Origin of the sequence: Rhodococcus sp. IEGM 1318 (assembly GCF_033142465.1) — a bacterium.
Taxonomy (GTDB): Bacteria; Actinomycetota; Actinomycetes; order Mycobacteriales; family Mycobacteriaceae; genus Rhodococcus_F; species Rhodococcus_F qingshengii_B.
In genome coordinates this window covers 1-112,764 of the sequence record NZ_JAWLSC010000010.1, presented here as the reverse complement: position 1 = coordinate 112,764, position 112,764 = coordinate 1, and the positions used below count along the sequence as shown (strand labels likewise).

115 protein-coding genes, 1 pseudogene and 3 riboswitches (1 of these 119 only partly in view) are annotated in these 112,764 nt (G+C 62.7%); of the genes and pseudogenes, 65 read left to right on the top strand and 51 right to left on the bottom strand.

What is annotated here, in order from left to right; all coding sequences use genetic code 11:
* Positions 1–734, bottom strand: a pseudogene (locus R4P65_RS22465) (cytochrome P450); it reaches 71 nt to the left of the window's first position.
* A gap of 91 nt (positions 735–825) precedes the next feature.
* Between R4P65_RS22465 and R4P65_RS22460 the strand changes: the two are divergent.
* Entirely contained in the window at positions 826–1,446 is a 621-nt protein-coding gene (locus R4P65_RS22460; RefSeq protein WP_317828167.1) for a TetR/AcrR family transcriptional regulator, read from the top strand.
* Positions 1,447–1,478: 32 nt separating this feature from the next.
* Here R4P65_RS22460 and R4P65_RS22455 read toward each other — a convergent pair whose 3' ends face one another.
* Positions 1,479–2,021, bottom strand: coding sequence for a uridine kinase (locus R4P65_RS22455; RefSeq protein WP_317828166.1), 543 nt, complete (start codon positions 2,019–2,021; stop codon positions 1,479–1,481).
* On the bottom strand, positions 2,018–2,452 hold the full coding sequence (locus R4P65_RS22450) for a nucleotidyltransferase domain-containing protein (protein WP_317828165.1): 435 nt from the start codon (positions 2,450–2,452) through the stop codon (positions 2,018–2,020). Before R4P65_RS22450 ends, R4P65_RS22455 begins: the two co-directional genes overlap by 4 nt.
* A 92-nt stretch (positions 2,453–2,544) precedes the next feature.
* On the opposite strand from R4P65_RS22450, the gene R4P65_RS22445 reads away from it, so the two are divergent.
* Together R4P65_RS22445 and R4P65_RS22440 are read left to right on the top strand one after the other, a co-directional pair.
* Positions 2,545–2,745 (top strand): hypothetical protein, encoded by a 201-nt coding sequence (locus tag R4P65_RS22445; protein ID WP_317828164.1) that lies wholly within the window; start codon positions 2,545–2,547, stop codon positions 2,743–2,745.
* Positions 2,742–3,227 carry a flavodoxin family protein gene (locus R4P65_RS22440; protein ID WP_317828163.1) on the top strand — a complete coding sequence of 162 codons (486 nt, stop codon included), beginning with the start codon at positions 2,742–2,744 and terminating at the stop codon, positions 3,225–3,227. The genes R4P65_RS22445 and R4P65_RS22440 overlap by 4 nt, the downstream gene beginning before the upstream one ends.
* Here R4P65_RS22440 and R4P65_RS22435 read toward each other — a convergent pair.
* The 3 genes from R4P65_RS22435 to R4P65_RS22425 all read right to left on the bottom strand — a co-directional run bounded on the left by R4P65_RS22435 (position 3,200) and on the right by R4P65_RS22425 (position 4,446).
* Complete coding sequence (locus tag R4P65_RS22435; protein ID WP_230816341.1) at positions 3,200–3,445, bottom strand: hypothetical protein; 246 nt, start codon at positions 3,443–3,445, stop codon at positions 3,200–3,202. The two genes, R4P65_RS22440 and R4P65_RS22435, sit on opposite strands and share 28 nt — an antisense overlap.
* Complete coding sequence (locus R4P65_RS22430) at positions 3,445–3,831, bottom strand: nuclear transport factor 2 family protein (RefSeq protein WP_317828162.1); 387 nt, start codon at positions 3,829–3,831, stop codon at positions 3,445–3,447. The genes R4P65_RS22435 and R4P65_RS22430 overlap by 1 nt, the downstream gene beginning before the upstream one ends.
* A gap of 114 nt (positions 3,832–3,945) precedes the next feature.
* Complete coding sequence (locus R4P65_RS22425; RefSeq protein ID WP_317828161.1) at positions 3,946–4,446, bottom strand: flavin reductase family protein; 501 nt, start codon at positions 4,444–4,446, stop codon at positions 3,946–3,948.
* 225 nt (positions 4,447–4,671) lie between these two features.
* On the opposite strand from R4P65_RS22425, the gene R4P65_RS22420 reads away from it, so the two are divergent.
* Positions 4,672–5,373, top strand: coding sequence for a PadR family transcriptional regulator (locus R4P65_RS22420; protein WP_317828160.1), 702 nt, complete (start codon positions 4,672–4,674; stop codon positions 5,371–5,373).
* Between the two features lies 1 nt (position 5,374).
* Here R4P65_RS22420 and R4P65_RS22415 read toward each other — a convergent pair whose 3' ends face one another.
* The 5 genes from R4P65_RS22415 to R4P65_RS22395 form a co-directional block, all read right to left on the bottom strand.
* Positions 5,375–6,157 carry an IclR family transcriptional regulator gene (locus R4P65_RS22415; RefSeq protein WP_020968790.1) on the bottom strand — a complete coding sequence of 261 codons (783 nt, stop codon included), beginning with the start codon at positions 6,155–6,157 and terminating at the stop codon, positions 5,375–5,377.
* 210 nt (positions 6,158–6,367) lie between these two features.
* A complete protein-coding gene (gene bphC / locus R4P65_RS22410) occupies positions 6,368–7,279 on the bottom strand; it encodes a biphenyl-2,3-diol 1,2-dioxygenase (RefSeq protein WP_317828159.1) in 912 nt (303 codons plus the stop codon).
* Between the two features lie 39 nt (positions 7,280–7,318).
* Positions 7,319–8,500, bottom strand: coding sequence for an acyl-CoA dehydrogenase family protein (locus R4P65_RS22405; protein WP_317828158.1), 1,182 nt, complete (start codon positions 8,498–8,500; stop codon positions 7,319–7,321).
* A 51-nt stretch (positions 8,501–8,551) separates the two neighbouring features.
* Positions 8,552–9,748, bottom strand: coding sequence for a Rieske 2Fe-2S domain-containing protein (locus tag R4P65_RS22400; protein ID WP_020906621.1), 1,197 nt, complete (start codon positions 9,746–9,748; stop codon positions 8,552–8,554).
* A gap of 126 nt (positions 9,749–9,874) precedes the next feature.
* Entirely contained in the window at positions 9,875–10,456 is a 582-nt protein-coding gene (locus tag R4P65_RS22395; RefSeq protein ID WP_317828157.1) for a hypothetical protein, read from the bottom strand.
* Between the two features lie 222 nt (positions 10,457–10,678).
* Here R4P65_RS22395 and R4P65_RS22390 point away from each other — a divergent pair, with 222 nt between their 5' ends.
* Complete coding sequence (locus R4P65_RS22390; RefSeq protein WP_317828308.1) at positions 10,679–12,253, top strand: AMP-binding protein; 1,575 nt, start codon at positions 10,679–10,681, stop codon at positions 12,251–12,253.
* A 24-nt stretch (positions 12,254–12,277) separates the two neighbouring features.
* Here the strand turns inward: R4P65_RS22390 and R4P65_RS22385 are convergent, their stop codons facing one another.
* Together R4P65_RS22385 and R4P65_RS22380 are read right to left on the bottom strand one after the other, a co-directional pair.
* Positions 12,278–12,961 (bottom strand): response regulator, encoded by a 684-nt coding sequence (locus R4P65_RS22385; protein ID WP_317828155.1) that lies wholly within the window; start codon positions 12,959–12,961, stop codon positions 12,278–12,280.
* On the bottom strand, positions 12,958–14,610 hold the full coding sequence (locus tag R4P65_RS22380) for a sensor histidine kinase (RefSeq protein ID WP_317828154.1): 1,653 nt from the start codon (positions 14,608–14,610) through the stop codon (positions 12,958–12,960). Before R4P65_RS22380 ends, R4P65_RS22385 begins: the two co-directional genes overlap by 4 nt.
* 168 nt (positions 14,611–14,778) lie before the next feature.
* Between R4P65_RS22380 and R4P65_RS22375 the strand changes: the two genes are divergently transcribed.
* Positions 14,779–15,786: a Bug family tripartite tricarboxylate transporter substrate binding protein gene (locus tag R4P65_RS22375; RefSeq protein WP_317828153.1), complete on the top strand. Its 1,008-nt coding sequence runs from the start codon at positions 14,779–14,781 to the stop codon at positions 15,784–15,786.
* A 92-nt stretch (positions 15,787–15,878) separates the two neighbouring features.
* Entirely contained in the window at positions 15,879–17,273 is a 1,395-nt protein-coding gene (locus R4P65_RS22370) for a citrate:proton symporter (RefSeq protein ID WP_317828152.1), read from the top strand.
* Between the two features lie 6 nt (positions 17,274–17,279).
* On the opposite strand, the gene R4P65_RS22365 is transcribed toward R4P65_RS22370, so the two are convergent.
* Positions 17,280–18,467: a nitric oxide synthase oxygenase gene (locus tag R4P65_RS22365; protein ID WP_317828151.1), complete on the bottom strand. Its 1,188-nt coding sequence runs from the start codon at positions 18,465–18,467 to the stop codon at positions 17,280–17,282.
* Between the two features lie 235 nt (positions 18,468–18,702).
* On the opposite strand from R4P65_RS22365, the gene R4P65_RS22360 reads away from it, so the two are divergent.
* Entirely contained in the window at positions 18,703–19,863 is a 1,161-nt protein-coding gene (locus R4P65_RS22360; protein ID WP_317828150.1) for a globin domain-containing protein, read from the top strand.
* Between the two features lie 3 nt (positions 19,864–19,866).
* Here the strand turns inward: R4P65_RS22360 and R4P65_RS22355 are convergent, their stop codons facing one another.
* Together R4P65_RS22355 and R4P65_RS22350 are read right to left on the bottom strand one after the other, a co-directional pair.
* Positions 19,867–20,613 (bottom strand): FAD-binding oxidoreductase, encoded by a 747-nt coding sequence (locus R4P65_RS22355; protein ID WP_317828149.1) that lies wholly within the window; start codon positions 20,611–20,613, stop codon positions 19,867–19,869.
* 16 nt (positions 20,614–20,629) lie between these two features.
* Positions 20,630–21,808 (bottom strand): FAD-binding oxidoreductase, encoded by a 1,179-nt coding sequence (locus R4P65_RS22350; protein ID WP_317828148.1) that lies wholly within the window; start codon positions 21,806–21,808, stop codon positions 20,630–20,632.
* A gap of 201 nt (positions 21,809–22,009) precedes the next feature.
* Between R4P65_RS22350 and clpB the strand changes: the two genes are divergently transcribed.
* The 5 genes from clpB (at position 22,010) to pyrE (ending at position 28,029) form a co-directional block, all read left to right on the top strand.
* A complete protein-coding gene (gene clpB, locus R4P65_RS22345; protein WP_230816327.1) occupies positions 22,010–24,562 on the top strand; it encodes an ATP-dependent chaperone ClpB in 2,553 nt (850 codons plus the stop codon).
* A 157-nt stretch (positions 24,563–24,719) separates the two neighbouring features.
* Complete coding sequence (locus tag R4P65_RS22340) at positions 24,720–25,640, top strand: hypothetical protein (protein ID WP_230816326.1); 921 nt, start codon at positions 24,720–24,722, stop codon at positions 25,638–25,640.
* Between the two features lie 86 nt (positions 25,641–25,726).
* Positions 25,727–26,599, top strand: a complete 873-nt coding sequence (locus R4P65_RS22335; protein WP_317828307.1) for a hypothetical protein — start codon at positions 25,727–25,729, stop codon at positions 26,597–26,599.
* Positions 26,600–26,644: 45 nt separating this feature from the next.
* A complete protein-coding gene (locus R4P65_RS22330) occupies positions 26,645–27,445 on the top strand; it encodes an SDR family NAD(P)-dependent oxidoreductase (protein ID WP_230816325.1) in 801 nt (266 codons plus the stop codon).
* A gap of 50 nt (positions 27,446–27,495) precedes the next feature.
* Positions 27,496–28,029 (top strand): orotate phosphoribosyltransferase, encoded by a 534-nt coding sequence (gene pyrE / locus R4P65_RS22325; RefSeq protein WP_317828147.1) that lies wholly within the window; start codon positions 27,496–27,498, stop codon positions 28,027–28,029.
* 51 nt (positions 28,030–28,080) lie between these two features.
* Here the strand turns inward: pyrE and R4P65_RS22320 are convergent, their stop codons facing one another.
* Genes R4P65_RS22320 through R4P65_RS22310 form a run of 3 tightly spaced genes read right to left on the bottom strand, consistent with a single transcriptional unit; the run spans position 28,081 to position 30,401 of the window.
* Positions 28,081–29,337 (bottom strand): MFS transporter, encoded by a 1,257-nt coding sequence (locus R4P65_RS22320; RefSeq protein WP_003944384.1) that lies wholly within the window; start codon positions 29,335–29,337, stop codon positions 28,081–28,083.
* 23 nt (positions 29,338–29,360) lie between these two features.
* A complete protein-coding gene (locus R4P65_RS22315) occupies positions 29,361–29,804 on the bottom strand; it encodes a MarR family winged helix-turn-helix transcriptional regulator (protein WP_020906635.1) in 444 nt (147 codons plus the stop codon).
* Between the two features lie 33 nt (positions 29,805–29,837).
* Positions 29,838–30,401 (bottom strand): TetR/AcrR family transcriptional regulator, encoded by a 564-nt coding sequence (locus R4P65_RS22310; protein ID WP_317828145.1) that lies wholly within the window; start codon positions 30,399–30,401, stop codon positions 29,838–29,840.
* 63 nt (positions 30,402–30,464) lie between these two features.
* Between R4P65_RS22310 and R4P65_RS22305 the strand changes: the two genes are divergently transcribed.
* Both R4P65_RS22305 and R4P65_RS22300 read left to right on the top strand, forming a co-directional pair.
* Positions 30,465–31,145, top strand: coding sequence for a lysophospholipid acyltransferase family protein (locus R4P65_RS22305; RefSeq protein WP_317828143.1), 681 nt, complete (start codon positions 30,465–30,467; stop codon positions 31,143–31,145).
* A 49-nt stretch (positions 31,146–31,194) separates the two neighbouring features.
* Positions 31,195–31,908, top strand: a complete 714-nt coding sequence (locus tag R4P65_RS22300) for a lysoplasmalogenase (protein ID WP_317828142.1) — start codon at positions 31,195–31,197, stop codon at positions 31,906–31,908.
* A 3-nt stretch (positions 31,909–31,911) separates the two neighbouring features.
* On the opposite strand, the gene R4P65_RS22295 is transcribed toward R4P65_RS22300, so the two are convergent.
* A complete protein-coding gene (locus tag R4P65_RS22295) occupies positions 31,912–32,355 on the bottom strand; it encodes a hypothetical protein (RefSeq protein WP_230816321.1) in 444 nt (147 codons plus the stop codon).
* Between the two features lie 34 nt (positions 32,356–32,389).
* Between R4P65_RS22295 and R4P65_RS22290 the strand changes: the two genes are divergently transcribed.
* The 5 genes from R4P65_RS22290 to R4P65_RS22270 all read left to right on the top strand — a co-directional run bounded on the left by R4P65_RS22290 (position 32,390) and on the right by R4P65_RS22270 (position 36,465).
* Positions 32,390–33,172, top strand: a complete 783-nt coding sequence (locus tag R4P65_RS22290; protein ID WP_317828141.1) for an SDR family oxidoreductase — start codon at positions 32,390–32,392, stop codon at positions 33,170–33,172.
* Between the two features lie 67 nt (positions 33,173–33,239).
* The gene (locus tag R4P65_RS22285; RefSeq protein WP_317828140.1) at positions 33,240–33,839 is read left to right on the top strand and encodes a DUF6636 domain-containing protein; all 600 of its coding nucleotides are present in this window, start codon (positions 33,240–33,242) and stop codon (positions 33,837–33,839) included.
* Positions 33,839–34,531, top strand: a complete 693-nt coding sequence (locus R4P65_RS22280; protein WP_317828139.1) for a TrmH family RNA methyltransferase — start codon at positions 33,839–33,841, stop codon at positions 34,529–34,531. The genes R4P65_RS22285 and R4P65_RS22280 overlap by 1 nt, the downstream gene beginning before the upstream one ends.
* A 57-nt stretch (positions 34,532–34,588) precedes the next feature.
* On the top strand, positions 34,589–35,710 hold the full coding sequence (locus R4P65_RS22275) for a glycoside hydrolase family 76 protein (protein ID WP_003944321.1): 1,122 nt from the start codon (positions 34,589–34,591) through the stop codon (positions 35,708–35,710).
* 11 nt (positions 35,711–35,721) lie between these two features.
* Positions 35,722–36,465, top strand: a complete 744-nt coding sequence (locus tag R4P65_RS22270; protein ID WP_317828138.1) for an alpha/beta hydrolase — start codon at positions 35,722–35,724, stop codon at positions 36,463–36,465.
* Here R4P65_RS22270 and R4P65_RS22265 read toward each other — a convergent pair.
* On the bottom strand, positions 36,392–37,303 hold the full coding sequence (locus tag R4P65_RS22265; protein ID WP_317828137.1) for a GNAT family N-acetyltransferase: 912 nt from the start codon (positions 37,301–37,303) through the stop codon (positions 36,392–36,394). The two genes, R4P65_RS22270 and R4P65_RS22265, sit on opposite strands and share 74 nt — an antisense overlap.
* Before the next feature lie 162 nt (positions 37,304–37,465).
* Between R4P65_RS22265 and R4P65_RS22260 the strand changes: the two genes are divergently transcribed.
* Together R4P65_RS22260 and R4P65_RS22255 are read left to right on the top strand one after the other, a co-directional pair.
* On the top strand, positions 37,466–38,818 hold the full coding sequence (locus R4P65_RS22260; protein WP_317828136.1) for an LLM class flavin-dependent oxidoreductase: 1,353 nt from the start codon (positions 37,466–37,468) through the stop codon (positions 38,816–38,818).
* A 44-nt stretch (positions 38,819–38,862) separates the two neighbouring features.
* The gene (locus R4P65_RS22255) at positions 38,863–39,990 is read left to right on the top strand and encodes a GTP-binding protein (RefSeq protein ID WP_317828135.1); all 1,128 of its coding nucleotides are present in this window, start codon (positions 38,863–38,865) and stop codon (positions 39,988–39,990) included.
* Positions 39,991–40,001: 11 nt separating this feature from the next.
* Here R4P65_RS22255 and R4P65_RS22250 read toward each other — a convergent pair whose 3' ends face one another.
* Both R4P65_RS22250 and R4P65_RS22245 read right to left on the bottom strand, forming a co-directional pair.
* A complete protein-coding gene (locus R4P65_RS22250; RefSeq protein ID WP_003944306.1) occupies positions 40,002–40,664 on the bottom strand; it encodes a DedA family protein in 663 nt (220 codons plus the stop codon).
* 29 nt (positions 40,665–40,693) lie between these two features.
* On the bottom strand, positions 40,694–41,482 hold the full coding sequence (locus R4P65_RS22245; protein WP_411742582.1) for a VTT domain-containing protein: 789 nt from the start codon (positions 41,480–41,482) through the stop codon (positions 40,694–40,696).
* Positions 41,483–41,634: 152 nt separating this feature from the next.
* Between R4P65_RS22245 and fbaA the strand changes: the two genes are divergently transcribed.
* Complete coding sequence (fbaA, locus tag R4P65_RS22240; RefSeq protein ID WP_021343256.1) at positions 41,635–42,672, top strand: class II fructose-bisphosphate aldolase; 1,038 nt, start codon at positions 41,635–41,637, stop codon at positions 42,670–42,672.
* 79 nt (positions 42,673–42,751) lie between these two features.
* Here the strand turns inward: fbaA and R4P65_RS22235 are convergent, their stop codons facing one another.
* Entirely contained in the window at positions 42,752–43,588 is an 837-nt protein-coding gene (locus R4P65_RS22235) for a nuclear transport factor 2 family protein (RefSeq protein WP_317828134.1), read from the bottom strand.
* 125 nt (positions 43,589–43,713) lie between these two features.
* Here R4P65_RS22235 and R4P65_RS22230 point away from each other — a divergent pair, with 125 nt between their 5' ends.
* The 3 genes from R4P65_RS22230 (at position 43,714) to R4P65_RS22220 (ending at position 46,283) form a co-directional block, all read left to right on the top strand.
* Positions 43,714–44,130: a DUF3151 domain-containing protein gene (locus R4P65_RS22230; protein WP_042452165.1), complete on the top strand. Its 417-nt coding sequence runs from the start codon at positions 43,714–43,716 to the stop codon at positions 44,128–44,130.
* Positions 44,117–45,262: an FUSC family protein gene (locus R4P65_RS22225; protein ID WP_317552631.1), complete on the top strand. Its 1,146-nt coding sequence runs from the start codon at positions 44,117–44,119 to the stop codon at positions 45,260–45,262. Before R4P65_RS22230 ends, R4P65_RS22225 begins: the two co-directional genes overlap by 14 nt.
* A 91-nt stretch (positions 45,263–45,353) precedes the next feature.
* Positions 45,354–46,283: a cation diffusion facilitator family transporter gene (locus tag R4P65_RS22220; RefSeq protein WP_003944295.1), complete on the top strand. Its 930-nt coding sequence runs from the start codon at positions 45,354–45,356 to the stop codon at positions 46,281–46,283.
* Here the strand turns inward: R4P65_RS22220 and R4P65_RS22215 are convergent.
* Positions 46,273–46,737, bottom strand: a complete 465-nt coding sequence (locus tag R4P65_RS22215) for a pyridoxamine 5'-phosphate oxidase family protein (protein WP_317828306.1) — start codon at positions 46,735–46,737, stop codon at positions 46,273–46,275. The genes R4P65_RS22220 and R4P65_RS22215 overlap by 11 nt on opposite strands.
* 64 nt (positions 46,738–46,801) lie before the next feature.
* On the opposite strand from R4P65_RS22215, the gene R4P65_RS22210 reads away from it, so the two are divergent.
* Positions 46,802–47,746, top strand: a complete 945-nt coding sequence (locus tag R4P65_RS22210; protein WP_317828133.1) for a YafY family protein — start codon at positions 46,802–46,804, stop codon at positions 47,744–47,746.
* 4 nt (positions 47,747–47,750) lie between these two features.
* Here the strand turns inward: R4P65_RS22210 and R4P65_RS22205 are convergent, their stop codons facing one another.
* Positions 47,751–48,692 (bottom strand): DUF808 domain-containing protein, encoded by a 942-nt coding sequence (locus R4P65_RS22205; RefSeq protein ID WP_029254756.1) that lies wholly within the window; start codon positions 48,690–48,692, stop codon positions 47,751–47,753.
* Between the two features lie 240 nt (positions 48,693–48,932).
* On the opposite strand from R4P65_RS22205, the gene R4P65_RS22200 reads away from it, so the two are divergent.
* Positions 48,933–49,589: a class I SAM-dependent methyltransferase gene (locus R4P65_RS22200; RefSeq protein WP_317828132.1), complete on the top strand. Its 657-nt coding sequence runs from the start codon at positions 48,933–48,935 to the stop codon at positions 49,587–49,589.
* 85 nt (positions 49,590–49,674) lie between these two features.
* Here the strand turns inward: R4P65_RS22200 and R4P65_RS22195 are convergent, their stop codons facing one another.
* A complete protein-coding gene (locus R4P65_RS22195) occupies positions 49,675–50,844 on the bottom strand; it encodes a thiolase family protein (protein ID WP_317828131.1) in 1,170 nt (389 codons plus the stop codon).
* The gene (locus R4P65_RS22190; protein ID WP_317828130.1) at positions 50,841–52,256 is read right to left on the bottom strand and encodes an MFS transporter; all 1,416 of its coding nucleotides are present in this window, start codon (positions 52,254–52,256) and stop codon (positions 50,841–50,843) included. Before R4P65_RS22190 ends, R4P65_RS22195 begins: the two co-directional genes overlap by 4 nt.
* A gap of 58 nt (positions 52,257–52,314) precedes the next feature.
* On the opposite strand from R4P65_RS22190, the gene R4P65_RS22185 reads away from it, so the two are divergent.
* Both R4P65_RS22185 and R4P65_RS22180 read left to right on the top strand, forming a co-directional pair.
* Entirely contained in the window at positions 52,315–52,812 is a 498-nt protein-coding gene (locus R4P65_RS22185) for a helix-turn-helix domain-containing protein (RefSeq protein WP_317828129.1), read from the top strand.
* Between the two features lie 94 nt (positions 52,813–52,906).
* On the top strand, positions 52,907–54,145 hold the full coding sequence (locus R4P65_RS22180) for an HNH endonuclease signature motif containing protein (RefSeq protein WP_317828128.1): 1,239 nt from the start codon (positions 52,907–52,909) through the stop codon (positions 54,143–54,145).
* A gap of 85 nt (positions 54,146–54,230) precedes the next feature.
* Here R4P65_RS22180 and R4P65_RS22175 read toward each other — a convergent pair whose 3' ends face one another.
* From R4P65_RS22175 to R4P65_RS22165, 3 genes are all read right to left on the bottom strand, one after another.
* On the bottom strand, positions 54,231–54,719 hold the full coding sequence (locus tag R4P65_RS22175) for a GNAT family N-acetyltransferase (protein WP_317828127.1): 489 nt from the start codon (positions 54,717–54,719) through the stop codon (positions 54,231–54,233).
* A 70-nt stretch (positions 54,720–54,789) separates the two neighbouring features.
* The gene (locus tag R4P65_RS22170) at positions 54,790–55,560 is read right to left on the bottom strand and encodes a site-2 protease family protein (protein WP_230816303.1); all 771 of its coding nucleotides are present in this window, start codon (positions 55,558–55,560) and stop codon (positions 54,790–54,792) included.
* Positions 55,557–56,231 carry a hypothetical protein gene (locus R4P65_RS22165; protein WP_317828126.1) on the bottom strand — a complete coding sequence of 225 codons (675 nt, stop codon included), beginning with the start codon at positions 56,229–56,231 and terminating at the stop codon, positions 55,557–55,559. The genes R4P65_RS22170 and R4P65_RS22165 overlap by 4 nt, the downstream gene beginning before the upstream one ends.
* Positions 56,232–56,513: 282 nt before the next feature.
* Between R4P65_RS22165 and R4P65_RS22160 the strand changes: the two genes are divergently transcribed.
* Positions 56,514–57,803, top strand: a complete 1,290-nt coding sequence (locus R4P65_RS22160) for an adenylosuccinate synthase (protein ID WP_095972424.1) — start codon at positions 56,514–56,516, stop codon at positions 57,801–57,803.
* A gap of 201 nt (positions 57,804–58,004) precedes the next feature.
* Here the strand turns inward: R4P65_RS22160 and R4P65_RS22155 are convergent, their stop codons facing one another.
* Complete coding sequence (locus R4P65_RS22155; RefSeq protein ID WP_230816301.1) at positions 58,005–58,235, bottom strand: hypothetical protein; 231 nt, start codon at positions 58,233–58,235, stop codon at positions 58,005–58,007.
* 61 nt (positions 58,236–58,296) lie between these two features.
* Here R4P65_RS22155 and R4P65_RS22150 point away from each other — a divergent pair, with 61 nt between their 5' ends.
* Together R4P65_RS22150 and R4P65_RS22145 are read left to right on the top strand one after the other, a co-directional pair.
* Positions 58,297–59,772: a PLP-dependent aminotransferase family protein gene (locus tag R4P65_RS22150; RefSeq protein ID WP_230816300.1), complete on the top strand. Its 1,476-nt coding sequence runs from the start codon at positions 58,297–58,299 to the stop codon at positions 59,770–59,772.
* 47 nt (positions 59,773–59,819) lie between these two features.
* On the top strand, positions 59,820–60,923 hold the full coding sequence (locus tag R4P65_RS22145; RefSeq protein WP_317828125.1) for a class I SAM-dependent methyltransferase: 1,104 nt from the start codon (positions 59,820–59,822) through the stop codon (positions 60,921–60,923).
* Positions 60,924–60,982: 59 nt separating this feature from the next.
* Here the strand turns inward: R4P65_RS22145 and R4P65_RS22140 are convergent, their stop codons facing one another.
* The 3 genes from R4P65_RS22140 to R4P65_RS22130 all read right to left on the bottom strand — a co-directional run bounded on the left by R4P65_RS22140 (position 60,983) and on the right by R4P65_RS22130 (position 65,987).
* Entirely contained in the window at positions 60,983–62,083 is a 1,101-nt protein-coding gene (locus R4P65_RS22140) for a CaiB/BaiF CoA-transferase family protein (protein WP_317828124.1), read from the bottom strand.
* Between the two features lie 107 nt (positions 62,084–62,190).
* Positions 62,191–64,257, bottom strand: a complete 2,067-nt coding sequence (locus R4P65_RS22135; protein ID WP_317828123.1) for an ABC transporter ATP-binding protein — start codon at positions 64,255–64,257, stop codon at positions 62,191–62,193.
* Positions 64,254–65,987 (bottom strand): ABC transporter ATP-binding protein, encoded by a 1,734-nt coding sequence (locus R4P65_RS22130; RefSeq protein ID WP_317828122.1) that lies wholly within the window; start codon positions 65,985–65,987, stop codon positions 64,254–64,256. The genes R4P65_RS22135 and R4P65_RS22130 overlap by 4 nt, the downstream gene beginning before the upstream one ends.
* Positions 65,988–66,819: 832 nt before the next feature.
* Between R4P65_RS22130 and R4P65_RS22125 the strand changes: the two genes are divergently transcribed.
* From R4P65_RS22125 to R4P65_RS22110, 4 genes are all read left to right on the top strand, one after another.
* The gene (locus tag R4P65_RS22125) at positions 66,820–66,966 is read left to right on the top strand and encodes a hypothetical protein (RefSeq protein WP_230816295.1); all 147 of its coding nucleotides are present in this window, start codon (positions 66,820–66,822) and stop codon (positions 66,964–66,966) included.
* A 256-nt stretch (positions 66,967–67,222) separates the two neighbouring features.
* Positions 67,223–68,728 (top strand): diguanylate cyclase, encoded by a 1,506-nt coding sequence (locus R4P65_RS22120; RefSeq protein ID WP_317828121.1) that lies wholly within the window; start codon positions 67,223–67,225, stop codon positions 68,726–68,728.
* A 40-nt stretch (positions 68,729–68,768) separates the two neighbouring features.
* On the top strand, positions 68,769–70,004 hold the full coding sequence (gene purT, locus R4P65_RS22115) for a formate-dependent phosphoribosylglycinamide formyltransferase (protein WP_317828120.1): 1,236 nt from the start codon (positions 68,769–68,771) through the stop codon (positions 70,002–70,004).
* Positions 70,001–70,483: a DUF456 domain-containing protein gene (locus tag R4P65_RS22110; protein WP_317828119.1), complete on the top strand. Its 483-nt coding sequence runs from the start codon at positions 70,001–70,003 to the stop codon at positions 70,481–70,483. The genes purT and R4P65_RS22110 overlap by 4 nt, the downstream gene beginning before the upstream one ends.
* Here the strand turns inward: R4P65_RS22110 and R4P65_RS22105 are convergent.
* Complete coding sequence (locus tag R4P65_RS22105; RefSeq protein ID WP_317828118.1) at positions 70,387–71,226, bottom strand: amidohydrolase family protein; 840 nt, start codon at positions 71,224–71,226, stop codon at positions 70,387–70,389. The two genes, R4P65_RS22110 and R4P65_RS22105, sit on opposite strands and share 97 nt — an antisense overlap.
* 109 nt (positions 71,227–71,335) lie before the next feature.
* Positions 71,336–72,733, bottom strand: coding sequence for an FAD-dependent oxidoreductase (locus tag R4P65_RS22100; RefSeq protein ID WP_230816290.1), 1,398 nt, complete (start codon positions 72,731–72,733; stop codon positions 71,336–71,338).
* Between the two features lie 230 nt (positions 72,734–72,963).
* Here R4P65_RS22100 and R4P65_RS22095 point away from each other — a divergent pair, with 230 nt between their 5' ends.
* The 3 genes from R4P65_RS22095 to R4P65_RS22085 are packed head-to-tail and all read left to right on the top strand — an operon-like array spanning position 72,964 to position 75,084.
* The gene (locus tag R4P65_RS22095; protein ID WP_317828117.1) at positions 72,964–73,389 is read left to right on the top strand and encodes a hypothetical protein; all 426 of its coding nucleotides are present in this window, start codon (positions 72,964–72,966) and stop codon (positions 73,387–73,389) included.
* A gap of 46 nt (positions 73,390–73,435) precedes the next feature.
* On the top strand, positions 73,436–73,864 hold the full coding sequence (locus R4P65_RS22090) for a rhodanese-like domain-containing protein (RefSeq protein ID WP_317828305.1): 429 nt from the start codon (positions 73,436–73,438) through the stop codon (positions 73,862–73,864).
* Positions 73,861–75,084, top strand: a complete 1,224-nt coding sequence (locus R4P65_RS22085) for an O-succinylhomoserine sulfhydrylase (RefSeq protein WP_317828116.1) — start codon at positions 73,861–73,863, stop codon at positions 75,082–75,084. The genes R4P65_RS22090 and R4P65_RS22085 overlap by 4 nt, the downstream gene beginning before the upstream one ends.
* 43 nt (positions 75,085–75,127) lie before the next feature.
* Here R4P65_RS22085 and R4P65_RS22080 read toward each other — a convergent pair whose 3' ends face one another.
* The 8 genes from R4P65_RS22080 to R4P65_RS22045 all read right to left on the bottom strand — a co-directional run bounded on the left by R4P65_RS22080 (position 75,128) and on the right by R4P65_RS22045 (position 81,577).
* Positions 75,128–75,727: an alternate-type signal peptide domain-containing protein gene (locus R4P65_RS22080; RefSeq protein WP_317828115.1), complete on the bottom strand. Its 600-nt coding sequence runs from the start codon at positions 75,725–75,727 to the stop codon at positions 75,128–75,130.
* Complete coding sequence (locus R4P65_RS22075; RefSeq protein WP_317828114.1) at positions 75,727–77,307, bottom strand: signal peptidase I; 1,581 nt, start codon at positions 77,305–77,307, stop codon at positions 75,727–75,729. The genes R4P65_RS22080 and R4P65_RS22075 overlap by 1 nt, the downstream gene beginning before the upstream one ends.
* A 5-nt stretch (positions 77,308–77,312) precedes the next feature.
* The gene (locus tag R4P65_RS22070) at positions 77,313–77,870 is read right to left on the bottom strand and encodes a SipW-dependent-type signal peptide-containing protein (RefSeq protein WP_230816285.1); all 558 of its coding nucleotides are present in this window, start codon (positions 77,868–77,870) and stop codon (positions 77,313–77,315) included.
* Between the two features lie 28 nt (positions 77,871–77,898).
* Complete coding sequence (locus tag R4P65_RS22065; protein ID WP_317828113.1) at positions 77,899–78,543, bottom strand: signal peptidase I; 645 nt, start codon at positions 78,541–78,543, stop codon at positions 77,899–77,901.
* Positions 78,540–79,106, bottom strand: a complete 567-nt coding sequence (locus tag R4P65_RS22060; protein WP_317828112.1) for a hypothetical protein — start codon at positions 79,104–79,106, stop codon at positions 78,540–78,542. The genes R4P65_RS22065 and R4P65_RS22060 overlap by 4 nt, the downstream gene beginning before the upstream one ends.
* 4 nt (positions 79,107–79,110) lie before the next feature.
* Positions 79,111–79,668, bottom strand: coding sequence for an alternate-type signal peptide domain-containing protein (locus R4P65_RS22055; RefSeq protein WP_317828111.1), 558 nt, complete (start codon positions 79,666–79,668; stop codon positions 79,111–79,113).
* 288 nt (positions 79,669–79,956) lie between these two features.
* Positions 79,957–80,772, bottom strand: coding sequence for an HAD-IIA family hydrolase (locus tag R4P65_RS22050; protein WP_230816281.1), 816 nt, complete (start codon positions 80,770–80,772; stop codon positions 79,957–79,959).
* A gap of 37 nt (positions 80,773–80,809) precedes the next feature.
* On the bottom strand, positions 80,810–81,577 hold the full coding sequence (locus R4P65_RS22045) for a sulfite exporter TauE/SafE family protein (protein ID WP_230816280.1): 768 nt from the start codon (positions 81,575–81,577) through the stop codon (positions 80,810–80,812).
* Between the two features lie 199 nt (positions 81,578–81,776).
* Positions 81,777–81,871: riboswitch (SAM riboswitch) on the top strand.
* A 7-nt stretch (positions 81,872–81,878) separates the two neighbouring features.
* On the opposite strand from R4P65_RS22045, the gene R4P65_RS33200 reads away from it, so the two are divergent.
* The 15 genes from R4P65_RS33200 to R4P65_RS21980 all read left to right on the top strand — a co-directional run bounded on the left by R4P65_RS33200 (position 81,879) and on the right by R4P65_RS21980 (position 96,509).
* Entirely contained in the window at positions 81,879–81,956 is a 78-nt protein-coding gene (locus tag R4P65_RS33200; protein WP_374228084.1) for a putative leader peptide, read from the top strand.
* A 109-nt stretch (positions 81,957–82,065) separates the two neighbouring features.
* Positions 82,066–83,040 carry an amino acid ABC transporter permease gene (locus R4P65_RS22040; protein WP_411742577.1) on the top strand — a complete coding sequence of 325 codons (975 nt, stop codon included), beginning with the start codon at positions 82,066–82,068 and terminating at the stop codon, positions 83,038–83,040.
* Positions 83,037–83,822, top strand: a complete 786-nt coding sequence (locus tag R4P65_RS22035; RefSeq protein WP_411742576.1) for an amino acid ABC transporter ATP-binding protein — start codon at positions 83,037–83,039, stop codon at positions 83,820–83,822. Before R4P65_RS22040 ends, R4P65_RS22035 begins: the two co-directional genes overlap by 4 nt.
* Positions 83,823–83,856: 34 nt before the next feature.
* Positions 83,857–84,828 carry an ABC transporter substrate-binding protein gene (locus tag R4P65_RS22030; RefSeq protein ID WP_317828110.1) on the top strand — a complete coding sequence of 324 codons (972 nt, stop codon included), beginning with the start codon at positions 83,857–83,859 and terminating at the stop codon, positions 84,826–84,828.
* Between the two features lie 10 nt (positions 84,829–84,838).
* Entirely contained in the window at positions 84,839–85,948 is a 1,110-nt protein-coding gene (locus R4P65_RS22025; protein ID WP_317828109.1) for an FAD-dependent oxidoreductase, read from the top strand.
* Between the two features lie 8 nt (positions 85,949–85,956).
* Positions 85,957–86,547, top strand: coding sequence for a GNAT family N-acetyltransferase (locus R4P65_RS22020; protein ID WP_230816476.1), 591 nt, complete (start codon positions 85,957–85,959; stop codon positions 86,545–86,547).
* A 17-nt stretch (positions 86,548–86,564) separates the two neighbouring features.
* A riboswitch (SAM riboswitch) is annotated at positions 86,565–86,659 on the top strand.
* Positions 86,653–86,757: a putative leader peptide gene (locus tag R4P65_RS33195; RefSeq protein ID WP_347871549.1), complete on the top strand. Its 105-nt coding sequence runs from the start codon at positions 86,653–86,655 to the stop codon at positions 86,755–86,757. It overlaps the preceding riboswitch by 7 nt.
* Positions 86,758–86,905: 148 nt before the next feature.
* Positions 86,906–88,546: an ABC transporter substrate-binding protein gene (locus R4P65_RS22015; protein WP_317828108.1), complete on the top strand. Its 1,641-nt coding sequence runs from the start codon at positions 86,906–86,908 to the stop codon at positions 88,544–88,546.
* Between the two features lie 2 nt (positions 88,547–88,548).
* On the top strand, positions 88,549–89,547 hold the full coding sequence (locus R4P65_RS22010; protein ID WP_317828107.1) for an ABC transporter permease: 999 nt from the start codon (positions 88,549–88,551) through the stop codon (positions 89,545–89,547).
* A complete protein-coding gene (locus R4P65_RS22005) occupies positions 89,540–90,430 on the top strand; it encodes an ABC transporter permease (protein ID WP_317828106.1) in 891 nt (296 codons plus the stop codon). The genes R4P65_RS22010 and R4P65_RS22005 overlap by 8 nt, the downstream gene beginning before the upstream one ends.
* Positions 90,427–92,049 (top strand): ABC transporter ATP-binding protein, encoded by a 1,623-nt coding sequence (locus R4P65_RS22000; protein ID WP_317828105.1) that lies wholly within the window; start codon positions 90,427–90,429, stop codon positions 92,047–92,049. The genes R4P65_RS22005 and R4P65_RS22000 overlap by 4 nt, the downstream gene beginning before the upstream one ends.
* Positions 92,036–93,154, top strand: coding sequence for an LLM class flavin-dependent oxidoreductase (locus R4P65_RS21995; RefSeq protein WP_317828104.1), 1,119 nt, complete (start codon positions 92,036–92,038; stop codon positions 93,152–93,154). Before R4P65_RS22000 ends, R4P65_RS21995 begins: the two co-directional genes overlap by 14 nt.
* A gap of 24 nt (positions 93,155–93,178) precedes the next feature.
* Positions 93,179–94,549, top strand: a complete 1,371-nt coding sequence (locus R4P65_RS21990; RefSeq protein ID WP_317828103.1) for an NtaA/DmoA family FMN-dependent monooxygenase — start codon at positions 93,179–93,181, stop codon at positions 94,547–94,549.
* The gene (locus R4P65_RS21985; RefSeq protein ID WP_230816270.1) at positions 94,546–95,370 is read left to right on the top strand and encodes a DUF1684 domain-containing protein; all 825 of its coding nucleotides are present in this window, start codon (positions 94,546–94,548) and stop codon (positions 95,368–95,370) included. Before R4P65_RS21990 ends, R4P65_RS21985 begins: the two co-directional genes overlap by 4 nt.
* Positions 95,367–96,509 carry an LLM class flavin-dependent oxidoreductase gene (locus tag R4P65_RS21980; protein WP_317828102.1) on the top strand — a complete coding sequence of 381 codons (1,143 nt, stop codon included), beginning with the start codon at positions 95,367–95,369 and terminating at the stop codon, positions 96,507–96,509. Before R4P65_RS21985 ends, R4P65_RS21980 begins: the two co-directional genes overlap by 4 nt.
* A 39-nt stretch (positions 96,510–96,548) precedes the next feature.
* Here R4P65_RS21980 and R4P65_RS21975 read toward each other — a convergent pair whose 3' ends face one another.
* The gene (locus R4P65_RS21975; protein ID WP_230816268.1) at positions 96,549–97,490 is read right to left on the bottom strand and encodes an alpha/beta hydrolase; all 942 of its coding nucleotides are present in this window, start codon (positions 97,488–97,490) and stop codon (positions 96,549–96,551) included.
* 115 nt (positions 97,491–97,605) lie between these two features.
* On the opposite strand from R4P65_RS21975, the gene R4P65_RS21970 reads away from it, so the two are divergent.
* The 6 genes from R4P65_RS21970 (at position 97,606) to R4P65_RS21945 (ending at position 103,710) form a co-directional block, all read left to right on the top strand.
* Complete coding sequence (locus R4P65_RS21970; RefSeq protein ID WP_317828101.1) at positions 97,606–98,355, top strand: hypothetical protein; 750 nt, start codon at positions 97,606–97,608, stop codon at positions 98,353–98,355.
* On the top strand, positions 98,355–98,828 hold the full coding sequence (locus tag R4P65_RS21965) for an RDD family protein (protein ID WP_230816266.1): 474 nt from the start codon (positions 98,355–98,357) through the stop codon (positions 98,826–98,828). The genes R4P65_RS21970 and R4P65_RS21965 overlap by 1 nt, the downstream gene beginning before the upstream one ends.
* The gene (locus R4P65_RS21960; protein ID WP_230816265.1) at positions 98,825–99,172 is read left to right on the top strand and encodes a YidH family protein; all 348 of its coding nucleotides are present in this window, start codon (positions 98,825–98,827) and stop codon (positions 99,170–99,172) included. The genes R4P65_RS21965 and R4P65_RS21960 overlap by 4 nt, the downstream gene beginning before the upstream one ends.
* Positions 99,173–99,267: 95 nt before the next feature.
* Positions 99,268–100,281, top strand: a complete 1,014-nt coding sequence (gene fgd / locus R4P65_RS21955; RefSeq protein WP_003944371.1) for a glucose-6-phosphate dehydrogenase (coenzyme-F420) — start codon at positions 99,268–99,270, stop codon at positions 100,279–100,281.
* A gap of 148 nt (positions 100,282–100,429) precedes the next feature.
* Positions 100,430–102,508 carry a phosphate acetyltransferase gene (gene pta / locus R4P65_RS21950; protein ID WP_230816264.1) on the top strand — a complete coding sequence of 693 codons (2,079 nt, stop codon included), beginning with the start codon at positions 100,430–100,432 and terminating at the stop codon, positions 102,506–102,508.
* A gap of 2 nt (positions 102,509–102,510) precedes the next feature.
* The gene (locus R4P65_RS21945; RefSeq protein ID WP_230816263.1) at positions 102,511–103,710 is read left to right on the top strand and encodes an acetate kinase; all 1,200 of its coding nucleotides are present in this window, start codon (positions 102,511–102,513) and stop codon (positions 103,708–103,710) included.
* A gap of 13 nt (positions 103,711–103,723) precedes the next feature.
* Here R4P65_RS21945 and R4P65_RS21940 read toward each other — a convergent pair whose 3' ends face one another.
* The 3 genes from R4P65_RS21940 to R4P65_RS21930 are packed head-to-tail and all read right to left on the bottom strand — an operon-like array spanning position 103,724 to position 108,421.
* Positions 103,724–106,051 carry a serine/threonine-protein kinase gene (locus tag R4P65_RS21940; protein WP_317828100.1) on the bottom strand — a complete coding sequence of 776 codons (2,328 nt, stop codon included), beginning with the start codon at positions 106,049–106,051 and terminating at the stop codon, positions 103,724–103,726.
* Positions 106,052–106,058: 7 nt separating this feature from the next.
* The gene (locus tag R4P65_RS21935; protein ID WP_230816261.1) at positions 106,059–107,063 is read right to left on the bottom strand and encodes a glutamate ABC transporter substrate-binding protein; all 1,005 of its coding nucleotides are present in this window, start codon (positions 107,061–107,063) and stop codon (positions 106,059–106,061) included.
* Positions 107,060–108,421 carry a hypothetical protein gene (locus R4P65_RS21930; protein ID WP_317828099.1) on the bottom strand — a complete coding sequence of 454 codons (1,362 nt, stop codon included), beginning with the start codon at positions 108,419–108,421 and terminating at the stop codon, positions 107,060–107,062. Before R4P65_RS21930 ends, R4P65_RS21935 begins: the two co-directional genes overlap by 4 nt.
* A gap of 161 nt (positions 108,422–108,582) precedes the next feature.
* Between R4P65_RS21930 and R4P65_RS21925 the strand changes: the two genes are divergently transcribed.
* Positions 108,583–109,179 (top strand): NUDIX hydrolase, encoded by a 597-nt coding sequence (locus tag R4P65_RS21925; protein ID WP_317828098.1) that lies wholly within the window; start codon positions 108,583–108,585, stop codon positions 109,177–109,179.
* A 95-nt stretch (positions 109,180–109,274) separates the two neighbouring features.
* On the opposite strand, the gene R4P65_RS21920 is transcribed toward R4P65_RS21925, so the two are convergent.
* Both R4P65_RS21920 and thiE read right to left on the bottom strand, forming a co-directional pair.
* Entirely contained in the window at positions 109,275–109,406 is a 132-nt protein-coding gene (locus tag R4P65_RS21920) for a hypothetical protein (RefSeq protein WP_003944354.1), read from the bottom strand.
* A gap of 248 nt (positions 109,407–109,654) precedes the next feature.
* Positions 109,655–110,350, bottom strand: a complete 696-nt coding sequence (gene thiE / locus R4P65_RS21915; protein ID WP_317828097.1) for a thiamine phosphate synthase — start codon at positions 110,348–110,350, stop codon at positions 109,655–109,657.
* Positions 110,351–110,376: 26 nt separating this feature from the next.
* Positions 110,377–110,523, top strand: a riboswitch (TPP riboswitch).
* On the opposite strand from thiE, the gene thiO reads away from it, so the two are divergent.
* The 3 genes from thiO (at position 110,523) to R4P65_RS21900 (ending at position 112,559) form a co-directional block, all read left to right on the top strand.
* A complete protein-coding gene (gene thiO, locus R4P65_RS21910) occupies positions 110,523–111,602 on the top strand; it encodes a glycine oxidase ThiO (protein WP_317828096.1) in 1,080 nt (359 codons plus the stop codon). It overlaps the preceding riboswitch by 1 nt.
* On the top strand, positions 111,599–111,814 hold the full coding sequence (thiS, locus tag R4P65_RS21905) for a sulfur carrier protein ThiS (RefSeq protein WP_003944402.1): 216 nt from the start codon (positions 111,599–111,601) through the stop codon (positions 111,812–111,814). The genes thiO and thiS overlap by 4 nt, the downstream gene beginning before the upstream one ends.
* On the top strand, positions 111,807–112,559 hold the full coding sequence (locus R4P65_RS21900; protein WP_317828095.1) for a thiazole synthase: 753 nt from the start codon (positions 111,807–111,809) through the stop codon (positions 112,557–112,559). Before thiS ends, R4P65_RS21900 begins: the two co-directional genes overlap by 8 nt.
* The last annotated feature ends 205 nt before the right edge of the window (positions 112,560–112,764 follow it).

The window sequence follows — 112,764 nt, the reverse complement described above, 5'->3', positions numbered from 1 at the left end:
TGTAGTTGAGAGGGGCGGTGTAGCCGGGCGCGACCTGCCAATCGAAGCGTGTGAGTAGGTGGTGCATGATCGCTCTGATTTCGACGCCGGCGAAGTGCATGCCGAGGCATTTGTGCACGCCTCCACCGAACGGTTCCCAGGCATACCGGTGTACCTTGTCTTCGCGTCGGTGGTCCGCGAAGCGTTCGGGATCGAAATGTTCGGGATCAGGCCAGTACTGCGGCATGTGGTGAGTGAAATGTGGCACCACTGACACATCGGTTCCAGCGAGTGCGAAGTGGTCCTGTATCTGGGTTTCGCACACCGCTCGGCTTGCACGCAATCGACGAAAGCTTCTTTCACTGAGTCAATTTCGTTCTCAGTAGTCCCTTCCGTGCCGCCCATGAAGATGTCGGTCGCGAGGTTGAGTGTGAGAGCTTTGAGGGCTGTGTATGCGCGCAACCCATCGGACGGACTCCAGGCGTCGAGCGCCGAGGCGATCGCAGGATTCAGCAGGTCCACGGTCTTTTCGAGACGCGATCTGGTGAAGGCATGTTGCATAACGCGTCGTTGTCGTAGGTGCTCTTCGCAGTCGAGAACCACGAGACTTCGCCGTAGCGATCCCAACGTTTTTGCATCAATTCGAGGGGGTCGCGGATGTATTTGAGAGTCTGCCCAATTCCGGGTAGTCCCGAATTGCCTGAGATGGGACGCAAACGCGACCGGATGGGGGGAACGGCCAGGGTCTTCGACATCACGTACCTGCCTCCGGTTTACATCTGACAGCGATGCCTGTCAGATGTGGGTAGTCTGCGTCAGAGTCGCGTCGTCTGTCAATATCGACTCATGGCTTCTCCCACACCCCGTCGATATGCCGGTCTGAGTGGTGAGCAGCGGGCAGCGCTTCGGCGTGAAAGCTTGCTCGCAGCAGGACTGGAAGTGTTTGCAGCCGCGGGCAGACAGGGTGCAACCATGACCGCCATATGTGCGCATGCCAAGCTGACAGAGCGATACTTCTACGAGAGTTTCACCAGTAGAGACGAACTTCTCCAGCAGGTTTTCGACGGAATCGTCGACGAGGTGCGCGTGGCCGGAATGGCTGCACTCCGAGCGACCGACGGGACGAGGGAGGAGCGCGTGCGGAGCGCCATTGCTTCGTTCGTCAACATCCTGACGAACGATCCCCGAAAAGGGCGCGTCGCGATGGTCGAGTCGGTGGCTTACGAGCCGCTGCGCACTCACCGACGCGGAGCGCTGCGTGGGTTCGCGCAGATGGTGGCCGACGAGGCTGCACTCTTGTACGGCGACCGAGCTTGGCCTCCCCATCAGGGTGAGATCAACGGATTACTCTTTGTGGGCGGCCTGGCCGAATTGGTGACGGCCTGGTTGAACGGCGAGATCGACATCACGCCTGCCGAGATCGTGGATGCGGCAACCTACCAATTCACATCCACAGCGCACCGATGAAGCGCGAGGTCGGCGATGAGGAGCGGTAACTTCTAGCGCGCGGCATGCGTCGTGATACGAGGCAATTTCGGGTCGGAATTGTCGATGACGCAGTCGGCTCGGGTCCAGGGCTTCGCAGCGGCGAAGTAAAGTCGTTGGCCGCCGACATATCTGTTCATCGACGGATGTCCCGGATCTGCGTTTGTTCCGTCGCGAAGGTTCATACGCTGCGCGGTGATCCCGAAGGGCACGTCGAGAAAGATCGAGTAGCCCCATCGGGAAGCGAGTTCGTCACGATGCAGGAACAGGCCTTCGATGAGGACGATAGCTCCATCGGCTGCAACGAGGTATGCGTCGCTGTCCCGTCGTTGTCGGTACTCTCGGCTCCCTCCCGGCGTCAGTGGGTCGAGAATATGGCGTTCGAGGGCGTCGTAGTCGTAGCTGTCGAGCCAGAACCCTTCCGGTGATTGTCGCCCTCTACGATGACGAATCTCCGACGGATTGAGGAAGTCGTCGACGTGAATCGCGATGAGAGGCGAGCCGCGCAGCGCGGAGATTTCGGTTGTCAGGATTTCGAAGGCCGTCGCAGTGCTCATCGATCAGTTCTTACGGCACTCGCAGCGACATGAAGAGCTCCCGTGTCGTACAAAATTCGGTGGCCGTCTTCGAGCACGCGCCTCGTGCCCCCGTCGAGCGGAACGTCCGCCCAGCTTTCAGTCGCGAAATTCAGTTCGACGAGAAGACCGGACCCGAGGCGGAAGCGTCGCTCTCGGACCGGACCCCAGTTCGCGGCTCTGATGAATCGGGCGTGGGGACGGATCTGCACGAACCAGCCTTCATCGGCGAGTGCCTCCGGGTTTTCGGCCAGGATCATCAGATCGAGATCACTCGCCATACGCTCCGCGCCGCGCGCGTACGACCCGACCAGCGCTACAGCTTTGACGCCGTCGTGCTCATCGGCCCATCGTTCAACGTCGACGAGCAACAAGTTGACTGCGCGCCTACGTCCTTTCAATCGTGCTGACATACCGGCATCATTCCCCACCGTCACGATTATCCGTAGCTTCGCCGGGACCTCTATCCTGGAACTGTCAGTGACAAGCCAGGGGAGGGGTGCGTATGTCCAAGAAAGTATCGGCGGGTCTGGCTGTTGGTGTGATGGTCCTCGTTGCCGGCTTGATCTGGACTGGGTTTCCCCTCGACGCGTATTCGATTGTCGCCGTGATCTTTGCAATCTGCGGTGGATTCATCACTTGGATCTACCTGCGCGAGAACGTAGTTGGCATTCCAAACACAGAGATGAAAGAAGGCAGCCGATGAAGGCAATCATCGTGTGTACCTCTGTCTCCCACGGCAATACGCGGCGGATCGCCGACGCCATCGGAGAAGTTCTCGATGCTCGCGTGGTCGAGCCTGGTGACATCGACGCCGCGCAGCTCGCCGACTACGACCTGGTGGGCTTCGGCTCCGGCATCTACCTGCGCTCGTACCACGAAGATTTACGCGCGTTCATCGAGGCACTCCCCGAAGAACGGCGATCCAAGGCTTTTGTCTTCGCCACCAGTGGTTTTCCCGACAAGGGGATTCACCGCTTCTCGCGTCCGCTGGTTCAGCTGCTCGAGCAGAAGGGCTTCGATGTGGTCGCAGCCTTTTCGTCCCGCGCGTGGGATACGTATTTTCCGTTCAAGCCGTTCGGCGGTATCCGGAAGGGGCGGCCGAACGCCGACGACTTGGATTCGGCGCGCACGTTCGCCGAAGTCCTACGCGGAAGCGTTCAGGACAGCTTGCCCGGCACCGGGTAGCTGCGCAGGCTCATCTCCAGCTCACCGGCGTCGGCAAGGTCGTTGATCGTCTGGCGCAGAGCGCCACACGTCCGCTGAGCGTTGGCGCGACCGTTCTCACGCCCCAGTTCCGGGCACACCACTTGCGACTCTTCGAGCCATTGGACGCTGGTGTGCGCTTCGCTGTATTTCTCGACCAGAACGCTGTTTCCGCAGTTCCGGCAGCTGACCTGCCGCATCAGCGTGCAATCAGATCGGCCGGTGACCAGAAGGCGCGCATGCTAGTGATCTTTGCGTCCGCATCGAAAGTCATGACGTCGATGGGTTCGACCTCGTAGACCTGATCGCCCACCGGCGTGACGACGCGGAAGTGGAAGGCCGCGCTGGATCCGCTAACCCGCAACGTGAGAAGCTCCGTCTCTTGCGTACCGCCCTCGAGAGCGCCGTAGAACTCTGTGATCGCAGCCTTGCCGATGCGGGGTTCGCTGCCGACCGGGTCTTCGAGCGTTGCGTTCTCGGTGTAGAGGGCGGCGATGTCCGCTGACGATCCGCGAGCCACGGCGTCGAGGTAGGTGGTTACCGTCGCCGTGATCGCGGCCGTGGTGTCTGGTTCGAGAGTGGTCATCGAGTTAGTCCGATCAGTCGAGAAGTTCAGGGTCTGACAACTACTTCGGACGCTATCGGTGCTGTCTCGATTCGGCGCCGCAATCTCCCACGCAGCGGGACGGACACAAGAAACTCAGGCGTCGAAGCGTCCGAATCCACCGCGGTAGAACAGAAGCGGACCGTCGTGGCGTAGCACGTTCAGATCGGTGATGCGTGCGACGACGATGGTGTGATCACCGGCGTCGTGTTCTTGCTCGACGGTTGCCTCGATGCGGGCGAGCGCGCCGCTGAGCGCCGGAGCACCGTTGCCGGCGGCATCCCACTCGATGCCGAGAAACTTGTCGGTCCCGCCGCGTGCGAAGGCGGAACACATGTCCTGCTGATCGTGGGCGAGAACGTTGATGCAGAGAGTCCCGGATTCTCGAAGCTTCGGCCAACTCGTCGACGTCTTCGCCGGGCAGAACGAGAGCAGCGGGGGATCGAGCGATACCGAGACCAGGGACTGGCAGGTGAAGCCCAGCGGTGAATCTCCGTCGTGAGCGGTGATGACGGTGACGCCGGTGCAGAAATTGCTCATCACGTTACGAAGTGTGCGCCCGTCCAGAACTGACGGCTCGGCGTTTTCCACGGACATATCGTCTCCTTGTTCAAGCTCTGCAAACAACTTCAGAAACAACGATGTGTGGCGGCGCGGCCGTAATCCAGCGGCAGTCCCACTCAATGGCAGTAATGCCGTCTCTGCCCGGATCCGGACCGCCGAGTGCCAGGTGAAGGGGTCTCACACAAATTTGATCCCGCTCAGCGGTCCGTTCGGATTCAACGAAACCAGCAAATCACCAGTGATTGTTAGACTTCGGGCATGTCCGAACCTGATGACGTGTCCCGAGGACTTCCCGCTACCAGCTGGGCAGTGCTCGGAATGCTCACGTTCGGGGAGGAACTGACCGGAAACGATCTGAAGAAGTGGGCTGACTGGAGCGTCGGCTTCTTCTACTGGAGCCCGTCCATCAGCCAGGTCTACGCAGAGCTGAAGAAGCTCGAAAGCATCGGGTTCGTGGAGTCCCGGGTCGTCTCCGAGCCGGGAGTACGCGGAAAGCGCCTCTACTCGATCACCCAATCGGGAACCGACGCCGTCCGGACGTGGTCACGCGAAGCTCCAGTGGAGGTGCCGGTGCTCAAGCACGGCGTGATGTTGCGTCTGTGGATGGGGCACCTCAACGAACCTGAGCGACTGAAGGCACTGGTGGAAGCCCACATCGCCAACGTCGAAGAACAGATTCGACGCGCGAAACTCCACGCAGATCATGCCGAGAACGAGCCGGCCTGGTCGTTCCCGGTCATGACGTTGCGCTGGTCGGAACGGTACTTCCGAGCCGAGATCGAACTTGCTCGCGAACTACTCGAAGACATCGATCGTGCATCCGCCGAGTATGCGAACGTCGCCGAGCATGACCGACTGGGATCACCGTTGCCCTCGACGCCTGGCAGATGGAAGAACGTCGAGGAGTACGTGTTGGCGCTCGAGCAAGCCGGGCTCACCGGCAACGGCTCGAAGATCTGAGTCACGCCCCGGCTGCGGTGGGCATGTTGCGCAGCAGGTGACGACGCTGCAATGTCGGAGTGACGCTCAGCGATCCGCCGTCGATGCCTCGCCAAATGGCAGCAGCCGCCATCCGAACCGGCGCTGCGCTGACGTGGTCGAGTCGGAGAGCCTTCGATGGCGCGCAGATGGATACTGCGGCAACAGCGCGGCCGATGGGGCCGATCGGTGCCGCGAGACAGCTGAATCCCGGTAGGCCGTTTCCGGTTTCGAATGCAACCCCTGATTCGCGAATCCTGGCGAGGTGGGGCAGTGCGTAGCCTGAGGACTTCGGCGAACCGAACGCGAGCAGTGCCTGACCGATCGCAGTGGTCTCGGCGCGGCGTCGACCACCGACACGCGTCGGTACCGCAGCTGCGAGGCGTCCGCCGATCTTCTCCATGTAGACCACATCGGGCCCGTCGAGGATGCCCAGGTGAACCACGAAGCCGGTGACGCGGTAGAGCTCGTGGAGAAGCGGCATGGCTGCAGCGTGGAGCCGGTCTTGATGAACCGCGAGCGATCCCAGCTCGACAAGACGCATGCCGAGTTCGTAGTCGCGGCCGTCGCGACGCAGCCAACGCATCGAGACGAGACGTTCGAGCATGCGGTGGGCAGACGAGCGGGGCAGGCCCGTGCTCCGAACGACCTGAGCGAGCGTCAACCTGCCGGGACCGTCGAAGGCGTCGAGAACCAGCGAGACGCGATCAAGAATTGCTGTCGGGGCCGAATCGGCGCCTAAAGCATCCACAGCCTGCAGTGTCATCGTGTACCTCACTTCTCTTAGAGCTCCACAACCAGTGAACTGGCTATTTCAATTAGAAATAGTTTCATAGAGTTATGGATTTGTGAAGTGGATCACCGGTCTGTTTTCGGGCGCGTCACGGTGGAAACGACGAGGGGGCTTGCGCGAATGCTCGCGCAAGCCCCCTCGTCGGTTTACTACCGGCAGGTACTACATCGTCACCGGCAGGTACTACATAGCTGCCAGCGGTTCGCTTCCGGACCAGTCGTGGCCCCAGTAGCTGTCAGCGGTGATCTCCTCGGAGGAGTACGAGTCCTGATCCACCTTCGCGCCCTCGGTGCCGAACTCGATGTCCCAGCCGCCTGGTGCGCGGACGTAGAAGGAGATCATCTTGTCGTTGGTGTGACGACCCAGGGTCGACGACACGGAGAATCCGTCCTTCATCACTCGATCGAGTGCCTGGCCGACGGCGTCGAGGGTGTCGACCTCGACCATGATGTGAATCAAGCCGGGTGCGCCGCCGTGTGGTGCCGGGCACAGGGCCAAGCTGTGGTGACGCTCGTTGACGCCCATGAAACGGATTCGCAGCGGCCCGAATTCGGGCGGGGCCGGCAGGCGGAAGGCGCCGCGCGGGTAGAAGCCGAGCACCTCGGTGTAGAAGTCGAAGCTCGCAGCACTGTCCATCACCGGGAGCACGACGTGGCCGAGACCCTGTGAGCCGGTGACGAATCGAGCGCCGAAGGGCGTCACCACGGGGCTGTGGTCGAGGATCGCTCCGTGGAAAACCTCGATGGCTGCTCCACCGGGATCGGTGAACGCGATGACCTCTTCGACCCGTCGAGCATCCGCTTCGGCGAGCGAAAGCTGCTCCACCTCGGTGCCGTTCTTTTCGAGGGCCTCCTGGACACGGCGCAGTGCGGCGTGATCGGCGACCTCCCAACCGATGTTGACGATCTCGTCGCGCTCACCTGCGACGACGACGATGCGCGCAGCCCGCTCGTCGAGCCGCAGGTACAGTGCGTTCTCGTCCGGCCCACTGCCCTTGGCGAAGCCGAGAACGTCGAAAGCGAAAGTGCGCCAACGTGCCATGTCGTTGGTCGAGATCTTGACGTAGCCAAGTCCCTTGATGTCAGTGTGTGTCATCGTGTCTGGTTCCTGTCGATTTCTTGTGTCGAAGTCTGATCAGATCATCGCCCGCAGCGGTCCCTGCGGGTCGGCGCCGAGGCGGCTCAGTGAGGCGGCGTGGAATACGGTGCCCGGTACGTGAATTGCGTGGTGCTGCCCAGCGTGAGCGTCGCGCCAGAATCGCTGAAGCGGCTTGTCCATCCGCAGTGCGTTGCCGCCGCAGCGTGGGTAGACCTGATCGATCGCGTTGATCGCGCGCCAGGCGGCCTGCACCTGAGTCTGACGTCCCTCGGCGCGCTGCTCGAAGGTCACTTCCTTGCCGGCGTCCACTCGATCCCACATGCGGTCGACGTTGGCAAGCAGGGTGTCGCGCGCGGCCCGGATGTCGGCAGTCGCCTGACCGATTGCGAACAAGGTGTACGGGTCGTCCTTGATCGCCGTGCCTTGTGCATTGATGCGATCGGCCTGGTACTCGTTGGCGTGGAAGAGCATTCCCTCACAGATGCCGATCGTGGCGGCGGTGATGCCGAGGGGGAACATGTTCGACCATGGCATCAGGTACAGCGTTTCGGTGCGCCCGTATTTGCGCACTGCCGTGCCGTCGATGACCTCGTCGCAGTCCATGACGCGGTAATCGGGGACGTACGCATCCTTGACTACGAGGTCCTTGGAGCCGGTGCCGCGAAGTCCCATGACATCCCACGAGTCTTCGATGATCTCGTAGTCGGTGCGCGGAATGATCACATGGAGCATGCGCGGCGGCATCTCCATGTTGCCGTCCTTGTCACACGCCATCGCGCCGAGGAATGCCCAGTCGCAATGGTCGGTGCCGGAGGAGAACTGCCAGCGACCGGAGAACTTGTAGCCGCCGTCGGTGGGGATACACATTCCGCCGGGCATGTACGGCGATGCCATCCAGGTGTCGGGATCGGATCCCCAGATCTCCTGCTGCACCTTGGGATCCGCGAACGCAAGTTGCCACGGGTGAACTCCGACGATCCCGTGGACCCAGCCGGCCGACGGGTTCAGTGAAGCCATGCGCATGACGGTTTCGGCGAATTCGCGCGGATGCGCCTCCATGCCGCCATGCTCCTTGGGCTGCAGCATGCGGATGGAACCGATTGCCTTCATCTTCTTTGCGGTGTCGTCGGCCACCCGGCCGATCCGCTCGGCCTCGATGCCTTCGGCGAAGATGTCGTCGGCCATCGAGTTGATCTGTTCGAGCACTTCGTACGTCATGTTGTTCCTTGCATCCAGTCAGTTTGTCTCAGCAGTGTTTTCGGCTGCGGATCAGGAGGTGGTCTCGAGCGCCTGGGCGTCGCGTGCGGCAACGTTTTCGGCGACTTCCCGCTTCCAGCTCTCCACTGCGCGGGTGGTGTCGATCTCGAATTCGAAGCGCTTCGTCATGTCTTCCGTGACGTTCTCGACGTCGGTGTAGAACTGGTTGTACCAGCGCCGCAACTGGTAAACCGGGCCGTCCTCCTCCGAGAGCAGCGGGTTGTCGATCGGGGCCTTGTTCTTCCAGATCTCCACGTCCTGAAGGAATCCCATCTCGACGCCCTCGGTGAACTGCGCTGCCATCGCGGCAGTGGACTCGTCGTCCATACCGGGTAGTTTCTTGACCATCGCGCCGTACTGCAGGACGAACGCATTGTTCGAGATCGGGTAGTGGCAGTTGATCAGGACGGTCTCGATGATCTGCCCGTTGGCTTCGCTCTTGATCCAGTCGATCATGTACGACGGCCCGAAATACGAAGCATCCGAACGAAGAACAGCGTTGGGATCGCCGTAGTTGGTGCCGCTGATGATGTCCTCGCGTCCCACCGATTCCATGTACTGGCTCGCGACGTGACCTTCGAAGATGTTCTTGAAGTACTTGGGGAACGAGTAGTGAACGTAGAAGAAGTGGGCCATGTCCACGACGTTGTCCACGATCTCGCGGCAATGAGAGCCTTCGATGGTGAGCGTGTTCCAGCTCCAGTCGCTCCACTCATCGCTTCCGAAGCCCTCGATGTCGGGAATTGTGACCTCGGCGGGCGGGGGATTTCCCTGGGGATCGTGCCAGACGAACAGCTGACCGTTCTTCTCGAGTGTGGTCCACGCCCGCGTCTTGGCCAGCGGCGGAACGCGTCGTGCGTAGGGGATCGCCGTACATTTTCCGTTACCGCCCCAACGCCAGTCGTGGAACGGGCAGGCGATCGAATCGCCCTTGACGGTTCCGTGAGCGAGGTTGCCACCCATGTGGCGGCAGTAGGCGTCGAGAATCTTGATGTCGCCCTTGCTGTCGGCGAAGACGACAAGGCTGGTGCCGAATGCCTCGATCTGGTGGGGCTGACCGTCGCGATAGGTATTGCTCAGTCCGAGGCAGTGCCATCCACGCGCGAACCGCGCCGGGGGCGCTGCCGCTTCGATTTCTCGAATTTCCTCGCCGGCGCCCGACTGCGTCGAGGCGTCCGTAGTGGTGAGTGGGCCGGTTCCGAGTGCCATGTCTTCCTCCGAGCCGCGTCTTGCGACGCTCCAGTGATGTGATCCGTCTCATACAACGACGAAGCGTCCTCTGGAGATACGGCAGTTCCCGCTGGATGGAACACCTGCTCGGTGACCTGCAGAGATTCAGCTCGCGTTGTCGATCGCGTAAGTCGCCGCGTCGTCGATCGCGTAAGTCGCAGCATTGTCGACGGCGAGAGTCGCCCAGGCCCGAGCGGTGACAACCCCAGCGGGATCGGTGGCGACCAGAGCTACGTCGGCGACGCTCTCGTGGTCCTTCTCGTATGTGGCGAGCACCGTCACGGAGCAGTTCAGATCTGCTCCCGCGGAAGTCGCGGTGCAGCGTCCGCGAAACCGTCGTAGCGACGCGGAGCCGTAACGCCGGGCAGCGAAATCAGCAAGGGCGGCAACGGAATCGGTTCCTGTGCCCGCTGTCGGGGCTTCCCGGACGAAGACCTCGGCCACCAGATGCCCGGTCTGGTCGTGGTATTCGGTGATCCGTTCGAGCGTCGAGCCCAGCGGCCTTACGGATCCGGTAAGCAGTGCGCCCGGATCAGGCCGGCCGAAGAACACGACGTCCTGTTCGACGACGGACCCGTCGGGTGCCGATCGCACGGTGCCGTACAACGAGTCGAAATCGGAGAGGAGCGTGGTGGCCGTACGGGGAGCAGATGCCGTGAAGTGGGCGGTACCGAGGTTGGTAGTCATGACACTCTCCGTTGGACGCGACCGAGACGCTGTCGTCTCGGTGGGTACATCGACGCTAACCACCGCTCTGGCGGGTGACGACGGGCTTCCCGCTGATCGGGAGCATTCTCGGATTCGATCGAAGAGGTGGAACCTGTTCCAGTTTTGTGCAATTCTGGATATCGTATCCGTGACCGGGAGCACATCTCGATGACTGCACGCGCCGAGCAGAAGGAAGACCAGATGACAGACGAGTTCGCTGACCTGCACCGACCGGTATACGGTCCGGACCTGCTCATCACCGCTCTGGAACGCAATCACGACAAGCCCGCGCTGTACCTCGGCGACGTGATCCTCACCGGCGGTCAGATGCGCGATCAGATCAGCTGCTTCGCCCAGGCTCTCGCGTCTTTGGGAATCACTCAGGGCACCAGCACCGCGATGCTGTCGAAGAATCGCCCCGAGGTACTGATCAGCATGGGCGCGACCATGATCACCGGCTGCCGGGCGAGCGCCTTGAACCCGATGGGATCGCTCGACGACCACAAGTACATCGTCGACGACGCCGAGATCGAGACCCTCATCTTCGATCCCAACGCCTTCGAAGAGCGTGCCGCCGAGTTGAAGGCGTCGTCACCCTCGTTGACCAACGTGCTCTCGATGGGTCCGTCCGAGGTGGGAATCGACATCCTCGCGCTGGCTGCCACATTCGAGCCCGCGCCGCTGAAGGCAGCGCGTGTCGACGCAGAAGACGCCAGCAGCATGGTCTACACCGGCGGAACGACCGGCAAGCCCAAAGGTGTTGTCGGATCCTTCCGTTCGGGTGCAGCGCTCAATCAGATCCAGATGTCGGAGTGGCAGTGGCCCGAGGACAACCGCTTCCTCATCTGCACGCCACTCTCACATGCAGGTGCAGCGTTCTTCATCCCGACCTTGCTGCGCGGCGGTGCGTTGATCGTCCTGCCTGCCTTCGAACCAGGTGCTGTGCTCGAAGCGATCGAGAAGCACAAGATCACGGCAACCATGTTGGTGCCCACCATGATCTACATGCTCATGGATCACCCGGATCTGCCCAAGCGGGACGTCTCGAGTTTGCAGACGCTGTTCTACGGAGCGTCCGCGATGTCTCCAGCCAGGTTGCAGGAGGGCATCAAGAAGTTCGGTCAGATTTTCTTCCAGTTCTACGGTCAGACCGAGTGCGGCATGACAATTTCGGTGCTGCGCAAGGAAGAACACCTCGCCGACGATCCGGCCCGCCTCGCCACTTGTGGGCGTCCGGTGCCGTGGCTCGACGTCCGGCTGCTCGACGACGACCTGAACGAGGTGCCGCAGGGAGAACTCGGTGAGATTTGTGTCCGTGGTCCGCTGATCATGAAGGGGTACTGGAAGAAGCCGGCCGAGACCGCCGAGGCGTTCCGTGGCGGTTGGCTGCACACCGGCGACATCGCACGTAAGGACAAGGACGGGTTCATGTCCATCGTCGATCGCAAGAAGGACATGATCGTGACCGGTGGTTTCAACGTGTTCCCGCGCGAGATCGAGGACGTGATCTCGTCGCACCCGTCCGTCGCTTCGGTGGCGGTAGTCGGTGTGCCCGACGACAAGTGGGGTGAAGCCGTCAAGGCCTGCGTCGTACTTCGTGCCGGACTGACCGTCGACACCGAGGAGCTGGTCGAGAAAGTCAAGGCGGCCAAGGGGTCGGTTCACGCTCCCAAGAGCATCGACTTCGTGGATTCCCTTCCGCTGACGCCGCTGGGCAAGCTGGACAAGAAGGCACTGCGCGCGAGGTACTGGGAGACCAGCGCCCGCGCGGTCTAGGAACCAGCGTCGTGTAGCGAAGGGTCAGCGTTTCCAGACGTAACGACGTTCCGGGCGGCCCACCACTCCATACTTCAGCGAAGTGGTGGACCGCCCGGTTTCGTAGAGGTATTCGAGGTAGCGCCTCGAGCTCGCCCGTGAGATGCCGACCCTTTCGGAAATGTCTGTAGCCGAAGCGGGTTCGGTTTCGTCTCGTAGTGCTGTCTCGACCAGCTGAAGGGTCTCGGGACTGAGTCCTTTCGGTAGACCCTTGAGAGACGACGCTCCTGTCGCGCCACCGGCCACTCCGAAAGCCTCGTCCACCGCTCCCTGTTCTGCTTCGCCGATGCTGTCGAGGTTCGCGTACGTCGATCGGTACCGCTCGAGACGCTCACGGAGAACCTCGAACGTGAATGGCTTCATCAGGTAATGCACGACGCCGCTGCGCAGTGCCTTCTTGACCGAGCCCGCCTCGCGCTCACTCGTGATGACAAGAACATCCAGCTCCGGTGCCAGCTCGCGAAACGGGGCGATCAGATCGAGTCCGGTGGTGCCGGGCAGGTGCACGTCGAGAAGCACCAGGTCGGGTTGCAATTCGCCGACTGCGGTCAGTGCGGCCTCGGCCGAATGGGCAACGCCGCACACTTCGAAACCGTCTATCCGCGAGACGAATCCGCTGTGCACCTTCGCCACCATGAAGTCGTCGTCGACCACCAGTACCCGGATCATGCGCCCTCTCCGTCGTGCAGGACTGCAGTGAAGACAGTCCACTCGATGCCTTCTGCCGAACGAGTGTTTACGGTGACGTCTCCGCCTCGCCGACGACACGTCAGGCGTACCAGCGCCAAGCCGAAACCGTGTCCGTCACTCGATTGTCCCTTGGTGCTCCAACCTTGGCCGAACACTCTGTCGCGATTCTCCGGCGCGATACCGGGGCCGGCGTCCTCGACCCGCACTTCGACGGCGGTGCCACGGTCTCGAATCGACAACCGAACCCTGCGGCGCGAGGCTTCCGGCATCTCACCGACGGCGTCGACGGCGTTGTCGACGAGGTTTCCGACCACCGTCACGAGATCTCGTCCGAGTCTGCGGTCCACCGTCTCCAGATGTGTGTCCGGCGCCAGCTCAACCGTGACCAACCCCTGTGCAGCGGCGCCTATCTTGGCGATCACGAGTGCGGCGGTGCCGACGTCGGCGATCTTCTCGGTCACGGTCGCGCTGACCTGCGCGCGCTCCATGGTCAGACCCTCGACGTAGCCGACCACCTCGTCGTATTCGCCGAGCTGGATGAGGCCGGAGATGGTGTGCAGTTGATTGTCGAACTCGTGGATGTGAGCGCGTAGTGCGTCGGTGCTGGTTTTGGTCACGTCGAGTTCTTCTTCCACGGAGCGCAATTCGGTGCGGTCGCGGAAAGTGGTGACCGACCCGATGGTGCGGCCCTTCGATTCGACCAAGACGGTGTTGAGGACGAGCAAGCGATCGCCGACAAGAACCAACTGATCGGATTCGGTTGTGCCGGAAGTCAGTACACTCTGGAGGCGGTCGTCGAGACCGAGGTCCCGCACCGATCTGCCGGCACTGCCGCGTGGGATGTCGAGGAGTTGGTGGGCACTGTCGCTCATCAGCACCACTTTTCCCTGCGCGTCGAATGCGATGACGCCTTCCTTGAGGCCGCGCAGCATTGCCTCGCGTTGGCGAACCAGGTCCAGGATCTCGCCGGCCTCCATGCCGAGGGTCTGCCGTTTGACCCTGCGGGCCAACAGGATCGACCCGACACCGCCGAGAAGTGAGGCCACCGCGAGGTACACCAGGAGATTCGGCGCCGACTGCCCTAGCCGCGTCCAGATCGAGGGGTACTCGATGCCGACGATCGCGGTTCCGGTAATCGCTCCTTCACTGCCGAGGATCGGAACGTGCGCCTCCACGGCCTTGCCGGAGGGGGTGTCGACCAAACCCGTCCAAGACCGATCTTCTGTCTGACGTGCGTCGATGCCGACATCACCGGGACGCGTCGAAATCACGATACCGCCGTCGGCATCGGCAAGCGAGACGTAGGTGACACCCGAGATGGCGCGCACCGAGTCGACCGAACCCTGTAGTCCGGAGCGGAGGCGGGTCTGAGCCTGGGGGAGCAGTTCGCGTACTGCCGGATTGGCTGCGAGCGATTCAGCTGCCGAGAGAGCGCGACGTCCCTCCTCGCGTTGGAAACTCGCCGACGACTGCGCGAGAGAGAGGGCAGTGACGCACACGAGAACCGCAACGACAATCAGAAGTTGCAGTTCGAGAAGTTGTGTCGCCAGAGTGTGCCGGCGCCGACGCAGGCGCGCCCGCAGAGGCGACTTGCGCTCTCGCTCTGCTTGCACGTTTCCTGAGGACACCAGCCAGACCCTAGCCTTCAGTTCGATGCCGGGAAAGCGGCCGTTCGTGAGCACAATGAGCACAAATCAATCTGCTTTCCCAATAGTGACCCCAGTCACAAAGTGCGTCAGTATGAAACCTGTTCACACATCGCTACCAGCAGGCAGCCAACAGACAAGGACAACGCCATGGGCGCATCGAAGCGGCTGAGCAGGCATATCGCCCTGCTCGGTGCCTGTGCGATGACTCTCGTGCTCTCGACCGGATGCGCTCCGGTCGAGTCCTTCTTTGCCGGTGGCCGTGCGGGTGAGAGTTCCGAAGAACTGCGCGTACTGGTGCCCTCGGTGGCCGGTGGTGGTTACGACCTGACCGCCCGGACCATGGTGCAGGCACTTGCCGACGAAGGAACCGTCGACGCCGACGTCGTTGTGCTGCCCGGATCGGGCGGCATCGTCGGACTCAACCGGTTGGCTCTCGAACGCGGAAACCCCGACTTACTCATGGTCATGGGACTCGGAGTTCTCGGTTCGCTCGAGATACTGCCGTCCGAGCACACACTTGCCGACGTGACGCCGATCGCGAGACTGGTCGAAGAACCGGAAGCGCTACTGGTTCCAGCAGATTCACCGTACAAATCTCTCGCCGATCTGACGCAGGCCTGGGTGGCGGATCCGTCGTCGATCTCGATCGGCGGTGGTTCGAGTGAAGGTGGACCGGACGGGTTGTTCCGCCTTCTGTTCGCCCGCGCGGTCGGTGTCGATCCGTCGCGTTCCCCGTACCGGATCTACGACGGCGGCGGAGAACTGCTTCCCGCACTGCTCACCAGGCAGGTCGACGTCGCCGCTACGGGTATCGGGGAGTACCTGGATCAGATTGCGGCAGGCACGGTTCGGGTCCTTGCGGTCAGTTCGCCGGAGCGTACTCCGGCGGTGGATGCACCGACCATGGCGGAGTCGGGAGTCGACGTCACGTTCACCAATTGGCGCGGGCTCATGGCGCCGGCGGGCCTGACGGACGATCAGCGTCAGCACTTGCAGAAGTTGGTGCGGGATCTGGCGGCGAGCCCGCGGTGGAACGAGCTGTCTCGCCGAAACGGTTGGAACAGTGCAGTTCTCACCGAACCCGAGTTCTCCGCATTCCTCGCCGATCAATCCTGGTTCGTCGACGCAACACTCGATCCACCCGGCATCAACTAAGCGCAACGAAGTTTCGTTTCACCTCCACGAAGGTCACCGGCTCGATTTGCCGTGCCGTTTTTCTCGGCAATTCAGCACAAAAGGAGTTCATCATGCTCGTCACACTCGGCTTCCTCATGGTTGCGGTGTTCATGTTCCTGATCCTCACCAAACGCGCGACCCCGGTGGTGGGACTGACTCTGGTTCCGGTGGCCTTCGGACTACTCGCCGGGGCCGGCCTCGGAATCGGTGACATGATCACCGACGGCATCAAGTCGCTCGCACCCACCGCGGCGCTGTTGTTCTTCGCGATCATCTTCTTCGGAATCATGATCGACGTCGGCCTCTTCGATCCTCTGGTCAAGCTCATCCTGCGGATGGTGCGTGACGATCCGATGCGGCTCGTGGTCGGAACCGCAGTGCTCGCGATGGTGGTCTCGCTGGACGGAGACGGTTCGACGACCTTCATCATCGTGACCTCCGCGATGCTCCCGCTCTACCTCAAACTCGGTGTCAGTCCCGTCGTCCTGACGGTGATCGCCGGCCTGTCGAACGCGACGATGAACATCATTCCGTGGGGTGGCCCGACCGTCCGGGCAGCGAGCGCACTGGGACTCTCTCCTTCCGACGTCTTCGTCCCGATGGTGCCGTCGTTGATCGTCGGCCTGATCATGGTTCTCGGGTTCGCGATTCACCTCGGGATCATGGAGCGCCGAAGGATCGGGACTTTGGTCCTGACTTCTGAGCGCATCCTCGAAAAAGTCGGGAACGGTGGAAGTTCCAGCACCGGAAGCACCGGAAGCACCGGCACCGGCGGCTCGAATGAGCCCGCGGACGACGGCGGCGACACCGGACGCTTCATCGACGGACTTGCCCCCGGGCGTGACACCTTGCGGCCGAAGCTGCTCTGGTTCAACGCAGCGCTCACGACGATCCTTCTGGTTGTGCTCGTGATGGACATCCTGCCCATTCCGGTGCTGTTCATGATTGCGTCGTCGATCGCTCTCGCGGTGAATTTCCCGGCGGTCAAGGATCAGGGTGAAGCAATCGCACGCCATTCGTCGAGCATCGTCTCGGTGGTCGCGATGGTGCTGGCAGCAGCCGTGCTGACCGGCGTTTTCCAGGGAACCGGCATGGTCGAGGCGATGGCAGAGTGGCTGCTGCAGGTCATCCCCGACGCGATGGGCCCGCACCTCGCCGTCATCACGGGCGTCCTGAGCATTCCGCTCACGTTCTTCATGACCAACGACGCGTTCTACTTCGGTGTGCTCCCGGTGCTGTCCGAGACGGCAGCGCAGTACGGAATCGAGCCGGTTGAGATGGCGCGCGCCTCGATCACCGGGCAGGCCGTGCACATGCAGAGCCCGCTGGTCCCGGCGATCCTGCTGCTGGTCACACTCGCCGGCGTGTCCCTGGCGGATCACCACAAGAAGGTTCTATGGCGAGCCGGCCTGATCTCGATCACGATGCTCGTGGTCGGCGTCGGATTGGGGCAGATCCCCTTCTGAGCGCGATCAGTTGTGGAAGGGGCACCGGCCTTGGTCGGTGCCCTTCTTCTTTTTCGTCACGAAGTTGGGCCGGATGTCGAGATCGGGCTCGTCGTACAGGCGGTGGAACGTCGGTGTGAGCGAGCTGGACATGGGCGGGTTCACCCACGACCAGTCGGTGGGGCACTTGCGCCCGGCCTTGTCCTCACGCGCGATGTGATCGATGAATTGTTTTGCGACAGTGTGGTGGTCGACCATGATGACGCCGGCCTTGCGGTAGCTGTGAATAACTGCGCGGTTCAGTTCGACCAGTGCACGATCCTTCCAGAGCGTGCGGTCGTGGCTCATGTCGAGTTCCATCATCGCTCCGATGGTGGGCAACATGTTGTAGCGATCACCGTCGCTGAAGTTACGGGCGCCGACCTCGGTGCTGACGTACCAACCGCTGAACGGGGTGCAGGGATACACGATTCCGCCGATGTCGAGGTTCATGTCCGAGACCGCGGGAACGGCATGCCACTTCAGCCCCAGATCAGCGAACCAGCTGTATTCGGGATGCTCGATCTCGACCTCGAGAACGAGGTCGGTCGGGACGTCGAAGTACTGCAGGGGTTCGTCGGGAACCGAAATCAGTACGGGGAGAACGTCGAACGGTGTACCGGCGCCCTTCCATCCCATCGCGGTGACCTGAGCGGTCAGATCGACGTGCCAAGGGTCGCCCAAGATGGTGCCATCTGGTTGCCGGTAGCCGGCGTAGCGGATCAGTTGCGGGCTGAGGATGCGGTACTCCTGGCCGTCCTCGCGGGGAAGTGGCCCGACCGTCACGACCGACTGCAGAGCGCCGCGGTTGGTCGACAGCCGCAGGTGCTCCCAGCATGCTTCTGCGAGAGAGGAAGCCGTGACGGCGTCGCGCGCGTCGATGAGTTTGAGGGTCCGCCAATGTGCGCGACCGACGCACCTGGCGTGGTTTCGCCAGGCGAGTTTGGCGCCGACGAGCAATTCCTCCGCTGTGTGCGTGTAGGTGCCGCTCCGATGGAGCTCACGCAAGGCCTCGCGCCGTCGAGCCGTCGGGAGGTGGCCCAGTTCCGGAGAGTCGAAAAATTCGACGCACTCGAGTTCCCGACGTTGAAGCTCGGTCAGCGTCGGGGTAGTGGAGGCGATCTGGGACGTAAGCCCGCTATCGGTGGGCAATTCGTCCTGTCGAACAAAATCCACGGCACGACTCCTGTTTGGCTGGTTGAGATTTCGCTGAACGTTAGCTCGGCGATCGAGAGTGTCGAAGCTCTTGTTTATCTTGCACGCAAGAATAAGAAAGGGACGGTCACACCGCGAAATGGGGTCGCATTGTGACACTTGTCCAGAATGATTTACGAGTCAGACATTTGTGACATAAGCTGCAGACGAAATTCCGCGGCGGGTCTTGCCGCGTCTAGTCGGGACGAGGATGAGCGTGGATTCGCAAGCAATCTCTCTGGTCCGGTCGAGCTTCAAATCCGTCACTGCGGTAGAAGATGGTCCGGAACGGCTCGCCCGTACCTTCTATTCGATCCTGTTCGCTCGATCGCCCGAAACCCGGGAGTTCTTTCCGGCATCAATGGATGTGCAGCGTGATCGGCTTGTCAGCGCTATCGCTCACGTCGTCGAACGCCTCGACGAGTCCGACGCGATACTCGAGTACCTCGCGCAGCTCGGTCGCGATCACCGTAAGTACGGCGTCACCGACGAGCACTACACGGCAGTCGGCAATGCCTTGATCGAAGCACTCGAGACCTTCGGTGGCGCCGAAATGTGGACCGACGAGGTGGACAGCGCGTGGCGTAACGCGCTCGCGATCATCTCGGCAGCGATGATGGACGCCGCCAACGCGGAGGACGGCCCGCCCGCCTGGAGCGCCACCGTCATCGAATGCCGCCCGGCCATCAAGGGCGTCGCCGTCGTCAGGCTGCAACTCGACCAGACGATGGAGTACCGCGCCGGTCAGTACGTCAGCGTGCAGGTCGCCGCGAGGCCGCGGATGTGGCGCTACCTCTCGCCGGCCACGCCGTACGACGGGACCGGAATCCTCGAGTTCCACGTTCGCCAGGTCACCGGCGGGTGGGTCAGCCCGGTCATGGTGAACCAGACCGCGGTCGGCGACACCTGGGTGGTCGGTTCACCCATCGGCGCCCTGGGGATTCCGGAGAACTCCAAGGACATTTTGATGATCGCGTCGGGAACCGGAGTGGCTCCGCTGCGCGCACAGATCCTCGAACTGATCCGACGCGGCAACACCCGCAAGGTCCAACTGTTCTACTCAGGACAGCATCCGTGCGATCTCTACGACCTTCCGCATCTGTGGAAGCTGGCAGAGAAGCACCCGTGGCTCACGATCATCCCGGTCTCAGAAGAAGACGAGAATCCGTGGTGGCACACCGAGCCGGAACCGCTGCCCCCGATCGGAATGTCCAGGCGCATCACCGGCAAGGTCGGCAAGGTCGTGACCTCGTTCGGGGACTGGGCGGGCTACGACATTCAGGTCGTCGGCAGCGAATCCATGGTCAACAGCACCAAATTCAGGCTTCGCGCAGTGGGCATCGACGTCGACACCGTTCGCAATGATCCGACGTACTGACCGTCAGTAAGGATCGAACTGAATGACCTCGGCCGGCGTTCCGGCCTCGATCAATCGATCACGCGTCGATCGAACCATGGCCGCTGATCCGCACACCAGGACCTGATGTTCGGTGAACGCACCGTACGACGCGACGACGTCGGCGAGTGTGCCTTCGATGAGATGGTCGTCGCCGAATCCGATGTCGACGTTCAAACGGTCGAACCATCCGTCGGGCGGGCCGCCGTCGGAAAGATCTTCGACGACGGGAATCGGCTGCAACCACGGAAACTGGTCGGCGAGTAGCCACAGCATGTCCGCTGCGTAGAGATCACGAAGCGTTCGGCCGCCGAAGAAGAGGTACACCTGCGGCGGGTTCGGAGTCTGAGCCAGATCGAGAATGATCGAGCGGAGTGGGGCCAAACCTGTTCCGCCCGCGACCATGATGACGGTGGGGCCGTTCTCGTCGACCGACAGATCGCCGCGCGGGTCGAGGATCTGCCAGACGTCACCAGGCTGGGTGTCCTTGACTATCGAGCCGCTGACCCAACCTCCGGGAACCGTCTTGACGTGAAACTCCAACTTCCCGTCGTGTGAGGGAGGCAGGGCGGGGGAGAGTCGGCGGAGCAACCGCGAATTCTGCGGAACGCTGACGTCGACGTACTGGCCGGGGCGGAACGGGATGACGTCGCCGACCAGGCGGACAACCGCCAGATCCTCACGGAGACGGTGATGTTCGACGACTGTGCTCGACCAGGTTCGCTGGGCCATGAAAGTTCTCCTGTAGTCAGTAGAGCGGGTCGTGCCGGATCTGATCGAGCGGAGTTCCGCCGGCACGCAAGGCGTAGACGGTTGTCTTGATCATCGACGGTGACCCCGAGATCTGCACCTGACGGTCGGCCCACGAGCCGAACTGCGCGACCACTTTTCCGATCGGTCCGATCAGCCGGCTGTGCATTCCGAAGGGTGGTTCGAGCACCGGTCCGTTGTGCCACCAAGGGTTTTCGGGTTCTTCGGAAACCGGTACGACGGTCAACCACGGGTTGCTGAGCGAGATGTGCCAGAGGGTTTCGAGGTCGTAGAGGTCGCACGGATAGCGGCCGCCGACGAAGAGGTGCACGCGCGGGTTGTGCGCGCGTTGAGACATTTCCATCACTTGGGCCCGCAGTGGAGCGATGCCGGTGCCGGACCCGATCATGAGAACGTCGCGGTCGCTGGTGAAGTCGACCTCCAAGCCGCCGAGGGGAGTGGACATGACCCAGCGGTCACCGACATTGGTTTCGCTGACGATCGCGGGGCTGACCCATCCTCCCGACACCTTGCGGATGTGGAACTCGAGCTGGCCGAAAGGGTTGGTCGGAATCGCCGGTGAGTAGTACCGCCACATTTTCGGGCGCTGGGGAATCTGAACGCCGAGATATTGCCCCGCCCCGTACGGAATGGGTGGGTCGGCTTCGAGTCGCACTATCGCCAGGTCGTCGAGGACTCGTTCGTGGCTGACCACGGTCCCACCCCAGAGCGCCGGGGACGTATCGGATTCGGCACCGTCGGCCATCGTGCTGACGACGAGATCGGTGAACTGAGACCAGGCCTCCTCCAGTTCCAGTGTCCACTTGTAGCGACTGTGCGCGCTGGTTCCGTACATCGACCGAACCGCGCGCTTCAGAGCGACGCCGGCGGCCTCGTAGTGCTCACGCTCGACGCCGTAGCGGCGGTGGTCGCGGCCGAGTTGGGTGAGAAACTTCCGGATTCGGCGATGCTGGGGCAGATTCTTCACGACGAACTCGATCGCTCTGAAGAAACGGTGGCCCTGCGATTCCATCCCGGCGGGGAACAATGAGCGGTACAGAGGATGTTCCGCAAAGAGGCCGGTGTAGAACACGGCCGAGAAGTGCGCACGGCTCTCTTCGTCGTCGGTCAGAGAATCGAGGCTGGATTGCAGACGGGCGATCACTGTCGGATCCAATCCATCCCCCCTTTCGCACCAGCTGCAACTCTCGCCACAATTCTAGTACGGCCGAAAATGTGACCTACGAAACCAACTCGGCCTGGCGAAAACAAACTTGAGCGGAATAGACTCAAGTTTGTCCGCGTTGAGCATAGTGACACAGTCGCAATACCAACCGGTCGCGGCTCTTCCCGTTCGACTTCGCCAGAAAGGTGACAAGTGGACTCGTTCACACCAACAACCAAGACCCAGGCTGCGATGACGGCTGCACTGCAGTCGGCGTCGTCGGCGGGTAATCCCGATATCCGGCCTGCCCATCTGCTGGTCGCATTGCTCGACCAGACCGACGGCATCGCTGCCCCACTACTCAAAGCTGTAGGCGTCGACCCCACCGTCGTACACCGAGAAGCGCAGGCAATCGTCGATCGCCTGCCCAAGACAACCGGCGCAAGCTCCACTCCGCAACTCGGGCGTGAGGCACTCGCGGCACTGACCGCTGCTCAGCACCTCGCCACCGAGATGGACGACGAGTACGTCTCCACCGAGCATGTCCTCTACGGACTGGCCGGCGGCGACTCCGACGTCGCACAGTTGCTCGTACGTCATGGCGCCACCCAGGACGCATTGCGTGAAGCCTTCACCACTGTCCGTGGCAGCGCTCGAGTCACCAGCCCGGAGCCCGAAGGCACCTACCAAGCGCTGGAAAAGTACTCCACTGACCTCACCGAAGCCGCACGAAGCGGCAAGCTCGACCCGGTGATCGGTCGCGACACCGAGATTCGCCGTGTCGTGCAGGTGCTCTCGCGTCGTACCAAGAACAACCCGGTACTCATCGGTGAGCCCGGCGTCGGCAAGACCGCGATCGTGGAGGGCCTGGCCCAACGCATCGTCGCGGGTGACGTCCCGGAATCGCTGCGAGGCAAGACCGTCGTGTCCCTGGACCTCGGGTCCATGGTCGCCGGTGCCAAGTTCCGCGGTGAATTCGAGGAACGCCTCAAGGCGGTTCTCGACGACATCAAGAACAGCGCCGGACAGGTCATCACCTTCATCGACGAGTTGCACACCATCGTCGGCGCCGGTGCCACCGGTGAATCCGCGATGGACGCAGGCAACATGATCAAGCCGATGCTCGCCCGCGGTGAGCTGCGACTGGTCGGCGCCACCACGCTCGAGGAGTACCGCAAGTACATCGAGAAGGACGCAGCACTCGAGCGTCGTTTCCAGCAGGTGCTCGTCGGTGAGCCCTCGGTCGAGGACACCATCGGCATCCTGCGCGGCCTCAAGGAGCGCTACGAAGTGCACCACGGCGTGCGCATCACCGACTCCGCGTTGGTGGCTGCTGCCGCGCTTTCGGACCGCTACATCACGTCGCGGTTCCTGCCGGACAAGGCCATCGACCTCGTGGACGAAGCCGCATCGCGACTTCGTATGGAGATCGACTCGCGACCCGTCGAGATCGACGAGGTGGAACGCACTGTTCGCCGACTCGAAATCGAAGAAGTGGCACTCGAGAAGGAAACCGACGACGCGTCCAAGGCAAGGCTCGAGAAGCTGCGTCAGGAACTCGCCGACGACCGCGAAAAGCTCAATCAGCTCAGCACCCGCTGGCAGAACGAAAAGCAGGCCATCGACTCGGTGCGCGTGCTGAAGGAACAGCTCGAAACCCTGCGAGGAGAGTCCGAACGCGCTGAGCGTGACGGCGATCTGGGCAAGGCAGCCGAGTTGCGCTACGGTCGCATCCCGGCGCTGGAGAAGGAACTGGAAGAGGCAGCAGCCGCTTCCGGAGCCGCCTCCGACGGTGACGTGATGCTCAAGGAAGAGGTCGGGCCAGACGACGTCGCAGACGTGGTCGCAGCCTGGACCGGAATCCCCGCCGGCCGGATGATGGAAGGCGAAACCGAGAAGCTGCTCCGCATGGAGTCCGAACTCGGCAAGCGAGTCGTCGGCCAGACCGACGCCGTCGTCGCCGTCTCGGATGCGGTTCGCCGCGCCCGAGCAGGTGTCGCCGACCCCAATCGGCCCACCGGTTCCTTCCTGTTCCTCGGCCCGACCGGCGTGGGTAAGACGGAGCTCGCCAAAGCCTTGGCGGACTTCCTCTTCGACGACGAGCGCGCGATGATCCGCATCGACATGAGCGAATACGGTGAGAAGCACTCGGTGGCCCGACTCGTCGGTGCCCCTCCGGGATACGTCGGCTACGAAGCCGGCGGCCAGCTCACCGAAGCAGTTCGGCGACGCCCGTACTCGGTGGTCCTCTTCGACGAGGTCGAGAAGGCACACCCCGACGTGTTCGACGTCCTGCTCGCAGTGCTCGACGAAGGCCGACTCACCGACGGTCAAGGCCGCACGGTGGACTTCCGCAACACCATCCTGATCCTGACCTCCAATCTGGGATCCGGTGGAACACGTGAGCAGGTCATGGACGCGGTACGCCACGCGTTCAAGCCGGAGTTCATCAACCGTCTCGACGACGTCGTTGTCTTCGACTCGCTCTCCGAAGAGCAGTTGGAGCACATCGTGGACATCCAGCTCGAGCAGTTGCAGAAGCGTCTGGCTGCGCGTCGTCTCACCCTCGAGGTGAACGGTGCGGCTCGGATGTGGCTCGCGGTGCGCGGCTACGACCCGCTGTACGGCGCTCGGCCATTGCGTCGACTCGTTCAGCAGTCGATCGGCGACCAGCTCGCCAAGCTGCTCCTGGCCGGCAAGGTCCAGGACGGCGACACCGTGCATGTCGGTGTCAGCGAGGACGCGGATCAGTTGGTTCTCTCCTGATTCGGTAAGCGGAATGCCCCGTCGATCCAAGTGGATCGGCGGGGCATTCGCATTTTGTTCTACCCTGGATGGCTGGATGCTCGAACTGGGGATGTCTGCACTCGCGCCTCTCCGAACGACTTCGACGCTCTTTCGTCCTAACCGAAGGTGGCCAGGCATGACCGATCAGAACGATCCGCGTAACTCGGGTGGGGCGCGCCGTGAGGATCCCGAGGCGACCGAGGTGTGGGGGCGCACGCCCGACCAGCCAACGGAGCAGTACGGGACCGTGTCCGGCCAGTCGAATCCGAACCAGCCGACGGAGTATTTCGGTCAACCGCCAGGGGCACAGCAGTATCCCTACGGTGGTCCGGATCAGAACACGGAGTACTTGGGTCAGCAGGGGCAGCAGCCGAATCCCACCCAGGCCTTTCCTGCCTACAACCCGCAGTTCGATCCGCAGGCGCCGCCGCCCGGTGCGACGCAGGCCTATCCGCCGTACACGGCCCAGCAGTACGGGAATACGCAGCAGTACCCGGTTGCCGGTGGTGGTGGCGGGGTTCCGCCGGAACAGCCGTTCATCGAAGACGGGTCACCGGGAGGCGGCAAGAAGCGCAAGCTCGCGACGTGGGTGGCCGCCGGCGTGGTCGGGATTCTGGTCGCCGTGATCGCGATCATCGCGTTCTCGGCGTTCGGTTCGAACGACAAGGGCACCCAGACCGCCTTCGTCCCCCCGACCACTACGACGCAGGCACCGACCACCACACCTCCGAAGGCAAGCACCACGGCGCCGACTCCGACGACGGATTCCCCGCTCAGCCAGCTTCCGGGCGGGCTCGGCGAAGTGATCGGTGACGCCGGGGGAGCAGTCGGCACCGTCAAGTCGAACGACGGCGGCACGTTGGTCATCGATTCGATCGGCGGCTCGCAGGTGACGGTCCTGACCACTGCGGACACCACACTCATCGCGCTTAACCGTGCGACCATCGCCGATCTGCAACCGGGTGACAACATCGTCGTCGACGGAACTCCGGTGGAGAACGGCACGATGACCGCCAACACGATTCTGAGTACGTCGTTGCCGAAGTTCGGCAACTGAGTCGTTCACGACACATCGGGCGAGTCCACCAGGGTGTCGCGGGAGGTTGAGGCCGTGAGTCGCTACCCTGGAGGGTGATGACTGGAATGTGGTTCGGACTGGCAGTAATTGCACTCGCAGGCGCGGGTGCGCTTCTGTACGTCGACAGGACGAGGCGAGATCAATCGGGGCGAGTGCGTCAGATCTGGGCAAAGGCGCAGGGTTACACGTACACGGCCACCGACGATCAGCTGGCAGGCGAATGGCACCGCGCGGTCATGGCCAAGCAGGACTACCTGACTGCTACCGACGTTGTCCGCGGCCGCCGTCGCGGAGAGCAGTTCGTGCTGTTCGACCTGGAAGAGACCGCAACGATCGTGGCCGTTCGCCGCGAGATCGGGTCGGACGTCGACATCGATCTTCGGTTGAAGTCGACGGCTCCGCCCAAGGACGGCGACCTGAACCTGCTGGGTGCGATCGGTTCCCGGGTGGTTTTTGCGACGGACCTCGAGATTGCTCGTCGCGTCTGTGATCAGCGCATGGTGGCGTTCACCGAATCGGTTCCCTCGTCCATCAGCATGCTGTGGAGCGAAGGCCAGTGGACGCTCGGTTCGCTCCCGGTGACCAGCAACGGCCGGGATTGGGACGCGGCAATCGAGTCGGTTGCGCGCCTGTCCGGCATTTTGCACGTACTGCCCCCGGTCACCGATCCCAACGAACTCGAGGTTGATCACGATCCGAGCCGCCCGCGGCCTGGTACCGAGAAGTCTCGCCCCGCTCCGGATCCCGTAGAGCAGCCCCGTTCGCGTCAGGAGCAGCCTCCTCGTGAGGCTGCGCCGCGTGAATTTACGCCGCGTGAGTCTGGACCGCGTGAATCTGCGCCACGTCAGGACCAATCGCTGCGCAAACCCGAGGCGGCTGACAAGCCGGCTCAGCGTCCGGCGTCGCAGCGCTCGGGCACAATTCGCCCCGTCGACTGACCTTCAGGTTCCCGTCCAGTAGCAATAACCACTAGCGTGGCCGGTATGTCGACTTCCCACTCGGATCGCCCCGTGCGTCCCGTTGCCCTGGTGACCGGACCTACTTCTGGTCTCGGCGCAGGTTTCGCCAAGAAATACGCCTCCCTCGGATACGACCTGGTTCTCGTCGCGCGTGACGAGGTCAGATTGCACGATCTCGCGTCCGAGATGAAGACGATGTTCGGCACCGAGTCGGAGATTCTGGTTGCCGATCTCGCATCGGAGGCTGGACGCGATTCGGTCGCGCTGCGTCTGGAGAAGGGCGTCGAGGTGTTGGTGAACAACGCCGGATTCGGTACCTCCGGCGAGTTCTGGACTGCAGATCCGGCGCTTCTGCAGTCGCAACTCGACGTCAACGTCACCGCCGTGATGCGGCTGACTCGCGCTGCGTTGCCCAGCATGATCGCGTCGGCGCACGGAACGATTGTCAACGTGGCGAGCGTCGCGGGCCTGCTGTCCGGGCGCGGTTCGACGTACTCGGCCAGCAAGGCATATGTCATTTCGTTCACCGAGGGACTGTCCGGCGGGTTGGCCGGAACGGGAGTGCGTGTGCAGGCGCTGTGCCCGGGCTTCATCCGCACCGAGTTCCACGAGCGTGCGGGCATCGAGATGTCCACCATCCCCAAGCCGATGTGGCTGAGCGTCGACCAGGTGGTTGCGGCGTCGATGAAGGATCTCGGTGACGACAAGGTCATCAGTATTCCGGGGATCCAGTACAAGGTCCTCACGACAGCCGGGCGTCTGGTTCCCAAGGGGCTGGTTCGCCGGCTGACCAACATCGTCGGACGAGGCCGCGGGCGGACGTAGCCCAGAGGCAGAAGCCGAACGTAAGGCAGTGGTCGGTAGGCTGAGCACTCATGAGCGATCGTGAGGATTTGGCTGCGCTGGTGCGCGAATTGGCTGTTGTACACGGAACGGTGACGTTGTCCTCGGGCAAGGAAGCCGATTACTACGTCGACCTTCGCCGCGCGACACTTCACCACAAGGCTGCGCCGCTGATCGGCTCACTGCTGCGTGAACTGGTCGCGGACTGGGATTTCGACGCCGTCGGAGGTTTGACGATGGGCGCCGATCCGGTTGCGATGGCGGTGATGCATGCTCCCGGGCGCCCGATCGACGCGTTTGTCGTTCGGAAAGCTGCCAAGGCGCACGGGATGCAGCGACAGATCGAGGGCCCGGACATCGTCGGCAAGCGTGTCCTGGTTGTCGAGGACACGACCACGACGGGCAATTCTCCGTTGACAGCAGTGAAGGCCCTGCGCGAGGCAGGGGCCACCGTGGTCGGAGTCGCTACGGTCGTCGATCGCGCGACGGGTGCGGATGCGGTGATCGGTGCCGAGGGCGTCGAGTACCGATCGCTGCTGGGCTTGGAAGATCTGAACCTGAGCTGACGCCCCGTGAGTGGTTGAGGAGTCCTCGCACTCCTCAACCACTCACAGGGGTCAGTCGCCGACGGTTACGGCGAGTGCTTCGTCGACGCTGTGCGGCGCGGGATCGTGGTCGTCGACGTGAGCAAGGACCTTGCGTCCGCTCGACAGGACGAACACGGCGGCGAGGGTGAGAACCGCGCCGACCCAGAACGGCATGTGGACGTTGGATTCGCCGAGCTTGCCGGCTACCCACGGGGCTGCGGCGCCGCCGACGAATCGAACGAAGCTGTAAGCAGCAGAGGCGGTCGACCGTTCGACGGGAGCCGAGATCATGACGGTCTCGGTGATGAGTGTGTTGTTCACACCGAGGAACAAACCGGCGAGGACGACGCCCACGATCAGGACGATCTTGTTCTCGGTGAAGAGCGCCATCATGCCGAGGTCGAGTGCAAACAGTGTCAGCGCCAGCATCATCATCGGTAGTGTGCCGAAGCGACGTTGCAGGCGTGGGGCGAGGAAAACCGACGAGATCGCCAGCATCAGTCCCCAGCCGAAGAAGATGAATCCGATCGGGTACGCCCCCATGTCGAGGGGGAACGGTGTGTACGCGAGCAGGGTGAAGAATCCGTAGTTGTAGAGCAGCGCGGTGATGGCGACGGTGAGTAGTCCGCGGTGCCGCAGCGCCTGGAACGGCGCGGCGATGGATGTGTGGTGTTCGGGCTTGGGTGCGCTGGGAAGCATCACGACGATGAGGATGAAGGCAACCGCCATCAGGGCTGCGACGCCGAAGAACGGTGCGCGCCAGCTGATGTCACCGAGAACTCCGCCGACCAACGGTCCGACCGCGATGCCGATTCCCAATGCAGCCTCGTAGAGGATGATCGCACGAGCGACGCCGCCACTGGCCGCGCCGACGATAGCCGCGAGCGCCGTTGCGATGAAGAGCGCATTGCCGAGTCCCCAGCCTGCACGGAATCCGACGATCTGACCGATGGTGCTGGAAGCGCCTGCAAGAGAAGCGAACACGATGATGATCGCGAGCCCGGCGAGGAGTGTCTTCTTGGCGCCGATGCGGCTCGAGACCACACCGGTGATGAGCATCGCGACGCCGGTGACGAGCATGTAGCTGGTGAACAGGAGTGAAACCTGGGACGGTGTGGCGTCGAGTTGTTCACCGATCGGCTTGAGGATCGGGTCGACCAGACCGATGCCCATGAAGGCGATGACGCTGGCAAAGGCTACCGCCCACACCGCTTTCGGTTGCTTCAGGAGGCTCGGCGGAGCCTCGTTCTGGTGCGTTGATGTCGCGGTCGTGTTGCTCACGGCCACCTCCTTTTTCAGTGGTGGGTGTTTCAGCTGGGGTCGGAAGTTTTGATGATGGACCGCAATTCGGCCAATCCGTCGGCGAGTTTCTTGATCTGTTCGGGCCCGAGTTCGACGAAGTGGGGGACTAGAGCGTCGGCGATCTCGTTTCGACCGTCGTTCAAGATCTTTCGTCCCTTTTCCGTCATGGCGACTCGAACTGCCCGGGCATCCTCGGGGTCGGCGCGGCGTTCGACGTAACCGTTCTCGCCGAGTTTGCGCAGTAGCGCAGTGGCAGAGGGCTGCGAGCTTCTGTCGAGTCGAGCGAAATCGCTGATCCGCATTTCGCCGTATTCCTCGAGTAGCGAGAGCGCGCGCAGCCAGGCGCGTGGGTACTGATCGGACGCGAACGAACCAGCCAGCTTCGCGAAGCGGTGCGTATTGCTCACGAGGTCGACGAGTAGTTCGTGCAGTTGCTGTTCTTCATCTGTCACGAAGAATATTATTGCATAGGTTAACTATGTAAATCAACGAGTCTGTAAAAGGTGGTCCGTCACGGCGGTGGCGACCAGTGACGGCACATCGAGGTCGGGTGCGACGAGCGCGAGGCTTCGATTTGCCGCCAGCACTGCGATGCCGTGGGTTCCGGTCCAGATGTTCAACGCAGAAGTGGTGGGATCGGAGGCGTCGGCCTTTTCGCACAGGGAGTGCAGGGTGGCGAAGAGTGGGAGTGAAGACTCTCGGAGGTTGCTGCCTGCGCCCTCGAGGAGGTCGTGGCGAAACATCAACTCGAACATCGCCGGTCGTTCCTGGGCGAATGACACGTATTCGATTGCTGCCGAGATCAATCGGCTACGAGCGGGTTGTTTGCCGGTGAGGATGGGGTCGAGTCTGTCGGTGAGATCGCGCAGGCCATGTGAGGCAATTGCGGCAAGCAGGCTGTTGTGGGTCGGAAAGTATCTCCGCGGGGCGCCGTGTGACACGCCCGCACGACGCGCGATCTCCCGTAGCGTCAGTTCTGTGGCGCCGTCGGCATCGAGAATCTCGACGCCGGTGGCGACGAGTGTTTCGCGAAGGCTGCTGACAGTCATGGAAGACAGTGTCTACTATTCTCGACGTAGACGCTGTCTACTAGACGGAAAAGGTGATGCCCTGTGCTCTATTGGCTGTTCAAATACGTCCTGATCGGCCCGGTCCTCTGGCTGTTCGGGCGGCCGACGATCGAGGGTCAGCACCACATCCCCAAGAAAGGACCGGTGATTCTCGCCGGCAACCATCGGGCAGTCGTCGACTCGTTCTTCCTGGTTCTCATGGTGCGCCGACGCATCACCTTCGTCGCGAAGAGTGAATATTTCACCGGGACCGGTGTGAAGGGCGCGATGCAGCGCTGGTTCTTCGGTGGGGCGGGTCAGGTGCCGATCGACCGTAGCGGCGCCGACGCCTCCCGTGCGGCGTTGGACACGGCCACCGGGATTCTCGACAAGGGTGGTGTCTGGGGGATCTACCCCGAGGGAACACGATCACCCGACGGATGCCTGTACAAGGGAAAGACCGGAGCGATTCGTGTCGCCTTGGAAACCGGGGCGCCGGTCATCCCCGTCGTCGTGCATGGCGGCGACGCCGTCAACCCGCCGGGTACTCGGATGTGGCGCTTCAGCAAGGTTCGGATCACGGTAGGGGAGCCGATCGACTTCTCGCGATATCGCGAACTTCGCGGGTACCAGGCCGTCGTACGTGCGGCGACGGACGAATTGATGGCAGTGCTCTGTGAGCAATCGGGGCAGGAATACGTCGATGTCTACGGCGCGGACGTCAAATCCGGCGATGCCGCTTGAGTGACCCAGTACGGTCGCTGTTGGACGTGTAACCAACAGGAGGATTGTGATGGCGGGCAAGTGGGGCATCGAGCACGCAGTTTTTGCGGCGGCGACGGCAGCGACCGTGGTCGGGGCAGTAGTCGGTAACGAGCGGGTTCAGCAGATCGCGAAGCCGTTGATCGCACCCGCCCTGGCTGCCCGAGTGCTGCGCAAGCGTTCGGAGACGGAAACTGCCGATACCGCACTGCTTCTGGCCGGCCTCGCCGCCGCAACCGTCGGCGACGTGTTCATGATCGACCCGGACAACGATGCCCGTCTGATCAAGGGTGCGTCGTCGTTCGCGGTGATGCAGGCAAGTTACTCTGCGCTCCTGCTGCGCCGCGGCGCTCGCCCGACCCGCGCTGCCCTGCGGCCCCGCATCAGCGGTTGGTCGACGGCGTCCGGTCTGCTCCGTGCCAAGGCGCCGAGCGTGTCGACGCCGCTGACCGGATACGGATTGATGTTGGGAACCACCTCGACGTTGTCGGCGGACCCCGCTCTGGCGCCGCAGTCGAAGGCCGTGCTCGACGTGGTCGTTCCGAACAAGGATCGACGCTCCTGGCTCGGTTTGGGCGGAGTGCTCTTCACCGCGTCCGACGGGCTGATCGTGGTTCGTAGACTGTTCATTCGCGGGACCGCGGGCCGCGCCGCTGCCGAGGGTGTGATCTTGGCGTCGTACGCGGGCGCACAGTTGATGCTGGTGGAAGGCATGTTGGCACTGGGACGCAAGAAGAGCATCTAGTTTTCACGGGCACAGCATGATTCGGTCTCGGTTCTGCGGGTCCACCAGGACGGTGACCGTGGATCCGGGAGTGATCTTGTCTTTGTACTCGGGTCGGATCTCGTACTCGATCCGGCCCGAGTACGAGCCGGAGCCGGGAACCGTGAGGTGAAGTGCGAGTTTGGCCAGTTCACCGTCGACGGTTCGGCGCAAGGGAGTGACCGTGTCTATTCGTGCCCATCCTTCGAGACCGTGCTTTTCGAGTTTGCGTTCGGCGCGGGTCGGGCGGTTGGCCCAGGCCATCCCGAATCCGAGAACCGAACCGAAAGCGGCGAGCAGTCCGCCGATCTGATAGGGAAGAGTGCCAGGGGGAGTGTGCTCGACCAGCCATCCGAGCCACACCGCGAGCACGATCAGATACCCCACCGCGATGAAACATACGGTGTGTACGACGCGACGGTGATTCATCAGATTTCCTCCACATCCAGGATAGCCTGACCGCATGAGCGAACCGAACGTCTTCATCACCGGTGCTGCGGCGGGAATCGGGCGGGAGACCTCGCTGTTGTTCGCGCGCAACGGATACCGCGTCGGTGCGTTCGACATCGACGACGCCGGCCTTGCCTCCCTGAAGGCCGAGATCGACGGTTTCGCTGGCAGCGTCGTGACGGGAGTCCTGGACGTCACGGATTCGCTCGGCTGGGCGCAGTGCTTAGCCGAATTTGCCGGGGAGTCAGGGCGTCTGGACATCCTGATCAATAACGCGGGTGTGCTCTCCTCAGGACGATTCGAGGATATTTCTCTTGCGGCACATCGCCGAATGATCGATATCAATGTCACCGGCACCCTCAACGGCACGCACACGGCTTTCCCGTACCTCCGCGATACCGCCGGGGCGCAGGTGGTCAATCTGTGCTCCGCCTCGGCAATCTACGGCCAACCCGAACTCGCGACCTACGGCGCCACGAAGTTCGCGATCCGCGGCTTGACCGAGGCGCTCGATCTGGAATGGGCGCAGCACGACATCCGCGTACTCGCGCTCTGGCCCCTGTTCGTCCAGACGGCGATGGTCACGGGAATGGACACCGGTGCCACCAGATCGTTGGGCATCAAATTGACCGCCACCGACGTCGCCCAGGAGTTGTGGGCGGCCACGCGCGGCGCTGGACGCATACACAAGGTTCACTACCCGGTCGGAACTCAGGCGAAACTCTTCCTCAGCGCGTCGCGGTTCTCGCCCGCGTGGCTCTCACGGTTGATGAACAAGCGCGTCACCAGCACTTAGTCGACCACGCGATAGAGTGCACTGTCGGCTGTTGCTGGGCCAAGGTGACGTGTGTGGAGGTAGTCGGGTGGTTCGTGTTCGGGTGGGGTTCGTGTTGTTGGGTGTCGGGTCGGCGCTCTTGCTTGCAGGGTGTGGCGGCGAGGCGGATTCAGCGCCGACCGTAGCGGCGCAGCCCAGTTCGACCACCACGACAGCCGTGCCGACGACAACAACCACCGTCGCGCCCGTCGTCACCACGACCACCGAACCTCCGACCACGACACTGCCGCCGACGACGACGCTCACGGACGTGCAGTTCGAGCGCAACGAGTCGTACTACTTCACCACTCCGGACGGGAACTTCCAGTGCGGCATCATCAAGTTGCCCACCAGGACCGAAGCCGGGTGCGAGGGCACGACCACCCCGGTTCCGCCGCGACCGGAGAGCTGCATGGTCAACTGGGGCAACGGTATTCGCGTCACCGGCGAGGGCGAGGGTGCTTTCATGTGTTCGGGCGGTGAGGTGTACACGTCGGGCGGCGCCGACGCCGATCCGGTGTTGGCGGCCGGTCAACCACTGAGCAAACTGGGTTTCACCTGCACGACCACCGCGACAGACGTCTCGTGTGTCAACGATCAGACCACGCACGGCTTCACCGTGGCTGCACATTCCAACGAGGTGTTCTGATGACCGAAGTCGCTGCCGACGACGTTTCCGGTGGGGCTGGCGAACCGGGACCCACCGAATGGGGTGAGAACCCCAACGGCGTGGGGCCGTGGACCGAGGAGCACGACACCGAACCCCCTACCGACGAGCGCTACGACCCGGTACTTCTGGTCGAGGGTGATCGTCGAAACGTCTTGGACGAGTATCGGTACTGGACGCGGGAAGCGATAGTCGAGGACATCGACTCGCGCCGTCACACCATGCATGTTGCCATCGAGAACTTCGCGCACGACGCCAACATCGGCACGGTGGTCCGCACGGCCAACGCGTTCGCCGCAGCCGCCGTCCACATCGTGGGGCGTCGGCGCTGGAATCGGCGGGGCGCCATGGTGACCGATCGATACCAGCACATCGTTCACCACGCCGACATCGGCGAGCTCGTCGAGTACGCCCGTGAGAATTCACTCACGATCGTGGCCGTCGACAACACTCCCGGGTCGGTGCCGCTGGAAACGGCAAGCCTGCCGCGAGAGTGCATCCTGCTGTTTGGTCAAGAAGGGCCCGGAGTGACCGATCATGCGAAAGAGGTTGCGTCCATGACGGTCTCGATTGCGCAATTCGGGTCGACTCGCAGCATCAACGCCGGTGTCGCGGCCGGCATTGCGATGCACGCGTGGGTACGTGAGCATGCCGATCTCGCCGATTCCCGCTGATCTCGCTCGCGAATTCCGGCTAGCGTGTAGCGCCTCGACCAGACAGGATAGGTAGTTATGCAGGAAGTGTGGGCAGAGCGGGCCGATGCGGCTGAGGGCGCGATAGTCAGTCGTCACCTTCGGCGCCTGTGGGGAATGCCCCGGACGGCACTCGGCGTGGTTGCCTGGCCTGCTGTTCGGCGCGAGAGGATGTTCAAGCCGTGGCACTACTGGTGGCAAGCACACCTGCTCGATACTGCAATCGACGCGCTCGAACGTGACCCGACACCCAAGCGTCGTCGCCGGGTCGCGAAGGTTGCCCGCAGTGTTCGGGTCCGCAACGTCTCGGCGTGGACCAACAATTACTACGACGACATGGCGTGGCTGGGTCTATCCCTCGAACGTGCTCAACGCATGTTCTCGGTCGATCACCGAACAGCGGTCCAGGCGCTCGAATCGCAACTCTTCGATTCGTGGTCCCCGGCCGACGGCGGCGGTATTCCGTGGTGCAAGGGCTCCGATTTCTACAACACCCCGGCAAACGGACCCGCCGGAATCATGCTGGCGCGCACCGGAAAACTCTGGCGTGCTCAGGCAACAGCCGACTGGATCGACGAGACGCTGCGGGATCCGGACTCCGGACTGATCTTCGACGGTATCCGACGCGACGGCACCCTCGAGCGCGCGATCTATTCGTACTGTCAGGGCGTCACGCTGGGGTTGGAAACCGAATTGTCGACGCGATTGGGCGAACCGCGTCACCGCGAGCGAGTCCACAAGCTGGTCGACGCCGTGTACGACGGCATGACCGAGTACGGAGTCATCACGGGCGGTGGCGGGGGCGACGGCGGATTGTTCAACGCGATCTTGGCTCGCTACCTCGCGTTCGTGGTGGTGAACCTGTCGTGGGAGACCCACGAGGACCTGCGAGCGCGAGAACTTGCAGCGCAGATCGTTCTGTCCTCCGCGGAAGCAGCCTGGAACAACAGACTGCAGATCGAAGGACTGCCGCTGTTCGGACACGACTGGACAAAGGACGCCCAGTTGCCCAGTCTGTCCGGCGACATCGCCACCTTCGCCGCCGGGACGGTGCGCTCGTCGAGCGTCCCAGAGCGAGACCTCTCGGTGCAGGTGGGCGGGTGGATGCTCATGGAAGCGGCATTTGTCGTCTCGGCGGCGGGATACCCGCGTAAGCGTTAGGCTTCTTCGTCATGGAATCCCGGCACGTGATCGACACTGACGGTGTTCGTCTTCACATCGATGTCGGTGGGTCAGGGTCGGACGTTCTGGTTCTCTCCGGCGGCCCGGGATGCGTTCACTATCTCGGCAACGACGAGTTGCTTCCTGAAGGAATGCGCGCGTGGTGCCCTGAGCCGCGCGGAGTCGGCCGTTCCGGTGGCGGCGCTCATACGATGGCGCAGGCGGTTGCGGACCTCGAACTGGTCCGGCGCACCTTCGAGATCGACAGCTGGGTCGTGCTGGGGCACTCGTGGGGATCTGACTTGGCAGTGAGGTACGCACTCGACTGCCCGGAATCGGTGTCCGGCGTCGTCGGAATCGCGGGGCACGGTCTCCACAAGGACCGGACGTGGTCGAAGCAGTACGAAGCGGGGATCGAGCAGGACCCGCAGATACCTTGGGAACCTGTTGTCTGGCAATCGCTTCAAGAGTCGTTCATCGAATGGATCCATGAACCACAGCTGTTTCGGCAGCTGGCTGACTCACAGGTGCCCATGACGTTTCTCGCGGCGGCCGACGACATTCGCCCGTCGTGGCCGTTGCAGCAACTGGCCGCGCTCGTGCCGAACGGTCAGTTCGGTGTCGTCGACGGTGTCGCGCACAACTTCTGGCAGTCTCACCCGGACCTGTGGAGAGAGATTGTCACCGAGGCGTGTGCGATCCAATCTCCACCAGGATTCGCTCCGCAACGGTCTGGTATCCCAGTCTCCGATTGACGGTCAGCATCGGGTGGTTTTCCGCGTTCACCGTTGTGTAAATCTCTCTCAGCAAAGGAAATTCAGCTGCCAACACAGACGCTTGTTGCTCCTTGACCCACTGAGCGAGACCGTGCCCGCGGTGCCGGGGGAGTACAACGGTGTCGTGCTGCGAAGCGTGGGTGCTGTCATTTTCGTCCACCGTCACCACTGTCGCTGCGGCTACTTCGCCGACGGCGTCGTCGACCGCGCAGCACACCAGAAGTATCTGAGAGCCACCGGTCATCTTCCGTTCCCACGATCTGACCTCGTCGACTCCCCAATTACGTTCGGGCATCTGCAGTCCGGCGCCCGGTGCGTCGAGGAGTCGGTTCAATGCCTCCGAGAAGGAGCGGACAAATTCGTCCGGGGTTCGGTTGCGCCAACTGACGATTCGATAGCCGGGGCGAGTGCTGTCTGCGGTGGGAGGGCTGAGGTGCTGTACCTGGTTGGCCAACCGAAGCAACACGCGGTGGCCGTCGAACCTTTGTAGGAAGGGTTCGGCTGCACTTCCCACGAGCGCAGTGACCCGGATTCTCTGCACGCCGAACCCGGCGAGGTCGACCTCGACCAGTTCGGCAAGCGCTCGTCCTACCCCTCGTCGTTGCGCATGGGGTGTCACGTACATTCGAAACTCTGCGAGATCGACTTCGGCCGAGTTTCGTCGTGCCTGGGCGATGCCGAGGACCTCGTCGGTGCCGGCGTCGCGTGCAATCCAACGCCGTATATCGGCCGAATTGTCTTCGGCCTCGATCATTTCCATCAGCGCAGTCGCTGTCGGCGACGCTCCGGAAAGGTGACGCTGGCCTTCGGAGAACACTTCGCACCATTGCCGAAGAACAGGTGATGTCCTCAGAGACGGTACGAACTCGGCTACAACTACACAAGTCACCTATGCGAGGATACCGAGCGCCCGCTCGGAGTTGGAATCACACGAACCGTAACCCTGTCGGAGGAAGGTGGTTGTTGCCAGCATTCAGGCATGTCTGATTCCTCGCGCCAACTGAGCCTCAACGCGTTCATTCACCCCGCCGGCCATCACGAAGCGGCGTGGCGTCATCCGTGGACGACACCGGAACGTCTGTTCGACGTCACGTATTTCCAGGAGATCGCTCGCACCGCTGAGGCAGCGAAGTTCGACGGAATCTTCTTCGCCGACGGTCCCGCGTTGCGCAGCGACGTCGAGCATGGTCCCGCAGGGACGTTGGAGCCGATCACCTTGTTGACGGCCATTGCAGTGGCGACCGAGCGGATCGGATTGATCGCGACGGCGTCGACCACGTACTACGAGCCGTACAACCTGGCTCGGCTGTTCGCCTCGCTCGACCACATCTCCAACGGACGCGCGGGGTGGAACATCGTCACCACCGGCACCGATCTGGCAGCAGCCAACTTCGGGCTGGCCAAGCATCCGGATCACGGTGACCGGTATTCGCGTGCACGGGAATTCGTCGACGCGGTGGTGCGGCTGTGGGACAGCTGGGAGGACGACGCGATCAGTCTGGACCGCGAGAGCGGAATCTACGCGGACAGAAACAAGATTCACGAGATCAACTACGTCGGGCGGCATCTGCGGGTGCGGGGGCCGTTCAACGCACCGCGAACGCCGCAAGGATACCCAGTGCTGGTGCAGGCCGGTGCGTCCAACGACGGTCGCGCGTTTGCCGGTCAGTACGCAGAGGCGATTTTCACAGCGCACCAGAGACTTTTCGACGCTCAGGCGTTCTACACCGACATCAAGTCGAGGGCTGCTCAGTTCGGCCGCAACCCCGATCACGTCAAGATCCTGCCCGGAATCAGCCCGTTCATCGGTGACACCGAGGAGCAGGCGAAGGCGCTCGAGCAGGAGTTCAACGAGTTGACTTCGCCGGAGTACGGGCTCGCGCAACTCGGTACACTCACCGGGACCGATGTTCGGAATCTGGAACTGGATGCACCGGTACCCGTCGAATTGTTCGCGGCTGCAGGGGATGTCACCGACAACAAGCAAAGCAGATTGCAGGTGATCGCGGGGATCGTCGAGCGCGAGCGTCCGACGGTTCGTGGTCTGCTTCGTCGATTGGCGGGTGCGCGCGGACATCGGGTTTTTGCCGGAACCGCCGAGCAGGTGGCCGACACGATCGAGGAATGGTTCACCAGCGGTGCTGCCGACGGATTCAACGTCATGCCACCGTACTACCCGGGTGGACTCGAGATCTTCACCGAGCGAGTGGTCCCGATCCTGCAGGATCGCGGCCTGTTCCGGACCGAATACCCGGGTACGACGCTTCGCGATCATTTCGGTTTGCCGAGGCCCGAGAGCCAGTTCTCGGGTAGTACGTCCGCAGTGCAGTAGGCCCGCTTCACGTTGCCAATAATGACAACGGTTATCATTAAGGGATGAAGCAGCTACCGGTAACCGTGCTGTCCGGATTTCTGGGCGCAGGCAAGACCACACTCCTCAACCACATCCTCGCCAACCGTGACGGTCGACGCGTCGCCGTCATCGTCAACGACATGAGCGAGATCAACATCGACGCGGCCCTTGTCGCGGGCCAGGGCCACCTCGATCGCACGGAGGAGAAGTTGGTCGAGCTGACCAATGGATGCATCTGCTGCACATTGCGTGAGGATCTGATCGACGCCGTTGGCGCTCTGGCGCGAGAAGGACGGTTCGATCAGTTGGTGATCGAGTCCACCGGCATCGCCGAACCGATGCCGGTGGCAGCGACCTTCGACTGGGAATTCGAGGACGGTTTCAGCCTCGGCTCGCTCGCGAAGCTCGACACGATGGTGACGGTGGTGGATGCGTCGACTTTCCTCGGTGAGCTGGCAAAAGGCGAACGACTCGACGAGCGCAACCTCGAAGCCGGGGAGGGGGACGGACGCAGCATCTCCGATCTCCTGGTCGATCAGGTGGAGTTCGCCGACGTCATCTTGCTGAACAAAACCGACCTGGTGAGTCCGCGGGCGGCAGGAACCGTCGAGGCAACGCTCCGCAGGCTCAACCCCACCGCTCAACTGATTCGGACGGACCACGGAAAAGTCACCCTCGATCGCGTCCTCGAAACCGGTCTCTACAACCCGGAACTGGCTGCGCAGGTACCGGGCTGGGACGAGGAACTGGCCGGTGGGCACACCCCGGAAACGGAGGAATACGGAATACGAAGCGTCACGTATCGCGCCTCGCGACCATTTCATCCGGCGCGTCTCGAGGCTGCGCTCGGTCAGTTCGCCGGACTCCTGCGAAGCAAGGGTTTCTGCTGGATCGCCAGCCGGCCCGAATTCGCCGCTATCTGGTCGCAGGCAGGCCCCAACCTCGTCATCGAACCGGCTCAACTGTGGGCGTCGGCGGCGGAGGTGCCGGGACAGGAGATCGTGTTCATCGGAGTGAAACTCGACCAGTCGGCGCCGTCACGAATCCTCGATCCGGCTCTGCTGACCGATGACGAACTACGCGAAGGATCGCGGGCCTGGACTCACTACGAGGATCCGCTGCCGGCGTGGGACCAGAGCCACCTGCACTGAGAAGACATCTTCTAGTCGAGGACTTCTTCGACCTCGACGTCTTCGGCCGGACGGGCCATCTCCTTGCGGTACTGCCAGATGCCCAACGCGGTACCGATGACCAAGCTGACCATCATCACGATCAGTACGGCGGGCAGCAACCACGGAACACGATCGAGGAACGAGCCACCATAGAAGCCGAGCAGCAATAGCACCGGCGCCCAGATGATCGCGCCGATGGTGCTCGCGATTGTGTAGCGCGTGTGGTTCATCTTGGCCGCGCCCGCGACCATTGGGCACAGAGTGCGCACCCATGGAACCCAACGGGCAATCAGGACCGCCCAGAAACCGTGTTTTTCCAACAAGATGTTGACGCGGTGCAGATTCTTCTCGGTGAAGTACTTGCCGCCCTTACGGGCTTTGATGTGATTGCCGGTCCGGTGGCCGATGACGTACCCGACCTGGTTACCGGCAATAGCGGCAATCATCGCGCCCACCGACAGTGCCCACACGTGGCCTGCACCGGACTCGTGGCCGGCAAGAACGATTCCGGCTGTGATCAGAAGCGAATCACCGGGCAGAAACAATCCGAGAATGATCGCGCACTCGATGAAGACGAACGTGACGACGATGATCCAGACCAACAGAGGCCCGGCAGTCTCGAGCGGGGAGAAACTGCCGGATGCGAGCGTCATCGTCGTCAGTACTTCGCCTCGTTCTGCAATCAGGGGGTGGGGTCTTCGGGGACTGTCACCGTCGAATTGTCCGTAGTGGAAGTATTCGCCGTTTCACCACGTCTCGACGCCAGAATTCGCTTTCCGATTTCGAAGACGATCGGCAGAACCGACACCAGGACGATCAAGATGAAGATGTAGTCGACATTGTCGCGGATGAATTCGATCTGCCCCAGGAGGTAGCCGAGCAAAGTCACGCCGGCACCCCACAGGATGCCGCCGACGATGTTGTAGGTCAGGAACAGTGAGTACTTCATCTTCGAAGCACCGGCGACCACCGGTGCAAAAGTACGCACGATCGGTACGAACCGAGCCAGGATAATGGTGATCGGGCCGTGCTTTTCGAAGAAGGCGTGCGACTCGTCGATGTACTTCTTCTTGAAGAACCGCGCGTCGTCCGTCTTGAACAGGGCAGTTCCGCCCTTGGCGCCTATGTAGAACCCGACTTGGTCGCCCAGAATCGCGGCGATCGGAATTGTCACCAAGAGCACCCACAGAGGTGCGAACGGTTCGATCTCGGTCGACTTGGAAGCCGCGATCAGCCCTGCGGTGAAGAGGAGCGAATCGCCGGGCAAGAGCGGAAACAGCAGGCCTGATTCGATGAAGACCACCAGAAGCAATCCCACCAGAACCCACGTTCCGAAGGAATTCAAGAGGTTCACGGGATCGAGGAAGCCGGGCAGCAAGGCCAGGTTCGTCACGGATTCAGTTGCTGCCTGCACATTCACGGAGGCCAGAGTACCGGCCGAATCTGAGTGTTTCCCACCACCGCAGGTCATCGCGTCGGTGGCGGTGACTGATGCCGGGGTTGTGCGGCGGCCGAGACCGCAAAGAGACGTGACGAGTCGGACTTGCCATACTGCTAGGACCACACGAAGCGCTTTCACATCGCCGAGCGCTCCGAACGACACGTAAATGGAGGACTCCCGCCGTGCCTATCGCAACTCCCGAGGTCTATGCCGAGATGCTTGGTCGGGCCAAGGAGCATTCCTTTGCCTTCCCCGCCATCAACTGTGTCGGCTCCGAATCCATCAACGCAGCCATCAAGGGCTTCGCGGACGCCGGCAGTGACGGCATCATCCAGTTCTCGACGGGCGGCGCCGAGTTCGGTTCCGGTTTGGGCGTCAAGGACATGGTCACCGGCGCTGTTGCGCTCGCCGAGTTCGCACACGTGATCGCGGCAAAGTACGACGTCACCATCGCGCTGCACACCGACCACTGCCCGAAGGACAAGCTGGACACCTACGTGCGTCCGCTGCTCGCGATCTCACAGGAGCGGGTCGACGCCGGCCGTAACCCGCTGTTCCAGTCGCACATGTGGGACGGATCGGCCATCCCGATCGACGAGAACCTGGCCATCGCCAAGGAACTGCTCGCCCTCTCGAAGGCTGCACGCATCATCCTCGAGGTCGAGATCGGTGTTGTCGGCGGCGAAGAGGACGGCGTCGAGGCCGAGATCAACGACAAGCTCTACACCTCGAGTGAAGACTTCGAGAAGACGGTCGATGCTCTGGGCATCGGCGAACAGGGTAAGTACCTGCTCGCTGCCACCTTCGGCAACGTCCACGGTGTCTACAAGCCGGGCAACGTCAAGCTCAAGCCCGAGGTTCTCGAAGAGGGCCAGAAGGTTGCCGCTGCCAAGCTCGGCCTGGCCGCCGGCTCACAGCCCTTCGACTTCGTCTTCCACGGCGGATCGGGATCGCTGAAGTCGGAGATCGAGGATTCGCTGAACTTCGGCGTCGTCAAGATGAACGTCGACACCGACACGCAGTACGCGTTCTCCCGTCCGATCGCCGGACACTTCTTCTCCAACTACGACGGCGTCCTCAAAATCGACGGCGAGGTCGGAAACAAGAAGGCATACGACCCGCGCAGCTACCTCAAGAAGGCCGAAGCAGGCATGACGGCTCGCGTCGTCGAGGCGTGCAACGACCTGAAGTCGGCCGGACGCTCGGTGTCCGCAGGCTGATCGGCTTCACAACTCAGCTTCAGAAAACAAGATGCGCGCCGGCGAAATTCTCGCCGGCGCGCATCTTCTGTTCAGGTGCTTACTTGCTGGGATCGCAAACCTTCCACGTGCCGTCCTGGCGCTCGAGGTCGAACGTGCGCCACGACTGCTCGCCGGTGCTCGGCAAACTTGCCTGCACCTGAGCGATCGCGGTGTCGTCGGTGATGCGGACCGCGTCGACGGCTCCGACCTGCGGAATCGTCTTCTGCGCGACGGCATTGTCGTGAACCTGAGCGAACGCCGCGTCCGGAATGGTGCGGTAGTACTCGCCCAGCGCTCCACACGTCGACGTTCGCAGAGTTGCCAGATCGCCGGTTTGCAGTGCGTCGACGTACGTCGAGATGGCGGTCTGGACCTGAGCTTCAGGTGAGCTTTCACCGCTACCGCTGTTGGACGAGACGAAGACCGCGATGCCGATTGCCGCGAGGACGGCGACGCCTGCCGCTGCTGCTGCGATATACCAACCCTTGCCGCTGCGCTTGGTCTTTTCCGGCGCGGCGGGCTCGATGCGAGTCGGCATCGGCTGGGCCGGAGGTGGGGTTGGCGCGACGCCTACCCGCTGAGGCGCGGCGCGCTGCGGCGGTGGTGTCGGAGCTCGAGGTGGTGTCGGAGCTTGCCGGGATGTTGGTGTCGGCTGCGCGACTTTCGGAATCGCGACGGTTGGCGCACTCGCTGCCGTGCCTTCGCCGTCCGCCTTCGGCGCCTTGACTCCGGCGTCCGCCTTCGGCGCCTTGACTCCGGCGTCCGCCTTCGGTGCCGTCGAGCCCTTGCCTGCCTTCTGAATCGCCACAGTCGCAGGTTCGGTCGGAACCGACTTCTCCGGCGCACCGTTCGGGGCTGCGCTCTTTTTCGAGTTGTCGTCTTTCGAGTCCGGCACGGGTAACCCTTCGGTCTTATGCAGCAATGACCATGTCAGGGTAACGACCGGTATGTAGCCTGCATAACTCCCACCGTCGGCGAGGCGGTCCTGTGGCGGAAAGGTGTAGCGGGCACAATGAGCGCATGACCCAATTCGGTGACCTGCTCGGACCCAAGCCCACTCTGCTTCCCGGCGACGACGACGCGGAATCGGCACTGCTCAACCACGCTGACCCGGCCCAGGTCGCGGCCGACCATCCCACTGCCTCCATCGCGTGGGCCTACCTCGCCGAGGCTGCCCTGGACAAGGGCGAAACCATCACTGCCTACGCCTACGCGCGTACCGGCTATCACCGCGGACTCGATCAACTACGCCGTAACGGTTGGAAGGGTTTCGGCCCCGTGCCCTACAGCCATGAACCGAACCGTGGCTTCTTGCGTTGCGTTGCTGTCCTGGCCAAGGCCGCGAAGACGATCGGTGAGGCCGACGAGTACGCGCGTTGCCTCGATCTGCTCGAAGACTGCGATCCCAACGCCGCCGAAGCGCTTGGCCTCGGTTAGCAGTTTCCGTCCGAGCCGGGCCGGCATCAAGGACCGTGCTCGCAAATCGGTGCGTCGGCTTCAGACGTCGGCGCTACCGATCATTCAATGTGCCTTGGCGGCCGGATTGGCGTGGTGGGTTGCCACTACGGTGATCGGGCACCATGCGCCGTTCTTCGCGCCGATTGCCGCCGTGGTCTCGCTCGGTCTGTCGCTGGGTGCCCGGTTGCGGCGCTCGTTCGAGTTGGTTGCGGGCGTCACGGTCGGTATCGGAATCGGTGACCTGATCATCTCCGGTATCGGGAGCGGACCGTGGCAGATCAGTTTGGTCGTCGTGCTGGCGATGTCCGTCGCGGTGCTTCTGAACAGCGGGCCGATTTTCTCGATGCAGGCCGGAAACTCGGCAGTGCTGGTGGCGACGCTGATTCCACCGGGTGGCAGCGGCGGGCCCGATCGCATGATCGATGCCCTGGTTGGTGGTCTGGTGGGCATCGCGGTTGTCGCGATCATCCCCACCCATCCTGTCCGACGCGCACGCAAGGATGCTGCGTCGATTCTCGGAACAGCTTCCGAGGTACTGCAATTGGTGGCAGACGGCCTTGTTGCGAACGATCCGGACCCGATCGTGAAGGCGCTCCAGAAGGCGCGCGCAACCCAAGGTGCCATCGATGGCTTGCGCACCAACCTCCTCGGCGGGCGAGAGATCAGCCGAATCTCCCCGCTGTATTGGAACAGTCGACCGCGCCTCGAAAGGCTTATGGCGACAGCCGATCCCATCGACAATGCGTTGCGCAATATCAGAGTGCTCGCGCGTCGTTCGCTGACGTTGGTCAGGGACGACGAGATTCTCGATCCCCGTTTGGTGGCTCAGGTCGAGCGCTTGTCGAAAGCCGTCGAAGTGCTGAAGGACATGATCCTGGCGGAGCCGGGGGAGCAGCCCGATCAAGCCGAGGCAGCGCGTGTCCTGCGCTCGGTGGCCAAGGAATTGAAACCGGCGATAGTCGAGAACGCGGGCCTGTCCTCGACGGTGGTGTTCGCCCAGATTCGATCGTTGGTGGTCGACCTCTTGCAGGTTGCAGGCATGAAGCGCATCTCGTCGATCGCCACTCTGCCGCCGACCGTGCCGCATCCAGCGTACGAGCCGGATCACTGACCTCTGCCCTTTCCCGCTCACTGAGCAACTCATTGTATGTATGCGAATGTATGCATATGCTCTGAGAAGGACTTGGGAGGGAACAGGACAAATGGGAGCAGGGCACGGCCATTCACATGGCCACTCGGCAGCAGATTCGGTCGGCGTAGGACCGTCACCGCAGCGCATCAGAAAAATGGCGATCGCACTTGCGATCCTCGTTGCGTTCCTCGTGCTCGAAGCCACGGTCGGCATCCTGATCAACTCGTTGGCTCTGCTTGCCGACGCCGGTCACATGCTCACCGACGTGGTGGGTATGGCGATGGGCCTGACGGCATTGCTACTCGCGAAGAAGGGCAGCACCACCGCGGCCAGGACCTTCGGTTGGCATCGCGCCGAAGTGTTGACCGCCATGGCTAACGCCGTGATGCTGCTGGCCGTCGCGGCCTGGGTCTTCTACGAGGCAATCGGCCGGATCGGTAACGAACCCGAGATCCCGGGCGGCGCCCTGATCATCACTGCGGCTGCCGGTCTGGCCGCGAACATCGTCGTGATGCTGATGCTGCGCGGCGACTCCAAGGACAGCCTGGCCGTGCGCGGCGCCTACCTCGAAGTGCTCGCCGACGCCGTCGGTAGCGTCGGCGTTCTGATCGCCGGTGGCCTTGTCCTGCTGTTCAATTGGACGTGGGCGGACGTCGTCGTCGGTGTTCTCATCTCGCTGTGGGTGGTGCCGCGTGCGATCAAATTGGCCGCAGCATCGCTGCGCATTCTGACGCAGGCATCGCCGGCCGACGTCGACGTCGAAGCGGTCGAGGCCGACCTGGCTGCGCTGCCGAGCGTGATGGGTGTTCACGACCTACACGTCTGGACGCTTACCACCGGAATGGATGTCGCGACGGTCCACCTGACCAGTGACGCGAATTCGTCGAACGTTCTGGAATCCGCGCGTACCGTCCTCGAGAGTCACGGTCTTTCCCACGCCACTGTCCAGGTGGAATCGTGTGCCAACGGCGAGCACTGCGAGAAGAACGTCACTTGGTGAAGCGGGTGATCTCCTTGCCCGGCTTCCAGAGGTCTACGTACATGTGCTCGTCGTCGACAGTCGTGTGCACCACCTCGTCGATGTCGAGGGCAAAGAGGTGCAGGGGTTTCGGAACGTCGTAGGTGTAGCTTGCCAGCACGGCTTCGAACTCGTCGCCGGTCACTTCGCGTGCAATTCCGGCGATCTTGGCATCGCCACCTTCCATCGTGTGCTCGCCGGGATTGCTGTGGAGGGCGTAGCGCCCGTCACGGATGAGGTCCTTCGCCTTGAGTGCACCGAACATCGAACCGAGCACCAGACGCCCGTCGAGGATTTCGACTTCGGTGCCGCTGACCCTCGGTGAACCATCCTTGCGCAGCGTTGCGAGGACGTGATGCTTGTGGGCCTTGAATCGTGATTGGACCGCGTCGGCGAGGGCGGGAACTTCTTCGGAGAACTGCTTCCAGGTGACCATGACGGTCATTGTGCACCCCTATTCCTGACAAGTTCTGTCAGTGATTCTCGGTAATGTTCGCGTCATGAGATCCGCGCGGTTGCTCCAACTCATGTTGCGTTTGCAGGGCAGTCGTGGCGTCGTTGCCGATCAGTTGGCCGACGAGTTCGGTGTGTCGGTGCGAACGATCTACCGCGACATGGCCTCGTTGTCGGCTGCCGGCGTGCCGATCTGGACCGAGAGCGGACCGGGTGGTGGCATTCGTCTGCTCGACGGTTGGCAGTCCAAGCTGTCCGGCATGACGGACGACGAGACGTCCGCACTCATGCTGTTGGGCGTGCCGTCCATCGCTGCGGATCTCGGGCGATCCGACGCCGTCGGTTCTGCGGGGGCCAAACTGCTGCGCACCCTGCCCGGTCCGCTGCGCGAGAGCGCGCGCTTGTGGCAGGACCGCATCCTGGTGGACGTCCCCGGCTGGTTCGGCGGAGTCGAAGACATCTCAGGTCTTCCGATCGTCACATCCGCTGTGCTCGACTCGCGTCGGCTGCGCTTCGCCTACCGCGATCGCGAGCGGACGGTCGAACCGCTGGGTCTGGTCATCAAAGCCGGTGTTTGGTACCTGGTGGCGGGGATGAACGGTCGAACGCTGTCGTTTCGTGTCGGCCGCATCAAAAATGCGGTGGTAGAAGATGATTCGTTCACCCGGCCGGTGGATTTCGATCTGCCGTCGTGGTGGGCTGCGTCGATGGCCGAGTTCGACCGGTCGCTGCTTCGTTTCGACTGCCAGGTGCGGTTGTCACCAGAGGGCAGGCGCCGGCTCCCCGACGTGGTGGGCGAGCTTGCGGCTGCTGTCGACGTGGGACCCGAGGACGACGACGGATGGGTGGGCGCCGGGCTGAAACTCGAGAGCGAAGCCGTCGCGCTCTCACAGTTGATCGGGCTGGGAGCCGACGTCGAGGTGCTCGAACCCTCGTCCTTGCGTGAAGGGATGCGCACCGTGGCGGAGCAGATGGTGCTCCGCCACAGGTAGGCGATCAGGCCGTCGCAGAACGCTTTGCGAGCAGGCGGGTGATACCCAGTTGAGCTGCGACGATGATGGCGCCAACCACCAGGCCCAGCGCTGCCGAGGCAAGGGTGTTGACGATCCACGCCAGTACGCCACCGACTCCGGCGATGTCACTGACTGCTTCTTCCCCGTGATGAACGGCGTCGTACAGCGGGTGGAAGCCCAGTTCGTCGATGCCGACCAACAAGATGTGGCCACCGACCCACAGCATCGCGGCGGTACCCACCACCGAGAGCACCGACATCACGTGAGGCATACCGCGAACCAGTCCACGGCCGACCTTGTGGGTGAAGCCCGACGACGTCTCGGCGATTTTCAAGCCGATGTCGTCCATCTTCACGATCAGTCCGACGACGCCGTAGACGACCACGGTGATGACCACGGCGACGACGGCAAGAATTACCAACCGGCTCCAGAAACCTTCGCCCGCGATGGTGTTGAGTGCAATCACCATGATCTCGGCGGACAGGATCAGGTCGGTGCGGACAGCACCCGAAACCACGGCCTCTTCGTCGCGAGGGTGCTCGTCGGCCGTTTCGTGGTGATCACCGTGGCCGAATATCGCACCCCAGATCTTGTGCACTGCTTCATAGCTGAGGTAGCAGCCACCGACCATCAACAGTGGTGTCAGGAGCCAGGGAAGGAACTGACTGAGCAGCAGAGCGATCGGCAGGATGATCAGCAGCTTGTTGCGCAGCGATCCGATGGCGATGCGCTTGATGATCGGTAGTTCGCGCTCGGCCGCGAGTCCACGGACGTACTGCGGTGTGACGGCTGCGTCGTCGATGACGACACCCGCAGCTTTGGCGGTCGCCTTACCGGTTGCTGCGGCGACGTCGTCGATCGAGGCGGCTGCCATACGAGCCAGGGCCGCGACGTCGTCGAGCAGGGCGAAGAGTCCGCCGGCCATCACAGACCTCCAGTGGAATCAGTGGAAAAAGGTGGCCGGACCGAACCGGTGACGCAGTTACTTGATCGCACGAGGTCTCTATCCATGATCGTCGTAGGTGAGGTCAGGTCACCTGGAACGATACCGGGGGCTTCCGTCAGGGACGACCTTGCTCGGTCGGTTGCCCTTCGTCACGAAAGGTCTTCCCGACCCGGTGCTCGCATGTAAGACTGCACAGAAGATCGATCGAAACGGGGCACTATGCGTGAACCAGACACTGCACAGGTCGCCAAGACTTTCGACGCAATGGCGGCGCACTACGACCGACAGATCGGGCGCTTCGAACGCTTTGTGCTCGGTGACGCCCGGAAATGGGCTGTGGACCAGGCGCATGGCCGCGTGGTCGAGATCGCCGTGGGTACCGGGCTGAACCTGCCTCTCTACGGGGATGACGTCGATTACGTCATCGGCGTGGATATCTCGAGTGCGATGCTCGATCAGGCCAGGGTCAAGGTCTCCGAGGGGGTGAAGACCGAAGTCGACCTACGTCTCGGAGACGTGCAAGCACTCGATGTTCCCGACGAGTGCGTGGACACGTTGGTGTCCACGTACGCCTTTTGTACGATCCCCGATCCGGACCGAGTTGCGAGCGAAGCATTTCGGGTCCTGGTGCCTGGTGGTCGATTCGTTCTCGCCGAGCACGGGCCGAGCAAGAACGTTGTTGCTCGTGCGTTGATGAAGGCAGTGGAACCGCTTTTTGTTCGGTTCGGAGCTGATCACCTCACTCGCGAACCGGTGGCATACCTCGAAAACGCCGGTTTCCTGATCGACGAGGTGCAGCGCAGCGGACGGGGCGGAATCGTATTTCGGGTGGTGGCGAGGAAGCCGGATCCCGAATGGACGGCGCTCGGTCACTGATGTCCGAATGGACGGCGCTCGGTCACTGATGTCCGAATGGACGGCGCTCGGTCACTGATGTCCGAGCGCCGTGCATGGAGTTGGCTCAGCCCAGACGCTCCAGGATGGTCGCGTTGGCCAACCCACCTGCCTCACACATGGTCTGGAGCCCGTAGCGCGCGCCGCGCTGTTCCATCGCGTTGACCAGAGTGGTCATGATCCGCGTTCCACTGCCGCCCAGCGGGTGGCCGAGCGCGATGGCGCCGCCGTGGACGTTCACTTTGGACAGATCGACGCCGGTGTCCGCTGCCCACGAGAGGACCACTGGGGCAAAAGCCTCGTTGACTTCGAACAGATCTATGTCCGAGACCGTCAACCCCGCACGGGCCAGGACCTTCTGGGTAGCAGGGATGACCGCGGTGAGCATGTACAGCGGATCGTCGCCGGCGACGGCGAAGCTGTGCACTCGTGCCTTCGGTGTGAGGCCGAGTTTCGCGGCGATCTCACTGGTCGTGATCATCACCGCTGAACTGCCGTCCGAAAGCGGGCTGCTGTTTCCCGCGGTGATGGACCAGTCGATCTGTGGGAATCGCTCTGCGTAGTAGTCGGATTCGAAGGCGGTCCGTAGGCCGGCAAGGGTCTCGACCGTGGTGCCGGGGCGGATCGCTTCGTCGATCGAGAGTTGCGGGAGAGTGACGAGTTCCTTGGTGAAGTAGCCACTTTCGGTTGCCAGCGCGGCTTTCCGGTGACTCGACGCCGAGAACTCGTCCAGTTGGGTGCGGCTCAGTTCCCACTTGGCGGCAATCAATTCGGCGCTGATGCCCTGCGGTACCAGACCGTCCGGGTAACGCTCTTCAAAACCTACCCCGAGTGACTCGCGCCCGACGCTGCTCGAGCCCATCGGCACTCGGCTCATCGACTCGACTCCGGCAGCGACGACGATGTCGTATGCTCCGGCGATGACGCCCTGAGCAGCAAAATGAACCGCTTGTTGGCTACTTCCACACTGCCGGTCGACAGTGGTTCCCGGAACCGACTCCGGGTAGCCGGCGGCGAGAAGGGCAGTGCGAGTGACATTCTGGCTCTGATCGCCGACTTGGCTGACCGCGCCGCCGATGACGTCGTCGATCAGTGCGGCATCGATTCCGGTTCGCTCGACCACCGCTTTCAGGCTGTGAGCGAGCAGGTCGACGGCATTGATGCCGTGCAGTGCGCCGTTAGCCTTTCCCTTGCCGATCGGAGTGCGAACGGCTTCGACGATAACTGCGTCTCTCATGACAAATTCCTTTCAGAGATGGCGGATTCAGCGGGGACAACTGGGGTGGGTGAAGTAGCCGGGGTCATTCCCAGCGATGCCAGTGCAGAGGCGAGCGCGACAGCGAAGATCACCCACCAGGCCTGACGGAAAGTGTCAGGGGCGACGGAGGAGCCGAGAACCGCGATCAGAACGCTCACGCCGAGAACGGTTCCGATCTGTCGGCTCATGCTGACGATTGCGCTACCGGTGGCTGATCGGGCCGGCGCCAGATCTGCGGTGGCCTGGGACAGAATGGTCGGGAGGGCAAGGCCGACGCCGATTCCGGCGATGATCCAGCCCGGCAGGAGTCCGGTCGCGTAGTTGGGCGTTGAATCAACCGAGACGAGGACCAACACCGTTCCGACGGCCCACAGAATGCTGCCGAGTGCGGCGACGAGTCCGGCCGAGTACCTGCGCGACAGCGATCCCCCGGCGATCGCGAACAGCGGAACCAGAAGCGGGCCCGGCGAGACGGCGAAGCCGGTTCGCAATGCCGAGTATCCCCAAACTTCTTGCAGCCAGAGGATGTTCGAGAGCAGGCCGGCAGCAAATGCCGCGCTGAACAGGATGGCGGTGACGTTGGACCAGGCAAACGAGCGGATCTTCAGAAGGTCGGGAGCAATCAAGGGAGTGCGATGGCGAGAGTTGCTCCACCAGAACGAGAGTAGGGTGACGGCGGCGACGGCGAAGGCCATCAGAACGCGGCTGTCGGTCCATCCCCAGTCCGGACCCTGGACGAGAGCGAGTGCAAGAGAGCCGATTCCGACCGTGAGAAGGGCAGCGCCGACGAAGTCGATTCCGGCATCGGGGTCTTTATGCGTCGTGTCCGGTACGAGCCGGACTGCCAAATAGAGCAACACGATCCCTACCGGAACGTTGATCAGGAAGACCCAGCGCCACGACGCCTCGACGAGAATGCCGCCCACGACGGGGCCGAATGCCGCGGCAGCCGCACCGGCCGCCGCCCAGATGCGCACGCCGGATTGACGTTTCGCAGCCGGGAGGGCACTGATCAGGAGGCCGAGGCTGGCCGGGGTGAGCGCCGCGGCGCCGACCGCCTGGACGATGCGGAATGCCACCAGCGCCCACAATGAGGGGCTAAAAGCGCAGGCGGCGCTGGCGAGGGTGAACAGTGCGAGGCCGGCGATGAAGGCGCGCTTGTGTCCGATCCTGTCCGCCCAGCGTCCGAGGGGGATCAACAGCGCGGCGTAGACGATCGCGTAGCTGTTGAGGATCCAACTGAACTCGCCGAGCGAGTGACCCGGGTAGCTCTTGGCGATGTCGCCGAAGGCCACGTTGACCACAAAGAGGTCGAGGCTGGCGACGAACGGCGCCCCCGACAGTATTGCGAGGAGGGGTCCGGTCCGCACCGGCTGGCTATGAAGTTCCATAGTCAGCAATCTAGACTCTGGCTATGGTTATGGCAAGCCAGGGGGTATGGTGAAACCCATGGACGCTGTACGACTGACTGGGGTGCTCGAAGATCGCGACGCCTGGCGGGCCACGCATTGTTCGATCGGGCGGGCTATGGAAGTGGTCGGCACTCGCTCCGCAATGCTGATTTTGCGAGAGGCCTACTACGGCACAACTCGTTTCGACGACTTTGCGTCGCGGGTCGGCATTACCGAGGCGGTGGCGTCGGCGAGGCTGAAGGAACTCACGGAGGCGGGCCTCTTCGAGCGTGTGCCGTACAAGGAGCCTGGAAAGCGGACGCGGCACGAGTACGTGCTCACCGAGAAGGGTCGTGACCTGCTGCCGGCGGTTCTCGCGCTGATGCAGTGGGGGGACAAGTACCTGCACGGAGGAAAGGGTGGACCGCTGGCGGTGGCGGACGACGCTACCGGTGAGCGCGTTCGCGTCGAGGTGCGCAGCGAGTCGGGGCGTGAAGTGCCGCTCGGCGAGTTGCGCGTCTCTGTCAACGAATCGCGTGGACGTCGGCTCGAATAGCGATGCATTTCAACAGCTCTCGAGTTTTTCGGTCTTCTTGAAGTTGTCCGTTGTGTCTCTGGTTATCGAAAGTTTGTTCGATTAGACTTTGGGCATGGACAGTCGGGATGCGTGGCAGCTGGATGGTGAGGACCTCAAGAGTGAGGTTCTGGATCTGGTGCGTGTCCGGCACGAGTTGCAGTCGCGGATGGTGTTGCTGATCGTGGAGATGTTTTCCCGGGAGGTTCTCGGTGGGAAGGGTTTTCGGGCGATCGCGCAGTGGTTGCATGATTCGACGAATCTGGAGATCGGTGAGTGCAGCTTACTGGTCGGGTTGGCGCGGTTGTTGATGCTCGAACCTGTTGTCGCGGATGCGTTTCATCGTGGTGACGTGGATGCGTTGAAGGCCCGGCAGGTGGCGTCGTTTTGTCAGCATCCGCCGAAGAACATGACCCCGGCGGATGTGGACAAAGCTCGCGGGATCTTGTTGGGGTTGGCGTCGAAGAACATTGCCGATTGTGATGCGGTGCGGGCGGCGATTCGGCGGATCGAGAAGCAGTACGGAAACCGCGAGGATGGCGTTCCGGTGGGTGAGGATTCGGAGCGTAACGAGTTCTATGCCTCGAAAGGCTTGTACGGGCGCGTCACGGTGAAAGGTGATCTGGACGCGGTCAACGGTGCCCGGTTGATCACGTTGTTGTCGAGCCTGTCGGCGCCGACGCCGGAGAAGGACGGCGTCAAAGACACTCGCACTCCGGCACTACGACGTGCGGATGGGTTCTGTGAGTTGTTGCGGCGGTACGAGCGGGCGGGACTGGGTCCGATCGAGGGCGGCGTGAAACCACACATCACGGTCACCGCCAGCGCGAAAGACATGACCGATATGCAGGCCTTGAAGGACTTGCTGCCGTCCACCGAGGAACTCGGGTACGCGTGGGCGGATTGGGCGGGCCCGATCAGCATCGACACCGCACGGATGCTCGCCTGCGACTGCACCGTCACCCGGATTCTGTTGGATGAAAATGGTGTTCCGCTCGACTGCGGCAAGGAAGTAAGAACCGCGACGGTTCCGCAAAGGCGAGCGTTGACGGTGCGTGATGGTGGGTGCGCGTTTCCAGGGTGCGGGACACCGTCGGGGTGGTGCGATGCCCACCATATTGTTCACTGGGGTGATGGTGGCCCAACGGATCTCGACAATCTGATCTTGTTGTGCGGTCATCATCATCGGACGCTGCACCACACCGAATGGCGGGTGGAGATCGGCCAGGATCGGAAGGCGGTGTTCTACCCACCGATGTCGATTGATCCGTTCCAGCAGCCGATCGGCGGGAACAGTCCACCCACCGCGGCCTGAACCGAAGCAACTCAAGACGCGAGCACCGGGGCACAGTCGTGCTCCGGTGCTCGAGCCTGCGTTCTGGAGTCTTGGTGGCTGGGAGTCAGCTCAGTGACTTCTTGAACCCGACATGGGAGGCGACAAATCCGAGTCGCTCGTAGAAGTCGTGAGCTTCCTTGCGAGTTTGATCCGAGGTGAGCTGTGCCAGGAAGGCACCGCGCCGGGCACCTTCTTCGCAGGCCCAGCGGATCATCGAACTGCCGATGCCCTTGCTGCGGAAATCCTCGTGCACGCGAACGGCTTCGATCTGCAGTCGCGTCGCGCCCATCCGGCTCATACCCGGAATGAAGGTCAATTGCATTGTGCCGATTACAGCGTCGCCGACAAGAACTGTGACGAGGAGTTGCGCCGGATCCTCGTCGATTCGCTTGAACGCGTCCTCGTAGATCATTCGGGCCTCGGGGTTGGTCGTCTCCCGAGTGCTCCCGATCGGGTCGTCGGCGAGCAAGTCGATCAGTGCTTCCACGTGTCGAATCTCGGCCCGCGTGAGGGTGTACTCCACTCCGCCGGACTGAAATGACGTCGCAATCATCGATGCTCTCCTGAAGAAGAATGAATGTCTGAAATGTCAGACTCTCACGAGTCTCCTCCAGCACACTCGATCACGTCCAGAAACGCATGAGGGCGTTACCGAGCATGGCGTAGTAGTCGGACACACCGCTCAGTTCGAAGATCCAGTAGATCGCGTCGAAGAAGACGACATTGATTTGCGGGACAAACAGGAGCGCAACCAACAGGAGTAGCCCGTACGGCTTGAACTGTTCGAGTTGGTGTCGTGTGTTGGGTGCGAGGTACGGCTCCAGCGCGTTGTAACCGTCCAGACCGGGGACGGGGAGCAGGTTCAAGACTGTTGCCATGACCTGTAGGAACGCCAGAAAACTGAGGCCAGCCCAGAACGTCAGGTGCTCGGTCCCTGAGCCGTACGCACGTATGACGACGAGGAGGATCACCGCGGCGACGGCGTTCGTGAACGGACCGGCGAGCGATATTCGCGCCTGCACCTTGGGCGGGAACATCCCGGTGCGCAGGTACACGGCGCCGCCCGGAAGCCCGATGCCGCCCAACGCGATGAACAGCACCGGCAACCCGATCGAGAGCATCGGATGGCTGTACTTGAGCGGGTTGAGTGTCAGATAGCCACGAGCCTCGACGTCAGTGTCTCCGTGACGCCACGCCAGATACGCATGGGCGAACTCGTGCAAGCACAGCGTGACCACCCAGCCGGCAACCACGAGGACAAAAACACCCGCGCGGCCCGCGATGGAACCCCACGTCGAGTTCCAAGCGACGACTCCGGCAATGACGGTGACGGCAACGACGCCGAGGAAGACGGGGCTGGGTCGAACCGCCGACCGTGCTGCTCCGGTTCTCACCTGACCAACAACCAAGTCTTGTCGTGCCGGTAGAAGGTCGAACGCTTGAGATCGCGCGGGTTGGGCACACCGTCGCGAACCAGGCGAGCTGCGGGCGATCCCAGCTGAATTGCACGGCCTTCGAGCCAGCGTCGTCCGCTCCAACGACTCTTACGATCGACAGATGCCTTGATGCCGGGGAGCTTGGGGCTCGGCACGATCCGGATACCGGGGACTGTGCCGGAGAACAGTTTGTGGTCGTCGACGTAGGCCTCGCCGATCAGTTCAGCGGCATCGGCCGGGCCTGTGACCGTTGCTGCGCCGACCAACGCGATTCCGGCATCGTCACGAATGAGCGGCACGGTGTGGACTGTGCCTTTCAACGCCGTGCGCGCAGCCCGTGCACCAGTCGCGAGTTTGTACGCGTCGGTCGCATCGGACCTGTTCTCGGTGACGTAGGCGAGTTCGACGTGGAGTCGCTCGAGTCGCATCAACCGCGTCAATGCAGCGGCAAACGCGCCGTCGTTGCCCACGACGATCAAGCGCGGCTCCGTCACGACCTGCAGTTGGGACAGTGCCTCGTCGAAGTCTTGCTTCTCCGGAAGCTCGGGGACAGTGAACGACGTGAGTTCACCCAGGGGGAGTGGAACCGGCGAATCGCCACATTTGAGCACCACAGGGGTCAAAGCCACTCCTAGCTCGATCAGACTTCTTCTCGGGTAGTGGGACCTCGCCACCCTTCCCCGAAATGGCCGTCCGAATCACTGCCGACGATCTTAGTGCGAGTGTCTGTGTCGACTCGCAATCGTGATGGTCACCGGCCAAATTCTGGACCGTCAGGTCTGGTCTGGTGCTCTGGGCTAGACTGCTCCTTCGGTCACTGCAACAGTTCGGCGCTGCATCATGTGCGCGGAAGCCAGGCAGTACCAATGCGGCGGGACAACTGCTGCACGTCGACCGTAGGAGACAACGTCATGCCGGCAATCGTCCTGATCGGCGCCCAGTGGGGCGACGAAGGTAAGGGCAAAGCTACAGATCTACTGGGCGAGCAGCTTCAGTGGGTCGTGCGATACCAGGGCGGTAACAACGCCGGACACACCGTGGTTCTGCCGAACGGTGACAAGTTCGCACTGCACCTCATCCCGTCCGGAATCCTCACCCCCGCCGTCAACAACGTCATCGGTAACGGTGTCGTCGTCGACCCGGGTGTGTTGTTGACCGAATTGGCAGGACTGGAAGAGCGCGGCGTGGACACGTCCCGCCTGCTGCTTTCTGCTGATGCGCACCTGATCATGCCGTACCACGTGGCCATCGACAAGGTCACCGAACGCTTCCTGGGAGCGAAGAAGATCGGCACGACCGGCCGCGGTATCGGCCCGTGCTACCAGGACAAGATCGCCCGTGTCGGTGTCCGTGCCGCGGACGTCCTTGACGAGAAGATCCTGACCCAGAAGGTCGAAGCAGCACTCGAATTCAAGAACCAGGTGCTGGTCAAGATCTACAACCGCAAGGCACTCGACCCGCAGCAGGTCGTCGACGAGGTACTGACGCAGGCCGAGGGTTTCAAGCACCGCATCTCGGACACGCGCCTGGAACTCAACCTCGCCCTCGAGCGCGGCGAGACCGTTCTGCTCGAAGGTTCGCAGGGCACTCTGCTGGACGTCGACCACGGCACGTACCCGTACGTGACCTCCTCCAACCCCACTTCGGGTGGCGCGGCAGTCGGTTCGGGAATCGGTCCCACCAAGATCACCACGGTCCTCGGAATTCTGAAGGCGTACACGACGCGTGTCGGTTCCGGCCCGTTCCCGACGGAGTTGTTCGACGATCACGGCGCATACCTGGCCAAGCAGGGCGGCGAGGTCGGCGTCACCACCGGACGCGCTCGTCGCACGGGATGGTTCGACGCGGTCATCGCGCGTTACGCGACGCGCGTCAACGGCATCACCGACTACTTCCTCACCAAGCTGGATGTGCTGAGCAGCCTCGACACCGTGCCGATCTGTGTCGCGTACGAGGTGGACGGTGTCCGTCACGACGAAATGCCGATGTCGCAGAGCGACATTCACCACGCCAAGCCCATCTACGAAGAGATGCCTGGCTGGTGGGAAGACATCTCGGAGGCTCGCACCTTCGAGGAACTGCCGCAGAACGCGCAGAACTACGTGCTACGACTCGAGGAGCTCTCGGGTGCGTTCATCTCCTGCATCGGTGTCGGCCCCGGCCGCGACGAGACGATCGTCCGGCGCGAGATCGTCCGCTAATTCGACTCCTCGAAATCCCCGTTCCTGCCTGCAGGAACGGGGATTTCGTGTTTCAAGCCAGCTTCGACAGGTGCGCGGTGACGGTCTTCCAATCGGGAAACTCGGTGGTAGGCGTCGATAGCACCGTCGAGTGGGTCCATCCGAGAGAAGATGTGCGGCGCCTCGTCTGGGGACTTTCCAGGCACGCAATAGAGTCCAGTTTTAGGCAACTGGACTGAGATCAGTGAATTCTTCCCCCTGATCACAATCGCACGGAGGTCTGACAGAGTTGTTCTCGCGGTCTGGAGTTGCGTGGTGGAAGATGCCGCCGAGGGGTGCTGCCAGGCGAAACTGCTCGACGCGAATGTAGGTACCTTCACCTTCGGCAGGTGCAAAGAAGTACACGAGTGCCACGAAGAGGCCGATGCCGATGAGGGTTGCGAAGGTAGTCATGGACATATGATCAACTCGACTGGTATTGAAATACATAGCCAAGTTGTCGATACTGGACTGCATGATGACCCGAGTTCTTGGTGCCCGTTCGCTTGCGCGTGATCTCGGGTCCTGGCAGGAAGAGTCCGGACGCAGGCCCGCGTACCGTGCGCTTGCCGACGGTATCCGCCTGCTCGTGCACGACGGCCGCGTTCCGCTCGGCGTCGCGCTGCCCAGTGAGCGCGAACTTGCGACGGTGCTCGAACTCAGCCGGACCACAATCACGTCGTCGTACTCGGTGTTGCGCGACGAGGGGTACCTGATCAGCCGGCAGGGCTCGCGAAGCACGGTGGCCTTACCGGCCGGTGCTCAGCCCAACGGGTTGATGTTCCGCTCCCACCAACCGGGGCCCAGTGGACCCGTCGTCGACCTCAGTTATGCCGCGATGGCTGCTCCCGCGGCGCAAGTCGAACTTGCGTATGCGTCTGCGCTGCGGGAACTTCCGAATTACCTGCCCACGCACGGAATGGAACCGGTCGGGATCGGCGACTTGCGTGACGTGATCGCGCAGCGCTACACAGCACGAGGTCTGCCCACCACCGCCGAACAGATCATGGTGACCTCGGGCGCGCAGCACGCGCTTCGGTTGTTGCTCTCGGTGCTCACCTCGCCCGGCGAGCGAGTGCTGGTCGATCATCCGACGTATCCCAATGCGCTGGAGGCAATTCGGCGAAACGGTGCCCGACCGGTCCCGGTACCGGTCCGACCGGAATTCGCGGCAGCTGGAGCCTGGGACCTCGACGGGATTCGAAGTGCAGCAAGGCAAACCGCTGCCAGAATGGCGTACCTGATTCCCGATTTCCACAACCCGACCGGACTCTGCATGGATTCTGCCGGGCGCGCCGAACTTGCGAAGATCGCGCACGAAACGCGGATGACTCTGGTCGTCGACGAGACAATGGTGGACCTGTGGCTCGACGCACCTCCGCCGGCACCGGTCGCCTCACATGGGCGCGGCGCTGCGAAAACCGAAGTGGTGACGATCGGTTCGACGGCGAAGTCGCTGTGGGGTGGACTGCGTGTCGGCTGGATTCGCGCCGACGCCGCGCTCATCACACAGTTGGTCGGTGCGCGTGCCGCGATCGATCTCGGTACTCCCGTCATGGATCAGCTTGCGGCTGCCTATCTACTAGCCGACGACCGCTCGCTCCTCGAACAGCGTCGCGAAGTTCTGCGCGAACAGCGCGCAGTACTCCTCGGTGCGGTGGCCGAGCGTCTGCCGGACTGGCGCCCCACCATCGGCTCCGGCGGTATGTCGGTCTGGATGCGTATGTCTGCGCCCGTCTCGACGGCATTGGCGGCGGTGGCACCCAACTTCGGAGTGCTCCTCGCTGCCGGCCCGCGTTTCGGCGTCGAAGGCGCGTTCGAACGATTCATCCGCGTGCCGTACGCGCGTTCCCCTGAGGACCTCATTCGCGGCGTTGCATCCATCGCCGCTGCCTACGACACTCTCGCGACGGATCGCGACACGGCCGACCAACGAATGGTCGTCGTCTGAGAACTGGGTACACACACTGAAAGAGGTGTGAAACCAGGAGGTCAGGCATGACGGTCGTAGACGGTACAGGCGCAGCGGGAACCAGTGCGGCGGAGGCGCTGGCAGAACGATTGTTCGCGGCCACACTCGGCGCGTCGGAGCTGCAGGCTGTGTATCTGGGCGACCGGTTGGGCTGGTACCGCGCGCTGAGTGATCACGGCCCGCTCACGTCGACGGAGCTGGCGGACCGGACGGGGACCGTCGAAAGGTATGCGCGGGAGTGGCTCGAGCAGCAGGCCGTGGCCGGATATGTGGAGGTCAATTCGGATGCCAATCGTCGGTACAGCCTGTCGCCGGCCCACGCCGAAGTGTTGGTCGATGACGAAAACCTGAGGTTCCTGACACCGCTGGCGAGGCTGTTCGTCGCGACGACGGGGTCGATGCCACGTCTACTGGACGCCTATCGTCATGGCGGCGGAGTCACGTGGGAATCGATGGGACCCGATGCTCGCGAGGGCCAGGCACTGCTGAACCGGCCGATGTATCTGCAGCAGCTCTGTCAGCAGTTCCTGCCGGTAGTCACCGACCTGCATGCGGTTCTCTCGGACGGCGGGCAGGTCGCTGATCTAGGAATGGGGGAGGGCTGGTCGTCGATCGCGCTCGCCCTCGGCTACCCGAAGATCGAGGTGCACGGTTTCGACGTCGACGCAGCCTCGGTGAACGCCGCCCGTCGTAACGCCCACGATCGCGGGGTCGACGACCGCGTGCATTTCTCTCTGGTCGACGTTGCCGGCCAAGCTCCGGAGACAGGCCGAGCCGATGCCGGGACGTACGATGCCGTCTTTGCTTTCGAGTGCCTCCACGACGTACCGGATCCGGTGGGATTTCTGTCCACGGCTCGGGCGATTGCCCAGCCGGGCGCTCCGGTGATCGTGATGGACGAACGAACAGCGGATGCGTTCGATCCCGAGGCGGGTCCGATCGAGCAATTGCTGTACGGCTTTTCGCTGACCTGTTGCTTGCCGGATAGTCTTTCGCATCCAGGCAGCATTGGCACCGGGACGGTGATGAGACACTCGACTCTCGAAAGCTATGCCAAGGCAGCAGGTTTCGAGCGGGTGGACGTGCTGCCGATCGAGCACGAGATGTTCAGGTTCTACAGGTTGGGCTGACGCCCTGTGCGCCTTTTTGGTTGCAGTAACTACCAAAAAGGCGCACAGGGCCGAAGGCCCTAGGTCCAGACCGTGTCGATAACCGTCGCCTCACGCGCCGGGGCGGCGGGCGTCGTGGTGGGCGTGCGTGAGAAGCGCGGCGCCGGTGCATGCTGGGTGACGCCGTCGAGTTCGATGAGCGAACCGCGGGCCGCGATGTGTTCGTTCGACGGTGCCTCGGCGAATGTCAGGACCGGCGAGACGCAGGCGTCGGTGCCGAGGAAGATCTTGGCCCACTCGTCGCGAGTCTTGGACAGGAACTTTTCGGTGAAGAGCTTCTTCATGTCGTCCCACTTGGACGTGTCCATCTGGTGGGGGAGCGTAGCTGGATCGAGTTCGAGGCCCTCGAGCAGCAGTGCGTAGAACTGCGGTTCGATGGAACCGACGGCCATGTACTTACCGTCGGAGGTCTCGTAGGTGTCGTAGAACGGGGCACCGGTATCGAGGAGGTTGACGCCTCGCTCGTCGGACCAGACGCCGCGACCGCGGAATGCCCACATCATGTGGGAGAGCGCGAGGGTTCCGTCGACCATCGCCGCGTCGACGACCTGGCCCTTACCGGACGTCGAGCGCTCGACGAGAGCCGACAGAATGCCGAAGATCAGGAACATGGAACCGCCGCCGAAATCGCCGACCATGTTGAGCGGCGGGACGGGACGTTCACCCTTACGTCCGATGGCGTTGAGGACACCGGTCAGCGAGATGTAGTTGATGTCGTGACCGGCGGCGTTGGCGAGCGGTCCTTCCTGTCCCCAGCCCGTCATACGGGCGTAGACGAGGCGCGGATTGCGCTCCGACACCACGTCGGGTCCGAGTCCCATGCGTTCCATGACGCCGGGGCGGAAGCCCTCGATGAGGACGTCGGCGCGGCCCAGGAGATCGAGCACCTTGGCGACGTCGGCCGGATCCTTCAGGTTGGCCTCGACGATGCGGCGGCCGCGCTTGATCTGGTCGGTTGCGTTCGAGTCCTGTGGAATCTGCCCTGCGCGCTGCACGATGACGATGTCGGCGCCCATGTCCGCCAACAGTGTCGCGGCGTGCGGGCCCGGTCCCAATCCAGCGAATTCCACGATCCGAATGCCCGCGAGCGGGCCCTTCTTCTCCACAGCTTCTGCAGACACACGCACTCCCAATTCAGACGGTGACAACACTCCTGACCCGACGGTAACGTGTCGAATCGAGCAGGTGTGCTCCGGGGCACTGTGTCCGCCAAGGGAGGCGCCGATCACTACACGGCGGCACCCTCGAACTGAGCGTTGTAGAGACGGAAGTACGCGCCCGCCTCTGCGATGAGTTCGTCGTGTGTGCCCTGTTCGACGATCTTGCCCGCCTCCATCACGACGATCAGATCGGCGTTACGGATGGTGGAGAGCCGGTGCGCGATGATGAAGCTGGTGCGCCCGACGCGCAACGCGGACATTGCTTGCTGCACAAGCTGTTCCGTACGTGTGTCGACCGAGCTCGTCGCCTCGTCGAGAATCAGCAGCGAGGGCTCCGACAGGAATGCTCGGGCGATCGTGATGAGTTGCTTCTCGCCGGAGCTGATGTTCGACGCCTCCTCGTCCAGCACGGTGTCGTACCCGTCCGGGAGCGTGTGGATGAAGCGGTCGACGAAGGCGGCGCGTGCGGCTTCGTGGATCTCGAATTCACTGGCGTCGAGCCGGCCGTACGCGATGTTGTCGCGGATCGTTCCGCCGAAGAGCCAGGTGTCCTGCAGAACCATGCCGACGTGCTTGCGCAAGTCGGAGCGGCGCATCTGCGAGATGTCGACGTCGTCGAGAGTGATTCGGCCAGAGTCGACTTCGTAGAAGCGCATGAGCAGGTTGACCAAGGTGGTCTTGCCGGCACCGGTGGGTCCGACGATGGCGACCATCTGCCCGGGCCGAGCCGTCAGGTACACGTTCTCGATCAACGGCTTGTCTGGCTCGTAGCGGAACGAGACGTTCTCGAACTCGATGTGACCGACGTTGCGATGGCGTCCGGCAGGCTCGGGGAGTAGCGGCACGTCGATGTCGGGTGACTGCTCGGGCTCGTCGAGAAGCTCGAAGACCCTCTCGGCCGACGCGGCCCCGGATTGCAGGCTCGTCGACATGGACGCGATCTGCGTGAGGGGTTGGCTGAACTGGCGCGAATAGACGATGAACGCCTGAACGTCACCGAGTGACATGTTGCCGCTGGCGACCTTGAGTGCACCGACCACAGCGAGCAGCACGTAGGTGATGTTTCCGACGAAGTTCATGACCGGCATGATCAGGCTGGAGAGAAACTGTGCGCCGAAGGACGCGTCGAGGAGCTTCTTGTTCTGCTCGGCGAATTCACGCTCGGCTTCGGCCTGATGCCCGTATACGCGAACCAGATCGCGACCGCTGTAGTTCTCCTCGATCTGTGCGTTGATCTTGCCCGTCTCGGCCCACTGAGCCTTGTACAAGACCTGTGCGCGCTTGGCGACCCTGGCAACGAGCAGTACCGATACCGGCACGGCGATCAGCGCGATCAGGGCGAGCATCGGAGAAATGACGAACATCATCGTCAGGACACCGAGGACGGTGAGCACCGACGTCAGGAGCGAGGTCAATGTCGACGACAACGTCGACGAAATGTTGTCGATGTCGTTGGTGACGCGGCTGAGGATCTCGCCGCGCGGTGTCTTGTCGAAGTACGGAAGGGGCAGGCGGTGAAGCTTCGCCTCGACCGAGGCACGAAGGTTGTAGATGGTCTTCTGGACGATGATGTTGAGGAGGAATGCTTCCAACCAGGCCAGCAGCGACGAGAGCAAGTACACGCCGATCGCGAGCATGACGACGTTGCCGATGGCGTCGAAGTTCAGACCTACACCGGGAACGACATCGGTCGAGTTGGCGACGAGGTCGGCGAACGTCGAATTTCCTGATGCCCGGATCGCCTCTGCTGCCTGATCGCGGGTCAGCCCGGCCGGCAGGCTCTTGCCGATGAACCCGGCGAAGATGAGGTCCGTCGCGTGCCCGAGGATCTTCGGCACCGCGACGGAGAGTGCGATGCTGGCGATCGTCGCAACGACGACACAGCAGACTGCAAACTTGTGTGGTTGCAGAAGCGATAGAAGCCGCTTCATCGTCGCCTTGAAGTGGCGTGGCTTGGTGTCCGTCGCGGTCAGCGCGGGCTTCGGCTCTTTGTCGGGATTCTCGGGGTTACTCGACTTCGCCTCGCCGTCCGCGGATTCCGGCTCGTTCGGGATCTTGTCGAACACGACGGTCGGCGCATCGTCGAAGTACTGGCTGTTGGGGCTGCCCCATGTCGGGTCCTGCGGGCTGGTCATGCGCTCATCTCCGCGGGAATCTGGGAAGCCACGATCTCTTGGTAGGTCGGACAGTTCGCCAGGAGGAACTGATGGTCGCCGAGGCCGACAGGAGCGCCGTCCTCGAGGACCATGATCTGGTCGGCATCGATGATGGACGCGACGCGTTGCGCGACGATGATGACAGTCGAATGCGTCGAGACCGTACGAAGTTCGCGCCGGACTGCAGCGTCGGTGTGCATGTCGAGTGCCGAGAACGAATCGTCGAACACGAAGATCCGGGGTCTGCGGATCACAGCTCTGGCGATGGCGAGACGTTGTCTTTGTCCGCCCGAGAGATTGCCGCCGCCCTGGGCGATGGGTGACTCGAGACCGTCTGACAGTTCCCTGACGAAGTCGTCTGCCTGAGCGATGGTGAGGGCTGCCCAGATGTCGTCGTCGGTGGCCGTCGGGTTTCCGTAGCGGATATTGCTCGCAATCGTGCCGGCGAACAGGTACGCCTTCTGAGGCACGTATCCGAAGTTGGCGAAGAGTTCGTCCTGATCCCAGCCGCGGACGTCCAAGCCGTCGACCAGGACGGCGCCGGCCGTGACGTCGAAGAGTCGGGGGATGAGTGAGACCAGGGTCGATTTGCCACTACCGGTACTGCCCACGATCGCGGTGACCGTACCTGGCATGCATCGCATCGAAACATTCGACAGGACCGGCGTTTCTGCTCCCGGATACGTGAAGCCGGCTCCACCGAACTCGACAACACCGTAAGGAGATGTCGGACGAAGCGGCTGAGCGGGTGCGGGCACGGTCGGCTCGGTGTCGAGGACTTCCTTGATGCGGTCTGCGCACACGGCTGCGCGTGGGATCACCACGGCCAACATGGTTGCCATGACCACCGACATCAGGATCTGCATCACGTAGGCCAGGAATGCGCTGATCTGTCCGATCTGCATGTCTCCGGTATCGACCAGATGCGCGCCGAACCACAGCACCGCGACGCTCGACAGGTTGGCGATCAGCATGACGGTGGGCAGCAGTACCGCTTGGTAGCGGCCGATGAGGAGTGCCGTGTCGGTTAGTTCCTTGTTGGCCTTGTCGAAACGGATCGTCTCGTCAGGCTCGCGAACGAAGGCACGAATGACGCGCATACCGGTGAGCTGTTCACGCAGCGATCGATTGATGTTGTCGATCCGCGTCTGCATCGTCCGGAAATGCGGGATGAGCTTGGCGACCACGACCGAGACGGTGATGCCGAGCAGTGGTACCGAAATCGTCAGGAGCCATGACATCTGAAGGTTTTCACGCAGCGCCATGATGATGCCGCCGATACACATCAGCGGCGCACTGACGAGCATCGAGGACGTCAGCATCACCAGGGCCTGGATCTGCAGGACGTCGTTGGTGTTTCGTGTGATCAGGGTCGGCGCGCCGAAACTGTTGAACTCGCGATCCGAAAAACTGCCGACGGCCTTGTAGAAGGCGCCTCGAACGTCGTGGCCGAAACCCATCGAGGACTTTGCGGCCAGATAGGTCGACGCGACCGACGCGATGATCGACGCAAGCGAGACGAGAAGCATGATCCCGCCGGTGGACATGATGAATCCGGTGTCGCCGCGGGCAACGCCGTCGTCGATGATCCGCGCGTTGAGGGTGGGGAGGACCAACGACGCGATAGCACCGAAGAGTTGAAGTGTGAGGACTCCGGCAAGCAACCAGCGGTACGGCGGCAGGTACGCCTTGAGGAGTTTTGCTAACACGACGGTTCCCGGTGAGTTGCGTGGGTTGCCGCTCGTTCGCGATTGATCACACGCACACGGTATGACAGATCGCGGTCGAGGTCGGCACCGACTCTGACGATTGCATCCTTTTGCCCTAATTGGCTGTGATGTAGAACACATTGAATTCGAGATTGAATTCAGGTCACAACGCCCGAACTGATGGTTGACATTTGGATCCAATGTGTCATGTTCTTCTTGAAAACAAACAAACTGGACGTACGTATATAGCTTGGCCACAAAGGGGCGGAGCGATTGAAACGAACTCCTGACATTCGACCATCTGACGTTCGAGCGCAGACGACTTTCGAAACATGCATGGGAGTGGCCGCATGACCTCGATCCAGAATCTCGGCGCCTTCCGCAAAGAACGTCCTCGCGTTCGTGACCACAACTGCATCCCGAGAAAAGGGCTCACTCACCCCGGAACCGGATCGGATGCTGATAAGTAAGTGTCATTTGTTCGAAAGTGTCGCTTGCAGTTGTCTGCGAGCCGCACCTTTAGCGTCCCAGGTGTGAGCTAAATCACATATGGCAATGATCCGGTTTATGAAACTGCCCGTTGATCTGCACTTATGCCGAAAGGTGGTACGAGCGATCCGCGATGGTAGCTATTCGGTAGCTGGACAAGCGCGAGTAGTCGGTCTATAAATGCACACAGCGCCAAGGTAGTGCGCTACATCACAACTCGGGATGTTGTTCGGGGGGCGGTTCCGCTTTCCGCGCGGCAGGAGTTCCCGAACCATTCCGGTCGCCGCCTGCGGCCGGTCTGGCGCTGGAACATCACACCACCTCACATACAGGAGAAACCTTTATGTTCGGATCGCTCAGCACCCTCGGACCCCTGCTCACGGCGCTCGGCGCTTTCCTCAAGTCCGTTCCCACCGAATCGCTGTCCGGCGAGGCCGAGGGCTCGTCCACCGGTTCGCTTTCGGGTCTCTCCAGTGGATCCGCCGAATAGTCATCCTTTTCCGGCAGATCCATACGGCTCTGCACTTCGGATTGCATTGCAGGTGCCCTCTGTCCACTCTCGTGGTCGGAGGGCACCCGTATTCGCGGGCTTTCGTAGGTGGTGTTTTCGGCGATCGAACGAAGGCCAGCGGTGGGCGCACCTGCGTACGATGGATCGACGACATCGACATACCGTCGACGGCATGCAAACGTGTCGCGACGTCCAGTGCTCCTGTCTTAAGAGGTAGCAGACCGCGAGGTGACGCATGGATAGGGCAAGTCGCTTTCTGCGTCTACTCCTCGTGCTGTCCGTCGTGCTTGCGGCTTCGTTGATCGGCATCCTCACGCGCCCACCAGGGTTGCTCGCGACGTTCTGGTGCGCGAACGCCCTGCTGCTGGGAATGATGGTCAGGTGGCCGGTTCTGATCGAGTGGCCGACGTGGATCGCCGCGACGGTCGGATACGTCTGCGCTGACCTGGTGACCGGCAACTCCCTGTCGCTCGCGGTGCAGTTGAACGGGGCGAATGTCGCCGGAGTGACGGTCGGAGTCCTTGCTCTGCACTACTTGAAGCGCACTCCGTTCCGATTGGTCGATTCGCAGTCGCTGGTGTGGATGGTCTTCGTCTCGTTCGTCGCGGCGACTGGTACCGCGGCTACGGCAGGCGCCTTGGACCGTCTCTTTCGCGGTCAGTCCTTCACCGACACGTTTGTCCACTGGGGTGCCACCGAGGTAATGGCGTACCTGCTGGTCCTTCCTCTCATCCTCACTCTCACCATCCCGTCGAGCCTTGCCGAGTTCCGCCGCACACTGACCGTCAAAACCGTCGCCACAGTGAGCGTTCCCCTGCTCGCGACTGCAGCCTGCGTGCCGATCGCCCTCAACATCGAAGGGCCGATCGCGCTGGTCCTGCCGATTCCAGCTCTCCTCTGGTGTGCCACTCGTATCTCGGTCCCGAGTACTGCCTTCGTGTCCGTGGTCTGGTCGGTGTGGTCACTCATGATGGCGGGTAGCGGTCGACTCGATATCGGGGACCAGGGCACCTCGAGTTCGAACGAGGACGTCATCACGTCCATTGCGGTCACGTTGATCGCGTTGGGGCCGATCGCGGTGGCCTGTGCGACCGAGGAACGTCGTGCTGCCGAGCGCGAACTATTTCTCGCGGTGGAATTCGACCATTTGACCGGGGTCCTCTCGCGCGGCGCCTTTCTCGGACATGCGGAATCGGAACTTGCCAACGCGGCCCGCGCGCAGTCCCCGGTCGGCCTGCTGATGCTCGACCTGGATCACTTCAAGAGCATCAACGACACTCACGGACATATGACCGGTGACAGCGTTCTCGCTAACTTCGCCGAACGGGCCGCTGCCCGATTGTCCGAGGGCGATCTGATCGGAAGGCTTGGCGGCGAGGAGTTCGCCATTCTGCTGCCGGACTGCAGTTTCACGCGAGCAGTCGACGTCGCCGAGGCCGTCCGCGGCGCACAAGTCGAGTACTCGGCCGAATCAGACGTGACGAGCACAGTCAGCGTCGGAGTCGCGTGGGTCGATCATGCGACGCCGACGTTGGCCACCCTCATGAGCGTCGCGGACGAGGCTCTGTACGACGGCAAGCGTGCCGGGCGCAACCTCGTGAAAGTGCGCCAGGTCGGCAACGATGCTTTGCCGCAACAGAATTCCGAGCCGGACACGGTCACCCGCACCTATCGCAAACCAGCCGTACCACGAACGATCAGACGTGGTTTTGACCGCGAGGGTGTGGTGGACGGCCGATAACTGCGCTGACCTGCATCGGGATTGGCATATAGTCGCACCCATGCAGCTTGATTCGACGCCTTCGTACCTGCCGACCCTTCCGCTCCGATTCGGGACTCCACTGACCGAGAACTCCATCCGCGTGATGATGTTGGGATCAGGCGAGTTGGGTAAGGAAGTTGTCATCGCGTTGCAGCGTCTGGGCGTCGAAGTGATTGCGGTGGATCGGTATCCCGACGCCCCTGGGCACCAGGTAGCTCATCGTGCTCATACCGTCGACATGACCGATCCGGAAGCGCTGCTTGCCGTCATCGAGTTGGAAAAGCCTCACTTCGTGGTTCCCGAGATCGAGGCCATCGCGACGGACGCTCTTGCCCTCGTCGAAGAGCGCGGGGGCGCGGTGGTCATTCCGACCGCTCGCGCTACCCAGCTCACGATGAATCGTGAGGGAATCCGCCGACTCGCAGCCGAAGAGTTGGGTCTGCCCACTTCGCCGTATGCTTTCGCGGACTCGCTTGCCGAAGTGCAGGCAGCGACAGACCGAATCGGTTTCCCGTGCGTCGTCAAGCCCGTCATGTCCTCGTCGGGGAAGGGACAGTCGACTGTTCGGTCCGTCGACGATCTCGACGCCGCCTGGGATTACGCGATGGCCGGAGGTCGTGTGAATCACGGCCGGGTGATCGTCGAAGGTTTTGTCGATTTCGATTACGAGATAACCCAATTGACGGTTCGCGCCGTCGGTGATAGCGGTGAGGTCGAGACGTCGTTCTGCGAGCCGATCGGGCACCTGCAGGACGCCGGCGACTACATCGAATCGTGGCAGCCGCAGCAGATGTCCGCGGTTGCCCTCGCCTCGGCCCGAGACGTCGCCGAGAAGGTGACAACGGCTCTGGGCGGGCGAGGTGTCTTCGGCGTCGAACTTTTCGTGAAGGGCGACGACGTCTTCTTCTCCGAAGTGAGTCCACGGCCGCACGACACCGGATTGGTGACTCTGCGTACGCAGCGACTTTCCGAGTTCGAACTGCACGCCCGCGCGATCCTTGGCTTGCCGGTCGACACGACACTCACGGCGCCGGGAGCGTCGGCAGTGATCTACGGCGGTGTGGAGGCAAAGGGGATCGGATTCGACGGTGTCGCAGAGGCTCTCGCGGTTCCCGAGACAGACCTGCGACTCTTCGGCAAGCCGGAGAGCTTCACACGTCGTCGCATGGGTGTTGCGGTGTCGACGGCTGCTGATGTCCCCACTGCCCGCGCCCGCGCCCGCGAAGCCGCGTCGAAAGTGCGTCCCGTCGGATGAGTCCAGCGGCCGAGGTCCTCGTCGGGCTGGTCATCCTGGTCGGTCTGATCGGAGTCGTCGTTCCGATCCTCCCCGGGACACTTCTCGTTCTCGGTGCAATTCTGGTGTGGGCGATCATGACCGGTGGCGCGACGGCGTGGACGGTGTTCGCATTGTCCACGCTGGCGCTGGTGGTCACCGGGATCGTCAAGTACACGTGGCCCGGCAAGCGAATGAAGTCAGGGGGAGTGCCTAACCTGTCGGTGGTGGTCGGTGGCGTCGTCGGCATCATCGGGTTCTTCGTGATCCCGGTGGTGGGGTTGTTCCTCGGATTCATCGTCGGAACGTACTTCGCCGAACTAGCGCGACTGCGCCGCTACGACATCGCCTGGGCGTCGACGCTTCACGCGGTGAAGGCAGTCGGATTGTCGATGCTGGTGGAACTGTTCGGAGCACTGATCGCCGCGGGGCTGTGGCTGGGCGCCGTCGCGTTCACCTGACCGCAGCGGTACCAGGAGCGGGCGTTGTCGCCCATGACAGCGGAGAGGTCGTCGCCGACCGCTTCGGCGATCACGTCCAGATCGTGGACCTCGAAAGCTCGACGTGCCCGTGTGCCGGGTAAGTCGGTGCCGAACATCAGCGCAGCGGGGTTGACTGCATGGATTTGTCGCAGAACATCGCCGACGTCGGAGATGGTGGTGCGGCCGAACCCGGTGGCTTTGACGCGTACCCCACGGTCGACGAGGTTGAGGAGATACGGCAGTCCGCGGGTCGACATTCCCAGGTGGTCGATGCTCACCGCGGGCAATTTGGCGAAAACAGGTTCCAGCGACAGCAACAGTGTGGCATCGACATAGAACTCCGCGTGCCAGCCGACCAGATCGAATGCGCGGTTGGCAAGATCGGCGAGCAGACGCAGGTCGGTGGCGCCGCGGCGCAGGTTGAACCGGACGGCGCGCACTCCCAGTGCATCCAGAGCAACGATGTCTTCGTCCGTCGCATCGAGTGGTAAAGCGGCGACGCCCACCCAGCCTTCGCCCAGTTCGGACAGTGCGGCCTTCAGGTATTCCTGGTCATTGCCCTGGTACGACGCGGTTACTACCGCTCCGCCGTCCACACTCAGGCCCTTCAGCGAGGTAACTCGTGCCCGGTAATCGGCGACGGTGAAGGGCTCAGGCAGGTACCCGTGATTCTCGACCAGCGGGAAGCGCGGGTCGATGATATGCACATGGGCGTCAAACACGGAGTCTATTTTGCCCTGTCGTCCTGGGTGCCTGCACACACCACCGGCCCGATGTGACCTGGGTCGCGTCGGGCCGGTAGGCGGCTTCTGTTCAGTTACTTCTGTGCACTCAGTTGGTGCGGTCGGGCTCGGAAGCCTTCAGCATGTCGTGACGCTCGACGACCTTGATGCGCTCACGGCCCTCGGGCTCACCCAGGCTGCGCTCGTGGGCATCGAGGCGGTACCAGCCCTGCCACGTCGTGTACGGCACCTGCTTGCCTTCGAGGAACTCGATGACGGCGTTCTCGTCGGGGTTCGCGGCGCCGGCGAAGTTGACGGAATCCTCGAGGAGGTTCGCGACGGTTTCGTTGGCGTCACCCTTGGTGTGGCCGATGAGGCCGACGGGGCCGCGCTTGATCCAGCCGGTGACGTACGTGGCCGGCATGAACCGGGCCGCGCCTTCGGCGTTGTCGTCGGCGACGACGCGTCCGGCATCATTGGGAACGGTGCCTGCCTGATCGTCGAACGGCAGCTGAGTGACGTTCTGCGAGAGGTAACCGACGGCGCGGTACACGGCCTGGACATCCCAGTCCTTGTACGTGCCGGTGCCCTTGACGTTGCCGGTGCCGTCGAGCTGGGTGCGCTCGGTGCGCAGGCCGACGACCTTGCCGTCTTCACCGAGGATCTCGGTGGGAGATTCGAAGAAGTGCAGGAACAGCTTGTGGGGGCGAGCTCCGACGTCGCGAATTGCCCAGTCCTGCAGGGTGTTCGCAACCATGTCGACCTGCTTGGAGTTGCGGCGAGCCTGCTCGGAACCCTCGTCGTAGTCGATGTCCTCGGGGTCGACGATGACCTCGATGGTCGGCGAATGGTCGAGTTCGCGCAGTTCGAGAGGCGTGAACTTGGCCTGGGCCGGGCCGCGGCGTCCGAAGACATGAACCTCGACGGCCTTGTTGTTCTTGAGGCCCTCGTAGACGTTCGCGGGGATCTCGGTGGGCAGCAGTTCGTCGCCGGTCTTTGCGAGGACACGGGCGATATCGAGCGCAACGTTGCCCACGCCGAGGACGGCGACCTTCTCGGCTTCGAGCGGCCACGTACGAGGTACGTCGGGGTGGCCGTCGTACCAGGAGACGAAGTCGGCCGCGCCGTAGCTGCCGTCGAGTTCGATACCCGGGATGCCGAGCGCGCGGTCGGCGTTGGCGCCGGTGGAGAAGATGACCGCGTCGTAGAACGACTGCAAGTCGTCGAGGGTGATGTCGGTGCCGTAGTCGATGTTGCCGAGCAGGCGTACCTGAGGCTTGTCGAGCACCTTGTGCAGGGCGGTGATGATGCCCTTGATACGCGGATGATCAGGCGCGACGCCGTAACGAATCAGGCCGAAGGGCGCGGGCATACGCTCGAAGAGGTCGATGCTGACGCCGCGGCCGGAGACTGCGGTGTCGGATTTCATGAGGGCGTCGGCGGCGTAGATGCCGGCGGGGCCGGCGCCGACGATCGCGACCCGGAGTGGGCGGTTGGAGTCAGTCATCGTGAGGACAGCTACCTTCTTCGAAGTTCGGACAACATATCGACAAGTATCCAATTTAGCCGAACCTAAGCACAGTGCCTCGGTTGCGGCCGAACGGATCCACACTCTCACTCGATCGGTTGTGGGTAAACCTATTCTTTCTTCCCATTCTCCTGTTGTCTCGGGTATTCGGGGTAGGGGCCTGATCCTTGGCGGGCCACAATTTCAAGTTGTGGGGGAGTATTGGCATTATGAGTGACGAGCTTCGCGAATCCGACAACATCGATGGCAAGAAGGCGTCTGCGGGGCCGTTCCTCTTGGCTGTCGCCATCGTCGCCCTGATTCTGGGTGGAATCTTTGTCGCGTCGTGGATTTCGCCGGCCGAGGACAACGTCACCGAGTCCGACCGTGTGAGCCGTTCCGTCACCGACTACGTCGATGCCGAGAACCGAGATGACGCGGAGACAGTCAAGACCCTGACCTGCGCGAGCTTCAATTCGAGCACTGGTCCGCTGGCCGGCGTGGACGGGACCGTCGAACTCAAAGGCGTGGACAAGGTCGAGGTCAATGGCGATCGTGCCCGGGCCGACGTGACGATCACCGGCGGCGGAGCGGGAGATCGAGTCTCGACCTGGGCACTGACCCGTGACGGCAACCGCTGGGTCGTCTGCAACTGACGGCCCGCTCAGGCGCCAACGGCAGTCTTGTGAAAACATGGACTACGTGAGTTACGCAGGCGATCTGACGCCGGAGCAAGCCTGGGAGCTGCTCCGCGAAAACCCCGACGCCGTGCTGGTCGACGTGCGGACCGATGCAGAGTGGAAGTACGTCGGTGTCCCCGATGTCTCGTCCCTCGGCAAGCAGGCCGCACTGATCGAATGGGTGAGCCACCCGACCGGCGCGCGCAATGACAACTTCGTCGACCAGTTGAAGGAAGCCGGCATCACTGCCGATTCCTCCGGGGCGGAGCGTCCGGTGATCTTCCTGTGTCGATCCGGACAGCGTTCCATCGGTGCGGCGGAAGCTGCGACTGCGGCGGGCATCGGCCCGTCGTTCAACGTGCTCGACGGGTTCGAAGGCGCATTGGGTGCCGACGGACATCGCGGACTTGTAGGTTGGCGGGCCATCGGCCTGCCGTGGAGGCAGCAGTGAGTGGAATTCCACAGGGTGGCGCATTTCAACGAGCGCTGCCGGACGACGTCGGTCTCGGCACTCTCGGTGTTCGCGGCGGACTGATGCGCACCGGGTTCGAGGAGACGTCCGAAGCGCTGTTCCTCAACTCCGGATTCGTTTACGAGAGTGCAGAAGCCGCCGAACAAGCCTTCACCGGCGAGGTGGATCACTTTGTCTACTCTCGCTACGGCAACCCGACGGTCAAGATGTTCGAAGAGCGCCTTCGTCTGATCGAAGGCGCGGAAGCCTGCTTTGCGACGGCCAGCGGAATGTCAGCCGTCTTCACGGCGTTGGGTGCGCTGTTGGGCAACGGCGACCGACTGGTTGCCGCGCGCAGCCTCTTCGGATCCTGCTTCGTGGTGTGCAACGAGATTCTCCCGCGCTGGGGCGTCGAGGTCGTTTTTGTCGACGGCGAGGACAATGCGCAGTGGGAAGAGGCGCTGTCCGTGCCCACCACGGCGGTGTTCTTCGAGACGCCGTCCAACCCGATGCAGTCCCTCGTCGACGTTCGGCGGGTGTCGGAGCTTGCTCATACGGCCGGGGCAAAGGTAGTGCTGGACAACGTCTTCGCGACACCCCTGTTGCAGCGCAGCCTCGATCTTGGTGCCGACGTCGTTGTGTACTCCGGCACCAAGCACATCGACGGTCAAGGTCGCGTGCTCGGTGGCGCGATCCTCGGAACCGAGGAGTACATCAGCGGTCCCGTTCGAGAACTGATGCGGCACACCGGACCTGCGCTCAGCCCGTTCAACGCGTGGACGTTGCTCAAGGGTCTCGAGACCATGCCGGTCCGCATTCGGCACTCCGTGGCTTCGGCCCTCGAGATCGCCGAATTCCTCGAAGAGCACTCCGGCGTCAAGTGGGTCAAGTATCCGTACCTGACTTCACACCCGCAGCACGAGCTCGCGAAGTCTCAAATGAGCGGCGGCGGAACCGTTGTCACATTCGAGCTCAACGCCTCCGACGGTGAGGGCAAGAAGCGGGCATTCGAGGTTCTCAACGGCCTGCGCGTCATCGACATCTCCAACAACCTCGGTGACTCCAAGTCCTTGATCACTCATCCCGCCACGACGACGCACCGGGCGATGGGTCCGGAAGGCCGTGCGGCAGTGGGTCTTACAGATGGCGTTGTGCGTCTGTCCGTCGGGCTCGAAGACACGGCTGATCTGTTGGCTGATCTGAAGCGAGCTCTCGGCTGAATCGCTAGAGCGCCTTGCCTTGAACTTCCGTCGGCAAGGCGTTCTACGGCGCGGGCGTGAGACCCAGTTGTTCGACGTCGATCGTCAACGCCGTCGTATTCAGTGTGAGACCTGAGCTCGTCGTGTCAGCGGGGTAGATCGTGAACAGCACCTGAGCCGCCAGATAGGTGTTGTTCAGCGCCGACGTGACCACTCCGACGTTGGGTGCGGGTGCGCTGCTGTCATAGAGCAGATTGTTGCTCTGATCCGTTACATAGGTTCGAAGGCCGACGTTGGGGGCAGTGGCGATGCCGCCGCTCAGCTTGGACTTGTCGACCATGACGTTGGCTTTCAATCTCGGACCAGTGGCCGTGACTACCGAGTCGCAGAAGAATGTGTAGTTGTATCCGGGCTTGAGTCGATACGTAGTGATATCGGGGATGGGTACGAGTGGGTTCGGATTGGGGTCGTAGTTCACGTACACCTGTGAATACCACCCTCCCCCTTGCGTGGTGACGCATGCCCCCAGCTCCAGCCTCCCGGATTGGACGGCGGCGCTTGTCAAAGTCGCGCTGTCCGTCCACTTCGCCAATGTGCCCGAACCGCCGAGCAATACAGCTCCGGCCGCGGCGACTGCCATTGCGCCTTTCGTCGTTCTTTTCATCACGGCACCAATGCCTTGATCTCGTCCGGAAGTTCGCTCGGGGCGGGAGATTCGGCCCAGACCCCCGTTGACGTGTCGATGACGGTGACGCCTGCAGTGGTGATCACATACAACTGATCAGTTCCGGTGAGCCAGTGGAGGACAGCGTCGGTGTCGACGGTACCTCGGTATATCTCAGTCCCTGATGAATTCGACACGGACACAACGGTTCCACTGACAGTCGAGAGCTTCTGGGCGCTGAGACCGGTCGTGGTCGCCGGGGCGTCGATGGGAACCTCGCTCGCGGTGGTCGTAGTTGTTTCGGGTGTCGTTGTCCTGGTCGTTGTCGCTGAGGACGGCGTAGCTGTAGCCGGTGACGAGGTGGTTGTCGAGGGCGTAGTTGTGCTGGTAGTTGTCGTGGCCTGCGTGGTTGTTGATGCGCTCGGAGTAGTCGTGGGTGAAGGTGTGACCGAACTGACTGCTGCGGTGGGGGTGGTGGTCGTAGCACTCTGAGCTTGCGCAACCAGCGCCGACCGAGCGGCCGGAGCTGAGGCTGCCGTGGTTCCGCTCGTGGGTCCGGATACACACGCCATGTCATTGAGGATGATGAGCAGTGTCGAACTGCTGATGCGGTACCCGGTGTATTCCGGTGTCACGTAACTTCCAACGAGTCCGTGTAATTCGACATCGTAGTTCGTGTTCGACAGGAGAATTCCGCCGCTGGGCAGATCGGACAACGTCAGGGTCGTCGAGAGGCCGGTCACGTCTCTGATCAGCGGAGGTTGGGTGGTGTTGGTTGCATTTCGGACGATGATTCGAAATGTATCCGTGGCAACGCCAGGCCAAGCGAGCAGGACGGAAGTTCCCTTGTCCGAGCAGGTCATTGATGCGGGAGGTTTCGGAAAGCTTGCTGAAGTGCTGAACGAAATGCTGCCCGCTGTCGCCGTGCCCGTGAAGGCGGCCTGTGTTCCACCTATGTTCGTAATGCCCGTCACGCTGAGACCGACCGTTGCCAATGCGACGATTGCCTTGAAGGCGTGGGAATCGCCGCGCGAATCCTGACGATCCAGCCCGGGTTCCCCTTCATCCGCTCTCTTTCGGGGGCGAAATGCGATGTACAGCAGTCCCCCGACGGCAATCGCACCGAGGACAATGCCACTCGGCCCTGACAACCAGACTGCGGCATAGCCGAGTCGGTCGACGCTGAAGAAGACTCGATCCGCTTCGGTGATGACGTAAGGATCTGGGTCTGCGACGGGATTTGCGTCGCCGCGCAGTTGTGCGACGGCAAGATTGTTGCCTTGCTGCTCGATCGTGTCGACACGATGGGTGATTCGAACGCCTTGGTTGTCGTAGACACTGACGATGTCACCGACTTGAACTTCCGAAGCAGGCACTGTGCGCGCAAATGCCAGCGCGCCGGTATCGATCGTGGGAGACATCGATCCGCTCTTGAAGATCAGCGGCGTGATACCGAAAGCGAAGCCGGCAACGAACAAGGCGATGGATGCCAGACCGGCGAGGGCTCCGACCGTGAGCAGGATTTCCTGAATCCGCCTCGGCATAGAGGCTTTCGGTCGAATATTGGTATGTCGTGACACGGCGCTCACACCTTTGCCGAGAAGTTCAGGACGACGCTCGACGAGCTGCTCGTCGGTGGGGTCGGACTTGTCGGAAGCGTCACCGAGACACAGAGATTATCGGTTGCCCCGACAGCCAGAGAACGGTCGGGCGCACCGACCGCCTGATTTGCGGTGAGGGTCAGGGGTAAAGACGACACCACATTGCTGCCATCTGTGCATTTGTTGGCCACAGTTCCGTTCGACGACACAGTCATCCGCAAGTAGGTCGTCAGTGCGCCGGCGCTGGTGGAAGTAATCGTGTATTTCAGAGGAAGATTCACGCCTGCCCCCACGTTGTTGACTTTGACGATGGCGGAGTTCGAGTCGCCGGGGAGCATCCCGGTTTTGCCGAGTTGGCTGAAGCTCAGTGTTGTGGTCAGCATGGGTTGGGTTGTGGTGTTCAACTGTAGATTGATCGACCCGGTCGTGATGTTTCCCGAAATCGCAGTGGCGGAGGACGTCCAGGCCGCGAGTGTGGTCACACCGCCGACGCCTAGCACCATCCCCAGTGCGAGCAGCGCGCGAAAACGCGTGCTGGTCAACAGGTGACGAATCCGGTGGGCCGGACGGTCAGGGTGCGAGGGCATCGTGTTGGCCTCTCTCGATCTGGACGGAGTCGGTGACGTTGGAAGCTGCAGGGTCAGGAGCCAATCGGGCTCGAGCTCGCTCCTTCCGGCCGTCGCGGATGCCGCTGATCATCATGTAGGCCGCGTACAGCAGTAGTGCCGTCACGACTATCACCACGATCACGATCCGCTGCTCTCCTGTGAGCCAAGTGTTGACGTAGCCGAGATACGGAAGGCTGTACCAAACCTTTCCCCGGATCTGTACTGGCCGTACTTCTTTCTCGTCGCGTTCACCGTTCGCGTCGCCTTGGGTGATGAAAGTTCTTTCACCCTTCTGGTTTTCACTTGTGGCGATGATCCGGTGCGTGACGACGGTTGGCTGCCCGGATTCGAGCTGGTAGGTGATGGGTGTACCGATCCCAAGTTCGGATGGATCGACAGGTTTGACTACCACCAGTGATCCAGGGTTGTACGTCGGGCGCATCGAACCGGTCAGAATCGTGAAGCGTTGTGCGCCGGCAAAGAAGGGGACGACGATGGTCGCGACGATGACAGCCGAAATCGCCAACAGCAGTGTCCAGCTGACAATCGAGGTGACCCACCACAGAGGGCCGGTACGTTCACCGCGTTTGGTCGAGTGTTTCGTCATGCCGCCCCTGCCTGGAACGTGAAGGTGGCGTTGTTCGTCTGACCGGAAACCGCACCAGCCTCCACCGTGAGCCGCAGACACAGGACGTATGTGCCACCAGATGCGAGCGGAGTAGGCATGTACGCGGGAGAAACCGGGTATTGCAGCGATGCATTCATCGATCCGGACGTCAATGGGGTCACTGCCGGGGCCGTGGTGTTGACGCCGGCAGGGCAGGCACCTTCGTTGGCAACTCCGTACGTGGTCAACGTGAATCCCGGAAGTGTGGTCGTCGACTGCATTCGCCAGTGCAGAGGATCAGACCCCGAATTCTTGACGGTGAGCGGAGCTTGCACCGTGTTCCCCGGGACGATAGGCGTCGCGGCCGTCGTCAAGTTCGCCAGGGAGTAGGCCGCACTGGTTCCGGCCGATGTGCCAACGGTGAGGTTGACGCTGGCGGCAGTTGCGGTCCCACCACTCGCGCTCGCCGAATCGGACCACAGTGCGAGCGACTGCTGTGACGATGCGAACACCGCTACAGCAGCCACCGCGACTGCGATAGCTCCCCAGACCCTTTTCCTCATGAAATTACGGAGCCGGAGTCAGCGCTGTCTGAGTGACGACCAACTTCATCGCCGCCAAGTTCAGCGACTGATTCTGTGCGACCTGATTGGCCACCTCGGTGAAGTTCAGACGGACTCCGACGTGCACGATCGTGCCGTTCTGTACCTTGGTGATCTGTGAAATCGGGTTGCCACCAGCATCCTTGATGGTCGTAACCGGCTGTACAGCGGCGGCAAGTTCGGCGCTGTTGGCACCCGGAACGATGCCGGCCGTATCCGCGGTCAGAACAGCCGCGAGACGATCGCCCACTGCGGTCACGGTGACGTCGCAGGTGTATTCGATGCTCTCGGTAGTGACGATGCGGTAAGCCGAGATGTTGGTGATTGCGGTCTTCGTTGGGTTGAGGGAGTTCCAACCGCCGCCGACCGGTGCGCAGGCGCTCAGGTCGAGTGCACCGGAAGTGACGGGTCCGCCGCCTCCGACGTCGGCTGAGTCGCTCCACACTGCGAGCGAGCCCGCACCGCCGAGGAGGAGGGCACCGGCCGCCGCAGCAGCGATCGCGCCCTTGGTCTGCTTCTTCATGAAAATCTCATTTCATGTCTGGGACCCGAAATGGGTCGTTCAGAAATGAGTATCATCCACGGCAAACGATTCGTTACTGCTTTGTCGCAAATTCTTTTTCGACTGCGATCCACCTTTTCTGGTCCAGAAAACCGCTTCTGAACTGTGTATAACTACCATTATGTAATTCTGGTCTGAAGAAAACCGATTGTTTTTCTAGTTGGAAAAAGCGGACTAGTCGGATTCTGGCAAATTCACCGTTCTTTCGCCGGCTAATTACCGACTCGCGGTTTTGTTTTGCAATTTGAATCAATTGTTTGTGTTGCTACGGAATGGATCGGTTGTCGTTCCCACAAGATCGGCGACCGACTCGAGGACGATGGTCGGGCGGTAGGGGTAGAGCTCGACCGACGCGCGGGTCGAGATCCCGGTCATCACCAGAATCGTCTGCAGTCCGGCTTCGAGGCCACAGACGATGTCGGTGTCCATGCGGTCGCCGATCATCAATGTGTTGGCCGAATGAGCGCCGATGGACCGCAGGGCTGAGCGCATCATCAAAGCGTTGGGCTTGCCGACGTAGTAGGGATCGCGTCCGGTTGCCTTGGTGATGAGAGCGGCGACCGAGCCGGTTGCCGGTAGAGAGCCGTCGCGCGACGGCCCGGTGGCGTCGGGGTTGGTGGCGATGAACCGCGATCCGCGCTCGACCAGGCGAATGGCGGTGGTGATTGCCTCGAAGGAGTACGTGCGCGTCTCGCCGAGGACGACGTAGTCGGGGTCACTATCCGTCAGGACGTAGCCGATGTCGTGCAGTGCAGTGGTCAGCCCCGATTCGCCGACCACGTAGGCGCTGCCGCCCGGACGCTGGTTGGCCAGGAAGGTCGCGGTAGCGAGCGCTGACGTCCAGATCGACTTCTCCGGGATGTCGAGTCCCGAGTTGAGGAGGCGTGCTCGCAGGTCACGCGGGGTGCGGATGGAGTTGTTGGTGAGCACCATGTACGGAATGTCGTTCGACGCCAGTTCTGCCAGGAACGTGTCTGCTCCGGGTATCAAGTGCTCCTCGTGGACGAGAACCCCGTCCATGTCCATGAGGTAGGTCCAACCGGTCTGATCGTCTGTTCTGGTCATATCTCCAGTATGTGCGGGGGCCGCCCGATGTGGGCGGTCAAGCGAGAAGACGCCACAAGCCGACCAGGCCGACGACGACAATCGTGTAGCGCAGTGCAGTGGGGGACAGGCGTCGTCCGTAGCGGGCGCCCAGAACGCCACCACCGAGTGAGCCGACAGCGATCAATCCGGCTGCTGCCCAATTGATCTGGTCGAAGGCAAGAGTGATGTACATCCCGGCTGCGACGATGTTGACGAGCAGTGAGAGCAGGTTCTTCGCGCCGTTCATGCGCTGGAGGGTTTCCGGGAGGATGGCACCCATCACACCGATGAGGAGGATGCCCTGCGCGGCGGTGAAGTAACCGCCGTAGATGCCGACTGCAAAGGTGCCGGCGGTCAGGAGCATCAGCCTCTTGGTGGACAGCGCCGTTTCTTCGGTGGAGCGCTTCTTCGCCCACGCCTGGATACGTGGTTGGAGGAGCACAAGTGCGAGAGCCAGGATCAACAGCACCGGAACGATGGTCTCGAACAGTTTCTCGGGTAGATGCATGAGCAACCACGAACCGAGGAGCGCGCCGGCGAGCGACGCCGGAATCTGCCATTTCAGACGATCCCCCTGTCCCGACAACTCACGCCGGTATCCCCACGTCCCTGAAACCCCGCCGGCGACGAGCCCGACTGCATTGGACATCGTCGCGGTCACCGGCGGCATGCCGAAGGCGACCAGGGTGGGAAACGTGATCAGCGTTCCGCTGCCGACCACGGCATTGATCGCGCCCGCACCGATACCGGCCAACAAGATGAAGAAAGCGTCGATTCCACTCACTCCGCAGACGGTACGGCAGAGGAAAAGTCAGTCCGGACGGCGGTCCCGGTCTTGATTCGAACACTCCATTGAACACGGCGGCCAAGGCTTCGGACACCGTTGGAATCAGTGCGATTTCAACGTGGAGAGACCTTCAGTTCCCTTGCAGTGCAGGGAAATACAACATTTGACGACTCGGCATTTCGCGTCTAGTCTTTGCTCACCATCCAGAGCGACCGAGAGACCTGGCTCGTCGACGTCGCAGCAACCCCCCGAGTGATCGGGAGCGGGTGCTACCGCCAGGACCGATGGAAGGCATCACATGGGTTCCACTTCGCACGCTGCGCACAGGCGTCGTCACATCGATCTGTGCCGCACCGCTTCGTGTCACTGTCACTGACCGAACTGCCGTCGTCTTCGCAACTCGAGCGCACCACCTCGAGAACACAGCTGCGTCCCCATTCCCCGAAAGGTCTATTCGTGATGTCCATTCCGTCAGGTAGTGCGCCGTGAGCGCGCCCACCGATGTCCGCCCCGACAAGTCGGTGGCCGAGCCGCAACTTCCCGACTCGGAACTTGTCGTTGCTCGTACCTGGCACCCGCTGCGTTGGGTGATCAGCGCAGTTGTGCTGGTATTTCTTGCTCAGTTCATTCACGGACTCGTCGTCAACCCGGGCTGGGACTGGCCAACGTTCGCGCAGTACTTCACTGCGAAATCAGTGCTTGCCGCGTTGTGGATGACGATCAAACTGACCCTGTGGGGGACGATCCTCGGATTCGGTCTCGGAGTGTTCCTGGCACTCGGCCGGTTGTCGAAGAACCCGGTCCTGCAGGTGATCGCCTGGACCTACATCTGGGCTTTCCGCTCGATTCCGCTCATCGTGCAGCTGCTCTTCTGGTTCAACATCACGTACCTGTACCAGACGCTTTCTCTCGGAATACCTTTCGGGCCGGAGTTCTTCACCTTCCAGGTCAGTGGTGTGATCGGCGGATTCACCGCAGCAGTTATCGGTTTGGCGCTACACCAGGCAGCGTACTCGGCCGAGATCATCCGCTCCGGAATCATCTCGGTCGATCACGGTCAGATCGAAGCTGCTCACTCGCTCGGTATTCCGCGCAGTCGACAGTTCTTCAAGATCGTTCTCCCGCAAGCGATGCGGGCGATCCTCCCCAATGCCGCCAACGAGGTCATCGGACTCTTCAAGGGAACGTCCATCGTCTCCACCATGGCGATCGCCGAACTGTTCTACCAGGTGCAGGTCATCTTCGGCCGCAACGGACGAGTTGTGCCCCTGCTGATGGTCGCCACGATCTGGTACATCATCCTCACGACGTTGCTCTCGATCGGTCAGTACTACGTTGAGCGCCACTACGCCCGTGGATCCGCCCGCGCTCTTCCTTTGACTCCGATACAGAAGGCTCGCAAGAAGTTCGACGAGATTCGTGATGCGCGTCTCGATATTCCGAGAGGTGCGACCCGATGACCGCAGAGCTGGCCGAAGAGACGGTGTACGCCGTCGAAGCGCGCGGAATCCACAAGTCGTTCGGCGCGCTGGAAGTACTTGCCGGCGTAGATCTCCTGGTCCGCAAGGGTGAAGTGACCGTCATTCTCGGCCCGTCCGGTTCCGGTAAGTCCACCTTGTTGCGCACCCTCAATCACCTCGAGAAGGTCGACCGAGGGACCGTGCGGATCGACGGAGAACTGATCGGATACCGGCGCAAGGGAAATCGACTTCACGAACTGCGTGACCGAGAGATCCTGAAACAGCGTTCACACATCGGATTCGTGTTCCAGAACTTCAACCTGTTTCCGCACCTGACTGCGCTGGAAAACGTGGTGGAAGCTCCGCTCTCGGCCCAGAAACGAGACCGTGACGAGGTGTACCGCGAAGCTCGCGCACTGCTCGAGCGAGTGGGAGTGGGGGACAAGGCCGACGAGTATCCCCGCCAACTCTCCGGTGGCCAGCAACAGCGCGTCGCCATAGCGCGAGCGCTGGCACTGCGGCCGGCGGTCATTCTCTTCGACGAGCCGACCTCGGCGCTCGACCCGGAACTGGTAGGCGAGGTTCTCGAAGTCCTGGCTCAGCTGGCCCGTGACGGCGCCACTTTGGTGATCGTCACGCACGAGGTCGGTTTTGCTCGGGAAGTGGCGGACACCGCGGTCTTCATGGATGGCGGCGTCATCGTCGAACAGGGCCCACCTTCGCAGGTGATCGACAATCCGATTCACGAACGAACCAAGGCTTTTCTCTCCCGCGTTCTCTGACGCGACCAAGACACATTCCCGAAAGGAAAAATTGATGTTCTCCCCATCCCGTCGCGCCACTTTCCTGATCTCGGCTGTCGCCACCGTCGGACTGCTCAGCGCAGCGTGCAGCAGTGCGGACGCCGAGTCCGACGGAGCCCAGGTCACCGCTGCCGCGGGTTACAACCTCACCGCCGACCAGAATCGCATCACCACCGACAAGGTGGATTCCATCGCCGCCGAGCTGCCTCAGGACATCCGCGACCGCGGCACGCTGCGCGTCACCGGTAGTGCCGGTTCCGCTCCGCCGCTCCGCTTCTACGCCGACGACGACACCACCCTCATCGGCTCCGAGACCGACTTCGCCTACCTGATCGGCGACGTTCTCGGCTTGAAGGTCGACCTGCAGACAGCTGACTGGGCACAGAACTTCGTCCGCGTCGACTCTGGCGAGGCTGACGCCTTCCTCTCCAATGTGACTGTCACAGAGGAGCGTAAGGAGAAGTACGACTTCGCGACCTACCGCCTCGACACCCTGGCCTTCGAAGCCAAGAAGGGCGCCGGAATTTCCATCAAGGAACCCAAGGACGTCGCGGGCAAGAAGATCGCCGTCTCCTCGGGCACCAATCAGGAAGCGCTGCTGGTCAAGTGGAGTGAGCAGAACGTCGCGGCCGGCCTGGCGCCCACCGACATCTCCTACTACCAGAACACCACCGACTACTACCTCCCGCTGCAGTCCGGCCGGATCGACGCCTACTTCGGGCCGAACCCGTCATCACAGTTCCACGCCAAGCAGTCGGGGGAGACCGAGGTTGTCGGTGAGTTCTCCGGGGCCGGCGACACTCTGCAGGGGCAGATCGCGGTGCTGGTGAAGAAGGACAACGGTCTGATCAAGGCAATCAATGACGCGATCAACCACACGATCGAGAACGGCACGTACCAGCGGATCCTCGAGCGCTGGAACATCACCAGCGAAGCCGTCGACACGTCTTTGATCAACCCGCCCGGCCTTCCGAAGACCAAGTGAGCTCTCGTCCATGAGTGAGATTCCCGATGTGATCGTCATCGGCGGAGGGCTCGTCGGGTCCTCCGCCGCATGGCGGCTCGCGGCGCGCGGACGTAGCGTCGTACAGCTGGAACAGTTCGGGCCGGGGCACAAGCACGGTGCGTCGCACGGTACTTCGCGCATCTACCGTCAGGCCTACGACAATCACCTGTACACAGGGTTGGCGGCCGACGCGCTGCCGCTGTGGCGGGAGTTGGAGACCACGACGGACATCGGGTTCCTGGAACTCACCGGCGCGGTCGATCACGGTCTGCCGCAGGCGGTGCAGTCCAAGGCGCAGATATTGGTCGAGGCGGGCATCAAGGGTGAGATCCTCACTCCTGCCGAGGCGTTCGCGCGCTGGCCGGGGCTGCGATTCGACACCACCGTGCTCCATCACCCCGATGCAGGCCGGTTGCATGCGGATCGCGCCGTGACCGCTTTGAAGGCGGGAGCGGTGTTCGCCGGTGCCGAGGTCCGTCACGACGTTCGGGTACTGGCACTCGCGCGAGCGTCGTACGGCGTGGACGTGGTGACGGACAGTGGAACGCTCGCGGCTCGTCAGGTCGTGATCGCGGCCGGTGCGTGGACTGCGGACCTGATCGCAGACAGCGGCCTCGGCTCCGAAATCGCATTGCCGACGCTGCGCACGACGCAGGAACAACCGGCGCACTTCGCACCGCTCGATCCGGGAGTCGAGTGGCCGAGTTTCGTTCACCACCCGGGTGCACAGTTGGAGACTGCGGGAATCTACGGACTCGGTTCCGAGGACGGCATCAAGATCGGTGAACACGCGACCGGGCCGGTGGTGACTCCGCAGACCCGCGACTACACCCCTGATGTCGACGGTGAGCAACGATTGGTCGAGTACGCCGAGTCGTGGTTACCCGGCGTCGATTCCGCCCAGGTCGAGTCGATCACGTGCCTATACACGAGCACGCCGGACAGTCACTTCGTCATCGACCGAGTCGGCGATGTCACGGTTGCGGCGGGATTCTCGGGTCATGGATTCAAATTCGGTCCAGCCCTGGGTGAACTTGTATCGGACCTCGTCGACGGCACCACTCTCGCTTCGGAAGCTTTTCGGCTGGGGGAGCGTTGACCAGATTCATGGAGGAAAGTGTTGTGGCACTGGAGCTCGGGACTCGACAGCTCGACGGTATCGGCGCGGTAGAGGTCTACTCGGTATCGCAGGACGATCCCTTGGCAGCTCCACTGATCGCGGAGTTGGCGCTCGAATACAGCTCGCGTTACGGCGGGACTCGCGAAGCGATGCTCGAGGATCTCACCACGTACCCGGCAGAAGAATTTGCGTACCCGCAGGGGGCGCTACTGGTGCTCACCCACGAGGATGTACCGATTGCGGGCGGTGCATTTCGCCAATTCGATTCCACCACCGCCGAACTGAAAAGAATCTGGACATCGGCCGACTATCGGAAGCGCGGCCTCGGCAAGGTCGTCGTTCGTGAGTTGGAACGAGAGATCGAACTTCGCGGATACAACCGGGTGTTCCTCACGACGGGCCCTCGGCAACCCGAGGCGCTCGCGCTGTATCTGTCCAGTGGATACACACCGCTTTACGACGCTTCACTCTCGCCCGAAGAGGTGGGCGTCCACCCGTTCGAGAAACAACTTCGAGTGCTCGAAAATGTGACCCGAGCAGCAATTCCTACCGACCGGGTTGACAACACCCGGGTTTGACCTCGTACACTTGCGAACGACCATCCAGAGCGACCGAGAGACCTGGCTCATTGAAGTCGCAGCAACCCCCCGAGTGATCGGGTGCGGGTGCTACCGCCAGGACCGATGGAGGACCACGAAATGAAGGCAGTCGAAGGCGGTTTCGATACCGCCTGGTCGCGTCGTCACGTAGACCTGTGCCGCACCGCGGGATCTTTCTGTACCAACTGACCTCGGTCAGTCATTCACACTCAGGCGAGTCGTCGACAAGTCTGTTTTCTCTTCTCTGCACAAGTGATTCGTGCTCGATCGCCTTTTCGGAGCTTCTTGCTTCAGGGCGGCGGGTGCGCTCTTCGGCATGCCTCTTTAGGAGTTCTTGGTGTCCTCGCCCTCATTCGGTGCCCGTAAACGCGCGACCGTACTTGCCGGTATCGGTGCTCTCTCGGTTCTCGGCACGGTCCTCGCCGGCTGCAGCAGCAACGGAAGTGACAGCGGTGCCGACGCGGGCCCCGCGCAGTCCGGTGGAACCCTTCGCTACGGCCTCTCGCAGGCGCCGACGTGCGCCGATCCGGCCCAGGCCGGAAGTAACCAGACGGTGTATGTCACTCGTACCGTGGTGGATTCGCTGACCGATCAAAATCCCGACTCCGGAGAGATCACCCCGTGGCTCGCCAAGAGTTGGGAGATCAGCCCCGACGCCGCGAGCTTCACGTTTGTCCTTCGTGACGATGCCACTTTCAGTGACGGCACACCGGTGACGGCGGATTCGGTGAAGAAGACCTTCGATTCGGTCAAGAACCTTGGGCCGAACGCGTCGTTGGCGAAGAGCTACCTGTCCTCCTACACGGGTACCGACGTCGTTGACGCACACACGGCGAAGATCAATTTCTCTGGACCCAATGTTCAGTTCCTGCAAGCAACTTCGACGCCGCAGCTCGGAATCCTCGCTGATTCCACCACTGCACTGGCACCCGAGCAGCGCTGCCCCGGTGCAGCGGTGATCGCCTCCGGGCCGTTCGTCTACACCGACTGGCAGCAGGACAAGAGTGTCAAGATCGCCAAGCGCGCGGGATACAACTGGGCGTCGGACGCGGTCGCGCATCAGGGCGAGGCCTACCTCGACGGCGTCGACTTCACCGTGGTCCCCGAATCCGGTGTGCGCGCGGGCAGCGTGGCTTCCGGCCAGCTCGATGCGGTCAGTGATGCGCTCCCACAGGACGCGCCGCAGATCGAGGGCGCAGGCGGACGCATCCTCACCCGGCCGAACCCGGGCGTGAGCTTCTTCTTCCAGCCCAACGTCAGTCGTGGAGTTCTCGCTGATCAGTCTGTCCGCCAGGCCATCGTTCCGGCGATCAACCGGCAAGAGCTCGTCGACACCGTTCTGGATCCGTCGTTCTTCCCGGCAACGAGCCCGTTGGCTCACACCACTCCGCTCTACACCGACGAATCCAGCGTCGTGACGTACGACGCCGACAAGTCGGCGAAGCTTCTCGATGCAGCCGGTTGGAAGACCGGAAGCGACGGTATTCGCGAGAAGGACGGGCAGAAGCTCACTTTCAGCGTCACGTTCAGCCCGGTGTTCTCGGGTAATCAGGCCATTCTCGAGCTCGTTCAGCAGCAGCTCAAGAAGGTCGGCGTGGACCTGCAGCTCAATCTGGTCTCGAACGGTGAATGGACCGAGAAGGGGGTGTCGGGTGATTACGATTCGCTGTACTACAACAGCACTAGGGCCGACGCCGACATCCTGCGGGCGTCGTTCAGCACCGAGGGCCGCAACCTCAACCGTCGCGGCGCAGATCCGGAGCTCGACAAGGTTCTCACCGAGCAGCTTGCAGCCACGGACAACGGCCAACGCGGCGAACTGGTATCCACTGCACAGGAATTGATCCTCGACCGTGGACTCTCCATCCCCACCATCGAGCTCTCGCAGGCCATCGGCGCCGGATCGAGTGTGCAGGACCTGAACTTCGAAGCCTCCTCACGCCTGCAGTTCTACGACGCATGGTTGTCGGGTAAGTAATCATGACTCGATACGTACTCACCCGACTGGGTCAGGCCGCAGTGGTCCTGTGGGCCGCCTTCACCATCTCGTTCGTGATTCTGTTCCTCCTGCCGAGTGATCCCGTCAGCATGGCTGCCGACGCGTCCGGTCAGGGTGTTGCAGTGGATCAGGCTGCGCTCGATCAGCTTCGGGCGCGGTACGGCTTGGACCAGTCGGTGTGGGTGCAGTACTGGACGTCGCTGACGAATGCTCTTCGCGGCGATTTCGGTACATCGATCTCCACCGGCCAGTCGGTGACGGATGCCATCTTCTCGGCGCTGCCCAGCACTCTGGTGCTGGCAACCACCGCCTTGGTTCTGGCCGTGTTGTTCGGAGTGGCGATCGCGTTCTTCGCTACCTACGCCCGCAAGCGGTGGCTCGCGAACCTGTTGTTCTCGCTGCCGCCGCTGGGTGTGGCAGTGCCTACTTTCTGGGTGGGTCTGATCCTTCTGCAACTCTTCTCGTTCCGTCTGCACATCTTCCCGGCATTCGGAGACAAGGGATTCGCAACGGTGATTCTTCCGGCGATCACCTTGGCGATCCCGACCGGCGCGGTGATCGCGCAGGTGCTCACGACCAGCCTGCAGTCGACGCTACGTTCGCCGCACGTGGAGACTGCGTACGCCAAGGGCGCAAGCCGTTGGCGCGTCCAGACCCGTCACGCATTGCGACTGGCGAGCATTCCGGCATTTACCATTGCCGGTGTGCTGGTCGGCACGCTGCTGGCGGGCTCGGTGGTTGTGGAAACGGTGTTCTCTCGCGCGGGCGTCGGCCGTCTGACCCAGACGTCGGTGATGGCGCAGGACATCCCGGTGGTGCAGGGAGTCGTTGTGTTCGCCTCTCTCGTGTTCGTGCTCGTCAACCTCGCGGTCGACCTCTTCTACCCCTTGATAGATCCACGGATCATCCAGACGAAGAAGAGTCACACCGAAAAGTCGAATACCGAAAGCTCGACCGATCTGGAGCCGGCTCATGTCTGACACATTGATCGAACCCCTACTCCTCGATCCGCGCGTCGAGGCGAAGGCACCTGTTGTTTCGCGCCGAAAGTCCACGGCCATCGGCTGGATCCGAAAGCCCGGCTTGGTGATTCCGGTGTTGATCGTGTTGCTTGCCATCGGCTTTGCCGTCGCACCCGGATTTTTTGCCGGCGGCGATCCGTTGTCCGGCGTCCCGGCAGACAAACTGCAGGGCCCGAGCCTGGCGCGTTCGTTCGGAACCGACAACCTCGGGCGTGACCTGTACACACGCTTCGTGCACGGCGCTGCACTGTCCCTGACCGCGACTTTGGTAGCGGTGGGAATCGCGTTGGTAGCAGGATCGATCATCGGTCTGCTCGCGGGCTTTGTCGGCGGAGTCGTCGACGCCGTTCTGATGCGCATTGTCGATGTCCTGCTGTCCATTCCGGCGCTGCTGCTCTCGCTGGCGTTGGTGACCGCACTCGGCTTCGGCACCATCAACGTTGCCATCGCGGTCGGCGTCAGTATGGTCGCCAATTTTGCGCGAGTGATGCGTGCCGAAGTGATGCGGGTGCGCGGCGCTCAGTACGTCGAGGCCGCGTTCAGCTCGGGTGTGCAGTGGCTCGGTGTCCTGCGTCGGCACGTGCTGCCCAACTCGTACGCGCCCGTGGTCGCGCTGTCCGCAGTCGAGTTCGGGCAGGCAGTTCTTGCAGTGTCGGCACTGAGCTTCTTGGGATTCGGTGCGGTTCCGCCTACCCCTGAATGGGGATCGCTGGTATCCGAGGGGCGCAACTTCCTCGCCAATGCCTGGTGGATGACAACACTTCCCGGTCTCGCGATTGTCGCCGTGGTCATCTCGGCACACCGTATCGGCCATGAGATCGAAAGGAGCAACCGACGATGAGCACGACCGAGGAACAGTTGCTTTCCGTCACCGATCTGCAGATCTCCTACGGCAACGAGCCGGCCGTATCCGGTGTGAGTTTCACCGTTGGCCGCGGCGAAGTGGTTGCGGTGGTGGGGGAGTCGGGTTCGGGAAAGTCGACAACGGCGCACGCGATACTGGGCCTGCTCGCCGGTAGCGGCCACATCACGGGCGGAAGCGTCGAGTTCGAAGGTGAGAGAATCGATTCGTACTCCGACCGTGCGTGGCAGCGAATCCGCGGCGCTCGTATCGGTTTGGTGCCGCAGGATCCGACGACCTCGCTCAACCCGGTGACCCGGATCGGCGACCAGGTTGCAGAAGTCCTGCGGATCCACGGCCTCGCCGACCGGCGAACAGCGCGGTTGGATGCCGTCGCCGTGCTCGAGCGTGCGGGTATCGACCGCCCGGAAATCCGGGCACGCCAGTACCCACACGAGCTATCCGGCGGTATGCGGCAACGAGTTCTGATCGGCATCGCTCTTGTGGCGAACCCGGCCCTCATCATCGCCGACGAGCCGACCAGTGCTCTGGACGTCACGGTTCAACGACGCATTCTCGACCATCTCGACGAGCGAATCGCCGAATCCGGTGCCGCCGTGCTCCTGATCACGCACGACCTGGGGGTGGCCGCAGACCGCGCGGACCGGATCCTGGTGATGCAGGGCGGCAGGATCGTCGAATCCGGCCGCACCGCAGATATTCTGGACAACCCGCGACACGAGTACACGAAGAAGCTGCTCGACTCGGCTCCGAGCCTGTCCTCGGGGCCGGTCGATCGGCCGGTCCGTCAGGATACGAGCCCGCTGCTGACGTTGACCGGAATCACCAAGCGTTTCAACGTCGGACACGGGAGTTCGATCACCGCGGTGAACGAGGTATCGCTGACCGTTCCGCGTGGTCAGACGGTGTCGTTGGTGGGGGAGTCGGGCTCCGGCAAGTCGACCACGGCGCGCATCGCCGTGCGGTTGCAGCAGGCGGATGCCGGCACCATCTCCTTCGACGGACACGACATCACGAAGGTCAAGGGCAGCGATCTGCGCGAGCTGCGCCGAAAGATCCAGCTCGTGTATCAGAACCCTTACGCATCACTCGACCCGAAATTGTCCGTCCAAGACATCGTGGCGGAGCCGCTGCGGGCCTTCAAGGTTGGAGGACGCAGTCAGCAACAGAGCCGTGCCGCCGAGCTGCTCGATCAGGTTGCACTGCCCGAGCAGTTCCTGAGCCGCAAGCCGGCCGAACTCTCGGGCGGCCAGCGTCAGCGGGTGGCGATCGCTCGCGCGCTCGCTCTGAAGCCGGATCTACTCGTTCTCGACGAGCCGGTATCAGCTCTCGACGTCTCGGTTCAAGCGCAGATCTTGGCGCTACTCGACGAGTTGCAGCGAGAGCTGGGACTGACCTATCTCTTCATCTCCCACGATCTGGCGGTAGTTCGCCAGATCAGTGACGTAGTCGGCGTCATGCAAGCTGGGCGATTGCTCGAAATCGGCACTACCGCCGAGATTTTCGACAATCCCCGAAACGGGTACACACGCACACTTCTCGACGCGATCCCCGGGCGGGATCATTCGACAGGAAAGGCCCAACATGTCCGAGCGTAGTTCCGGAGCATTCCTGGTCGGCCTCGAATTCGAGGGCGCCGGAGCTCATCCGCACTCCTGGCGACGCGAGGATTCGCGCGCCGAAGATCTGTTCACGCCGTCGTACTGGGTGGACCTGGTGACCGCCGCGGATCAGGGTGGGGTGGATCTGGCGTTCCTCCCCGATTCTTTCGGGCTCCAATCCGAGGGCCAGCACGCTGTACGGGGCAGGTTGGAAGCAGTGGCAACTGCGGCGAGGCTGAGTGCTGTGACCTCGCGCATCGGTCTTATCCCCACTGCGACGGTCACGCACACCGAACCGTTCCATATTTCCAAGGCTGTCGCGAGCATCGACTACTCGTCTGCTGGGCGGGCCGGTTGGCAGGTCGCGGTGTCCGACACCACCGAGCAGGCGGAGTTGTTCGGCCGAAAGGCAGTGCAGGGTCCGGAGTCTGCGTGGGAGGAAGCGTCCGAGGCGGTCGAGGTGGTCAGTCGGCTGTGGGACAGCTGGGAGGACGACGCCGAGATACGTGATGCTGCGAGCGGACGTTTCATCGATCGGGACAAGCTGCACTACATCGATTTCGAGGGAAAGAACTTTTCCGTCAAGGGCCCGTCCATCACGCCGCGATCGCCACAGGGCCAGCCGCTGATCGCCGTCGACGCGAGTCGACCGGAGGCCCGCGAACTCGCCGTTGCGCGCGGAGATCTGATTCGGATTTCGGCAACCGACCTCGGCGAGGGCAAAGCTACGGCCAAACTGGTCCACGCGAGTGCGGCCGCCCTCGGGCGCAGCGTCCGAGTGCTCCTCGATGTCGACGTGCTTCTCGGAGCCGATCGCGGTGCCGCCGACGACGCTTTGGCGGAACTCGAGGAATGGGCGGGAGCGCCGTATTCACCGCACTCGTTGTTCTATCGCGGTGACAGCGCGGGTTTGACTGCGCTATTGCGTGAGATCGGTGGGCTCGCCGGGATCGACGGTGTGGTTCTGCGTCCCCTGGCGCTGGCCGCCGCCGTGGACAAGATCGCGACGGACGTAGTTCCAACTCTCAATCCGCGACCGAGTGCCGCCCCGACACTGCGCGAGCGGTTGGGCTTCGAGTTGCCCGTCAATCAGTTCGCGTAGCGCGAGTAAAGAACAGGAACACCGATGACACAGAACAGGATTCGCAAGCAGGTTCATCTGGGCGCTCACTTTCCCGGCGTGAACAACACCACGGTGTGGACCGATCCGGCGTCCAAGAGTCAGATCGAGTTCAGCTCGTTCGAGCATCTCGCACGCAGTGCCGAACGCGGATTGTTCGACTTCTTCTTCCTCGCAGAGGGTTTGCGCCTACGCGAGCATCAGGGCAAAATTCACGACCTCGACGTGGTCGGTCGCCCGGACACCTTCAGTATTCTCAATGCGGTTGCCGGTGTGACAACGCATCTCGGCCTGGCCGGGACGATCAACACGACGTTCAACGAACCGTACGAGTTGGCCAAGCAGTTCTCGACGCTCGATCATCTCTCCGACGGCCGCGCCGCCTGGAACCTGGTCACCTCCTCGGACGCCTTCACCGGCGAGAACTTCCGCCGCGGCGGGTATCTGGAGCATTCCGAGCGGTATGCACGCGCCAACGAGTTGGTCGACGCAGTACGGACGCTGTGGGACAGTTGGAGCATCGACCGTCCGATCGTCGACCGGGAGCGCGGTGTTTTCGCCACCGACCAGCAGGTCGGCCAGTTCCAACACTCCGGTAAACAGTTCGACATCTCCGGACGCTTCGAAGTACCACGGAGTCCGCAGGGGCATCCAGTTCTGTTGCAGGCAGGTGACTCCGACGAAGGACGCGAGTTCGGCGCGGCCAAGGCAGACGCCATCTTCACCGGGCACGGAACCCTCGAAGCGGGCAAGGCCTTCTACGCCGACGTGAAGGGGCGCCTGGCCAAGTACGGACGTACACACGCAGACCTCAAGATTCTCCCCGCCGCCACCTTTGTCCTCGGTGACAACGCAGCGGACGCACAGGAGAAGGCGTATCACATCCGGCGGCAGCAGGTGGGGCCCCAGACTGCCATCGCTTTTCTCGAACAGGTGTGGGGCAGAGACCTTTCGCAGTACGACGCCGACGGCCCCTTGCCGAAGGAAGATCCGTCGGACGACGTCAACATCACTCGCGGACGCGTCCGGCACGTCAAGGATCCGCGAGCGGTTGCCGATCAGTGGCGTGCGAAGGCGGAGGCCGAAAACCTCAGCATCCGTGAACTCATCATCGAAGTGACTGCCCGCCAACAGTTCGTGGGTAGTGCCGCCGAGGTGGCTGCCGAGATCGACAGCTACGTCCAGGGCGACGCGAGCGACGGATTCATCCTCGTTCCCCACCTCACCCCCGGTGGCCTCGACGAGTTCATCGACACGGTTGTACCGGAACTGCAGGACCGCGGCAGTTTCCGCACCGAATACTCAGGAACCACCCTGCGCAGCCATCTCGGGCTGCGCCACCCGCACGAGCAGGCTGAAGGAGTCCGCGCATCATGACCGTTACCGACACGTCCACCAGCACCTTCACCGGCGATTGGAATGTTTGGCATGCCTCGCGCGACGCCACCTTCAGCGAGCCACTCGGCTGGCTGAGCCTGACTGCGTTGCACTGGCTGGTGGACACCGATTCCACCTTCGCGGATCTGCCGGGTGCATGGCGCGCCGACGCGAATGCCGTTGTCGTCACCGCGACACCGGCTGACGACCTCTCGATCGACGGCGTCGCAGTGGACGGTTCAGCCACTCTGAATCCGATCGAGGGTGCGCCGGGACTGATCGTCAAGCAAGGTGCACGGCTGGTCGAGGTCATCCGCCGCACCGGCGAGGTGGCACTGCGTATTCATGATTCGTCGGCCCCGGCATTGGCGCAGTTCAGTGGTATTCCGACCTTCGAGCCGAATCCGCAGTGGCGCATCGACGGTGTCTTCACTGCTTTCGAGGAGGCTCGCACGGTCACGACGGGCGCGGTCGTCGATCGCCTCGAGCATCATCACGACGCCAGGGGAACCATCGGCTTCGAACACGGCGGTGAAACGCACACGCTGATTGCGTTCGCGGGCAAGGACAACGGCTTTCACATCCTGTTCACCGATGCGACCAGTGGTGTGTCCACCTACCCGGCCGCACGCTCGCTGCACGTGAGCGCACCGGAGCCCGGTGGCGCGGTAGTCCTCGATTTCAATCGGGCGTCGAACCTGCCCTGCGCCTTCACCGATTACGCGACGTGCCCCGTGGCCCCCGCCGAGAATCGCCTGACATTCGCGGTGGAAGCCGGCGAGAAGACACCCGACACCGGCTCCGGAAGCGCACCGAGGTGAGCGCGCCGCTGTCCGTACTCGACCTCTCGCCGATCAGTGAGGGCGGAACCGCCCGCCAGGCTCTGCGGAATTCGCTGGATCTGGCGCGCTCTGCCGAGGCCTGGGGATACAAGAGGTTCTGGGTCGCCGAACACCATTTCGTCGGGGTCGCCTCGTCGTCACCGGCAGTGCTTGTCGGGCTGATCGCAGCCGCCACCAACATCATTCGCGTCGGCTCGGCCGCCGTGCTGCTGGGGAACAACACGGCAGCACAGGTGGTGGAAGCCTTCGGCACCGTCGAAGCCTTGTATCCGGGTCGAATCGATCTGGGTATCGGGCGTAGTGGTCAGCGTCGGGTGGAGGCGCTTCGTGCCGTCGCTGCCGGAACGACTGCCCCCGCAGAATCGAAACGGGAGAACGTCGTACGTGAGGGCGTGGTGATCCCGGCGCCCTTCGATCCGACCGGGCTTCTCACATCACCCCGGTTGCAGGCGTCGTTCGAGGCGCTGGCGTTTCCGGGAGCGCAGGCGCCCGATTTCGATCAGCAGGTCGACGACATACTTTCGCTCCTGAACGGCACTCACCGCACCCGTGACGGCATCGAATTGCACGCCAGTCCCGGCGAGGATGCCGACGTCGAATTGTGGGTGTTCGGAAGCAGTGCAGGCCCCAGCGCCGAGCTGGCCGGACGGCTCGGATTGCCGTTCGGTGCGAATTATCATGTGGCGCCGTCGAGTACGCTCGATGCCGTCGAGGCATACCGTGCGGCATTCCGGCCGTCGGCAGTTCTCTCCGAGCCGTACGTCGTCGTGTCCGCGGATGTTGTTGCTGCGGAAGACGATGCGACGGCGAGAGAGTTGGCGTCGACGTTCGGGCACTGGACACACAGCATCCGCAGCGGGCACGGAGCAATACCGTATCCCGATCCGGCGACGGCGCTCCCACTTTCCGATGCCGACAAAGCGGTGGTGGAGGATCGGCTGATCACGCAGTTCGTTGGTTCACCTACCACCGTCGCCGACAGGCTCGACAGTTTGCAGAAGCTCACCGGGGCGGACGAATTGGTGATCACCGGGGTGACCTATCGGCACGAGGATCGCCTGCGCTCGTACGAACTGCTCGCCAAGGAATGGGGACTGCCCGCGCTGTTGGCAGCATGAGCTTGCCGCGCTTTGCGGCGAAGATCAGGGCGCGAAAGCTCACGCTCCGATAGCATCGGCGATCATCGGCCACGACGCACGCATATCAGCTTCGAAGAGTCCCCAGGTGTGGGTGCCCTCGGGGCGGAAGCTGAACGTCGCGGGTATGCCGAGCTGACCGAATCGACCCTGCAACGCGGCAGTGCACATGTTGGTGATGCCTTCGAGCACAGCGCCGGGAACGACCCCGGCAGCCATCGCCAGTGAGTTGATTCCGTCGACCGGGCCGGGAAGTCCGTTGCCGGTCGAGATGAACAGTGCTGTACCGCGCAGTTTCTCGGCGTTGATCAGCGGGTCGTGCGCAGCCCACTGCGGGCTACCCCACGGCCCCCACATATTGCCTGCGTTACCGCCGCCGAGTATCTCGACCATCGAACGCACCGCTGCCTGACCGAGCGGGTCGCCGGCGCGCGGGCAGCCGCTGTACGAGCCGACGGCGCGGTAGGTGCCGGGCGACTGGATCGCGAGGTCCAGGACCGGTCCACCGGCCATCGACACACCACCGAGCGCGTTGACGCCGGTCGTGTTGTACCGAGCGTTGACTGCAGCCGGTAGTTCCTTGGTGAGGTACGTCTGCCATTTGTTCCGCCCGAGTACCGGATCGTCGGCGTTCCAGTCGGTGTACATGCTGAACTTGCCGCCGACCGGCATGACCACGTTGACGTGCTTGTCGTCGAAGAAGTCACGGACTCCGGTGTTGTTGAACCACGAGATCCCGTCTTCACCGCCGCCGACGCCGGTCAACAGATAGAACGTCGGGGCAGCGCCGCCGCCGGCCGGGGAAATCACGTCGTTGGCGATCCAACGGTCCATCGAGGGGGAGTAGACGTCGATGCGACTGACCACGGAATCCGCGCTCGCCGTCGGCGCAGTGAGGCCGAGAAAGCCGGCAGCCATGGCCACCGCCATCGTCAGCCGAACCGTGAAACGACGTGTTTTCATATTTCCCCCCAGGCGCAAGCCGGACAGCGTATTTGTGCCTTCCAACAGTGGCACAATGCGAAGAAGAGTGACGAATGTCCGGGTAACGGTCCGATAAGAAGATGGAGACAATTGCGTGGGATCGCAGTCGCACCACCCCGAATCCGACGTGATTCGGCTGGCCTTCGGGCTTGCTGCGATCACGGCCGGTGCGGCGCGCAGAACCGCTGGTCTCGCCCTTGATTCGGTGCAGCGGATCCCCGTAGTCGGTGGCACTCTCGACGACGCGATCACCCAGGTCACCACCCGTGGCGCCGAAGCGATTCGCTCGACCGCGGAGTTCGCCGACTCCACCTTGCGGACGGTGATCAAAGCTGTCGTCGATGCTGCTCTGGCCGAAGTCGACATCACGAAAATCGTCGTAGACCACGTCGACATCGACAGAATCGCCGAAAACATCGACGTGGACAAGATTGCCGAGCGGGTCTCGCTCGAACCGATCATCGACCGGGTCGACGTGGACGAGATCGCAAGTCGCCTCGACGTCAAAGCGGTGATCGATCGCCTCGACCTCGACGGGATAGTCGACACGGTCGACCTCGAACGCCAGGTCAACCGCATCGACCTCGTCAAGATTGCCGACCAGGTCATCGAGGGCGTCGACCTCCCACAGATGATTCGTGAATCGACCGGCTCACTCTCCACGGAAGCCGTGCACGGAGCGCGGGTGCAGGGCATGCAGGCGGACGACGCTGTCGCAGGCTTCGTCGGGCGACTCTTCGGCCGCGACAACGCAGCGTCACCAGAAAAGCCGTCACCAGAAAAGCCGTCATCAGAAAAGCCGTCACCAGAGGCCGATCCGAAGACGAACGCAGGCGAACGCTAGTGGCCCAGGAGAGTTCCGGCCCGGCCGGCATCGTCACCCGTGGACTCGCCGGACTGATCGACCTGGGCGTCGTCCTGCTCCTGATGGGTTCCGTGTACGTAGGCTTCGCCTTCGTCCGACTGCTCTTCTCTCCGCAGAGTTTCACGTTCTCGGAACCGGGAATCTTTCTGTCCACGACGGCATTTCTCGGTGTCTCGGTGGCTTATCTGACTGCCTGCTGGGCGACCACCGGTCGGACCGTCGGCTCCCTGGTGATGGGGCTGCGGGTGATCACGTCCGGGCATCACCTCGTGCGCTGGCCGTTGGCGTTCGTCCGCGCGGTGCTCTGCGTACTCTTCGCCTTCGGGTTGTTGTGGTCGGCGGTCGATCGACGACGACGTTCGCTGCAGGACATCGTCCTGCGCACCGAGGTCGTCTACGACTGGCGTCAGGACCCGGATCTGGTGGCACCGCACGGAGGCGAGCACGCATGAGCGAACCCAACCGCCCGGACGAACGCTTCACTCTCGCCAGTGAGCGCACCTTCCTCGCCTGGATGCGAAGCTCACTTGCCTTGCTGGCGGGCGGCATCGCCGTCGTCCAGTTGGTGCCGGAGTGGAGCACAGGGTGGGTCCGCACGGCGCTCGGTCTGATCTTGATCGCACTCTCGGCGGCAGCTGCACTGGTAGGTATGCGACGCTGGCTACAGGTGAAGAAGGCGCTCGAGGACGGAGCCGCGATGCCAGAACCGCACGCACTGTGGCTGTTTGCCCTGGCATTGGCGGGGGTTGCCGTGGCAGCCGGTATCGCGACAGTGGTCACCAGCCTTGCTCGCTGAGATACGCAGAGAAGTCCTTGCGATGTCTGGATAGTCTGCAAAGAACGAGAAGCATGTCAGAGAAGTAAACGAAACAGACGACAAGGGAGTGCACGGTGGCGCAGGAACTCAAGCTCGGATACAAGGCTTCGGCTGAGCAATTCGGCCCTCGCGAACTGGTAGAGCTGGCAGTTCTGGCCGAGCAGCACGGCATGGATTCCGTTGCCGTGAGCGATCATTTCCAGCCGTGGCGCCACAACGGTGGACACGCGCCGTTCTCGCTCGCCTGGATGACGGCCGTCGGTGAGCGCACCGAGCGTGTGCAGATCGGCACGTCCGTGATGACGCCGACGTTCCGATACAACCCGGCGGTCATCGCTCAGGCGTTCGCGACGATGGGATGTCTCTACCCGGGACGCATCATGCTCGGCGTCGGCAGCGGCGAGGCTCTCAACGAGATCGCGACCGGTTTCCAGGGCGAGTGGCCCGAGTTCAAGGAACGGTTCGCGCGGCTGCGCGAGTCCGTGCGGTTGATGCGTGAGCTGTGGCTCGGCGATCGCGTCGACTTCGAAGGCGAATACTTCACCACTCGCGGCGCCTCGATCTACGACGTTCCCGAGGGCGGGATTCCCGTGTACATCGCGGCCGGTGGACCGGTTGTCGCTCGGTACGCGGGACGGGCCGGCGACGGCTTCATCTGCACCTCGGGCAAGGGCATGGAGCTCTACACCGAGAAGCTGCTTCCGGCGGTCGCCGAGGGCGCAGCCAAGGCCGAGCGCGACGTCGCAGACATCGACAAGATGATCGAGATCAAGATCAGCTACGACACCGACCCGGAGGCTGCGCTCGAGAACACGCGCTTCTGGGCGCCGCTGTCCCTGACACCGGAGCAGAAGCACAGCATCGAAGATCCGATCGAAATGGAAGCTGCTGCCGACGCTCTGCCCATCGAGCAGGTGGCCAAGCGCTGGATCGTCGCTTCCGATCCCGACGACGCTGTCGAGCAGGTCAAGGCTTACGTCGACGCCGGCCTGAACCACCTGGTGTTCCATGCACCGGGCCATGATCAGCGCCGGTTCCTCGAACTGTTCGAGCGCGACCTGGCGCCGCGGCTCCGCGCACTGGGCTGACTTGACCCAGAAGCTGATCACGGTGCCTGCCACTCGACGTGTGGCAGGCACCGTTCGTCTTTCTCGTAGTTGCCGGTTATCGGCACAAGCGTGAGCGTGGCCACGATCAGTGGCAAGGTGGGCGGCGGCCCACACTAGGCTGTTGGGCATGCCAGAAGCGCCCGCTGCCGTGTCGAGTGTCTACGTCGCCTCTCCTGAAGGTGACACCGGAAAATCCACCATCGCGCTGGGCGTGCTGCAGATGCTGTGCGCCACCGTCGCCCGGGTCGGTGTCTTCCGCCCGATCGCCCGCTCGACCGAGGAAACCGACTACATCCTCGAACTCCTGCTAGAGCACACCACTGCCGATCTCTCCTACGCCGACGCACTCGGCGTCACCTACGAGCAGGTTCACGCCGACCCCGAAGCCGCGCTGGCCGACATCGTCGCGAGGTACCACACCGTGGCAGAGCAGTGCGACGCTGTCGTGATCATCGGCAGTGACTACACCGACGTCGCAAGCCCCAGCGAACTGAGCTTCAACGCCCGCATCGCCGTGAACCTCGGAGCGCCGGTCCTGTTGGCGGTTCGAGGCGCTCGGCGCAGCGTCGAGGAGGTTGCTCAGCTCGCGCACCTGTGCGCCGCCGAGTTGGCCGCCAACCACGCCCATCTGCTCGCCGTCGTCGCCAATCGTTGCGATCCGGACAAGCTCGACGAGGTCACCGCAGCCCTGTCCGACATCGGTGTTCCGACGTGGAGCCTGCCGGAGATTCCGTTGCTCGTCTCGCCCACGATGGCGGAGTTGATGGAGGCCACCGGCGGCGAGTTGTATTCGGGTGACCCGGAACTGCTGCACCGCGAGGCACTGAAGGTGATGGTGGGCGGCATGACCGCCGAGCACATCCTCGAGCGTCTGGTCGAAGGCATGGTCGTGATCGCACCGGGCGATCGCTCTGACGTGCTGCTCGCGTTGCTCAATGCGCATGAGGCGGAGGGATTTCCGTCGCTGGCGGGCATCATCATGAACGGCGGGATCACGCCGCACCCGGCTATCGCGGCGTTGATGGCCGGCCTCAAACAGCGTCTTCCGATCCTCACCACAACCCTCGGAACTTTCGACACCGCAAGCGCCGCAGCCCAAACCCGCGGACGTGTGGCAGTCGGTTCGCAGCGAAAAGTCGACACCGCCCTGAGCTTGATGGAACAGCGCGTCGACGCCGACGTCCTGATGGACCGACTGGCACTGCCGATTCCGTCGGTCGTGACCCCACAGATGTTCGAGTACAAGCTGATCGACCGTGCTCGACGCGACCGCAAGCACATCGTCCTGCCGGAGGGTGACGACGACCGGATCCTGCGCGCCGCCGGTCGACTGCTGCAACGCCAGGTTGCCGACCTGACGATCCTCGGTGACGAACCGAGTGTGCGTCGACGCGCAGCGGAACTCGGCGTGGACATCAGTGGCGCACAGGTACTCGCACCGGCGCAGTCCGAGTACACCGAGCGCTTCGCACAGGAATACACCGCGCTGCGTGCACACAAGGGCATGACCATCGAGCGAGCCCGCGAGGTGATCGCCGACATCTCGTACTTCGGAACGATGATGGTGCACTTGGGTATTGCCGACGGCATGGTCTCCGGTGCCGCCCACACCACCGCTCACACGATCCGGCCCTCGTTCGAGATCATCAAGACGGCCCCCGGCGTCTCGACGGTTTCGAGCATCTTCCTGATGTGCCTGGCCGACCGCGTTCTCTCCTACGGTGACTGCGCCGTGGTTCCGGACCCGACGTCGGAGCAGTTGGCGGACATCGCGATCTCGTCCGCACAGACGGCGTCGCAGTTCGGGATCGATCCGCGCATCGCTATGCTCTCGTACTCCACCGGCGATTCGGGCAGTGGAGCCGACGTCGACAAGGTTCGTACCGCAACCGCTTTGGTGCGCGAGCGCCGACCAGACCTGTTGGTGGAAGGGCCCATTCAGTACGACGCCGCCGTCGAGCAGAGTGTCGCCGACAAGAAGATGCCGGATTCGCTGGTGGCAGGCAAGGCCACGGTGTTCGTGTTTCCGGACCTGAACACCGGCAACAACACCTACAAGGCAGTGCAGCGCAGCGCCGGCGCTATCGCCGTCGGCCCGGTTCTGCAGGGACTGAACAAGCCGGTCAACGACCTCTCGCGCGGTGCGTTGGTCCAAGACATCGTCAATACCGTGGCTATCACGGCAATTCAGGCACAGGGAGCGTAAGAGTGAGCGACGGCACCGTACTGGTCATCAATTCCGGCTCGTCATCCATCAAATTTCAACTTGTGCACCCGGATACGGCGGAATCGGTGGCGCACGGTCTCATCGAACGCATCGGCGAACCCGACGGCCACATCGTCTACAACCACCGCACCGGAGTCGAAGATAGAAGCCTTCTCATCGGCGATCACCGCGCGGGCCTGAAGATGGTGCTCGACATCGTCGCCGAGGTCGGACGGCCGCTGAGCGAGGCCGGAATCATCGCAGTCGGTCACCGCGTCGTACACGGTGGTGACATCTTCTATTCGCCGACGCTCATCGACGACGGCGTCGTGAAAGCCATCGCGGATCTGTCGAACCTTGCACCGCTGCACAATCCGGCCAACGTGATCGGTATCGAGGTGGCGCGCGAAGAACTGCCGGACGTTCCGCACGTCGCCGTGTTCGACACCGCGTTCTTCCATACGTTGCCTGCCGCAGCGTCCACGTACGCGATAGATCGGGACGTGGCCAAGGCCAACCAGATTCGCCGGTACGGCTTCCACGGGACCTCACACGAATACGTGTCGGGACGAGTCGCGGACTTCCTCGGCAAGGATCCTGCCGAGCTGAATCAGATAGTTCTGCACCTCGGAAACGGCGCTTCGGCCTCGGCGGTCAAGGGCGGCAAGGCTATCGACACCACGATGGGCCTCACCCCGCTCGAGGGTCTTGTCATGGGCACTCGCAGCGGCGACATCGATCCCGGCATCATCTTGCACCTCAACCGCAACTCGGGAATGAAGGTCGACGAGATCGACGACCTCCTCAATCGTCGTTCCGGTTTGAAGGGACTCTCGGGAGTCAACGACTTCCGCGCTCTGCTCGCACTGATCGAGGGCGGCGACGAAGACGCAAAACTCGCGTACGACGTCTACGTACACATGCTCCGCAAGTACATCGGTGCCTTCATCGTTCAACTCGGCGGCGTCGACGTCATCACCTTCACCGGTGGCGTCGGGGAGAACAACATCGACGTGCGACGCGACAGCCTGGCCGGCCTTTCCCGTCTCGGTATCGAGGTCGACCCGGCTCTCAACGAGGCGAAGAGTCGCAACGAGCGTCGTATCTCCGCATCCTCGTCGGCCGTCGAAGTGCTCGTGGTCCCCACGAACGAGGAATTGGCGATCGCCCGCGCGGCAAAGGCTTTGGTGGCCGCGCTGTAAATCTCGGGGCGCGTCAGAAATTGCTGCGGGGACGTACCGCATTTGCCCGGTCGACGAGGGCGTAGCGGTGTGTGCGGGAGGTCGTGGCGCGAGCGAGGGCGCGAAGGCAGGCTTCGGCTCCGGTGCGTAGACCTTGCTCGGTGAAGGGCAGGTCGAGGATGGGTTCGAGTTCGGTGTGCGAGCGGTTGCCGTAGCGAATCCAATCGAGTGCCGTACCCAACACCAGGGTTCGCATCTGCAGACTTCGGCTCTCTTCAGCAGGTAGCGCCCGAACACGACGGGCGGCTTCCCTCAGAGTCGATTCGTCGAGTTCGGCGATCGGAACACCGGACAGCATCGTCAATGCGCTCGACATCCGCGCGACGTTGTAGTGCCGGGAAGACGTGGGGACTTCGTCGAGGGCGGCGATGGCTGCCTTCTTGTTGCCGTGATCGGCGAGTTGGCGAGCGAGCCCGAATGCTGCGCTCACGTAATTCCGTTCGGTCCGCCAGACGGTGCGGTAGTACTTCTCGGAGAAGCGGCACCATTGGTCCGGGTCGTCGCTCTCCCAGTGCTGGAGAATCAGTTCTGCCGTCGCTGCCAACGCCAGCTTGGGTGCCGCCTCGCCTGGCAGCGCGGTGAGGACTGTCTCGAAATGACTGAAAGCAGACTCGAATCGGCCTGATTGCAACGCCGCAAGTCCTCGATACCACTCGATCTTCCAGTGGTCCCCGATGTTCTGTTGGAGTTCACCCAGAACAGTCAGTGCGGTTTTCGGATCGCCGAGATCGAGATGAGCCTTGGCCTCGGCCAGTCGAACCTCGCCCGAGACGGAGGCCGCCGGTGTGCCGGATGTTCGGTCGATGCCGTTCTCACGGGCATGCTTGAGAGCATCGAGAGTCTGAGACGGTTCGCTGTGCACCGCTGCTGCCAGCAACGGCGCGCTGGGATCGGTGGGGTCGACCAACGGAATGGGAAGTGCGTGCGCAACTTCGCGCGGATCGAGAGCAGCGTCGTGGCTGACACCGTCGACGTACACATCGGTTTGCCCGACCAACTCGTCGGTGCCGAAAGACGTTCGCTGCCTGCTGAACACGAGCGAGAGTCCGGGGTTTTCCTGCCCGGTCTGCTCCGCGAGGATTTCTCGCAGAACGCCGGTGAGCTGGCCTGCGATCTCCTCGGCGGACTGGAATCGCTTCTTCGGGTCCGGGTCGGTGGCGCGCAACAGCAGGCGGTGAAAGAACTCGTGGTCTCGCAGCAGTGGCTCGTCCTCGGGTTCGGGGAGGCCGTCGAGATACCTTCCGTGCTTCGAGGGCATGTCTAGAGTGAGAACCGCGAGTGTTCTTCCGACGGTGAAGATGTCGGACGCGATAGTCGGGCCGGTCTCGATGATCTCCGGTGCTTGATAGCCGGCAGTGCCGTACAGGTATCCGTAGTCTTCGATTCCGGACACGGCACCGAGGTCGATCAGCTTCAACTGATCCTCGGTGACCATCACGTTCTCGGGTTTGAGGTCGTTGTACGCCAGGCCGGTGGAATGCAGATAGCTCAGTGCCGGAAGGATTTCCAGAACGTAGCCGATCGCCTGCTCGATCGGCATGTGCTTGCCGTCCGGGAATTCGGCCAGCACCTCGCGCAACGATCGTCCGCCCACGTACTCCATGACGATGTATCCCATGGGTGTGCCGTCCGGGCGCGGATGCTCGACGAAATTGAAGATCTTGACGATGCTGGGGTTGGCGACCTCGGCGAGGAACTGACGCTCGGCCACCGCGACGGCCTGCGCTTCGGAATCACCGAAATGCAAGAGTCCCTTGAGAACAACCCATCTGTCGCTGACATTGCGATCGATCGCGAGGTAGATCCATCCCAGGCCGCCGTGCGCGATCGGTCCCTGGACCTCGTACTGCCCCGATACGAGTTCGCCCTCTTCGAGCAGTGGGCGGAAGTCGAAGGTGGAACCGCACTTGGGGCACGTTCCGTGCTGAGTTGCCTTGGTGCTTGCGCTCTTACGGCCGACCGGTTCGTTGCACTTCCAACAGAACCGTTTGCGTTCGGGGACCGTCGGGTCACTCATCACCGCAGATGCCGGGTCGATCTGCGGGACGGGGGGAACCTCGACCAGACCGCCGCCGAGGCGCAGCTTGCGCCCCGACCGGTTGCGACGGGATCGGGTGGAGCGGCCGGTGGGGGAGGAGGACGCGGACGGCGTGGTTCCCCGCATCTGGGCCGACGTCGGTTCGAGACGCTCGTAGGCGCCGGTGGCTTCGGGTTCGGGACGCTCATAGGCACCGGTGGCTTCGGGCTCAGGTCGTAGGGCTGCCTGGGTGGCGTCGGGCTCGGGGCCGGTCTCTTCGGTCATGTCAGCCTCAATCCCGGTAGACAGCCGGCGGGGGACCGGGTGACGGACCGAGGACACTGAGCCAGCGGTCGTAGATACGGTTCCAGGTTCCGTCGCCCCGGATCCGATCCAGTGTTCCGTTGACGAATCGGACCAGATCGGGGTTGTCCTTGTTGACGCCGATTCCGTAGGGTTCGGCGCCCAGTGATCCGCCGACCATCATCAGGTACGGATCCTGCGAGGCGAGCCCGGCGAGAATCGTGTCGTCGGTGCTGATCGCGTCCACCTGCCCCTGCTGCAGGACGACCAGGCAGTCGGACCACATCGGGACGGTCACGACGGTGGCTTCCGGTTGGAGTTGCTGGATTCGAGTGGCCGACGTCGTTCCGCGGGCAGCGCAGACCCGTTTGCCTGCGAGGTCGTCGATGCCGCGGACGGGTGACCCCTGCAAGACCTGAATTCGTTGTTCAGCGGAGAAGTACTGCGTCGAGAAGTCGACCTTCTCACGCCGGTCACACGTGATGGTCATGGTTTTGACGACCACGTCGACCATCGATTCCTGAAGCGCAGCGATCCGATCGTCCGACGTCAGGATCCGATACTCGATCTTCTCCGGGTCGCCGAGCAGATCACGGGCGATCTCGCGGGCGATGTCCACGTCGAAACCTTCGAGGCGTCCGGTGGCCGGATCGCGAAAGCTCATGAGATTGGAACCGGTGTCCAAGCCCACGATCAGACGCCCGCGCGCTCGGATGGCGTCGAGGCTCGGGGTGGGTGGCCGCGGCGAAGCGTCGGCGGGGGTCGGCCGCAGGCTTGCGGTGAGGTTGGTGCACGAGGCGGCGGTCGTCGGCGTCGGGCTGGGAGCGATCGTGGCTTCGGCGGGTAGCGGCGGTTCCGTGTACGACGTGCCGGCTGAGTTGTTCAGGTCTTCGACTCGTCCCGCACCGCACCCAGCGAGTAGCAGCACGGCCGCCGCAAGAATCGCGATGCGTGCAACCGGGCGCTTCCGCTGTAACCCTGCTGTTCCAGTCACTGGTACTCCCGCAGTCGGGGCCAGAATCCGATGAAGATTCCGGCTACACCGAGAACTGCCAATACAGTCATGCCCGGTGCGGAGGCCGCCAACACACGTGAGGCGTACGAGACGTCGGATCGAAGATTTGTACGCGAATCCACGATTCCCTGCCAGAGTTCGTGATCGAGCCTTCCGTACTCCGCGGCCGAATCCTGTTCTCCGGCGCCGATGGTGATGGCTGCGGCGGACGTGAAGTCTCCGTTTCCGAGACGGTCGTACATGCGCGTGTGCGCAGCCACCCACCGCTGGCGCGAGTCGAGTGCGGCGGTCAGGACTTCGCTGTTCACTCGGGCGCGATCATCGTCTTGCAGGCGCTCGAGGATATCGCGCAGAGCGTCGACCTTGCGGGTGAACGTCACGTTGTCCTCGGCGGTTGAATCTCGTCTCGCCAAGGTGAGAGTTTCGACGGTGCGTGCTTGCTGCGCCATGATTCGTGCTTCGGTCAGTTCGTGCAGTGGCTCGGCGCCCGCGTCGAGAGCGCGCCCGGTGGCCAGTGCGGAGACCAGTCCGACGGTGAGCAGCCACAGTAGCGCTGCCGAGACCGCGAGCGAGGCGAGGATCAACCCGAGATTGAAGCGTCGGCGACTCTTGCGGGAGAAGTACACCTGCACCGCGACCAGCGCGCAGAGGACGAGGACGAATGCCACGATCGGCCACCACGGTGGAGCCTCGAAATCGCGCTGTACCTGGGAAACCAGAGTCTCCTGCGATGCGTGCAGTTGCTGAGCCATCGGCAGCAGCGAGGTTTGCATCAACTGCGAGGCCTCGCTCAAATACGCTGCTCCGACGGGGTTTCCGACACGATTGTTTGCCCGTGCGGTTTCGACCAGCCCGGTGTAGACGGACAGGTCGGTCGAGATGGTGGTCAACGCGCTGTGGCCGGCGAGATCCGTCGAGTCGAGGCCGGCCGATGCCTGCACGATCTCCGCCGACGCCTCACCGATCGACTGCGTGTATCGGTCGCGTACCTCGGCGGGTTCGAGGCCGCCGGAGATGAAGGCAGTGGCCGCGGCGGCGTCTGCCAACGACAGCGCGCTGTAGAGATTCTGGGCGGAGTTGGCGAGAGGTTCGGTCTCGACGAGGAGGAGGTCGAGATTTGCCTGACGGTTCTCGATCGCTGCGGTGGCGAGGAGTCCGGCGATCAGGGTGATCGCGATCAGGATCAGTCCGACGACCGTCAGCCGACCAGGTGTGGACGACATGAATGCCTGGAGTTCGCGCCGCAGAAGTGCCCGCTCGTCCTCCGCCGACACGGACGTGGCCTCGGAGGGCGGCAGCGACCGGGGTTCGATGGACGGGACGACACGGTCGACCATCGGGCACCTCATTTCGCTGTTGTACGCGGGCTACCGAGAAATGATGTCGCCGAGAAATGATTCAGGGCATCTTCGCGAGCATATAAGCATCACCTACACCTGGAGCAGATTGAAACGGTTAGTGTGGGACAACGGCGAGAGCAGGCGGAGCGAGGTAGTCGATGCGTGGTGACGGTGACGGTTGGTCCATCGGGTCGGACGGTACGCGGCATTGGGGTAAACACGGTGCCGCCGGGCTGCTCTTGCGCGCCCCCGATTCGGACGGATCGCCCATGGTCTTGCTGCAGCATCGTGCTGCGTGGAGCCATCAGGGCGGAACGTGGGCACTGCCCGGCGGAGCGCGGGACTCACACGAGAGCACGACGCACGCTGCTGTCCGGGAAGCCCACGAAGAAGCAGGTATCGCCGAGGACGCCGTCCGCGTTCGCGGCGAGGTAGTCACCATGCGCGCCGAGAGCGGGTGGACGTACACCACCGTCGTAGCTGACGCGGCACATCCACTGTCGACGGTTGCCAACGGTGAGAGCACCGAGTTGCGGTGGGTCCGTGAAGCCGATGTCGATTCGCTGCCACTGCATCCGGGATTCGGTTCCTCGTGGCCGGAACTCCGTACTGCGCCGGTTGTGTCGGTAGACGCCGACCCGCACACCGTCCTGCTCGAGGACGGCGGATTCGGATGGTTGTCGGGTAGTTCCACCGAAGACAGTGACCAGAACCTGACTGAGGCGAGTAGGACGGCGAGCAGCACCCAGTCGTAACAACTCGAGTCTTGACAGTTTCGTACACAGCAGAAGGGCCGGACTCCTCAGGAGTCCGGCCCTTCCGTGTTTCGGTCTCCCGACCGAAACGAGGCTCAGCTGAGCGAGTTCAGCGCCGTGATGAAGCTGACCGCGGTGATACCGAGCTTGAGCAGCTCGCTGATCTTGCCGAGGTTCAGGTCTTCGAGCGATTCGGTGCTGAGCGAGCCGGTGTCGAGGGATCCCATTTAGTGCTCCTAGGTTCAGTTAGTAACTGGAGGTAAACTACAACAAACCGAATGGGATGTGACACGCAATCGGAGCAACTGTGATTAAGATCACGTATTCCGACATTTCGGACATTCAATCGCGCCTAGGAACTGGGGGTTTGTTGTCTGATCGGACAACTTCCGTTCATGTTTCGAGTCAGGCGTGCTGACCCGTAACTGTGCGGATTTGTCCCGGCAAACAATTGACGGTCGCCAGTTACCGGTTTTCAGCGTCCAGCGACGGCTGCGGCGAGGCGTTGCGCGGCCGCCTGGGGATCCGACGCTTGCGTGATTGCACGCACGACGACGATGCGAGTGGCACCGGCATCGAGCAGCTCGGGCAGGCGTTCCTCGTCGATGCCGCCGATCGCGAACCAGGGACGTGGCGGTGCGGCGTCGGCAGTCGATCGAACCAGTTCCAGGCCGGAAGCACTTCGATTCGGTTTGGTCGGTGTCGCCCAGACTGGTCCGGTGCAGAAGTAGTCGACGCCCTCTTCGATGGCGGCAAGACTCGCCTGCGCGCGGCTGCTCGTCGAACGGCCGATGACGACGTCTTCGCCGACAAGAGTTCGCGCGTAGGGGACGGGGATGTCGTTCTGGCCGAGGTGGAGGATGTCGGCACCGGAAGCCATTGCGAGATCCGCGCGGTCGTTGACGGCCAACAATGCGCCGTGGCGCCGCGCTGCCGTTGCGAGAATGCCCAGCGCTACCAGTTCGTCTTTGGCCTCGAGCGGGCCGAACTCGCGCTCACCGGCAGAGCCCTTGTCGCGCAATTGGATGATGTCGACTCCGCCGGACAATGCTGCCTCGGCGAACTGCGCGAGGTCGCCTTTCTCGCGGCGCGCGTCGGTGCACAGGTACAGCCGTGCTGCTGCCAGGCGCTCGCGCCGGTCGATGACGTTACTGGGATGTGTGGGGTGCACGGAGCAAACGGTAGCCTCTAGGGAGCAAGGTTCGACACGGGAGTCCTGAAACGTCGTCGTCACTTTTTGTCGTGGCTGCGAGGTTCGTAGGGCTGAGAGGGGATCGCGACCAGATCCCGACCGTCAGACCTGACCCGGATCATGCCGGCGCAGGAAGTGGAGGTGGAGTTTCGTGAATACACACGCTCGTACGGTGTCGGTGGTCGGCGGCGGTGTCATCGGTCTCGCCATAGCGTGGCGCGCAGCCCGCGACGGTTGGTCCGTTCGGTTGTACGACCCGTCCATCGGATCAGGGGCTTCGTGGGTGGCGGGTGGAATGCTTGCACCGCTTTCCGAAGGCTGGCCGGGTGAAGAAACAGCGTTGACGGTTGGTGCAGCGTCCCTGGAACGGTGGCCGGCGTTCGGTGAGGAGCTCAGAAAATTCGGGCAATCGGTCTTCACCGCGGACAGCTCGCTGACGGTTGCGCTCGATGCTGCCGACGCGCAGGACCTGCAGACCATCGCCGAGTGGGTGAGCTCGCAGGGTCACGAACTCGAAATCCTCGGTCGCGCCCGCATCCGTGAACTCGAACCCATGCTCGGCCGCGGAATCAGATCGGGACTCATGGCTGTCGGTGAGTCCGCCGTCGACAACAGACTTCTGCTGGAGGCGTTGCAGAAGGCCTGTGTGGAATCCGGCGTCGAATTGATCGCGCGTGCCGTCAACGACCTCGCCGAACTCGATACCGATCAGATAGTGCTCACCGCCGGCATCGCGTCACCCAAGCTGTGGCCCGGACTGCCGGTGCGGCCGGTCAAGGGTGAGATCCTTCGCCTGCGCAGCAGACCTGGAGTCACCCCGGCGCCCAGCCGCACAATCCGCGGAAGCGTCCACGGACGACCCGCGTATCTCGTCCCGCGCGGCGACGGAATCGTCGTCGGGGCAACACAATACGAGTCCGGTGAAGACACACAGGTCACCATGGCGGGAGTGCGGGACCTGATCAACGACGCCGAGGCACTGATGCCCGCGATCGGCGAATACGAACTCTACGAATGCGCGGCAGGCCTACGTCCGATGACGCCGGACAACCTGCCGTTGATCGGGCGCGTGTCCGATCGTGTTGTCGTCTCCACCGGGCACGGCCGCAACGGCGTTCTACTGACGCCCGTCACCGCCGATGCGACGCTCGCGTTGTTGAACGGCACATCTTTGGTCGAGGTAAAAGGAACCGAACCCGAGCGGTTCGCAGCAGCTAAGGAAAATTCATGAGTGAGCAGGTCCCGATCGGGATCACCGTCAACGGCGAAGATCTCGAGTTCGATCGAGCAGTCACGGTGACCGAACTACTGACGCACCTCGAGTTGCCCAGCAAGGGCATCGCCGTCGCCGTCGACGGTGCACTGTTTCCGCGCGGGCGTTGGGACGAATCCGTCGGACGTGGTTGGGAAATCGAGATCCTCACGGCGGTGCAGGGTGGCTGAGCAGGATCTTCTCACCATTGCGGGCCTTAGTTTCGGTTCCCGGCTCATCACCGGGACGGGCGGCGCCGCCAACCTCGCGGTGCTCGAAGAAGCTCTGGTGGCCTCGGGCACCGAACTGACCACCGTCGCGATGCGGCGAGTCGACGCGGCCGGTGGCACGGGTGTTCTGGACCTGCTTCGTCGCCTCGGAATCGAACCGTTGCCGAACACCGCCGGGTGTCGGGGCGCCGCCGAAGCGGTCCTGACAGCGCAGTTGGCACGCGAAGCGCTCGAGACGAACTGGGTCAAACTCGAAGTCATCGCCGACGAGCGGACACTGCTGCCCGATGCGATCGAACTCGTCTCCGCCGCAGAACAATTGGTGGACGACGGATTCACCGTTCTGCCGTACACGACGGACGATCCGGTGCTGGCGCTTCGCCTCGAAGAGGTTGGTTGCGCTGCGGTCATGCCGCTCGGTTCACCCATCGGCACCGGGCTTGGTATCGCGAATCCGCACAACATCGAGATGATCGTCGAGCGCGCCGGCGTGCCCGTCATCCTCGACGCCGGGATCGGAACGGCCAGCGACGCCACCCTTGCCATGGAGTTGGGCTGCGACGCCGTCCTGCTTGCGACAGCGGTGACGCGGGCCAAGAATCCCGCGCTGATGGCGTCGGCGATGCGTCACGCTGTCGTGGCTGGTTTCGAGGCGCGGCACGCCGGCCGGATCCCCAAGCGATTCTGGGCTCAAGCGTCGTCCTGAGGGACGAGATCCGGGTGATTTCTCGGGGTTCTGCCCGAATTGCCCGGACTCATGTCCTACCTGAGTACCACTCGGAACTAGACCTGTGGCCGATGTGCTGGTCATTGCCGGTAGGGCAGAGTTCTCCTCATGATTGAACTGAGGGGATTGACCAAGGTTTACGGACCGACGAAAGCGGTGGACGATTTGTCGTTCACGGTCAAGC

Excerpts from the sequence above, each read along its gene's own strand:
- R4P65_RS22460 (WP_317828167.1), top strand. The coding sequence starts at position 826 with ATGGCTTCTCCCACACCCCGTCGATATGCCGGTCTGAGTGGTGAGCAG.
- R4P65_RS22455 (WP_317828166.1), bottom strand. The coding sequence starts at position 2,021 with ATGAGCACTGCGACGGCCTTCGAAATCCTGACAACCGAAATCTCCGCG.
- R4P65_RS22450 (WP_317828165.1), bottom strand. The coding sequence starts at position 2,452 with ATGTCAGCACGATTGAAAGGACGTAGGCGCGCAGTCAACTTGTTGCTC.
- R4P65_RS22445 (WP_317828164.1), top strand. The coding sequence starts at position 2,545 with ATGTCCAAGAAAGTATCGGCGGGTCTGGCTGTTGGTGTGATGGTCCTC.
- R4P65_RS22440 (WP_317828163.1), top strand. The coding sequence starts at position 2,742 with ATGAAGGCAATCATCGTGTGTACCTCTGTCTCCCACGGCAATACGCGG.
- R4P65_RS22435 (WP_230816341.1), bottom strand. The coding sequence starts at position 3,445 with ATGCGGCAGGTCAGCTGCCGGAACTGCGGAAACAGCGTTCTGGTCGAG.
- R4P65_RS22430 (WP_317828162.1), bottom strand. The coding sequence starts at position 3,831 with ATGACCACTCTCGAACCAGACACCACGGCCGCGATCACGGCGACGGTA.
- R4P65_RS22425 (WP_317828161.1), bottom strand. The coding sequence starts at position 4,446 with ATGTCCGTGGAAAACGCCGAGCCGTCAGTTCTGGACGGGCGCACACTT.
- R4P65_RS22420 (WP_317828160.1), top strand. The coding sequence starts at position 4,672 with ATGTCCGAACCTGATGACGTGTCCCGAGGACTTCCCGCTACCAGCTGG.
- R4P65_RS22415 (WP_020968790.1), bottom strand. The coding sequence starts at position 6,157 with ATGACACTGCAGGCTGTGGATGCTTTAGGCGCCGATTCGGCCCCGACA.
- bphC (WP_317828159.1), bottom strand. The coding sequence starts at position 7,279 with ATGACACACACTGACATCAAGGGACTTGGCTACGTCAAGATCTCGACC.
- R4P65_RS22405 (WP_317828158.1), bottom strand. The coding sequence starts at position 8,500 with ATGACGTACGAAGTGCTCGAACAGATCAACTCGATGGCCGACGACATC.
- R4P65_RS22400 (WP_020906621.1), bottom strand. The coding sequence starts at position 9,748 with ATGGCACTCGGAACCGGCCCACTCACCACTACGGACGCCTCGACGCAG.
- R4P65_RS22395 (WP_317828157.1), bottom strand. The coding sequence starts at position 10,456 with ATGACTACCAACCTCGGTACCGCCCACTTCACGGCATCTGCTCCCCGT.
- R4P65_RS22390 (WP_317828308.1), top strand. The coding sequence starts at position 10,679 with ATGACAGACGAGTTCGCTGACCTGCACCGACCGGTATACGGTCCGGAC.
- R4P65_RS22385 (WP_317828155.1), bottom strand. The coding sequence starts at position 12,961 with ATGATCCGGGTACTGGTGGTCGACGACGACTTCATGGTGGCGAAGGTG.
- R4P65_RS22375 (WP_317828153.1), top strand. The coding sequence starts at position 14,779 with ATGGGCGCATCGAAGCGGCTGAGCAGGCATATCGCCCTGCTCGGTGCC.
- R4P65_RS22370 (WP_317828152.1), top strand. The coding sequence starts at position 15,879 with ATGCTCGTCACACTCGGCTTCCTCATGGTTGCGGTGTTCATGTTCCTG.
- R4P65_RS22355 (WP_317828149.1), bottom strand. The coding sequence starts at position 20,613 with ATGGCCCAGCGAACCTGGTCGAGCACAGTCGTCGAACATCACCGTCTC.
- R4P65_RS22340 (WP_230816326.1), top strand. The coding sequence starts at position 24,720 with ATGACCGATCAGAACGATCCGCGTAACTCGGGTGGGGCGCGCCGTGAG.
- R4P65_RS22335 (WP_317828307.1), top strand. The coding sequence starts at position 25,727 with ATGTGGTTCGGACTGGCAGTAATTGCACTCGCAGGCGCGGGTGCGCTT.
- R4P65_RS22330 (WP_230816325.1), top strand. The coding sequence starts at position 26,645 with ATGTCGACTTCCCACTCGGATCGCCCCGTGCGTCCCGTTGCCCTGGTG.
- pyrE (WP_317828147.1), top strand. The coding sequence starts at position 27,496 with ATGAGCGATCGTGAGGATTTGGCTGCGCTGGTGCGCGAATTGGCTGTT.
- R4P65_RS22310 (WP_317828145.1), bottom strand. The coding sequence starts at position 30,401 with ATGACTGTCAGCAGCCTTCGCGAAACACTCGTCGCCACCGGCGTCGAG.
- R4P65_RS22300 (WP_317828142.1), top strand. The coding sequence starts at position 31,195 with ATGGCGGGCAAGTGGGGCATCGAGCACGCAGTTTTTGCGGCGGCGACG.
- R4P65_RS22295 (WP_230816321.1), bottom strand. The coding sequence starts at position 32,355 with ATGAATCACCGTCGCGTCGTACACACCGTATGTTTCATCGCGGTGGGG.
- R4P65_RS22290 (WP_317828141.1), top strand. The coding sequence starts at position 32,390 with ATGAGCGAACCGAACGTCTTCATCACCGGTGCTGCGGCGGGAATCGGG.
- R4P65_RS22280 (WP_317828139.1), top strand. The coding sequence starts at position 33,839 with ATGACCGAAGTCGCTGCCGACGACGTTTCCGGTGGGGCTGGCGAACCG.
- R4P65_RS22275 (WP_003944321.1), top strand. The coding sequence starts at position 34,589 with ATGCAGGAAGTGTGGGCAGAGCGGGCCGATGCGGCTGAGGGCGCGATA.
- R4P65_RS22270 (WP_317828138.1), top strand. The coding sequence starts at position 35,722 with ATGGAATCCCGGCACGTGATCGACACTGACGGTGTTCGTCTTCACATC.
- R4P65_RS22260 (WP_317828136.1), top strand. The coding sequence starts at position 37,466 with ATGTCTGATTCCTCGCGCCAACTGAGCCTCAACGCGTTCATTCACCCC.
- R4P65_RS22255 (WP_317828135.1), top strand. The coding sequence starts at position 38,863 with ATGAAGCAGCTACCGGTAACCGTGCTGTCCGGATTTCTGGGCGCAGGC.
- R4P65_RS22250 (WP_003944306.1), bottom strand. The coding sequence starts at position 40,664 with ATGACGCTCGCATCCGGCAGTTTCTCCCCGCTCGAGACTGCCGGGCCT.
- R4P65_RS22245 (WP_411742582.1), bottom strand. The coding sequence starts at position 41,482 with ATGACCTGCGGTGGTGGGAAACACTCAGATTCGGCCGGTACTCTGGCC.
- R4P65_RS22230 (WP_042452165.1), top strand. The coding sequence starts at position 43,714 with ATGACCCAATTCGGTGACCTGCTCGGACCCAAGCCCACTCTGCTTCCC.
- R4P65_RS22220 (WP_003944295.1), top strand. The coding sequence starts at position 45,354 with ATGGGAGCAGGGCACGGCCATTCACATGGCCACTCGGCAGCAGATTCG.
- R4P65_RS22215 (WP_317828306.1), bottom strand. The coding sequence starts at position 46,737 with ATGGTCACCTGGAAGCAGTTCTCCGAAGAAGTTCCCGCCCTCGCCGAC.
- R4P65_RS22210 (WP_317828133.1), top strand. The coding sequence starts at position 46,802 with ATGAGATCCGCGCGGTTGCTCCAACTCATGTTGCGTTTGCAGGGCAGT.
- R4P65_RS22205 (WP_029254756.1), bottom strand. The coding sequence starts at position 48,692 with ATGGCCGGCGGACTCTTCGCCCTGCTCGACGACGTCGCGGCCCTGGCT.
- R4P65_RS22200 (WP_317828132.1), top strand. The coding sequence starts at position 48,933 with ATGCGTGAACCAGACACTGCACAGGTCGCCAAGACTTTCGACGCAATG.
- R4P65_RS22195 (WP_317828131.1), bottom strand. The coding sequence starts at position 50,844 with ATGAGAGACGCAGTTATCGTCGAAGCCGTTCGCACTCCGATCGGCAAG.
- R4P65_RS22190 (WP_317828130.1), bottom strand. The coding sequence starts at position 52,256 with ATGGAACTTCATAGCCAGCCGGTGCGGACCGGACCCCTCCTCGCAATA.
- R4P65_RS22185 (WP_317828129.1), top strand. The coding sequence starts at position 52,315 with ATGGACGCTGTACGACTGACTGGGGTGCTCGAAGATCGCGACGCCTGG.
- R4P65_RS22180 (WP_317828128.1), top strand. The coding sequence starts at position 52,907 with ATGGACAGTCGGGATGCGTGGCAGCTGGATGGTGAGGACCTCAAGAGT.
- R4P65_RS22175 (WP_317828127.1), bottom strand. The coding sequence starts at position 54,719 with ATGATTGCGACGTCATTTCAGTCCGGCGGAGTGGAGTACACCCTCACG.
- R4P65_RS22160 (WP_095972424.1), top strand. The coding sequence starts at position 56,514 with ATGCCGGCAATCGTCCTGATCGGCGCCCAGTGGGGCGACGAAGGTAAG.
- R4P65_RS22155 (WP_230816301.1), bottom strand. The coding sequence starts at position 58,235 with ATGACTACCTTCGCAACCCTCATCGGCATCGGCCTCTTCGTGGCACTC.
- R4P65_RS22150 (WP_230816300.1), top strand. The coding sequence starts at position 58,297 with ATGATGACCCGAGTTCTTGGTGCCCGTTCGCTTGCGCGTGATCTCGGG.
- R4P65_RS22145 (WP_317828125.1), top strand. The coding sequence starts at position 59,820 with ATGACGGTCGTAGACGGTACAGGCGCAGCGGGAACCAGTGCGGCGGAG.
- R4P65_RS22135 (WP_317828123.1), bottom strand. The coding sequence starts at position 64,257 with ATGACCAGCCCGCAGGACCCGACATGGGGCAGCCCCAACAGCCAGTAC.
- R4P65_RS22125 (WP_230816295.1), top strand. The coding sequence starts at position 66,820 with ATGTTCGGATCGCTCAGCACCCTCGGACCCCTGCTCACGGCGCTCGGC.
- R4P65_RS22120 (WP_317828121.1), top strand. The coding sequence starts at position 67,223 with ATGGATAGGGCAAGTCGCTTTCTGCGTCTACTCCTCGTGCTGTCCGTC.
- purT (WP_317828120.1), top strand. The coding sequence starts at position 68,769 with ATGCAGCTTGATTCGACGCCTTCGTACCTGCCGACCCTTCCGCTCCGA.
- R4P65_RS22110 (WP_317828119.1), top strand. The coding sequence starts at position 70,001 with ATGAGTCCAGCGGCCGAGGTCCTCGTCGGGCTGGTCATCCTGGTCGGT.
- R4P65_RS22100 (WP_230816290.1), bottom strand. The coding sequence starts at position 72,733 with ATGACTGACTCCAACCGCCCACTCCGGGTCGCGATCGTCGGCGCCGGC.
- R4P65_RS22095 (WP_317828117.1), top strand. The coding sequence starts at position 72,964 with ATGAGTGACGAGCTTCGCGAATCCGACAACATCGATGGCAAGAAGGCG.
- R4P65_RS22080 (WP_317828115.1), bottom strand. The coding sequence starts at position 75,727 with ATGAAAAGAACGACGAAAGGCGCAATGGCAGTCGCCGCGGCCGGAGCT.
- R4P65_RS22065 (WP_317828113.1), bottom strand. The coding sequence starts at position 78,543 with ATGACGAAACACTCGACCAAACGCGGTGAACGTACCGGCCCTCTGTGG.
- R4P65_RS22060 (WP_317828112.1), bottom strand. The coding sequence starts at position 79,106 with ATGAGGAAAAGGGTCTGGGGAGCTATCGCAGTCGCGGTGGCTGCTGTA.
- R4P65_RS22055 (WP_317828111.1), bottom strand. The coding sequence starts at position 79,668 with ATGAAGAAGCAGACCAAGGGCGCGATCGCTGCTGCGGCGGCCGGTGCC.
- R4P65_RS22050 (WP_230816281.1), bottom strand. The coding sequence starts at position 80,772 with ATGACCAGAACAGACGATCAGACCGGTTGGACCTACCTCATGGACATG.
- R4P65_RS33200 (WP_374228084.1), top strand. The coding sequence starts at position 81,879 with ATGGGTTCCACTTCGCACGCTGCGCACAGGCGTCGTCACATCGATCTG.
- R4P65_RS22035 (WP_411742576.1), top strand. The coding sequence starts at position 83,037 with ATGACCGCAGAGCTGGCCGAAGAGACGGTGTACGCCGTCGAAGCGCGC.
- R4P65_RS22030 (WP_317828110.1), top strand. The coding sequence starts at position 83,857 with ATGTTCTCCCCATCCCGTCGCGCCACTTTCCTGATCTCGGCTGTCGCC.
- R4P65_RS22025 (WP_317828109.1), top strand. The coding sequence starts at position 84,839 with ATGAGTGAGATTCCCGATGTGATCGTCATCGGCGGAGGGCTCGTCGGG.
- R4P65_RS22020 (WP_230816476.1), top strand. The coding sequence starts at position 85,957 with ATGGAGGAAAGTGTTGTGGCACTGGAGCTCGGGACTCGACAGCTCGAC.
- R4P65_RS33195 (WP_347871549.1), top strand. The coding sequence starts at position 86,653 with ATGGAGGACCACGAAATGAAGGCAGTCGAAGGCGGTTTCGATACCGCC.
- R4P65_RS22010 (WP_317828107.1), top strand. The coding sequence starts at position 88,549 with ATGACTCGATACGTACTCACCCGACTGGGTCAGGCCGCAGTGGTCCTG.
- R4P65_RS22005 (WP_317828106.1), top strand. The coding sequence starts at position 89,540 with ATGTCTGACACATTGATCGAACCCCTACTCCTCGATCCGCGCGTCGAG.
- R4P65_RS22000 (WP_317828105.1), top strand. The coding sequence starts at position 90,427 with ATGAGCACGACCGAGGAACAGTTGCTTTCCGTCACCGATCTGCAGATC.
- R4P65_RS21995 (WP_317828104.1), top strand. The coding sequence starts at position 92,036 with ATGTCCGAGCGTAGTTCCGGAGCATTCCTGGTCGGCCTCGAATTCGAG.
- R4P65_RS21990 (WP_317828103.1), top strand. The coding sequence starts at position 93,179 with ATGACACAGAACAGGATTCGCAAGCAGGTTCATCTGGGCGCTCACTTT.
- R4P65_RS21985 (WP_230816270.1), top strand. The coding sequence starts at position 94,546 with ATGACCGTTACCGACACGTCCACCAGCACCTTCACCGGCGATTGGAAT.
- R4P65_RS21975 (WP_230816268.1), bottom strand. The coding sequence starts at position 97,490 with ATGAAAACACGTCGTTTCACGGTTCGGCTGACGATGGCGGTGGCCATG.
- R4P65_RS21960 (WP_230816265.1), top strand. The coding sequence starts at position 98,825 with ATGAGCGAACCCAACCGCCCGGACGAACGCTTCACTCTCGCCAGTGAG.
- pta (WP_230816264.1), top strand. The coding sequence starts at position 100,430 with ATGCCAGAAGCGCCCGCTGCCGTGTCGAGTGTCTACGTCGCCTCTCCT.
- R4P65_RS21940 (WP_317828100.1), bottom strand. The coding sequence starts at position 106,051 with ATGACCGAAGAGACCGGCCCCGAGCCCGACGCCACCCAGGCAGCCCTA.
- R4P65_RS21930 (WP_317828099.1), bottom strand. The coding sequence starts at position 108,421 with ATGGTCGACCGTGTCGTCCCGTCCATCGAACCCCGGTCGCTGCCGCCC.
- R4P65_RS21925 (WP_317828098.1), top strand. The coding sequence starts at position 108,583 with ATGCGTGGTGACGGTGACGGTTGGTCCATCGGGTCGGACGGTACGCGG.
- R4P65_RS21920 (WP_003944354.1), bottom strand. The coding sequence starts at position 109,406 with ATGGGATCCCTCGACACCGGCTCGCTCAGCACCGAATCGCTCGAAGAC.
- thiS (WP_003944402.1), top strand. The coding sequence starts at position 111,599 with ATGAGTGAGCAGGTCCCGATCGGGATCACCGTCAACGGCGAAGATCTC.